110 protein-coding genes and 1 pseudogene (1 of these 111 running past the window's edge) are annotated in these 112,202 nt (G+C 72.6%); 64 read left to right on the top strand and 47 right to left on the bottom strand.

Features of this window, described 5'->3' with window-relative positions; translation table 11 throughout:
- On the bottom strand, window positions 1-951 hold the 5' portion of the coding sequence (locus tag VIG76_RS09545) for a carbohydrate ABC transporter permease (RefSeq protein WP_331953518.1). Its footprint begins 27 nt before the window's first position; 951 of the gene's 978 nt are visible here — the first part of the coding sequence; the start codon lies at window positions 949-951; its stop codon lies off the left edge, out of view.
- Between the two features lie 47 nt (window positions 952-998).
- Entirely contained in the window at window positions 999-2,318 is a 1,320-nt protein-coding gene (locus VIG76_RS09540; RefSeq protein WP_331953516.1) for an ABC transporter substrate-binding protein, read from the bottom strand.
- Window positions 2,319-2,617: 299 nt separating this feature from the next.
- Between VIG76_RS09540 and VIG76_RS09535 the strand changes: the two genes are divergently transcribed.
- The gene (locus tag VIG76_RS09535; RefSeq protein ID WP_331953514.1) at window positions 2,618-2,911 is read left to right on the top strand and encodes a hypothetical protein; all 294 of its coding nucleotides are present in this window, start codon (window positions 2,618-2,620) and stop codon (window positions 2,909-2,911) included.
- A 16-nt stretch (window positions 2,912-2,927) separates the two neighbouring features.
- On the opposite strand, the gene VIG76_RS09530 is transcribed toward VIG76_RS09535, so the two are convergent.
- A complete protein-coding gene (locus VIG76_RS09530) occupies window positions 2,928-3,116 on the bottom strand; it encodes a PspC domain-containing protein (protein ID WP_331953512.1) in 189 nt (62 codons plus the stop codon).
- Between the two features lie 97 nt (window positions 3,117-3,213).
- Between VIG76_RS09530 and VIG76_RS09525 the strand changes: the two genes are divergently transcribed.
- Window positions 3,214-5,502 carry a transglycosylase domain-containing protein gene (locus VIG76_RS09525; protein WP_331953510.1) on the top strand — a complete coding sequence of 763 codons (2,289 nt, stop codon included), beginning with the start codon at window positions 3,214-3,216 and terminating at the stop codon, window positions 5,500-5,502.
- Here VIG76_RS09525 and VIG76_RS09520 read toward each other — a convergent pair.
- On the bottom strand, window positions 5,499-5,912 hold the full coding sequence (locus VIG76_RS09520; protein WP_331953508.1) for a hypothetical protein: 414 nt from the start codon (window positions 5,910-5,912) through the stop codon (window positions 5,499-5,501). The two genes, VIG76_RS09525 and VIG76_RS09520, sit on opposite strands and share 4 nt — an antisense overlap.
- 144 nt (window positions 5,913-6,056) lie before the next feature.
- On the opposite strand from VIG76_RS09520, the gene VIG76_RS09515 reads away from it, so the two are divergent.
- Window positions 6,057-6,914: a bifunctional 5,10-methylenetetrahydrofolate dehydrogenase/5,10-methenyltetrahydrofolate cyclohydrolase gene (locus VIG76_RS09515; RefSeq protein ID WP_331953506.1), complete on the top strand. Its 858-nt coding sequence runs from the start codon at window positions 6,057-6,059 to the stop codon at window positions 6,912-6,914.
- Here the strand turns inward: VIG76_RS09515 and VIG76_RS09510 are convergent.
- From VIG76_RS09510 to VIG76_RS09500, 3 genes are all read right to left on the bottom strand, one after another.
- Window positions 6,911-9,445, bottom strand: coding sequence for an ATP-dependent Clp protease ATP-binding subunit (locus VIG76_RS09510; RefSeq protein WP_331953504.1), 2,535 nt, complete (start codon window positions 9,443-9,445; stop codon window positions 6,911-6,913). The two genes, VIG76_RS09515 and VIG76_RS09510, sit on opposite strands and share 4 nt — an antisense overlap.
- A gap of 111 nt (window positions 9,446-9,556) precedes the next feature.
- Window positions 9,557-10,441, bottom strand: coding sequence for a DUF1028 domain-containing protein (locus VIG76_RS09505; RefSeq protein WP_331953502.1), 885 nt, complete (start codon window positions 10,439-10,441; stop codon window positions 9,557-9,559).
- A 4-nt stretch (window positions 10,442-10,445) separates the two neighbouring features.
- Window positions 10,446-10,754, bottom strand: a complete 309-nt coding sequence (locus VIG76_RS09500; protein ID WP_331953500.1) for a hypothetical protein — start codon at window positions 10,752-10,754, stop codon at window positions 10,446-10,448.
- A 62-nt stretch (window positions 10,755-10,816) separates the two neighbouring features.
- On the opposite strand from VIG76_RS09500, the gene VIG76_RS09495 reads away from it, so the two are divergent.
- Window positions 10,817-11,134 (top strand): thiamine-binding protein, encoded by a 318-nt coding sequence (locus VIG76_RS09495; RefSeq protein ID WP_331953498.1) that lies wholly within the window; start codon window positions 10,817-10,819, stop codon window positions 11,132-11,134.
- Window positions 11,135-11,170: 36 nt separating this feature from the next.
- Complete coding sequence (locus VIG76_RS09490; protein WP_331953496.1) at window positions 11,171-11,764, top strand: DUF5946 family protein; 594 nt, start codon at window positions 11,171-11,173, stop codon at window positions 11,762-11,764.
- A 3-nt stretch (window positions 11,765-11,767) separates the two neighbouring features.
- Here VIG76_RS09490 and VIG76_RS09485 read toward each other — a convergent pair whose 3' ends face one another.
- Window positions 11,768-12,223 carry a universal stress protein gene (locus tag VIG76_RS09485; RefSeq protein WP_331953494.1) on the bottom strand — a complete coding sequence of 152 codons (456 nt, stop codon included), beginning with the start codon at window positions 12,221-12,223 and terminating at the stop codon, window positions 11,768-11,770.
- On the bottom strand, window positions 12,220-13,674 hold the full coding sequence (locus VIG76_RS09480; protein WP_331953492.1) for an MFS transporter: 1,455 nt from the start codon (window positions 13,672-13,674) through the stop codon (window positions 12,220-12,222). Before VIG76_RS09480 ends, VIG76_RS09485 begins: the two co-directional genes overlap by 4 nt.
- 129 nt (window positions 13,675-13,803) lie before the next feature.
- Between VIG76_RS09480 and VIG76_RS09475 the strand changes: the two genes are divergently transcribed.
- On the top strand, window positions 13,804-14,175 hold the full coding sequence (locus VIG76_RS09475; protein ID WP_331953490.1) for a YdeI/OmpD-associated family protein: 372 nt from the start codon (window positions 13,804-13,806) through the stop codon (window positions 14,173-14,175).
- On the opposite strand, the gene VIG76_RS09470 is transcribed toward VIG76_RS09475, so the two are convergent.
- The 4 genes from VIG76_RS09470 to VIG76_RS09455 are packed head-to-tail and all read right to left on the bottom strand — an operon-like array spanning window position 14,172 to window position 17,722.
- Window positions 14,172-14,900, bottom strand: coding sequence for an endonuclease/exonuclease/phosphatase family protein (locus VIG76_RS09470; RefSeq protein ID WP_331953488.1), 729 nt, complete (start codon window positions 14,898-14,900; stop codon window positions 14,172-14,174). The two genes, VIG76_RS09475 and VIG76_RS09470, sit on opposite strands and share 4 nt — an antisense overlap.
- A gap of 3 nt (window positions 14,901-14,903) precedes the next feature.
- Window positions 14,904-15,722, bottom strand: coding sequence for an ABC transporter permease subunit (locus VIG76_RS09465; protein ID WP_331953486.1), 819 nt, complete (start codon window positions 15,720-15,722; stop codon window positions 14,904-14,906).
- Complete coding sequence (locus VIG76_RS09460) at window positions 15,709-16,656, bottom strand: ABC transporter ATP-binding protein (RefSeq protein ID WP_331953484.1); 948 nt, start codon at window positions 16,654-16,656, stop codon at window positions 15,709-15,711. Before VIG76_RS09460 ends, VIG76_RS09465 begins: the two co-directional genes overlap by 14 nt.
- Before the next feature lie 7 nt (window positions 16,657-16,663).
- Complete coding sequence (locus tag VIG76_RS09455; RefSeq protein WP_331953482.1) at window positions 16,664-17,722, bottom strand: LolA family protein; 1,059 nt, start codon at window positions 17,720-17,722, stop codon at window positions 16,664-16,666.
- 123 nt (window positions 17,723-17,845) lie between these two features.
- Between VIG76_RS09455 and cysK the strand changes: the two genes are divergently transcribed.
- Genes cysK through VIG76_RS09440 form a run of 3 tightly spaced genes read left to right on the top strand, consistent with a single transcriptional unit; the run spans window position 17,846 to window position 19,895 of the window.
- Complete coding sequence (gene cysK / locus VIG76_RS09450; RefSeq protein ID WP_331953480.1) at window positions 17,846-18,781, top strand: cysteine synthase A; 936 nt, start codon at window positions 17,846-17,848, stop codon at window positions 18,779-18,781.
- On the top strand, window positions 18,778-19,338 hold the full coding sequence (gene epsC / locus VIG76_RS09445) for a serine O-acetyltransferase EpsC (RefSeq protein WP_331953478.1): 561 nt from the start codon (window positions 18,778-18,780) through the stop codon (window positions 19,336-19,338). Before cysK ends, epsC begins: the two co-directional genes overlap by 4 nt.
- Window positions 19,338-19,895, top strand: a complete 558-nt coding sequence (locus VIG76_RS09440; RefSeq protein ID WP_331953476.1) for a YbaK/EbsC family protein — start codon at window positions 19,338-19,340, stop codon at window positions 19,893-19,895. The genes epsC and VIG76_RS09440 overlap by 1 nt, the downstream gene beginning before the upstream one ends.
- Here VIG76_RS09440 and VIG76_RS09435 read toward each other — a convergent pair.
- Genes VIG76_RS09435 through VIG76_RS09420 form a run of 4 tightly spaced genes read right to left on the bottom strand, consistent with a single transcriptional unit; the run spans window position 19,885 to window position 25,190 of the window.
- Window positions 19,885-20,790: a carbohydrate ABC transporter permease gene (locus VIG76_RS09435; protein WP_414640630.1), complete on the bottom strand. Its 906-nt coding sequence runs from the start codon at window positions 20,788-20,790 to the stop codon at window positions 19,885-19,887. The two genes, VIG76_RS09440 and VIG76_RS09435, sit on opposite strands and share 11 nt — an antisense overlap.
- Entirely contained in the window at window positions 20,787-21,962 is a 1,176-nt protein-coding gene (locus VIG76_RS09430; protein ID WP_331953474.1) for a carbohydrate ABC transporter permease, read from the bottom strand. Before VIG76_RS09430 ends, VIG76_RS09435 begins: the two co-directional genes overlap by 4 nt.
- Window positions 21,963-21,995: 33 nt before the next feature.
- Window positions 21,996-23,270: a sugar ABC transporter substrate-binding protein gene (locus VIG76_RS09425; RefSeq protein WP_331953472.1), complete on the bottom strand. Its 1,275-nt coding sequence runs from the start codon at window positions 23,268-23,270 to the stop codon at window positions 21,996-21,998.
- Between the two features lie 15 nt (window positions 23,271-23,285).
- Entirely contained in the window at window positions 23,286-25,190 is a 1,905-nt protein-coding gene (locus tag VIG76_RS09420) for a glycogen debranching N-terminal domain-containing protein (protein WP_331953536.1), read from the bottom strand.
- A gap of 105 nt (window positions 25,191-25,295) precedes the next feature.
- Here VIG76_RS09420 and VIG76_RS09415 point away from each other — a divergent pair, with 105 nt between their 5' ends.
- A complete protein-coding gene (locus VIG76_RS09415) occupies window positions 25,296-26,312 on the top strand; it encodes a LacI family DNA-binding transcriptional regulator (protein ID WP_331953470.1) in 1,017 nt (338 codons plus the stop codon).
- Between the two features lie 3 nt (window positions 26,313-26,315).
- On the opposite strand, the gene VIG76_RS09410 is transcribed toward VIG76_RS09415, so the two are convergent.
- Window positions 26,316-27,632: an MFS transporter gene (locus VIG76_RS09410; protein WP_331953468.1), complete on the bottom strand. Its 1,317-nt coding sequence runs from the start codon at window positions 27,630-27,632 to the stop codon at window positions 26,316-26,318.
- Between the two features lie 86 nt (window positions 27,633-27,718).
- Between VIG76_RS09410 and VIG76_RS09405 the strand changes: the two genes are divergently transcribed.
- Window positions 27,719-28,585, top strand: a complete 867-nt coding sequence (locus VIG76_RS09405) for a LysR family transcriptional regulator (RefSeq protein ID WP_331953466.1) — start codon at window positions 27,719-27,721, stop codon at window positions 28,583-28,585.
- Window positions 28,586-28,688: 103 nt separating this feature from the next.
- On the opposite strand, the gene VIG76_RS09400 is transcribed toward VIG76_RS09405, so the two are convergent.
- Window positions 28,689-29,504, bottom strand: a complete 816-nt coding sequence (locus tag VIG76_RS09400) for a formate/nitrite transporter family protein (RefSeq protein WP_331953464.1) — start codon at window positions 29,502-29,504, stop codon at window positions 28,689-28,691.
- Complete coding sequence (locus tag VIG76_RS09395) at window positions 29,501-30,676, bottom strand: bifunctional 2-methylcitrate synthase/citrate synthase (protein ID WP_414640629.1); 1,176 nt, start codon at window positions 30,674-30,676, stop codon at window positions 29,501-29,503. Before VIG76_RS09395 ends, VIG76_RS09400 begins: the two co-directional genes overlap by 4 nt.
- A 76-nt stretch (window positions 30,677-30,752) precedes the next feature.
- Here VIG76_RS09395 and VIG76_RS09390 point away from each other — a divergent pair, with 76 nt between their 5' ends.
- Complete coding sequence (locus tag VIG76_RS09390; protein ID WP_331953462.1) at window positions 30,753-31,220, top strand: hypothetical protein; 468 nt, start codon at window positions 30,753-30,755, stop codon at window positions 31,218-31,220.
- Here the strand turns inward: VIG76_RS09390 and VIG76_RS09385 are convergent.
- From VIG76_RS09385 to VIG76_RS09375, 3 genes are all read right to left on the bottom strand, one after another.
- Window positions 31,210-31,932, bottom strand: a complete 723-nt coding sequence (locus tag VIG76_RS09385) for an SDR family oxidoreductase (RefSeq protein WP_331953460.1) — start codon at window positions 31,930-31,932, stop codon at window positions 31,210-31,212. The two genes, VIG76_RS09390 and VIG76_RS09385, sit on opposite strands and share 11 nt — an antisense overlap.
- Window positions 31,933-31,956: 24 nt before the next feature.
- Complete coding sequence (locus VIG76_RS09380) at window positions 31,957-32,355, bottom strand: ChaB family protein (protein WP_331953458.1); 399 nt, start codon at window positions 32,353-32,355, stop codon at window positions 31,957-31,959.
- An 82-nt stretch (window positions 32,356-32,437) separates the two neighbouring features.
- Window positions 32,438-33,289, bottom strand: a complete 852-nt coding sequence (locus tag VIG76_RS09375; protein WP_331953456.1) for an NAD-dependent epimerase/dehydratase family protein — start codon at window positions 33,287-33,289, stop codon at window positions 32,438-32,440.
- A gap of 56 nt (window positions 33,290-33,345) precedes the next feature.
- Between VIG76_RS09375 and VIG76_RS09370 the strand changes: the two genes are divergently transcribed.
- Genes VIG76_RS09370 through VIG76_RS09360 form a run of 3 tightly spaced genes read left to right on the top strand, consistent with a single transcriptional unit; the run spans window position 33,346 to window position 35,601 of the window.
- Window positions 33,346-34,044, top strand: coding sequence for an NAD(P)H-hydrate epimerase (locus tag VIG76_RS09370; RefSeq protein WP_331953454.1), 699 nt, complete (start codon window positions 33,346-33,348; stop codon window positions 34,042-34,044).
- 40 nt (window positions 34,045-34,084) lie between these two features.
- Entirely contained in the window at window positions 34,085-35,422 is a 1,338-nt protein-coding gene (locus VIG76_RS09365) for an NAD(P)/FAD-dependent oxidoreductase (RefSeq protein WP_331953452.1), read from the top strand.
- Window positions 35,419-35,601, top strand: a complete 183-nt coding sequence (locus tag VIG76_RS09360) for a hypothetical protein (protein ID WP_331953450.1) — start codon at window positions 35,419-35,421, stop codon at window positions 35,599-35,601. Before VIG76_RS09365 ends, VIG76_RS09360 begins: the two co-directional genes overlap by 4 nt.
- A gap of 4 nt (window positions 35,602-35,605) precedes the next feature.
- Here VIG76_RS09360 and VIG76_RS09355 read toward each other — a convergent pair whose 3' ends face one another.
- From VIG76_RS09355 to VIG76_RS09320, 8 genes are all read right to left on the bottom strand, one after another.
- Window positions 35,606-35,968, bottom strand: a complete 363-nt coding sequence (locus VIG76_RS09355; protein WP_331953448.1) for an RNA-binding S4 domain-containing protein — start codon at window positions 35,966-35,968, stop codon at window positions 35,606-35,608.
- A gap of 124 nt (window positions 35,969-36,092) precedes the next feature.
- Window positions 36,093-37,946 carry a S9 family peptidase gene (locus tag VIG76_RS09350; RefSeq protein ID WP_331953446.1) on the bottom strand — a complete coding sequence of 618 codons (1,854 nt, stop codon included), beginning with the start codon at window positions 37,944-37,946 and terminating at the stop codon, window positions 36,093-36,095.
- A 19-nt stretch (window positions 37,947-37,965) separates the two neighbouring features.
- Window positions 37,966-39,750 carry an N-acetylglutaminylglutamine amidotransferase gene (locus tag VIG76_RS09345; protein ID WP_331953444.1) on the bottom strand — a complete coding sequence of 595 codons (1,785 nt, stop codon included), beginning with the start codon at window positions 39,748-39,750 and terminating at the stop codon, window positions 37,966-37,968.
- A gap of 6 nt (window positions 39,751-39,756) precedes the next feature.
- Window positions 39,757-42,291, bottom strand: coding sequence for a carboxylate--amine ligase/circularly permuted type 2 ATP-grasp protein (locus VIG76_RS09340; RefSeq protein WP_331953442.1), 2,535 nt, complete (start codon window positions 42,289-42,291; stop codon window positions 39,757-39,759).
- Between the two features lie 62 nt (window positions 42,292-42,353).
- A complete protein-coding gene (locus VIG76_RS09335) occupies window positions 42,354-42,731 on the bottom strand; it encodes a fluoride efflux transporter FluC (RefSeq protein WP_331953440.1) in 378 nt (125 codons plus the stop codon).
- Entirely contained in the window at window positions 42,728-43,129 is a 402-nt protein-coding gene (locus VIG76_RS09330; RefSeq protein ID WP_331953438.1) for a CrcB family protein, read from the bottom strand. Before VIG76_RS09330 ends, VIG76_RS09335 begins: the two co-directional genes overlap by 4 nt.
- A 21-nt stretch (window positions 43,130-43,150) precedes the next feature.
- Window positions 43,151-43,732 carry a VIT1/CCC1 transporter family protein gene (locus tag VIG76_RS09325; protein ID WP_331953436.1) on the bottom strand — a complete coding sequence of 194 codons (582 nt, stop codon included), beginning with the start codon at window positions 43,730-43,732 and terminating at the stop codon, window positions 43,151-43,153.
- Window positions 43,733-43,797: 65 nt separating this feature from the next.
- The gene (locus tag VIG76_RS09320; RefSeq protein WP_331953434.1) at window positions 43,798-44,097 is read right to left on the bottom strand and encodes a metal-sensitive transcriptional regulator; all 300 of its coding nucleotides are present in this window, start codon (window positions 44,095-44,097) and stop codon (window positions 43,798-43,800) included.
- Window positions 44,098-44,147: 50 nt separating this feature from the next.
- On the opposite strand from VIG76_RS09320, the gene VIG76_RS09315 reads away from it, so the two are divergent.
- Window positions 44,148-45,353: a permease gene (locus VIG76_RS09315; protein WP_331953432.1), complete on the top strand. Its 1,206-nt coding sequence runs from the start codon at window positions 44,148-44,150 to the stop codon at window positions 45,351-45,353.
- Here VIG76_RS09315 and VIG76_RS09310 read toward each other — a convergent pair.
- Complete coding sequence (locus VIG76_RS09310) at window positions 45,350-45,676, bottom strand: hypothetical protein (protein ID WP_331953430.1); 327 nt, start codon at window positions 45,674-45,676, stop codon at window positions 45,350-45,352. The two genes, VIG76_RS09315 and VIG76_RS09310, sit on opposite strands and share 4 nt — an antisense overlap.
- Before the next feature lie 74 nt (window positions 45,677-45,750).
- Here VIG76_RS09310 and VIG76_RS09305 point away from each other — a divergent pair, with 74 nt between their 5' ends.
- From VIG76_RS09305 to VIG76_RS09295, 3 genes are read left to right on the top strand one after another with little or no spacing between them, the layout of a single operon-like run.
- Window positions 45,751-46,371: a histidine phosphatase family protein gene (locus VIG76_RS09305; protein ID WP_331953428.1), complete on the top strand. Its 621-nt coding sequence runs from the start codon at window positions 45,751-45,753 to the stop codon at window positions 46,369-46,371.
- A 19-nt stretch (window positions 46,372-46,390) separates the two neighbouring features.
- Complete coding sequence (locus tag VIG76_RS09300; protein WP_331953426.1) at window positions 46,391-46,915, top strand: putative immunity protein; 525 nt, start codon at window positions 46,391-46,393, stop codon at window positions 46,913-46,915.
- Window positions 46,908-47,651, top strand: a complete 744-nt coding sequence (locus VIG76_RS09295) for a class I SAM-dependent methyltransferase (RefSeq protein ID WP_331953424.1) — start codon at window positions 46,908-46,910, stop codon at window positions 47,649-47,651. Before VIG76_RS09300 ends, VIG76_RS09295 begins: the two co-directional genes overlap by 8 nt.
- 6 nt (window positions 47,652-47,657) lie before the next feature.
- On the opposite strand, the gene VIG76_RS09290 is transcribed toward VIG76_RS09295, so the two are convergent.
- Window positions 47,658-48,419, bottom strand: coding sequence for a MerR family transcriptional regulator (locus tag VIG76_RS09290; RefSeq protein WP_331953422.1), 762 nt, complete (start codon window positions 48,417-48,419; stop codon window positions 47,658-47,660).
- Between the two features lie 67 nt (window positions 48,420-48,486).
- On the bottom strand, window positions 48,487-49,497 hold the full coding sequence (locus VIG76_RS09285) for an NADPH:quinone reductase (RefSeq protein ID WP_331953420.1): 1,011 nt from the start codon (window positions 49,495-49,497) through the stop codon (window positions 48,487-48,489).
- Window positions 49,498-49,588: 91 nt separating this feature from the next.
- Here VIG76_RS09285 and VIG76_RS09280 point away from each other — a divergent pair, with 91 nt between their 5' ends.
- Together VIG76_RS09280 and VIG76_RS09275 are read left to right on the top strand one after the other, a co-directional pair.
- On the top strand, window positions 49,589-50,500 hold the full coding sequence (locus VIG76_RS09280; protein ID WP_331953418.1) for a diacylglycerol/lipid kinase family protein: 912 nt from the start codon (window positions 49,589-49,591) through the stop codon (window positions 50,498-50,500).
- Window positions 50,501-50,520: 20 nt separating this feature from the next.
- Window positions 50,521-51,078, top strand: coding sequence for a GNAT family N-acetyltransferase (locus VIG76_RS09275; protein ID WP_331953416.1), 558 nt, complete (start codon window positions 50,521-50,523; stop codon window positions 51,076-51,078).
- On the opposite strand, the gene VIG76_RS09270 is transcribed toward VIG76_RS09275, so the two are convergent.
- The 6 genes from VIG76_RS09270 to VIG76_RS09245 form a co-directional block, all read right to left on the bottom strand.
- Entirely contained in the window at window positions 51,050-52,501 is a 1,452-nt protein-coding gene (locus VIG76_RS09270; RefSeq protein ID WP_331953414.1) for an aromatic amino acid ammonia-lyase, read from the bottom strand. The two genes, VIG76_RS09275 and VIG76_RS09270, sit on opposite strands and share 29 nt — an antisense overlap.
- Window positions 52,501-53,802, bottom strand: coding sequence for an NtaA/DmoA family FMN-dependent monooxygenase (locus tag VIG76_RS09265; protein ID WP_331953412.1), 1,302 nt, complete (start codon window positions 53,800-53,802; stop codon window positions 52,501-52,503). Before VIG76_RS09265 ends, VIG76_RS09270 begins: the two co-directional genes overlap by 1 nt.
- Window positions 53,799-54,818, bottom strand: a complete 1,020-nt coding sequence (locus VIG76_RS09260) for a PLP-dependent cysteine synthase family protein (protein WP_331953410.1) — start codon at window positions 54,816-54,818, stop codon at window positions 53,799-53,801. The genes VIG76_RS09265 and VIG76_RS09260 overlap by 4 nt, the downstream gene beginning before the upstream one ends.
- Window positions 54,819-54,874: 56 nt before the next feature.
- Entirely contained in the window at window positions 54,875-55,600 is a 726-nt protein-coding gene (locus VIG76_RS09255; RefSeq protein WP_331953408.1) for a hypothetical protein, read from the bottom strand.
- Between the two features lie 118 nt (window positions 55,601-55,718).
- A complete protein-coding gene (locus VIG76_RS09250) occupies window positions 55,719-56,720 on the bottom strand; it encodes a proline racemase family protein (protein ID WP_331953406.1) in 1,002 nt (333 codons plus the stop codon).
- Window positions 56,720-57,640: a dihydrodipicolinate synthase family protein gene (locus tag VIG76_RS09245; RefSeq protein ID WP_331953404.1), complete on the bottom strand. Its 921-nt coding sequence runs from the start codon at window positions 57,638-57,640 to the stop codon at window positions 56,720-56,722. Before VIG76_RS09245 ends, VIG76_RS09250 begins: the two co-directional genes overlap by 1 nt.
- A gap of 208 nt (window positions 57,641-57,848) precedes the next feature.
- Here VIG76_RS09245 and VIG76_RS09240 point away from each other — a divergent pair, with 208 nt between their 5' ends.
- The 4 genes from VIG76_RS09240 to VIG76_RS09225 all read left to right on the top strand — a co-directional run bounded on the left by VIG76_RS09240 (window position 57,849) and on the right by VIG76_RS09225 (window position 62,021).
- Window positions 57,849-59,567, top strand: a complete 1,719-nt coding sequence (locus VIG76_RS09240) for a sodium:solute symporter family protein (RefSeq protein WP_331953402.1) — start codon at window positions 57,849-57,851, stop codon at window positions 59,565-59,567.
- Between the two features lie 25 nt (window positions 59,568-59,592).
- Window positions 59,593-59,967, top strand: coding sequence for a hypothetical protein (locus VIG76_RS09235; RefSeq protein WP_331953400.1), 375 nt, complete (start codon window positions 59,593-59,595; stop codon window positions 59,965-59,967).
- A gap of 29 nt (window positions 59,968-59,996) precedes the next feature.
- Window positions 59,997-60,983 carry an NAD-dependent epimerase/dehydratase family protein gene (locus VIG76_RS09230; RefSeq protein WP_331953398.1) on the top strand — a complete coding sequence of 329 codons (987 nt, stop codon included), beginning with the start codon at window positions 59,997-59,999 and terminating at the stop codon, window positions 60,981-60,983.
- Between the two features lie 150 nt (window positions 60,984-61,133).
- On the top strand, window positions 61,134-62,021 hold the full coding sequence (locus VIG76_RS09225; protein ID WP_331953396.1) for an NUDIX hydrolase: 888 nt from the start codon (window positions 61,134-61,136) through the stop codon (window positions 62,019-62,021).
- 4 nt (window positions 62,022-62,025) lie between these two features.
- Here VIG76_RS09225 and VIG76_RS09220 read toward each other — a convergent pair whose 3' ends face one another.
- Window positions 62,026-62,466, bottom strand: coding sequence for a hypothetical protein (locus VIG76_RS09220; RefSeq protein WP_331953394.1), 441 nt, complete (start codon window positions 62,464-62,466; stop codon window positions 62,026-62,028).
- 58 nt (window positions 62,467-62,524) lie between these two features.
- On the opposite strand from VIG76_RS09220, the gene VIG76_RS09215 reads away from it, so the two are divergent.
- From VIG76_RS09215 to VIG76_RS09200, 4 genes are all read left to right on the top strand, one after another.
- Window positions 62,525-63,160, top strand: a complete 636-nt coding sequence (locus tag VIG76_RS09215; protein WP_331953391.1) for a CDP-alcohol phosphatidyltransferase family protein — start codon at window positions 62,525-62,527, stop codon at window positions 63,158-63,160.
- On the top strand, window positions 63,150-63,629 hold the full coding sequence (locus VIG76_RS09210; RefSeq protein ID WP_414640628.1) for an FHA domain-containing protein: 480 nt from the start codon (window positions 63,150-63,152) through the stop codon (window positions 63,627-63,629). The genes VIG76_RS09215 and VIG76_RS09210 overlap by 11 nt, the downstream gene beginning before the upstream one ends.
- Entirely contained in the window at window positions 63,626-64,327 is a 702-nt protein-coding gene (gene ftsR, locus VIG76_RS09205; protein ID WP_331953389.1) for a transcriptional regulator FtsR, read from the top strand. Before VIG76_RS09210 ends, ftsR begins: the two co-directional genes overlap by 4 nt.
- Window positions 64,328-64,470: 143 nt before the next feature.
- Window positions 64,471-65,016, top strand: a complete 546-nt coding sequence (locus VIG76_RS09200; protein ID WP_331953387.1) for a MerR family transcriptional regulator — start codon at window positions 64,471-64,473, stop codon at window positions 65,014-65,016.
- 330 nt (window positions 65,017-65,346) lie between these two features.
- On the opposite strand, the gene VIG76_RS09195 is transcribed toward VIG76_RS09200, so the two are convergent.
- Window positions 65,347-66,177: a ParA family protein gene (locus VIG76_RS09195; protein ID WP_331953385.1), complete on the bottom strand. Its 831-nt coding sequence runs from the start codon at window positions 66,175-66,177 to the stop codon at window positions 65,347-65,349.
- 75 nt (window positions 66,178-66,252) lie between these two features.
- Between VIG76_RS09195 and VIG76_RS09190 the strand changes: the two genes are divergently transcribed.
- The 3 genes from VIG76_RS09190 to VIG76_RS09180 all read left to right on the top strand — a co-directional run bounded on the left by VIG76_RS09190 (window position 66,253) and on the right by VIG76_RS09180 (window position 71,933).
- Entirely contained in the window at window positions 66,253-69,651 is a 3,399-nt protein-coding gene (locus VIG76_RS09190) for a pyruvate carboxylase (protein ID WP_331953383.1), read from the top strand.
- A gap of 187 nt (window positions 69,652-69,838) precedes the next feature.
- Window positions 69,839-71,428, top strand: a complete 1,590-nt coding sequence (locus VIG76_RS09185) for a MinD/ParA family ATP-binding protein (protein ID WP_331953381.1) — start codon at window positions 69,839-69,841, stop codon at window positions 71,426-71,428.
- A 4-nt stretch (window positions 71,429-71,432) separates the two neighbouring features.
- A complete protein-coding gene (locus tag VIG76_RS09180; protein WP_331953379.1) occupies window positions 71,433-71,933 on the top strand; it encodes a peptide deformylase in 501 nt (166 codons plus the stop codon).
- Window positions 71,934-72,050: 117 nt separating this feature from the next.
- Here VIG76_RS09180 and VIG76_RS09175 read toward each other — a convergent pair whose 3' ends face one another.
- Window positions 72,051-73,874 (bottom strand): AMP-dependent synthetase/ligase, encoded by a 1,824-nt coding sequence (locus VIG76_RS09175; protein ID WP_331953377.1) that lies wholly within the window; start codon window positions 73,872-73,874, stop codon window positions 72,051-72,053.
- 67 nt (window positions 73,875-73,941) lie between these two features.
- On the opposite strand from VIG76_RS09175, the gene VIG76_RS09170 reads away from it, so the two are divergent.
- The 3 genes from VIG76_RS09170 (at window position 73,942) to VIG76_RS09160 (ending at window position 77,031) form a co-directional block, all read left to right on the top strand.
- Window positions 73,942-74,886: an ROK family glucokinase gene (locus tag VIG76_RS09170; protein WP_331953375.1), complete on the top strand. Its 945-nt coding sequence runs from the start codon at window positions 73,942-73,944 to the stop codon at window positions 74,884-74,886.
- Between the two features lie 72 nt (window positions 74,887-74,958).
- Complete coding sequence (locus VIG76_RS09165) at window positions 74,959-75,645, top strand: lysophospholipid acyltransferase family protein (protein ID WP_331953373.1); 687 nt, start codon at window positions 74,959-74,961, stop codon at window positions 75,643-75,645.
- A gap of 15 nt (window positions 75,646-75,660) precedes the next feature.
- The gene (locus VIG76_RS09160) at window positions 75,661-77,031 is read left to right on the top strand and encodes a class II 3-deoxy-7-phosphoheptulonate synthase (protein WP_414640627.1); all 1,371 of its coding nucleotides are present in this window, start codon (window positions 75,661-75,663) and stop codon (window positions 77,029-77,031) included.
- Between the two features lie 193 nt (window positions 77,032-77,224).
- Here the strand turns inward: VIG76_RS09160 and VIG76_RS09155 are convergent.
- A pseudogene (locus VIG76_RS09155) lies at window positions 77,225-78,538 on the bottom strand (protein kinase domain-containing protein); the annotation flags it as partial.
- Between the two features lie 67 nt (window positions 78,539-78,605).
- Complete coding sequence (locus VIG76_RS09150) at window positions 78,606-79,586, bottom strand: LysM peptidoglycan-binding domain-containing protein (protein WP_331953371.1); 981 nt, start codon at window positions 79,584-79,586, stop codon at window positions 78,606-78,608.
- 148 nt (window positions 79,587-79,734) lie between these two features.
- Here VIG76_RS09150 and VIG76_RS09145 point away from each other — a divergent pair, with 148 nt between their 5' ends.
- Complete coding sequence (locus VIG76_RS09145; RefSeq protein ID WP_331953369.1) at window positions 79,735-80,076, top strand: Rv2175c family DNA-binding protein; 342 nt, start codon at window positions 79,735-79,737, stop codon at window positions 80,074-80,076.
- A 301-nt stretch (window positions 80,077-80,377) separates the two neighbouring features.
- On the opposite strand, the gene VIG76_RS09140 is transcribed toward VIG76_RS09145, so the two are convergent.
- Window positions 80,378-81,496 (bottom strand): polyprenyl synthetase family protein, encoded by a 1,119-nt coding sequence (locus VIG76_RS09140; protein WP_331953367.1) that lies wholly within the window; start codon window positions 81,494-81,496, stop codon window positions 80,378-80,380.
- Between the two features lie 90 nt (window positions 81,497-81,586).
- Between VIG76_RS09140 and VIG76_RS09135 the strand changes: the two genes are divergently transcribed.
- From VIG76_RS09135 to VIG76_RS09020, 24 genes are all read left to right on the top strand, one after another.
- Window positions 81,587-81,934 (top strand): DUF3040 domain-containing protein, encoded by a 348-nt coding sequence (locus tag VIG76_RS09135; RefSeq protein ID WP_331953365.1) that lies wholly within the window; start codon window positions 81,587-81,589, stop codon window positions 81,932-81,934.
- 271 nt (window positions 81,935-82,205) lie between these two features.
- Window positions 82,206-82,637 carry a division/cell wall cluster transcriptional repressor MraZ gene (mraZ, locus tag VIG76_RS09130; protein WP_331953528.1) on the top strand — a complete coding sequence of 144 codons (432 nt, stop codon included), beginning with the start codon at window positions 82,206-82,208 and terminating at the stop codon, window positions 82,635-82,637.
- Between the two features lie 164 nt (window positions 82,638-82,801).
- On the top strand, window positions 82,802-83,752 hold the full coding sequence (rsmH, locus tag VIG76_RS09125; protein WP_331953363.1) for a 16S rRNA (cytosine(1402)-N(4))-methyltransferase RsmH: 951 nt from the start codon (window positions 82,802-82,804) through the stop codon (window positions 83,750-83,752).
- 60 nt (window positions 83,753-83,812) lie between these two features.
- On the top strand, window positions 83,813-84,265 hold the full coding sequence (gene ftsL / locus VIG76_RS09120) for a cell division protein FtsL (RefSeq protein WP_331953361.1): 453 nt from the start codon (window positions 83,813-83,815) through the stop codon (window positions 84,263-84,265).
- Window positions 84,266-84,354: 89 nt separating this feature from the next.
- Window positions 84,355-86,097: a peptidoglycan D,D-transpeptidase FtsI family protein gene (locus VIG76_RS09115; RefSeq protein WP_331953359.1), complete on the top strand. Its 1,743-nt coding sequence runs from the start codon at window positions 84,355-84,357 to the stop codon at window positions 86,095-86,097.
- A 24-nt stretch (window positions 86,098-86,121) separates the two neighbouring features.
- Complete coding sequence (locus VIG76_RS09110) at window positions 86,122-87,684, top strand: Mur ligase family protein (protein ID WP_331953356.1); 1,563 nt, start codon at window positions 86,122-86,124, stop codon at window positions 87,682-87,684.
- Window positions 87,685-87,696: 12 nt separating this feature from the next.
- Window positions 87,697-89,124, top strand: coding sequence for a UDP-N-acetylmuramoyl-tripeptide--D-alanyl-D-alanine ligase (locus tag VIG76_RS09105; protein ID WP_331953354.1), 1,428 nt, complete (start codon window positions 87,697-87,699; stop codon window positions 89,122-89,124).
- The gene (gene mraY / locus VIG76_RS09100; protein ID WP_331953352.1) at window positions 89,124-90,257 is read left to right on the top strand and encodes a phospho-N-acetylmuramoyl-pentapeptide-transferase; all 1,134 of its coding nucleotides are present in this window, start codon (window positions 89,124-89,126) and stop codon (window positions 90,255-90,257) included. The genes VIG76_RS09105 and mraY overlap by 1 nt, the downstream gene beginning before the upstream one ends.
- Window positions 90,233-91,711: a UDP-N-acetylmuramoyl-L-alanine--D-glutamate ligase gene (gene murD / locus VIG76_RS09095; RefSeq protein WP_414640626.1), complete on the top strand. Its 1,479-nt coding sequence runs from the start codon at window positions 90,233-90,235 to the stop codon at window positions 91,709-91,711. Before mraY ends, murD begins: the two co-directional genes overlap by 25 nt.
- A 14-nt stretch (window positions 91,712-91,725) precedes the next feature.
- On the top strand, window positions 91,726-92,988 hold the full coding sequence (locus VIG76_RS09090; RefSeq protein WP_331953348.1) for an FtsW/RodA/SpoVE family cell cycle protein: 1,263 nt from the start codon (window positions 91,726-91,728) through the stop codon (window positions 92,986-92,988).
- The gene (locus tag VIG76_RS09085; RefSeq protein ID WP_331953346.1) at window positions 92,985-94,076 is read left to right on the top strand and encodes a UDP-N-acetylglucosamine--N-acetylmuramyl-(pentapeptide) pyrophosphoryl-undecaprenol N-acetylglucosamine transferase; all 1,092 of its coding nucleotides are present in this window, start codon (window positions 92,985-92,987) and stop codon (window positions 94,074-94,076) included. The genes VIG76_RS09090 and VIG76_RS09085 overlap by 4 nt, the downstream gene beginning before the upstream one ends.
- Window positions 94,073-95,491, top strand: coding sequence for a UDP-N-acetylmuramate--L-alanine ligase (murC, locus tag VIG76_RS09080; protein ID WP_331953344.1), 1,419 nt, complete (start codon window positions 94,073-94,075; stop codon window positions 95,489-95,491). The genes VIG76_RS09085 and murC overlap by 4 nt, the downstream gene beginning before the upstream one ends.
- Window positions 95,488-96,318, top strand: a complete 831-nt coding sequence (locus tag VIG76_RS09075; RefSeq protein ID WP_331953342.1) for a cell division protein FtsQ/DivIB — start codon at window positions 95,488-95,490, stop codon at window positions 96,316-96,318. Before murC ends, VIG76_RS09075 begins: the two co-directional genes overlap by 4 nt.
- Before the next feature lie 142 nt (window positions 96,319-96,460).
- A complete protein-coding gene (gene ftsZ, locus VIG76_RS09070; protein WP_331953526.1) occupies window positions 96,461-97,630 on the top strand; it encodes a cell division protein FtsZ in 1,170 nt (389 codons plus the stop codon).
- A 211-nt stretch (window positions 97,631-97,841) separates the two neighbouring features.
- Window positions 97,842-98,510, top strand: coding sequence for a YggS family pyridoxal phosphate enzyme (locus VIG76_RS09065; RefSeq protein ID WP_331953340.1), 669 nt, complete (start codon window positions 97,842-97,844; stop codon window positions 98,508-98,510).
- A gap of 55 nt (window positions 98,511-98,565) precedes the next feature.
- Entirely contained in the window at window positions 98,566-99,012 is a 447-nt protein-coding gene (locus VIG76_RS09060; RefSeq protein ID WP_331953338.1) for a cell division protein SepF, read from the top strand.
- A 72-nt stretch (window positions 99,013-99,084) separates the two neighbouring features.
- Complete coding sequence (locus tag VIG76_RS09055; protein WP_331953336.1) at window positions 99,085-99,387, top strand: YggT family protein; 303 nt, start codon at window positions 99,085-99,087, stop codon at window positions 99,385-99,387.
- A gap of 155 nt (window positions 99,388-99,542) precedes the next feature.
- Entirely contained in the window at window positions 99,543-100,190 is a 648-nt protein-coding gene (locus VIG76_RS09050) for a DivIVA domain-containing protein (protein WP_331953334.1), read from the top strand.
- 46 nt (window positions 100,191-100,236) lie between these two features.
- Window positions 100,237-100,770, top strand: a complete 534-nt coding sequence (lspA, locus tag VIG76_RS09045) for a signal peptidase II (RefSeq protein WP_331953332.1) — start codon at window positions 100,237-100,239, stop codon at window positions 100,768-100,770.
- 4 nt (window positions 100,771-100,774) lie between these two features.
- Entirely contained in the window at window positions 100,775-101,695 is a 921-nt protein-coding gene (locus VIG76_RS09040) for an RluA family pseudouridine synthase (RefSeq protein WP_331953330.1), read from the top strand.
- A gap of 180 nt (window positions 101,696-101,875) precedes the next feature.
- Window positions 101,876-105,385, top strand: a complete 3,510-nt coding sequence (dnaE, locus tag VIG76_RS09035) for a DNA polymerase III subunit alpha (RefSeq protein WP_331953328.1) — start codon at window positions 101,876-101,878, stop codon at window positions 105,383-105,385.
- 46 nt (window positions 105,386-105,431) lie between these two features.
- Entirely contained in the window at window positions 105,432-106,736 is a 1,305-nt protein-coding gene (gene hisD / locus VIG76_RS09030) for a histidinol dehydrogenase (protein ID WP_331953326.1), read from the top strand.
- A gap of 81 nt (window positions 106,737-106,817) precedes the next feature.
- Window positions 106,818-107,285: a transcriptional regulator NrdR gene (nrdR, locus tag VIG76_RS09025; RefSeq protein WP_331953324.1), complete on the top strand. Its 468-nt coding sequence runs from the start codon at window positions 106,818-106,820 to the stop codon at window positions 107,283-107,285.
- A gap of 5 nt (window positions 107,286-107,290) precedes the next feature.
- Entirely contained in the window at window positions 107,291-108,322 is a 1,032-nt protein-coding gene (locus VIG76_RS09020; protein WP_331953322.1) for a quinone-dependent dihydroorotate dehydrogenase, read from the top strand.
- Here VIG76_RS09020 and VIG76_RS09015 read toward each other — a convergent pair.
- Window positions 108,319-108,903 carry a DUF3043 domain-containing protein gene (locus tag VIG76_RS09015; RefSeq protein WP_331953320.1) on the bottom strand — a complete coding sequence of 195 codons (585 nt, stop codon included), beginning with the start codon at window positions 108,901-108,903 and terminating at the stop codon, window positions 108,319-108,321. The two genes, VIG76_RS09020 and VIG76_RS09015, sit on opposite strands and share 4 nt — an antisense overlap.
- A 37-nt stretch (window positions 108,904-108,940) precedes the next feature.
- Here VIG76_RS09015 and VIG76_RS09010 point away from each other — a divergent pair, with 37 nt between their 5' ends.
- The 4 genes from VIG76_RS09010 to VIG76_RS08995 all read left to right on the top strand — a co-directional run.
- Window positions 108,941-110,335, top strand: a complete 1,395-nt coding sequence (locus tag VIG76_RS09010) for a dipeptidase (RefSeq protein ID WP_331953318.1) — start codon at window positions 108,941-108,943, stop codon at window positions 110,333-110,335.
- Window positions 110,332-110,700, top strand: coding sequence for an iron-sulfur cluster insertion protein ErpA (erpA, locus tag VIG76_RS09005; protein WP_331953316.1), 369 nt, complete (start codon window positions 110,332-110,334; stop codon window positions 110,698-110,700). Before VIG76_RS09010 ends, erpA begins: the two co-directional genes overlap by 4 nt.
- A gap of 157 nt (window positions 110,701-110,857) precedes the next feature.
- Window positions 110,858-111,778, top strand: coding sequence for an aa3-type cytochrome oxidase subunit II (gene ctaC, locus VIG76_RS09000; protein WP_414640625.1), 921 nt, complete (start codon window positions 110,858-110,860; stop codon window positions 111,776-111,778).
- Between the two features lie 13 nt (window positions 111,779-111,791).
- The coding region (locus tag VIG76_RS08995; RefSeq protein WP_331953314.1) for a cbb3-type cytochrome c oxidase subunit I at window positions 111,792-112,202 on the top strand (411 nt) is incomplete at its 3' end.

Here is a 112,202-nt window from a genome sequence, read left to right as displayed (position 1 = left end):
CTGGTAGAGCAGGGTCGAGATGATCACGAGGACCGCCGTCATCATGAACGCGACCGCGGTCGCAGGCCCGGTCTGCAGGTTCTGGAACGCGTACTGGTACGACAGGATGATGAGCGACGTGGTCGCGCCGCTCGGACCGCCCTGCGTGAGCAGGAAGATCGTCGGGAAGTCGTTGACGCAGAAGATCGTCATGAGGACCCAGCTGATGTAGGTGGTCCTCGAGATGATCGGCAACGTCACGCCGGTGAACGCCTGCCAGGAGCTGGCACCGTCCATCCGCGCGGCCTCGTAGACGTTGTTGTCCACGCTGGCGAGCGCGGACGCCATCATCATCATCATGAACGGGAAGCTGATCCACACCTTGAAGATGCAGACCAGGATCTTCGCCAGGACCGGGTCACCCAGGAAGTTCACGTCCCCGAGCCCGAAGTTGGCGAGGATCATGGGGATCGGGCTCTGCGGCGTCGCCACGAGCCAGTTCCAGGAGGTCGCCGAGACGACGACGGGCACGATCCAGGGCAGCAGCAGCAGCACCTTGAAGAGGCCGCCGGCCGGGATCCGGGTGCGCAGCAGCAGAGCGAGCGCGAGTCCGACGATCCAGGAACCGAACACACCGACGATCGTGAAGATGACCGTGAAGAGCGTGGACTGGAGGAACTGGTCGGACGTCAGGACGCTCACGTAGTTCTGCAGTCCGACGAAGTTCGCCTCGGTCGGCAGCGTCGACGGCGTTCCGTCCTGGAAGGACTGGATGAACGAGTAGATGACGGGGAAGAGATTCAGCAGGAGAAGCAGGACGAGCGACGGCAGTGCGAACAGCACCAGCGTCAGTCCTGCGCGCCCCAGCGGCGACCGACTGCGATGCGCACCGGGGGTGCCCGGCCCACGGCCGGACACCCCCACGCCACGCTTCGCCTTGTCAAGCCGGCCGACGACCGTGTCGACTGCCATTCAGGACTCCTTCTCAGGTGCCGCATCCAGAGGATGAGGCGACCGGATCATGCGGACTCGAGCGACTTCTGCAGCTTCTCGAGCGCGGCCTTCGCCGTCGTCTTGCCGGCCAGGACCGCCTGCGTGAAGTCGATCCCCGGCTGCGTGCCGTCGACCTTCGTCACTCCCAGGAACACCGTGTTGCTGCCAGGGGCGCCCCACGTCTTCGAGATGGGCTGCCACTCGTTGATGATCTTCGTCGAGATCGGGTCGTTGGCATAGGCCGCGGTCGCGATCGACTTCAGGGGAGGAAGGCCGATGCCGGTCTTCTTCGTCCAGAGCGTCTTCATGTTCTGGTAGTAGTACGTCATGAACGCCTCGGACGCCGCCTGGCTCGGCGTGTTCTTGTACATCATGATGTTGTTCGGGAAGTAGAGCGCACCCTTCTTGCCGCTCGGCCCGGTCAGCGGGCTGGCGACCTGGAGCTGCGGCGCCGCAGTCGCGCTGACGCTCGCGGGAGCACCGGCACCGTCCCACGCCATGCCGAACTTGTTCGCGCTGATCTGGTCGTAGAAGTTCTGCGACGTGTACGTGGCGCTTCGCGGGTCGACGTAGCCGTTCTTGACGAGGCCGAGCACCCAGTCGATCGCCTCGATGTTCTCGGGGGTGACGCAGTTCGGCTTCTGGTCGGGCCCGTACAGACCGCCACCGTTGTTGATCATGTGCGACACGAGCACGTGGAATCCCGTGAAGGCGCCGGCACCGGAGCGGGTGCCGTAGCCGTAGACGCCGATCTTCTTCAGCTTGGCGCAGGCCGCCTCGAAGGACGTCCAGTCGGTGGGGACCGTCGCCCCGGCCTTGTCCATGAGGTCCTTGCGGTACCAGAGGAGACGCATGTCGAGGTTGTAGGGGACCGCGGCGTACCCGTTGCTGGTCTTCAGCGTGTCGACGAGGCCCGGGAGGAAGTCGTCGTAGATGCCGTTGCTCTTCCAGCTGTTGAGCAGGTTGTCCGCGTACGCGATCTTGCCCTGGGACTCGAACTCGAACGCCGTCGTGCCGCCGCCGGAGCTGACGGCCGGGCCGTTGTTCGCCGCGACCGCGGTGGAGAACGTCTGCGTGAAGTTCGCCCACTGGATCTGCTGGTAGGTGACGTTCCCGAAGCCGCTCTTCGGCTTGTACGCCGCCACGATCCGCTTGTCCTCGGTGAGGAAGGCCGCCGGGCCCCACGGCATGTTCCAGAACTTCAGCGGCTTCGATGCGTTTCCGCTGCTGCCGCTCTTGCTTCCTCCGGTGCTGCACGCGGCGAGCAGTGTCGCCGCAGCGACTCCGCCTGCACCCGCGAGCAGGGTGCGCCGGGTGAAACCGGCGCCGTTGGGCTGTGAAGCCATTACAGGATCCTCTCCGATGGCCGCGCCTCTGCCGATCCATCGCATTCGTCGTCGAATAGAAAGTTTCGAAGGGTCGGGGCGCGAACGTCCACGGTCGTCCTCCTGCGTGGACAGTCTCTGTCCCCGACCGCCCGGTGTCAACGAACCACGCGCCCACGAAGGTTGCGATTCGAGCACTGCGGACGGCCTTCCTGGGCCTCTTCCCCGCCGTTCCGGGGAGGAAGGGCCTCGAAAGTTTCGAAAACAAAGTGCGTCGTTCTATCGGAATCGCCGCTTCGGGAGCGCGTCAGCGTCGAGGGATGGTCGATCGGGTGCAGCAGCCGACGGTGCACGAGGACGGGTCCATCACGGTGACGGCCGCGATCCGCGTCCGGGTGGCGGATCCGCTCGGACTGAGGGCGCGCGTCGCGCTTCCGCACGTGAACGAGGACGGCGAGGTCTACGTCGGCGACGACGGCGACCATGCCGCGCTCGCCCGCGCCGTCTCGATCGTGCTCGACGCGGCACCGTTCGCGGCGCTCGGGATCGAGCTCGTCCACAACGCGGTCTCGGCGCCCGGTGCCACCGCGTTCCATCCGCACCTGCGCGACTGAGCGGGCGGCGCGGCGGTCAGGCCCGTTCGGCGGGGACGAGGATCCAGAGCACGAGGTAGATCACGGCCTGCGGCCCCGGCAGCAGCAGGGACGCGAGGAACAGCACGCGGACGAGCCAGGGCGACAGCCCGAAACGGCGCGCGAGGCCGGCGCAGACGCCCGCGATGACGCGGCCGGAACGGGGGCGGACGAGGTCGGATGCCATGCCGCGAGTCAACCCCGTCGGTCGCGGGTCGAGCGCAGATTCAGGGAAGAATCTGCAGGAACTCGGCGTGGCGGCTTGCGTTCTGTACCATTCCCGGGTGCCCAATACCCCCTCGGGGCGCCGGATCGGGACGATGCTGTCCTCCCTCCTCGCGTTCTTCGCCGTCGCCGGCATCGCCGGCGTGCTCGTCGCCGTCCTCCTGACGCCCGCTGTCGCGCTCTCCGGCGCAGGCGCGAAGCAGGGCATCGGCCTCTTCGAGTCGCTGCCCGGCGACCTGAAGATCGGCGCGCTCCAGCAGCGGACCTCCATCTACGCCACCTCGCACGGCAAGCCGGTGCTGCTCGCCTCCTTCTACGCGCAGAACCGCGTCGTCATCCCCTGGGATGCGGTGCCGCTCAGCGTCCAGGACGCCGCGATCGCCGGCGAGGACGTGCGGTTCTACCACCACGGCGGGGTCGACGCGAACGCCATCGCGCGGGCCGCGGTGGCCGACGTGCTCGGCAAGTCGCTGCAGGGCGCCTCGACGATCACGCAGCAGTACGTGAAGAACGTGTGCGTGCAGCAGGCCGAGGCGATCACCGACGTGAAGAAGGCGCAGACGGCGTACGCGGAGTGCATCGATCCGTCCGCCGGGCGCAAGGTGCGGGAGATGCGGCTCGCCATCGGGCTCGAGAAGAAGTACACGAAGAACGAGATCCTGCTCGGCTACCTCAACATCGCCGGCTTCGGCGGCCGCGTGTACGGCATCGAGGCCGCCGCCCAGTACTACTTCGGCGTCCAGGCGAAGCAGCTCACCGTGCCGCAGGCGGCGGCGCTGATCGCGATCGTGAACAACCCGGAGCACTTCCGGCTCGACGTGAAGGCCAACCTGCCGGCCGCGACCGATCGCCGCGACCACATCCTCGCTGTCGAGCGGGAGCAGGGGATGATCTCGGCCGCCGCCTACCGCGAGGCGGTGGCCGCGCCGATCACGACGCACATCACGGCGCCGCCGACCGGCTGCGACGCGGCCGGTGTCGCCGGGTTCTTCTGCGACTACGTCAAGAACGTGCTCGAGACGGATCCGACGTTCGGCGCGACACGGCAGGTCCGCGAGGCGAACCTGCAGACGATGGGCTGGAAGGTCACCACGACCCTGAACCTCGACCTGCAGCGCACCGCGCAGAAGGTCATGAACACCTACGTGCCGAAGTCGACGAAGCTGTTCGACGTCGGCGGCGCGGCGGTCTCGGTGCAGCCCGGGTCGGGTCGCGTCGTGTCGATGGTCCAGAACAAGGACTACGACGCGAGCGGCTCCCGTGGCGGCACGAGCTCGCGCTACTCCGCGGTGAACTACAACGTCGACATGGCGCTCGGCGCCGGCGGCGGCCCGCAGCCGGGATCGACGTTCAAGCTCTTCCCCCTGATCGACTGGCTGAAGACCGGGCACACGCTCTACCAGACGGTCAACGGGAACCCGCGGACCATCCCCGCATCGACGTTCGCGAAGTGCGGCTCCCCGGACTACGACGACAAGGCGTGGTCCGTCGGCAACGACGTGCCGACCGAGAAGGGCAACTACACGGTCATGGCCGGCACCGCCGGGTCCGTGAACGGCGTCTTCGCATCGCTCGGCGAGGAGAGCGACCTCTGCCGCATCCGCGACTTGGCGCAGTCGATGGACGCGACGAACGCCAGGGGAGGCAGGCTCTCCACCGTGCCGGCGATGGTGATCGGCGGCGCGAGCTCCATCGCTCCGATCGACATGGCCACCGCGTACGCGACGATCGCGAACCACGGGGTGACCTGCGACCCGATCGCGATCGACTCCATCGTCGATCCGGACGGCCACCCGATGCCTGTGCCGAAGGCGAACTGCCGCAGGACCGTTCCGGCAGCCGTGGCCACCGCCGTCGCCTACGCGCTCCACGGCGTGATCGCCGGCGGCACCATGTCCGGCGACCAGACGGCCGACGGGCTCTACGAGTTCGGCAAGACCGGGACGACGGACAACGCCAAGGACACCTGGGCGATCGGCAGCACCTCGAAGGTCACCACCGCCGTCTGGGTGGGGAACGCCAACGGCTTCGCGAACCTGCGCCAGGTGTACGGCTTCCCCTACTGCGGGCTGTCGCAGGGCAGCACCCAGTCCGCGATCGAGCGGCACTGCGTGTGGAACGGCATCCAGACCGCGGCGAACCGGATCTACGGCGGCGCGACCGGCTGGGCCGCTCCCGACTCCCAGTACCTCTACGGGGGCGCGGCGATCCTGCACGCCGACGCGCGCCCGCACGTGGCGCCCGCGCCGAAGCCGAAGCCGAAGCCGGTGACGACGCCCGCACCCGCGCCCGCGCCGAATCCCGGCCCGTCGCCGAAGCCGGTGCACACCCCGCCGCCGAAGCACTAGCGCAGCAGCAGCACCCACCCCACGGCGGCGGCGAGGACGACGAGGAGGCCGTTGAGGCACGCGAACGCCATCCGGCGCCGCCAGACGTCCGTGCCGCCGCCGATCAGCTGACCGACGGTCGCCACCCCGGCGAGCAGCAGCAGCTGCGCGAGCCCGACCCCACCGAAGAAGAGCGGTGCGGTGCCGTCGACCGAGGGCGACAGCACCTCGAGCGCGACGAGCGCCAGCCCGAGCAGGTGCACCGGCAGGGTCGCGAGCATCAGCACGACCGCTGCGACGAACCCCAAGCGGCGCCGGGCGAGCGACCGCGCCTCGACCGGCCGACGCCCTGCGGGAGCGACGGCGCGCGGGACGGCGCGGGGCGTCCGAGGCGGAGCCTGGCGCGGGATCGGCAGGGTGCTGTCGCTCACCGCAGGCACTATCGGCACCCGGCCGCTCGGCGTCAGTCGCCCGTCGGCTAGCGTGGACCGCAGACGACTGGCGTGGGTAGGGGACTACCGGGGAGTGGAGTCGGAGCATCGCCCGCCTGGGTGCTCCTCGCAGGAGGAGACGGCATGCCTGCTGACCTGATCGACGGTCGCGCCCTCGCGGCGCGCACGCTGGAGGGCGTCGCCGAGCGCGTCGCCCGGTTGCGGGCGGACGGGCACCGGGCGCCCTGCATCGCGACCGTGCTCGTCGGCGACGACCCCGCATCGCACTCCTACGTCCGGATGAAGGTGAACCGGGCGGTCTCGGTCGGGATGGAGCCCCGGCGGCTCGACCTTCCCGCGTCGATCGACACCGCAGCGCTCGTCGCCGAGATCGACGCGCTCTCCGCGGACGACGGGGTCGACGGGATCCTGCTGCAGCATCCGGTGCCGCCGCACATCGACGAGCGCGCGGCGTTCGAGGCGATCGACGTCGCGAAGGACGTGGACGGGGTGACCCACCGGTCGTTCGCCACGATGGCGTTCGGTGAGCCCGGGTTCGCGTCCGCGACGCCGGGCGGGATCCTGCGGCTGCTCGACGCCTACGACGTGCCCCTGCAGGGCACGGAGGCGGTCGTGGTCGGCCAGGGGCCGATCCTCGGGCGGCCGCTCAGCGTGCTGCTGCTCGCCCGCGACGCCACGGTGACGATGTGCCACGTGCACACCCGGGAGCTCGGCGAGCACGTCGCTCGAGCCGATCTGGTGGTCGCGGCGGTGGGCCTGCCGGGCCTCATCCGCGGGGAGTGGATCAAGGAGGGCGCCGTCGTCATCGACGCCGGCTACAGCCCGGGTGGGGTCGGCGACGTCGAGTTCGACGTCGCCCGGGAGCGCGCCCGCCTGATCACGCCGGTGCCCGGCGGCGTGGGCCCGATGACCGTGGCGGTGCTGCTCGAGCAGACCGTGCTCGCCGCTGAGCGGCGAGCACGGTCCCTGGGGAGCGCCTAGGCCGCGAGCGCGGCCCCGTGGTGCTCGAGGGTGGCGACGATCTCGCCGTCGACCGCGTCGACGGCCACCGTGTCACCGTCCTCGAGGTCCCGCATGACCATCAGGTCCGCGATCGCGTCCTCGACGTCGCGCTGGATCACCCGGCGCAGGGGCCGCGCCCCGTACTCCGGCTGGTAGCCGCGCTCGGCGATGAGGTCCACCGCCCCCTCCGACACCGTCAGGTCGGTGTGCCGGCTCGCGAGCCGGGCCGCGGTGTCGGTGAGGAGCAGGCGCACGATCCGGCGCAGCTGCTCCGTGTCGAGCTTGCGGAACAGGACGATCTCGTCGATCCGGTTCAGGAACTCGGGACGCATCGCCTCGCGGAGCCGCCCGAGCACGCGGTCGCGCACGGCCTTCTCGGAACCGAAGCCCGATCCGTCGTCACCCGGCGCCACGAAGCCGAGGGCTCCGCTGCGGCTGGCGAGGACCTCGCCGCCGATGTTCGACGTCATGATCACGACCGTGTTGCGGAAGTCCACCGTGCGGCCCTGGCCGTCGGTGAGGCGGCCGTCGTCGAGCACCTGCAGCAGCAGGTTGAACACGTCCGGGTGCGCCTTCTCGATCTCGTCGAGCAGCACGACCGAGTACGGGTTGCGCCGCACGCGCTCGGTGAGCTGGCCCGCCTCGTCGTAGCCGACGTACCCGGGAGGGGCACCGACCAGTCGGCTGACGGTGTGCCGCTCGCCGAACTCGCTCATGTCGAACCGCAGCATCGCGCTCTCGTCGCCGAACAGGCTCGAGGCGAGCGCCTTGGCCAGCTCGGTCTTGCCGACGCCGGTCGGGCCGAGGAACAGGAAGCTGCCGACCGGACGACGGGGGTCGCCCATACCGGTGCGGTTGCGGCGCACGGCCTTCGCGATCGCCGCGACGGCGTCGTCCTGCCCGATGACCCGCGTGTGCAGCTCCGACTCGAGCTTCGCCAGACGGGTGCGGTCACCCTCGGTGAGACGGGAGGCGGGGATGCCGGTCGCGCGCTCGATCATCTCGGCGATCTCGGCACGGCCGATCTCGCCCTCCGCGGGGTCGACCGGGGCGCCCTGCGCGATCCGCTGCTGGAGCGACTCGATCTCGTCGCGGAGCCGCGACGCGTCCTCGTACCGCTCCTCGGCGACCGCGGTCGCCTTGTCGGCCTCGAGGGACTCGAGACGGGCCGTGAGCGACGTGACGTCGACGCGGCCACCGAGGGCGAGGCGCGTGCGCGCGCCCGCCTGGTCGATGAGGTCGATCGCCTTGTCCGGCAGGAACCGGTCGGTGATGTACCGGGCGGAGAGCTCCACCGACGCGGCGACCGCCTCGTCGGTGTAGCGCACACCGTGGTGCTGCTCGTACCGGTCCTTGAGGCCCGCGATGATGCGCACCGCGTCCTCGATCGAGGGCTCGCCGACCGTCACGGGCTGGAAGCGGCGCTCGAGTGCGGCGTCCTTCTCGATCCGGCGGTACTCCTTCAGCGTGGTCGCGCCGACGAGGTGCAGCTCGCCCCGCGCGAGCCGGGGCTTCAGGATGTTGCCCGCGTCCATGCCGCCCTCGCCGCCGCCGCTGCCGGCGCCGACGACGGTGTGCAGCTCGTCGAGGAAGACGATCAGCTCGTCCTGGTGCGCGACGATCTCATCCACCAGCTTCGTGAGGCGCTCCTCGAAGTCGCCGCGGTAGCGGGTGCCCGCCACCATGCCGGCGAGGTCGAGCGCCACGACGCGCTTGTCGCGCAGCGACTCGGGGACGGAGCCGTCCGCGATCGCCTGGGCGAGACCCTCGACGATCGCGGTCTTGCCGACGCCGGGCTCACCGATCAGTACGGGGTTGTTCTTCGTGCGGCGCAGCAGGATCTCGACGACCTGCTCGACCTCGAGGGTGCGGCCGATGACGGGGTCGAGACCGTGCTCGCGCGCGCGGGCCGTGAGGTCCATGCCGAACTGCTCGAGCATCGGGGTGTCGCTCCGGGGGGTGTCGCCCTGCGCCCCGCCCGTGGCGGTGCCGCCCTGGGCGATGCGCTGCAAGGATTCGGGGGTCACGCCGAAGGCGGCGAGCAGCTGGCCGGCGGCCGCGTGCTCGTTCGCCACGAAGGCGAAGAACAGGTGCTCGGGGTCGACGTAGGTCGAGCCGAATGCGCGGGCGACCTGCACGGCCTCGAGGAGGGCGCGCTGGGCGTACGGGGTCATCGCGGGGGTGCCGCCGACCTGCTCGCCGCCGGCGGGCATCCGCTCCTCGATGGCGGACAGCAGCGCGTCCACGTCGATGCCGGCGCGGGACAGCGCCGTGCGGCCCTGCTCGCCGGCCACGAGGGCGTGCAGCAGGTGGAGCGCGTCGACGTCCGCGTGCCCGTGCTCCACGGCGAAGCGGACGGCGGCGCCGACCACCTCGTGCGTGCGCCGGCTCAGCAACCGGGTGATGTCGATGGGGCGGCCCGTCGAAGCGGACCGCTGGCTCTGGAGCAACCGGGCGAGGAACTCGTCGAACGAGCCGTCACCGGCAGCGGAGCCGAAGTACTCAGGCAAGAGACCTCCAGGGAACTTGAGTGCCTACGACTCAATCCAACGCAGGAGGCGAGCAGGCATTCCCGGTCGAGGGAGGAATCTGAGCCGACTCGGCTCAGGTCTTGCTGGCGGTCAGGAGCCGAGCAGGCGCAGCGCCTCCGGAGCGGAGGGCACGATCTCGGGGGAGAGGCGGCGGAGCATCTCGTGCCAGCTCGCGTCCGCGTCGATGGTCTCCTTCAGCAGCACCAGGCCGCGCTCGGGCAGCCCCGCGGTGAGCAGGCCGAGGCCGGCCCAGAACTTCAGCTCGACGGTGTCGGGTGCCGACTCGTAGGCGGCGACGTACCGGTCGGCGGCCGCCGCGAAGTCCCCGTTCGCGAGCAGCTGGTCGCCCTGGTCGGCGAGCAGGTACGCGCCGTTCAGCGCCACGAGCCGGTGCAGCTCCTGGAGCGGCTCGGGGGAGTCCTCGACCCGCACGTCGAGGAGGCGGTCGGCATCCGTCCCCTCGGCGGGCACGACGAGGATGGCCGCGGCCTGCCGGCCGCGGAGGTCGCCGCCGGCCAGCTCGGCGGCGTCGAGCGCGGCGAGCAGCGCGGCGGTGAGGCCCTGCCCGATCGTCGCCTCGTACGCCTCCGCCATGGCCGGCCAGACGTCGGCCGAGCGCATCATGTTCGCCTGGCAGGCGTAGCCGTCACCGGTCGCCTGCCCGGCCGCCGCGACGCACGACGCCCCCGTGTGGGCGACGGCGAGGCCGGACGCGTCGACGACGGCGAACTGTCGGTGGGCCGAGGCGGCGTCGCCCTCGACCAGGGCGGCCACGATGTCCGCCGCCGAGCGGCCCTCGCGGAGCATCGCGAGCGCACGGGGCTTGTGCTGCACCTGCGGCATCGCCTGGGTGGCGATCGCGCCGAGCCCCGCGGATGCGGCGCACACGACCGAGCCGACACCGAACCAGTGAGACTGCACGGCGACGCCCATGGCGCCGGTCGCGGGGTCCCGCGCGACGATCGAGTAGGTCACGGGGTCAGCCGGCCACGGCGGCGACGACCGCGGCACCCGCGGCGACGGCGAACACGGACTCCCAGGCCCCGAGCCGCTTCGCGAGCGGATGGGAGCCGCCGAACGCACCGAGGTACGCGACGGTGACGGCCCCCGCGCGGATCGGGCCCACCGCACGGTTCACGACGACGAAGGTGCCGGCGCCGAAGGCGGCGAGCACGACGCCGCCGAGCGCGCGGACGCCGGTCGCCCTGGCGGTGCCGTAGCCCGCGAGGAGGCCGGCGGTGGTGAGGGCGGGGGCGAGGACGCGGGAGAGGGTGTGGGCTGAGATCACGGCATCGATCCTGTCAAACTCCGAGGGGGACGGCTGGAAGCGGCATCCGGTACCGTCCGTCCATGCTGGTGGCGTTCTCGGTGAGTCCGACAGGTGGCGACGGGGCGGACGGCTCCGTCCACGACGCGGTGGCGGCCGCGGTGCGGGTCGTCCGGGACTCGGGGCTCCCGAACCGCACGGACGCGATGTTCACGACCCTCGAGGGGGAGTGGGACGAGGTCTTCGCCGTCGTGAAGCAGGCGACGCTGGCGGTCCAGGCGTTCGGGCCGCGCGTGTCCCTCGTGCTGAAGGCGGACCTCCGGCCGGGGCGCAGCGGCGAGCTGACGGGGAAGGTCGAGCGCCTGGAGGCGGCGCTCGGGACGTCGCGGAGCCACGGGTGAACCGCGGTCCCAGCCGCCGGGTGGCAGGCTGAGGGCGTGCGGCGCACGACGGAATGCACGGGCTGCGGGCTCGTGCTGCCCGTCGAGGCGGGGGCGCCTGCGATCCCGATGAACGCCTCACCGGAGTGCGCGGCGGTCTACGCCGAGGTCTCGGGCTTCGAGTTCCAGCACCCGGTGATGCTCCGCTACCACCAGCTCTCGGTCGACGCGTACGGCGCCCAGCACGCAGGGCGGCCGACCACGCCGATCCGCCTCGGCTACGCGCTCGCGGGCCTCTGGCTCGCGCTGGAGCACGGCTTCTCGGGTGACGAGGTGCGGGTCATCCACCACTCGATGGGGCACGCGGAGGCGTGGTGGCCCGACTTCGAGCCGCCCGCGGGCCGCGCACGGATCACCGTGCACGACGTCGCCGAGCAGGGCGTGCGGATCGGTTCGAGCACCGGCCACGCGACCGCCACGCGAGCGTGGGCCGCGGACGTGTGGGGCGTGTGGACCGCGGAGCGGCCGCAGGTCGGCGTCGAGGTCGAGGCGCTGCTGCGCCGCATCTTCGTGTGCGACGGGCGGCAGCCGCTCCGCGGCACGGTCGGCCCGGCCGGCGCGGTCTACCGGCTGGTCGGTCTGCTCGACTGAGGCTCAGCCGAGGATCGCGGGCGGCATGAGCACCACCGGGCACTCCGCGTTGTAGATCAGCCGGCGCGCGAGCGTCGGGCCCTCGGGCAGCTCGAGCCGCGACGGGGCGTCGAGCACGAGCAGCTCGGCGGTCTCGGACGCCTGCAGGAGCACCCGGAAGGTGCTGCCGTGGACCAGCTCCGTCACGACGTCCGTCTCGTCGCCGAGCGCGTTCCGCACCTGGTCGGCGAGCCGGCGGCGGGCCTCGTCGGCGGCCTGCCGGGCGTCGAACGTGATCGCCGGGGGCCGGCCGCCCGGCGCGATCGGCGCCCGAGGGGGACGCCACGCGCTCAGGGCGACCAGCGGCGCACCGAGTCGCCCGGCCTCGGCCGCGCCCCAGCGCAGGGCGGCGGGGGAGCCACTCGTCGGGCTGACCCCGACCACCACCCTGCCGGCGTGGTTCTGCTGCTCGTCGCTCATCGCGCGTCCGACATGAAGTTCACGTCGCTCACCTCCTCGAGGCTCTTGCGTTCAGCGCTGACGCCGAAGATGAGCGCGACGATGCCGCCCACGATCATCATCCCGGCGCCGAAGTAGTACCCGACCGCCAGCGGGTTCCGGTCCTTGCCCGAGCCGACCAGGATGCCGAAGATCGTCGGCGCGAAGGCTCCGACGAGCTGGCCGATGGAGAAGAAGTAGGAGATCGCCTGCCCCCGGACCTGCAGCGGGAAGGTCTCGCTCACCGTCAGGTACGCCGATGACGCACCGGCCGAGGCGAAGAAGAACGACACGCACCAGAAGATCGTCTGGGTGACCGCGTTCAGCACCCCGGCCTGGAACAGCGCACCGGAGATCGCGAGCACGACACCGGCGATGCCGTACGTGGCGAAGATCATCTGCCTGCGGCCGATCGAGTCGAACAAGGGCCCGAGCACGATCGGCCCGAGCAGGTTCCCGATGGCGAAGGGGAAGAAGTAGAGCCCCACCGTGCCGCCGGGGATGCCGTAGAAGTTCGACAGGACGAGCGCGTAGCTGAAGAAGATCGCGTTGTAGAGGAACGACTGCGTCACCATCATCGTGAACGCGACGATCGTGCGCTTCGGGTAGAGCTTCAGGAAGACGTAGGCGACCTTCTTGAACGGGACGCTCTCGCTCTGCGTGACCTCGATCGCCTTGTCCTCCGGCAGCTCGCCGAGCTGCGTCCCGGACTCGGCCTCGACCTCCTGCTCGATGCGGCGGACGTTGCGCTCGGCCTCGTCCTCCTGCCCGTGCGTGATCTGCCACCGGGGGCTCTCCGGGATGTTGCGCCGCAGGAAGATGATGAACAGGCCGAGCACCGGGCCGAGCCAGAAGCCGATGCGCCAGCCCCATCCGCTCGACTCGAGGAACGATCCCGGGGCGAGGAGGAACAGGTTCGCGGCGGCACCGAGCGCCGCGCCACCCCAGTAGGTGCCGTTGATGGCGAGGTCGACACGGCCCCGGAACTTCGACGGGATGATCTCGTCGATCGCGGAGTTGATGGCGGTGTACTCGCCGCCGATGCCCATGCCGGCGATGAAGCGGAAGACCCAGAGGAACCACGGGGCGAAGGCGAACCCCGCGATGCCCGAGCCGATCAGGTAGATGAAGAGGGTGAGGATGAAGAACCGCTTCCGGCCGAGCCGGTCGGACAGCCGGCCGAAGACGAGCGCACCCACCACCTCGCCGAGCAGGTAGATGGAGCCGGTCAGCCCGACCTCCGCGGAGTTCATCCCGAGGTGCTTGGCGTAGCCGTTCTCGGAGACCATCTGGATCTCGAGCCCGTCGAGGATCCAGGCCGTCCCGAGGCCGAGGACCACGGTCCAGTGGAACCTCGTCCACGGCAAGCGGTCCATGCGGGCGGGGATGAGGCTCTTCATCGATCCGGTCGATCGCTCGCTCGTCGCTGTCACCACTGCTCCATCTCCGCCCGGCTCCGCTGCCGGACGACAGGACGCTAGGGAGCGATCCTGAAAGTCTTCGGCGGGTTCGCAGAGCGCTTCCAGGTTGCGAGCCGGACGTGCGCCGTGGTCGGATGCGGCATGGAAGCGGACCTCCTCGTCGTCGCCGACGCGGCCGCCTGGGAGGCGTGGCTCGAGGCCGAGCACGCCGCAGCCGACCGCGTGCTGCTCGCGATCCCGAAGAAGGGCAGCGGCGCGCCGGGGCCGTCGCTCGTCGAGGCGATCGAGGTGGCGATGTGCTTCGGCTGGGTCGACTCGCGCCTCAGCCGCGTCGACGAGCGGTTCAGCGCCGCGGTCTTCACGCCGCGGCGGCCGCGGAGCTCGTGGTCGCCGCGCAACCGCGGCGTCGCGCTCCGCCTCATCGCCGAGGGACGGATGCGGCCCGCCGGCCTGCTCCAGGTGGAGCGGGCCCAGGCGGACGGCCGGTGGCCGGCCGAGGAGTCGACCGGCTAGGCCGCGATCCGCGCGGTGAGGCTGATCGGCAGGTGGTCCGAGGCGCCCTGCGGGAGCACATCGATGTCGTCGATCTCGAAGCCGGTCGAGGTGACGAAGTCGAAGTAGCCGCTGAAGTAGCGGTAGCGCACGTAGGTCGGCGCGTTCGTGCGGGTCAGCTGGTAGCCGGTGGTCGACAGGCGCCGCTCGAGGCCGCGGACGAACCACGGGTAGTTGAAGTCGCCGACCATCACGGCCGGGATGCCCGCCTTCATGGTCCGCATGCCCTCATGGGCGGCCGCGATCTGCTTGCGGCGCAGCGAGTTCGAAGCGGTCAGCGGCGCGGCGTGGAAGTCGCCGACGAGCACCTCGCAGCCGGTCACGCGGTCGGTGAGGTGCGCGGCGAGGAGGCGCTCGTGGGCCGGCGCCATCACCCGGTCGTGCAGCGACTTGCGCAGGGCGAACACCTTGGTGCGGTGCACCTCGAAGCGGTCCTTGCGGAGGTACATCGCGAGGCCGAGCCGGTTGCCCTTCGTCTGGTCGACGAGCGTCATCGATCCGAGGTGCTCCGGCATGTCGGTGGAGTCGCACTCCTGGAGGCAGAGGACATCCGCGTCGTACTCGTCTGCGATCCCTGCGAGCTCGCCGCTCGCGGTGTGCTCGCGCAGGTTGTAGCTGATGATCTTCGTCGGTCTGCCCTCCGGCCGCGGCTGCGGATCGACCCTACTTCGGAACGGTGCGGGCAACCGTCAGGACAGGACGTCGCGCGTGGTGAAGCGGCCGTAGGCGAGGGCGCCGAAGACGAGCACGTAGGCGCCCTGCAGGAGCGCGTTCGTGCCGAAGGTCGACCAGAGCGGCGGCTGGCGCAGCAGGTCGATCAGGCCGAGCCACGAGTCGGTGAAGAGCCACGGATGCAGCCAGGCGATCTGCGGCAGCTGGTCGAGGACCTCGGAGGCGACGGCCACCACGACCGTCGCGGCCATCGCGCCGACGGGCACGTCGGTGACCGTCGAGACGAACAGGCCGATCGCGGTCATCCCGAGCATCGCGACCGCCACGTAGAGGCCGATCAGCAGCAGCCGCAGGAGGCCTTCGGCCACCGGGACCTGGTCCCCGGACAGCAGGGTGACGGGGCCGATGGGGAAGAGGGCCCAGCCGATCAGCGTGCCGGCGAGCACGATCGCGAGCGGTGCCGCGATCGCGAAGGCGGCGGCGCCGAGGAACTTCACGACGAGCAGCCGCGTGCGACCGGCGGGCACCACGAGCAGGTAGCGGAGCGTGCCCTGACTCGCCTCGCCGGCGATCGTGTCACCCGCGACCACCCCGATCGTGAGCGGCAGGAACAGCGGGATCGCGAGCACGAGGGACGCGACCCCCACGAACAGCCCGTTCCCCGCGATCGCGCCGATCAGGGCGGGGCCGCGGCCGTCGTTGCCGCGCCCCTCGGAGATGCGCACCGCGACCGCCACGAGCACCGGCACGGCGGCGAGCGCGATGAGCATCGCCCAGGTGCGTCGGCGCCGGAACAGCACGGACAGCTCGCTGCCGAGCAGGTCAGCCCTCCACATCGAAGCCCTCCCCGGTGAGCGCGACGAAGCGGTCCTCGAGGCTCGGCTCGTCGACGGTGAAGCCGCGCACCCGCACCCCGGCGCCGACGAGCGCGGCGACGAGCGCGTCGGGGGAGAGGCCGTCGGGGAGCACGCCCCGCACGTCGCCGGTGGGGCCGTCGGGCAGCGCCGGCGCCATGCCGCGGTCGGCGAGCACGCGCGCGGCGGCGCCGGGGTCGGGCGTCGTCACCCGCACCGTCGCCGTCCCGTGGCCGCGCAGCTCGTCGAGCGTGCCCTGCCCCACGATCCGGCCGGCCCGCATCACGCCGACGTGGCTGCAGAGCTGCTCGATCTCCGCGAGCAGGTGGCTCGAGACGAAGACCGTCGTGCCGTCGCCCGCGAGCGTGCGCACGAGGGAGCGCACCTCCCGCGTGCCCTGCGGGTCGAGGCCGTTCGTCGGCTCGTCGAGCACGAGCAGCTCCCGCGGCCGCAGCAGGGCGTTCGCGAGGCCGAGCCGCTGCTTCATGCCGAGGGAGTAGGCCTTCACCTTCTTGCCCGCCGCCGCGCTCAGGCCGACCCGGTCGAGCGCGTCCGCGATCCGGCTCGAGCGGGTGCGGCCGTCTGCGCGGCGGTCGGCGGCGTCGAGGCGGCGGAGGTTCGCGGCGCCGGACAGGTACGGCGCGAAGCCGGGGCCCTCGACCAGCGCGCCGACCCGCGGCAGCACGGATGCCCAGCGGTCGGGCATCGGCTCGCCGAGCACCTCGACGGATCCGCTCGTCGCCCCGATCAGGCCGAGGAGCAGCCGGATGGTCGTGGTCTTGCCGGACCCGTTCGGGCCGAGGAACCCGAACACGCTGCCGGTTGGCACGGCGAGGTCGATGCCGTCGACGGCGTTCCTCGACCCGAACCGCTTCGTGAGGCCGTGCGTCAGGACGGCGTGCGCGGCCTCTCCCACCGGCGGCTCAGCCCTGGGCGGCGAGCGCCTGCAGGCGGCTGAGCGGCACCGCGCCGGCGAGCACCCGGCCGTCGGAGGTGCGCAGCACGTTCACCAGCGAGGTGGAGAGGGCGCGGGCCCCGTTGCCGGCGTCCGTCGTCAGCCGCGTGAAGGTGGCGTTGCCGGCCAGCGAGGCGGGGACGTCCGCGGCGGGCACGGTGACCACCGCATCCCAGCCGGATCCGGTCACGGTCGGCTTCGCCGCGGGCTGCGCGCCGGTCGAGGGTCGCTGCGCGCCGGGCGTCACGGTGTGCTGCTCGACCTTCGCGCCGGACGGCGCGGTGAAGTCGAAGCGGGAGGCCGCGGGCACGGTGTAGTCGAGCTGCGAGAAGGCCACCTCGAAGGCGGGCGACCCGGCGCCCTGCGCGAAGAGCTGCACGCGCAGCGGCAGGCCGGTCGTGCCGTCCACCGCGATGCGGACCGACCCGACGGTCGTGTCCGACGCCTTCGGGGTGAGCACGAGCGTGTAGGCGGCGTGGCCGGCGACGCTCGTCGTGGTGTCGACCGTCACATCGGTCGACGGCGTGATCCGGGCGATCGCCTCGTCCGCAGCCGACTGCGGCGTCATGGTGGCCGTGTCGCCGGGGGCGGTGCCGGTGCCGCTGCCGGAGACGGTGACCTGCTTGGCGGCGTTCTTGGCCGAGTCCCACAGCCAGACGGTGTCCCCGTTCCGCACGGCGTCCCGCTCGCCCATCGAGTCCTGCACCGCGATCCGGCTCCGGCTGGTGCCGTCGACCTCGATCGAGGCGCGGTGCGATCCGGTGAGCAGGTTCAGCGTGGAGGCGGTCTGCGATCCGGAGCCGGCGCCGGTGCTCGGCAGCTGCGGCAGGCCGAGGTCGGAGCTCTGACTGATCTGGCCGGTGTACCCGGGCAGCGAGCGGGCGTGGGCGACGAGCGCGAGCACCTGCGCGGCGGACTTCTCCGGGAGATCGGTGGATGCGGTGGCGGCCAGCGGCAGCGCGACGGCGCCCGCGACGACGACGGGGGCGATCACGGCGGGCAGCCAGCGGAGGGCGCGGTGCGTCATGGCAGGACCTTCTTCCTCAAGCCGCCAGGGTACGCGCGCTACCGGCTCCGGATGCGTGGGAGCTGAGCGTCATACGGGTCTCGCAGCATCGGGGGCCACGGCGGGCCGCTCTAGGCTGGGCGCATGGCTCGTATCCACTCGTCCATCACCGAGGCCTTCGGCTCGACGCCGCTCGTGCAGCTCAACCGCGTGACCGACGGCGCCCCCGCGACCGTGCTCGCCAAGCTCGAGTTCTACAACCCGTCCTCGAGCGTGAAGGACCGGCTCGGCATCGCGATCGTCGACGCCGCGGAGGCGTCCGGCCAGCTGAAGCCCGGCGGCACGATCGTCGAGGGCACGAGCGGCAACACCGGCATCGCGCTCGCGATGGTGGGCGCCGCCCGCGGCTACAAGGTCGTGCTCGCCATGCCCGAGTCGATGTCGACCGAGCGCCGCAAGCTGCTGCGTGCCTACGGTGCGGAGCTCGTGCTCACCCCGCCGTCGGAGGGCATGAAGGGCGCGGTCTCCCGAGCCGAGCAGATCGCCGCCGAGCGGCCGGGCGCCGTGCTCGCCCGCCAGTTCGAGAACGAGGCGAACCCCGCCATCCACCGCGCCACGACCGGCCCCGAGATCTGGGCGGACACCGACGGGGCCGTGGACGTCTTCGTGGCCGGCATCGGCACCGGCGGCACGATCACCGGCGCGGGCGGCTACCTGAAGGAGCAGAAGCCCGGCCTGCAGGTCGTGGCCGTCGAGCCGAAGGAGTCGGCCATCCTCAACGGCGGCGCCCCGGGGCCGCACAAGATCCAGGGCCTGGGCGCCAACTTCGTGCCCGACGTCCTCGACCGGTCCGTCTACGACGAGGTGATCGACGTCGACATCGCGGAGTCCGTCGCCATGGCGCGGCGGCTCGGTCAGGAGGAGGGCATCCTCGGCGGCATCTCGTCCGGGGCGACGGCGCACGCCGCCGTGCAGCTCGCGAAGCGGCCGGAGAACGCCGGCAAGACGATCGTGGTCATCCTCGCCAGCTACGGCGAGCGGTACCTCTCGACGGTCCTGTACGAGGACCTGGACGTGTGAGCGGTCGCTCCTTCATCGGCGTCCGCGAGGACCTCGAGGCCGCGAAGCACCGAGATCCGGCGGCCCGATCGCGGATCGAGGCGGCCCTCACCTACCCGGGGCTGCACGCGGTCTGGTCCTACCGGATCGCGCACCGGATCCACACCTCGGGGCACCGGTTCATCGCCCGCCTGCTGTCGCAGCTCACCCGGTTCCTGACCGGGGTGGAGATCCATCCCGGCGCGACGATCGGCCGCCGGCTCTTCATCGACCACGGCTCCGGCGTCGTGATCGGCGAGACCGCCGAGATCGGCGACGACGTGACGCTGTACCACGGCGTCACCCTCGGCGGTACGACGTGGCGGCACGTGAAGCGCCACCCGACCGTCGGCGACCGGGTGCTGATCGGTGCCGGCGCCACCCTGCTCGGGCCCATCACCGTCGGCGCCGACAGCGTCGTCGGAGCCGGAGCGGTCGTCGTCCACGATGCGCCCGCCCACTCCCTCGTGCTCGGCATGCCGGCGACCTCACGCCCGCGCTCGCCCTCCGACGTCTCCGAGCACCACTGGGTCATCTGATGCCGGTGTTCCGGCTCGGCCCCGTCGAGGCGGTGCCCGCGGGGGAGCGGCCCGACCTGCTCGGCGGCCCGGTGGCGGCGTTCGTCGCCGCGCACGGGCTCGCCGACGCCATCGGCGTGTTCGCCATCGACCCCGCGATCTCGGAGACGGCCGCGACCCAGGAGGTCTTCGGGCTCGACCCGTCGACCCTCGTGAACTGCGTCGTCGTCGCCGGCCGGCGCGAGGGCGATGAGCGCGTCGCGGCCTGCCTCGTCCCCTCGACGAAGCGCGCCGACGTCAACGGCGTCGTGCGGAAGCGCCTCGACGTGCGGAAGGCCTCGTTCCTTCCGCAGGACGACGCCGTCGCCCGCAGCGGCATGGAGTACGGCGGGATCACCCCGATCGGGCTGCCGGCCGAGTGGCCGATCCTCCTCGACGCCGACGTGGTCCCGCAGCCGCTCGTGCTGATCGGATCCGGGATCCGCGGCTCGAAGCTGCTCCTCCCCGGCGCCGTGCTGGCCGGGCTGCCCGGCGCCATGGTGGTCGAAGGACTGGGCCGGGCGGTCGCTACTCCTTGACGGCGCCGGTCGCGGTGTTGGTGATCCGCTTCTGGAAGACGATGAACAGGACCGCGACCGGGATCGTCATGATCGCCGCCGCCCCGAGCTGCACGGGGTAGCGCTTCGCCGACCCCACCGCGCCGGACGAGAGCGTCGCGACGCCCTTCGTGAGGGTGAAGAGGTTCGGGCTCGAGGTGGAGACGATGAAGTGGGCGAGCTCGTTCCAGGAGCCCTGGAACGACAGGATCACGATCGTGACGAGCGCGGGTCGCGCCATCGGCAGGATCACCGACCAGAACAGGCGGACCGTGCCGGCCCCGTCGATCCGCGCCGCCTCCTCGACGGCGACCGGGATCGACTCGAAGAAGTTCTTCATGATGAAGACCCCGGCGGCGTCCGCGATCAGCGGCACGATCATGCCGGAGTAGGAGTCGTACATGCCGAGCTGGTTGATGACGAGGAACTTCGGGATCAGCAGCACCACGCCGGGCACGGCCATCACGGCGATCAGGCCGGCGTAGAGCGCGTTCCGGCCGCCGAACCGCAGCCGGGCGAGGGCGTAGCCCGCGGCGGAGTCGAACAGCGTGCGGCCGATCGTCACGGCGACCGTCACGATCGCGGAGTTCGCGAACCAGATCGGGAAGTCGGAGTTCGCGAACAGGTACCTGTAGGCGGCGGTCGTCCAGGTCGGGGGGATGAGGGCGAGCGGGTCGTTCGCCGCGTCCGCCTCCGTCTTGAACGAGGTGGAGAGCTCGATGAGGAACGGGAAGATGTAGATGATCGCGATGACGATCAGCGCCAGGTAGAGCAGGGCCCCGCCGAGGCGGAAGCGCCGTCGGCGCGGCCGTCCTGCGGCGGAGACGGTCTCGGCCGGCGCGACGGCACGCGCCGGTGCCGTGGTGGTGGCGGTCACAGGGTGCCTCCCCCTCCGGGTCGGGCGGCGATCGCCGCGGCGTCGAGCAGGCGTTCGCCGGCAGGTCGGTACGTGCCGTCGCCTGCACGGCCGAAGCCCTCGCGCCGCATCCGGCGGTTCGAGACGCCCCGCTCACGGAGCACCCAGCGCTGCAGCAGCGTGAAGGCGACGATGATCGCGAAGAGGATGAAGGCGATGGCGGCCGCCTCGCCCCACTGGTTGTTCCCGAAGCCGGCGACGTAGGAGAGGTACGCCGGGGTCAGGGTGGTCTTGCCCGGGTCGCCCTGGCTGCCGACGAACACCTGGTCGAAGACCTGCCAGGTGCCGATCAGGCCGAGCGTCAGCACGGTGAAGAGGGTGGTCCGCAGCTGCGGGAGCGTGACGAGCCGGAACCGCTGCCAGGCGCTCGCCCCGTCGACCATGGCGGCCTCCTCGACCTCCTGGGAGAGGTTCTGCAGCGCCGCGATGAACAGCAGCATGAACGTGCCGCTGGTCGTGAAGACGACCATCGTGATGATGATCATCATCCCGACGGAGGGACCGGACAGCCAGTCCCACCAGCTCACGCCGAGGAAGCCCCCGTTCACCAGGAACGCCGGGCCGTTCTGCACGCCGACGAGCGCGAGCAGGTTGTGCAGCACGCCGTTCGCATCCGCCGGCCAGTTCGGTCCGTGCAGGCCGATCGCGCCGAGGAGCTGGTTCACGGCCCCGGTCGGGTTGAAGAGGAAGAACCAGAGCACCGTGATGGCCACGGAGCTCGTCACCGACGGGAAGTAGAAGGCGGTGCGGAAGAAGCCGCGCCCCTTCAGGATGCGGTTGTTCACGAGCACCGCGAGCGCCAGCGCGATCACGGTCTGGGTCGGGACCACGACGATCACGAACCAGAGGTTGTTGCGGAGCGAGGTGCCGAAGTCCTGCTCGGCGAGCCCCCCGCCGGAGGTGATGCCGGCGTAGTTCTTCAGGCCGATGAAGTGCACGTCGGGCGAGAAGGGCGAGCCGTGGCCGCCCCAGTCGCTGAAGCTGACCCAGAGGGCCATGAAGATCGGGATCACGAGGAAGACGGCGAGGACGATCACCGCCGGTGCCGTGAAGAGGTAGCCGGCGGCCGTCTGCCCGCGGCGGATGCCCGCCCTGTGCCGGCGGACCGGCGTGGGCGCGGTTGCGGTCGTCATCGCTCGCCTCCTCGTGATCCCGATGTCCTCAGGTCAGCCGGTCACGACCGCCGAGAGGTTCTTCTGCTCGGTCGCGAGCAGCGACTTGATGTCGAGCGTCTTCAGCGCGGCGAGCTTCGAGTTCAGGTCGGTGACCACGTCGGCGCTGCCGACCGAGGTCGGCACGCCCTTCGCGTAGTCGGCCGCGTCGAGGAACGGCGCGAACTGCGGGAACTGGCTCTTCCAGTCGGCCGCGGCGGACTTGATGGACGGCATGACGCCGAACGCCTTCGCGAACGCCAGCTGGTCCTTCGCCGTGGTGAGCTGCTCGACGAGCTTCAGCGCCGCTGCCTGGTTCGGGCTGTCCGCGGCGATGCCCCAGCAGTTGGTGAACTGCAGCGTGCCCTTGCCGGCGGGGCCGGCGGGCAGCGGCACGACCTTGTAGTGCACCTTCGGGTAGTCGACGGTCATCGCGCCGGCGATCCAGTTGCCCTCGATCGTCATCGCGGCGAGGCCCTTGCCGAACGCCTCGCCGCCCCATCCGGCGCCGACGTCCTTCGTGAGCTTCCACCATCCGGCCTTCAGGCCGTTCTGCGCGAACGTGAGCGCCTGCAGGTTGGCGGCCGAGTCGACGGTCGCCTTCGTGTTGTCGTCGTTCGTGAGGTTGCCCCCCGCCTGCACCATGAAGGCGCCGAGCCGCTGGTACTCGTTGCTCGTCACGAGGCCGGCCACCTTGCCCTTGGTGAGCTTCTTGGCCACCGTCGCGAGCTGGTCCCACGTGGTCGGGATGTCGCTGTCGGTGAGGCCTGCGGCCTTCCACATGTCGGTGTTGATCTCGAGCTGCAGCGTCGAGAAGTCCTTCGGTGCGCAGTAGAACTTGCCCTGATAGGTGAAGTTCGTGACGAGGGACGGGTAGTAGTCGCTCTTGTTCTTCAGCTGGTCGCCGTAGGCGAGCAGGTCGCCCTGCTTCGCGTACGAGGCGAAGGTGTCGGAGCCGAGGTAGAACACGTCGGCCGGCTTCTTCGCCGCGAAGCCCTGCGAGAGCTGCTGCGGCAGGTTGCTGGCGGCCTGCACGGTCGCCTTCGTGCCGGAGGAGCTCGACCAGTCGGCGACGGCCGACTTCACGGCCGCGGTCTCGGCGTCGCCGGACGAGCCGATCAGGACCGTGAGCGCCGACTTGCTCGAGGTGAGCCCGCCGGCGGCGCCGCTGCTGCTGCCACCGGAGGAGCCGGACGATCCGCCGCTGAAGCCGGAGCCGCAGGCGGTGAGGGCGAGCACGCTCGCTGCGGCGGCGATGCCCGCCGTGATCCGCTTCGTGCGTCGTTGCATGAGTGCCTCTTCCTTCTATTCGGTGGCGGACGCCGGGACGGCGCCCGCCGGTGCTGTGGAGCCGGACGAGTCGGGGGTGAGGGCCGCGGCGGCGACGACCGCCGCCGCCGCGGACCAGGCCTGGGGCCGGCACGCGGCCGGGTAGGGGACCGGAGCGCCGGCCGACGCGGGGTCGCCGCTGTACAGCTCGGGCATCCGGTAGTCGAAGGCGGTGGCGGCGGCGACGAGCCCCCGCGCGAGCTGGGCGGCCTCGTCGCGGTACCCGGCGCGCAGCAGGCCGAGCACGGCGATCGCGGTGTCGTGCGCCCAGACGCTGCCGCAGTGGTAGCTGAGCGGCCAGTAGCCGCCGTCGTCGGTCGCCATGGTGCGCAGGCCGTAGCCGGAGTCGAGGCGCGGGTCGACCAGCAGGGCCGCGACGCGCGCCTCGTCGGCGGCGTCGAGCAGGCCGGTCCCGAGCAGGTGCCCGATGTTGCTCGTCAGCGAGTCGACCGCCGCCCCGTTGGCGTCGAGCGCGACGGCCGGATGCCCGCCGTCCGCGTCGTCGATCCAGAACGCGGCACGGAAGCGCGCCTTCAGCGCCGCGGCCCACTCGGCCCAGCGGCCGGCCTCGTCGGCGGCGCCGAACGCGGTGAGCAGCACGACGGCGGCCTGCGCGGCCTCGTGGGCGTACGCCTGCACCTCGCACAGCGCGATCGGGCCCTCCGCAAGCCGCCCGTCGTGCCAGCGGATGCTGTCGCCGGAGTCCTTCCAGCCCTGGTTCGCGAGTCCGTGGCCGCTCTCGTCCTGGTAGGCGAGGAAGCCGCCGGCGGGCACCGCGTGCTCGAGCCAGGCGAGCGCCCGGCGGAGGGCCGGCAGCAGCTCCCGCACCGTCGCGTCGTCGAGGCCCGCGCGCCAGGCGTCGTGCAGCAGCAGGATCCAGAGCGGGGTCGCGTCGATCGTGCCGTAGTAGCGGGGAGGCAGCACCATGCCGTGGTGCAGCGGGTTCTCGCCGCGCCGCAGCTCGTGGATGATGGCGCCAGGCCGCTCGGCGGTCTGCGGATCCGTCCGCTCGCCCTGCAGCCGCGCCAGCACCTTCAGCGTGCCCGCCGCCAGGTCCACGCCGGTGGGCAGCAGCATGCGGGCCGCCCAGATCGAGTCGCGGCCGAAGAGCGTGAAGAACCACGGCGCGCCGGCGGCCAGGAACACCGTGTCGGGCGCGTCGGGGAGCGCGAGCTGCAGGCTCTCGAGGTCGGCGCGCGCCGTGTCGAGCCAGCGGTCGAGGTCGGGCAGGCCGGACGGCGGCACGGGCAGGGGGATGCGGTCCTCCGGGGCACGCACGACCGCAGCGTCGTCCTGCGCCCGCACGGTCCAGGACGCGGTGGCCGAGCCGTGCGGCGGGACCACGGCGCGCCACGCGAGCGTGAGCACGCCGCCCGCGGCGCGGAGCTCGAAGCCGTCGGCGACGAGGGTGGCGTGCACGCCGCCCGCTGACCAGTGGGCCGCGCCCCCGTCGACGACGATGCCGGCCGGGGCGCCGCGGCCGCCGGACTTCACCTCGGGCATCGGGAGGAGGTCCGAGTCGAGGGTGATGGTCAGCACGGCCTCGACGGGCACGTCGCGGCCGGAGACGACCCGTAGGCGCTCGGTCATGCCGTCTGCGGTGAGGCGGCGATCCTTCTCGAGCCGGACCCGCGGGTCCGCCCCGTCGCCGTCCAGGCCTCGCAGCAGCGCGGTGAGCCGCATCCGGTCGGCCCGAGGACGATCGGTGCGCACGTGCTCGACGACGGAGTCCGCGACGGCGGTGTCGAGCCCGGAGAGGATGCGGACGTCGGAGACGTAGAGCCCGTCGATGCCGGTCTCGAGCCGCCCGTCGTGCCGGGACCAGAGCTGCGCCGGAGCCCGGAGCACGACCTCCGCGTCGTGCAGGAACGGTTGCCTCATCGCCACGTCGGAACCGTAACCGCACTTCTTTGATCGATCAAATAGGCACAGCGGCGATTCACAGCGTGTTCTACGATTCGAGGACCGACCGCTGAAGGAGGCCGCATGCGCCGGCAGCCCACGGTGACGGACGTCGCCTCGGCGGCCGGCGTCTCGCGCCAGACGGTCTCCAACGTGCTGAACACGCCGCACATCGTGCGTGCCGAGACGCGGGAGCGCGTCGAGGAGGCGATCGCCCGGCTGCACTACCGGCCGCACGCGTCAGCCCGCCGGCTGCGCACCCGCCTCAGCGAGACGATCGGGGTGCGCCTCGACCCCGTCACGGACGGGATCTCCGGCTCCCTGCTCGACCGGTTCCTGCACGCGCTCGCGGAGCGTACGGCGAAGGCCGGCTTCCGGGTGCTGCTCTACACGGCGGACGACGAGGCGGCGGAGATCGAGCAGTTCGGCCGGCTGATCGACGGCGCCGACGTCGACGCCTTCGTGCTCACCTCGACGCACCACGGCGACACGCGGATCGACTGGCTGATCGAGCACGAGGTGCCGTTCGTCACCTTCGGCCGCCCGTGGGGCGTCGCGGACATGACGGATCCGGAGCACCTCTGGGTCGATGTCGACGGGCGCCACGGCCTGACGCTCGCGACCGAGCACGTGCTCGCCGGCGGTGCCCACCGCGTGGCGTTCCTCGGCTGGCCCGCCGGCTCGGGTACCGGCGACGACCGCCGTGCGGGCTGGCGCGCCACGATGACGGCGCGCACCGACCTCACCGAGGCGGAGCTCGCCGCCCTCGACCTCACCGTCGACGAGGATCCGACCGACAGCTCGGTCGCCACGCGGCTCGTCGCTGCCCTCGATCCGACCCCCGACGCCGTCGTCTGCGCGAGCGACTCGCTCGCCCTCGCGGCACGGCTGGCGCTCGGCGACCGCGTGCCGATCGTCGGGTACGACGACACCCCCGTGGCGCGGGCGCTCGGCCTCTGCAGCGTCGCGCAGCAGCTCGACGAGGTGGCCGAGGGCGTGCTCGACCTGCTCATCGGCGCGCACCGCGGCAAGGCGGGTGGCACCGACGGCGTCGACGACCCGCAGCACCGGCTGGTGAAGCCGCGCCTCGTCGTGCGCTGACGCTCAGCGCTGCTGGATCGCGACCGGGTGCAGCGGCGTCCGCCACTGCATCTTCAGCGTGAGGGCGCCCTGGCGGGCGATCAGCACCGCGATCGCGACGGCCGCGAGCGCCGGCACCGCGCCGGAGAGGAACATCGCGTCGCGCGGGCCGATCGCATCCACGATCCAGCCCATGACGGGGCCGCCGATGCCCTGCCCGCCGAGCAGCACGAGGATCCACACGGCCATCACGCGGCCGCGCACGCGGGTGCTGCTCGTGGTCTGGATGAGCGGGTTGGCCGCCATGAAGAAGTACTGGTTGGCGATGCCGATGCCGACGAGCGCGACGCCGAAGGCGACCTCCGAGGGCATCAGCGCCGCGATGGCCTGGACGACGGCCCAGACGCCGCCGCAGACGATCACGGTGCGGAGGCGGATGACCGTGCGCCGGGTGGTGAGGAGCGCGCCGACGAGCGCGCCGCCGGCGACCAGCGAGTTGAACAGGCCGTAGCCGGCCGCGCCCTGGTCGAACACGTTCTTCGCGTAGGAGGCGAGCAGCACCGGCATGGTGATCGTGAAGACCGCGAGGAAGCCGACGAGCACGATCGGCCAGCGGATCGCGGGCCGGGCGGCGGCGTACTGCACGCCCTCCTTCAGCTGGCCTCTGCTCCGCGGCGCCGGGGTGATCGGGGTGAGCGCGCTGACGTCGAGGCGGGTGAGCATGAAGACCGTCACGGCGCAGGCGAGCGCGTTGACCGCGAAGGCGAAGCCGCCGCCGATCGCCGCGATCAGCGCGCCGCTCACCGCGGGGCCGATCAGCCCGCCGAGCTGGAAGACGCCGGAGTTGATCGTGATGGCGTTGCGCAGGTGCGTGGGGCCGACGAGCTCGTTCACGAAGACCTGCCGGGCCGGGTTGTCCACGACGGTGGCGAGCCCGACTCCGAGCGCGGTCGCCCAGACCGCCCAGACGGTCGCGGTGCCCGTGAGGGCGAGGATCGCGATCACCGCGGAGAGGAGGCCGACGGTGCTCTGCGAGATCATGAGCAGCTTGCGCTTCGAGTAGCGGTCGACGATCACGCCGCCGTAGAGGCCGAAGACGAGCATCGGGCCGAACTGCATCGCCACCGTCACGCCGACGTCCGCGACGCTGCCCGTCAGCTGCAGCACGAGCCAGTCCTGCGCGACCCGCTGCATCCAGGTCGCGGTCATCGCGAGGATGTTCGCGCCCGCGAAGAGGCGGAAGTTGCGGACCGACAGCGACGAGAAGCTGTCCCGCCAGGTGCGTGCTGGTGGTGCCGAGGAGGCGGATGTGGAGACGGTGGGGTGGATCGTTGCGCTCATGCCTCGATCAATGGTACGCAGAGCGCGCCATTACCGAACACAATGCAGACAATAAATGACATCCGTGTTTCGAATGAGAGGGACCCGTGTACGACCCGGTGCTGCTCCGTACCTTCCTCGGCGTCGTCGACGCGGGCAGCTTCACCGGCGCGGGCCAGCGACTCGGGCTCAGCCAGCCGACGGTCAGCCAGCAGATCAAGAAGCTCGAGACGGCGGTCGGCCGCGCCCTCGTGCTGCGGGACACGCGGGAGGTGCGGCTCACCGACGCCGGCGACGCGCTGGCCGGGTTCGCCCGCTCGATCCTCGCCGCGCACGCCGCCGCCGAGGCGTACTTCGCCGGGCCGGCCGCGCGCGGGCGGCTGCGGTTCGGCGCCGCTGACGACCTCGCCATCACGCAGCTGCCCCGCATCCTCCGGCACTTCCGGCAGCAGAACCCGCAGATCACCCTCGAGCTGACGGTCGGGCAGTCCGGGCCGCTCGTGCGGCGCCTCGCCGCCGGGCAGCTCGACCTCGTCTTCGTGAAGGAGCCCGCCGAGGCGCTGGGGGAGGGCTCGCTCGTGCTCCGCGACCGTTTCGTCTGGGTGGGCCAGGAGACGACCGCGGTGGAGGAGGACCAGCCGGTGCCGCTCGTCATGTACCGGGCGCCGAGCCTCAGCCGGGCGATGGCGATCGAGGCGCTGGAGCGGCAGGGCCGCAAGTGGCGGATCGTCTGCACCGTCCGCGACGTCGGCGCGCTGCTCGCCGCGGTCCGGGCCGGGCTCGGTGTGTCCGTCTTCCCGCACTCGCTGATCCCGGGCGACCTGAGCAAGGTGACGAACCGGTTCTCCCTGCCCGACCTCGCGGAGGTCGACTTCCGGCTGCTCGCGAACCCGGCGGCGCCGCGCGAGCCCATCGCCGCGCTGTCCGCCGCGATCCAGGCGCAGACCTTCGGCCCGGCGGAGCCGTCGCGCTAGCCTCCCCCCGAATCCGGGCCGCTTCCGACGATCCGGGCGTGAGAAGACGCCCGGATCGACGGAGGGCGCCCGGATCTCGTGGTGGTGCGGCGGGGCGCCGCGGTCAGTCGCTCGCGGCCTCGCGGCGGCGGTTCTGGACGAGCTCCTTCGTGCGGACGAGGCGGAGCGCGGTGACGAGCAGCACGCCGCCGAGCACGTTGAAGAGCAGCGTCGGGCCGAACCAGGCGAGCCACTGCGCGTACGTGACGCCGGCGCCCTCGTCGATCGCGCCGAAGATCAGCAGCGAGTCCAGGATCGAGTGGAACAGCGAGAAGCCGGCGAGGAGGAAGCCGCCGGCGACCGAGGCCACGATCTTGGCGACGTCGGACTCGGTACCCGCCTGCATCCGGGTCATCAGCGTGATCGTGCTGCCGGCGAGCACCGCCAGCACGACCGTCTGCGCCGAGAACCCGGCGTCGGTGAAGTGGCGACCCGCCTCGAGGACCGTGTCACGCCACTGCGGGAAGGCGATCACGACCAGCCACATGACCACCCAGCCGCCGACGAGGTTGGCGATCAGGGTGCCGACCCAGAGCCGCAGCAGCTGGGCGATCGTGCCCTCGTGCGCGGCGACAGCGGCGACCGGCATGAGGAAGTTCTCGGTGAAGAGCTCGCTGTGGGCGAGCATCAGCGCGATGAACCCGATGCTGAACCCGATGCCGGCGAGCAGGTGGCTGCCGGTCTCGTGCAGGACGCCGAGGTAGGCCATCACCCCGGTGCCCACCTCGAGGCCGCCGAAGAGCCCCGTGATGATCACGTCCCGCAGGCGGCGGTTCACCCGCTGCGCGCCGGCGCTGACGGTGGCGTCGAAGCCTTCGGCGACCTCGTCCTCGATCGGCGCGTCGGAGCTGCCGAGCTCGCGCCGGCGGTCGTCGCTCACGAGGCCGCGCTGAGGCCGATCGGCGCCGCGTCGACGTGGCGCTCGTCCGGTCCGACGTACTCGGAGAGCGGGCGGATGAGGGCGTTCGACTCGAGCTGCTCCATCACGTGCGCCGTCCAGCCGACGACCCGCGCCGCGACGAAGAGCGGCGTGAAGGTCCAGGTGTCGAAGCCGAGCAGGGCGTAGGCGGGGCCGCTCGGGTAGTCGAGGTTCGGGCGGATGTTCTTCCGCTCGAGCATCGCCGCCTCGAGGCGCTCGTAGAGCTCGGCGACGCCGTGGGCCTCGTGCTTGGCGACGAGCCAGTCGAGGGCCGCCTTCATCGTCGGGACGCGGGAGTCGCCGTGCTTGTAGACGCGGTGGCCGAAGCCCATGATCTTGCGCTTCTGCGCAAGGGCGTCGTCGAGCCACTCGTCGACGGCGTCGGGGCTCCCGATCTCGTCGAAGATGCGCATGACGGCCTCGTTCGCGCCGCCGTGCAGCGGCCCCTTCAGCGCGCCGACCGCGGCCGTGACCGCCGAGTAGAGGTCGGCGAGCGTCGACGTGACGACCCGGGCGGTGAAGGTGGACGCGTTGAACGAGTGCTCCGCGTACAGCACCATCGAGATCCGGAACACGTCGGCGTCGACGTCGTCCGGCTCCTCGCCGAAGGTCATCCAGAGGAAGTTCCGTGCGTAGTCGAGGTCGTCCCGCGGCGGGACGAGATCCTCGCCGTGCCGGCGCCGCTGGTCGTAGGCGACGACCGCGGGCAACATCGCGAACAGCCGCACCGACTTGGCGAGGTTCGACTCGCGGCTCGAGTCCTCCGCATCCGGGTCCAGGGCGCCGATCACGCTGACCGCGGTGCGGACCACGTCCATCGGATGCGCGCTCGTCGGCAGCCCGTCGATCACCGTCTTCAGCTCCGCCGGCAGCGCCCGCTGGGTGCGCTCGTCCGCCTCGAAGGCGGTCAGCTCGTCGTCGGTCGGCAGCTCGCCGTGCCAGAGCAGCCAGGCGACCTGCTCCACGGAGCACGAGGCGGCGAGCTCCTGGACGGGGTAGCCGCGGTAGAGCAGCGAGTTCGTCTCGGGGTTGACCTTCGAGATCGCGGTCGTGTCGACGACGACGCCCGCGAGCCCCTTCTTGATGTCGGCCATGCCGCTCCCGTTCATCCGTGGGTCGATCGGCCGGATCATGCCCGTGCCGCCTCCACGGATCGTAGGGCCGGGCGCCTGCCTGCACCCTCGGATGCGCCCGGTACGGTCTGGCACCGTGACCATGTTCGAGGGCGCGGGAGCGCGCCGCCTGCGCGCCCGCCGGCTGCGGCGCCTCGTGATCGTCCTCGGCGTGCTCGCGGTCGCGCTCGTGATCGTCGCGCTGCTGCCGCAGGATCGGCGCAGCGGATCGCTCGCCGTGCCGACCTCCGCGCGGAGCGGCGACGGCAAGGCGACCGGCGTGGTGCAGGGGGTGCTGCACGGTGCGCGCAGCGGGAACCGTGCCTGCTTCACGGTCGAGGCCCTGCAGGGGCACGTGATCCTGGTGCTCCCGCCCGGCTGGAGCGCCGACGCCGACCTCCGGCTCCTCGACGCCTACGGGCAGACCCGCGTGAAGGCGGGCGTCTCCACCTCGTTCCTCGGCACGCCGGGCGCCTTCGGCGCCGTGCCCGGCTGCGCGGCGCCCGGTCGGCTCTGGTACACGACCGACGTGCGCCGCCCGTTGAGCAGCAGCGCTAGCTCCTGACGCCCCATCCGCCGTCGGAGTCGATCGTCTGGCCGGTGATCCACCGGGCCGCGTCGGACACGAGGAAGGCGACGAGGTCGGCCGCGTCGGCGGGCGTGCCCCAGCGCGATCGCAGCGGCATGGCGGCGGCGACCTCGGCGCGGGTCGCGTCGTCGGGCCAGCCGGTGTCGTTCGGGCCCGGGTTCACGCAGTTCACCGTCGCGCCGGAGGAGGCGAGCGCGGCGGCGAGCGTGGCCGTGACGCCTTGGATCGCGGCCTTCGAGACCACGTAGGGGAGCTCGTCCGGCATCGGCCGCTGGTGCACGCCGGTCGTGAAGAGGACCACGCTGCGGACGCCTGCCGCAGTGGCGGCCTGCACGAGCAGCACGGTGGCGCGGGCGTTCACGGCGAACGAGGCGTCGAGCTCCGCCGCGGTGACGGTTGCGAGGTCCTGGTCGCTCGACCGCGCGTGCACGGCGACGAGCGCGTCGATGCCGCCGGCGCGAGCCACGTGCGCCGATACGAGCCGGGCGGGGGCCTCGGGGTCGGCCAGGTCGGCCGCGAGCCACGGCATCGCCGGAGCGGCTGCGGAGTCCTCGCCCCACGGCTGCTCGCGGTCGTGGCCGGGCCAGCCGGAGGCGGTGACGTCCCAGCCGTCCGCGGCGAGGCGGTGCGCCACCGTCCACGCGATGCCCGCCCGCCTGCTGACCCCGGTGACGAGAGCGCTCGGCATGGGCTCGAGTATGGCGGGAGAGCGCTACTCGCGGGCCTTGCGGGTCTCCTTCGCATTCGCCTTCTGGATGGCGTCCACCAGCTCGTCCTTGTTCATCGTCGACCGGCCCGAGATGTCGAGCTGCTCGGCGACGTCCTCGAGGTGCGCCTTCGACGCGTTCGCGTCGACGCCGCCCTTCGTCTCGTGGCGGCCGGGGCCGCCCTGCTCCGCGCCCTCGTCCGACGGACCCGTGTGCTCCTTCGGCTCCCAGTGGTCGCCGACCTTCTCGTAGCCGTGCTTCAACGACGCGTAGGCCGTGCGGTGCGCGCGCTCGCCGTCACCGTAGGTCTCCTCCGCCGACTCGAGCGTCTCGCTGTAGATGTCCTGCGCGTGCTGGTCCGACCGCTCGATGGTCGACGGCAGATCCTTCTCGTCCTTGGGCATGGTGCTCCCTCCGTCGAAGCGGACGGTAGCGGCAGCCGGATCACGGGATCTGGAAGCCGCTCGAGAGGATGCTGGGACCGGCTCAGCCCTGCACCTCGGTGCGCCAGGAGTGCGTGGGCTCCCAGCCGAGCAGCCGGCGGGCGGTGTCGATCGAGAGCAGCGTCTCGGTGCCCTGGACGTCCTTCTTCAGCGGCACGTTCGGGAACACCTCGGCGGCGAGCTCGGCGCTCGGCCGCTCCATCACCGTGTCGGCGTTCGCGATGATCATCCGCTCGAACCCGGGGCCGCGGACCTCGAGGGCCTTCAGCACCGCATCCGCGGCGTCGCGGGCGTCGATGTAGCCCCAGAGGTTCCACTTGCGCAGCATCGGGTCGTCCTGGAACGAGGGGAAGGCCGCGTAGTCGGCGGGCTCCATCACGTTCGAGAAGCGCATCGCGGTGATCGACAGCTCCGGGTCCCAGCGGCAGAGCTGGATCTCCAGCTGCTCCTCGAGGTGCTTGCCGAGCGAGTAGGTGCTCTCGGGGCGGGCGTCGTAGGCCTCGTCGACGGGGATGTAGGGGGGATCGATGTCGAACGGCAGGCCGAGCACCGTCTCGCTCGAAGCGGCGACGATCTTCTTGATGCCCGCCCGGCGCGCGGCCTGCAGCACGTGGTAGGTCGACGGCACGTTGTTGTCGAAGGTCGCGACGTCGGGCACGATGCCGGGCGCCGGGATCGCGGCGAGGTGCACGATCGCGTCCACGCCGTCGTGGTTCTCCTCGATGCCGAGCACCGCGTCGAGCACCTGCCCGTAGTCGGTGAGGTCGACGGGGAAGTAGCCGGGCTCGCGGGCGGCCACCTTGTCGAACACGAACACGTCGTGGCCGTGCTCCTTCAGGTGGGCGACGACCGCGCGGCCGAGCTTCCCGTTGCCTCCGGTGACGATGATGCGCATCGCGACTCCTCCTCGTTCGCCCGGCGTGTGGAACGGGCGTCGAGGACGATGGTCGCATGACCCCACGTCACCTCTCCTCCGGGTACTCCGCGGCCCAGATCCGCGAGGCCGAGCGGCCGCTGCTCGAGGCCGGGGTGCCGCTGATGGCCCGCGCGGCCGCCGGGCTCGCGGACGTCGTCCGCGAGGTGCTGGCCGAGCGGCCGGAGGCGCAGGGCCGCCTGCTCGTGCTCGCCGGGAGCGGAAGCAACGGCGGCGACGCCCTCTTCGCTGCCGCGGAGCTGCTCGCCGACGGATGCAGCGCCGTCGTCGTGCGGCTCGGCAGCCGGATCCACGAGGCGGGTCTCGCCGCGGCGGTCGAGGCGGGCGCGACGGTGCTCGAGCACGCCGACCCGGCGGCGGTCGCCCGCATCGCTGCCGCCGTCGACGTCGTGCTCGACGGGGTGCTCGGGACCGGCGCGGCGGCGGATCCGGCGCTGCGGTCGCCCGCGAAGGAGGTCGTCGCGGCGCTGCTGCCGGTGGTCCGGGCAGACCGTCCCGCGGTCGTCGCGGTGGACCTCCCGAGCGGCGTCGGGGCGGACGACGGCGCGGCGCCCGGCCCCGTGCTGTCCGCGGATGTCACGGTCACGTTCGGGGCGGTGAAGGCCGGCCTGCTCCTGTCGCCGGGCCGCGAGCTCGCCGGGACCGTGCGGCTCGTGGACATCGGCCTCGGCCCGGCGCTCGCCCGCATCCGTCCGCTGGTGACCGCACCCCGCTGACCGCCAGCAACCGTCCAGGTGGCGGTGGGACGGTGCACGCATGCCACGTGCGCGATCCAAGATCCTGGTCCTCGGCGGCGGCTACGTCGGCCTCTACGTCACGTGGACCCTCGAGAAGCACACCGAGGTGGACCTCGACATCACCGTCGTCGAGCCCCGCGCCTACATGACGTACCAGCCGCTGCTGCCCGAGGTCGCCGGCGGCCACGTCGAACCGCGCAACGTGACCGTCGACCTGCGGCAGGCGTTCTCGCACGCGAAGGTCGTGCGCGGTTCCGTCACGGGCCTGGACTCACGCCGTCGCGTCGCCACCGTGCAGACGATCGACGGGCAGGAGCAGCGCCTCGAGTACGACCACGTCGTCATCGGGATGGGTGCGGTGAGCCGCGTCTTCCCGACGCCGGGCCTCGCCGAGCGCGGCATCGGCTTCAAGACCATCGAGGAGGCGGTCGGCACCCGCAACACGGTGCTCGAGAACGTCGCGCGCGCGGCCGCCGCCACCGACCCCGCAGAGCGGCAGAAGTACCTCACCTTCGTCTTCGTCGGCGGCGGCTACACGGGCGTCGAGGCGCTCTCGGAGCTGTCCGACCTCTCGAAGAAGGCCATCGCCGCGCAGCCGGCGCTCCGCGGCGAGGAGCCGCGCTGGGTGCTGATCGAGGCGCTCGACCGCGTCGCGCCCGAGGTCGGGCCCGAGCTGTCCACGTGGACGCTCGGCGAGCTGCGGAACCGCGGGATCGACGTGCGCCTCAAGACCACGCTGAAGTCGTGCGAGGACGACGTCGCGGTCCTCTCCGACGGCGAGTCGTTCCCGTTCGGGATGATCGTGTGGACCGCGGGTGTGAAGCCCAACCCGGCGCTCGACGCCATGGACCTGCCGCGCGGCCCGAAGGGCCACGTCGTCGCGAACTCGCGGCTGCAGGTCGTTCGCGAGGACGGCTCCTGGGTGCGTGGCGCCTGGGCGGCCGGCGACATCGCGCAGATCCCGGACACGACCAAGAAGCAGCAGCCGGCGTTCTACCCGCCGAACGCGCAGAACGCGCTCCGGCAGGCGGTGCTGCTCGGCGAGAGCATCCCGAAGGCCATCCGCCGCCGCCGGCCCCGCCCGTATGTGCACTACACGCTCGGCACCGTCGCGTCCTACGGGATCCTGAAGGGCGCCGCGAACATCCACGGCATCCAGCTGAAGGACACGTGGGCGTGGCTCGCGCACCGGGGCTACCACCTGCTCGCCATGCCGACGACGGACCGCAAGATCCGCATCCTCGCCGGCTGGGTGGCGGATGCGCTCGGGCGCATCGACCTCACGCCGACGGACGACCTCGAGGACCCGCGCCACGACTTCCGCGTCGAGGCGGAGAAGGCAGGAGCGCCACGATGAGCGACCTCAACGACGTGAACGACCTCGGCCACCCCTCGCAGGCCGAGGGCGAGGACCCGGCGGACGACCAGGAGCAGCAGATCGTGCTCGCGCCCGAGGGCCGGCCGTCCCAGGCGGAGGGCGGCGACCCCGAGCACCGCGACGAGCACGAGGTGCAGGACCCGGCCGAGCCCGACTGAGCGGTCAGTAGCCGCGCAGGCGGGTGATCGCGCGGCGGTCGCGCTTCGTGGGGCGACCGGCGGCCAGGTCGCGCAGCACCTGCGCGGGCGTCTCGACACGGGGCGGAGGCGGTGGCGTGCGGTCCTCGAACGCGGTCGCGGCGACCTCGGCACTGCCGCGCTTCTCGAGCAGGCCGGTGACGCCGAGGATCTTCTCGTGGGAGACCTGCGCCCGCACCTCATCGCCGATCCGCACGACGTGCGACGGCTTCACCTTCTCGCCGTTCACGGACACGTGACCGGCCTTGCAGGCGGATGTCGCCATGGAGCGGGTCCTGTAGACGCGGACGGCCCACAGCCACACGTCGACCCGCACCCGATCCGCCATCGCGAGGCAGTGTAGACGGCCTCCCGACAGGTGGCAGGGGCGGAGTTGCCACTGAAGGTGACTTCTTTGCGGGAGAAGTCGCCACGAGTGGCAACCCCCAGGGGGAGAGAGGGCGGGAGCGCCGTCAGACGAGGCCGAGGTGCGTGCTGAGGAAGCGGACCGTCGCGGTCAGCAGGCGCTTGCGGGAGTCGGCCCGGCGGTACTCGTGGCCCTCGCCCGTGAGCTCGAGGTAGTCGACCTCGCGGCCGGCGGCCCGCAGCGCGGCGACCACCTGGGTCGCCTCGTTCAGCGGCACGTTCGTGTCGAGCGCGCCGTGGGCGACCAGCACGGGCACGGCGATCTCGGCGGCGCGCGCCAGCGGCGAGATCGCCTCGAGCAGCGCCCGGTCGCGCACCGGATGGCCGTACTTCGTCACCGCGGCGGCGCCGATCCACGGCTCGGTGTCGCGGTAGAAGGTCGTGAGGTCGCTCATCCCGCAGACGTCGACGCCCGCGGCGAACCGGCCGGGGGAGAAGACGAGCGAGGCGAGGGTGAGGTAGCCGCCGTACGACCGGCCGCCCACCGCGATCCGGTCGGCCGCAGCGATGCCCGCCCGCACGAGATGGTCGGCGGCGGCGCGCACGTCGGCGATGGCGTCCCAGCGCCGCTCGAGGTCGTCGGCGTGCACGAACTCCCGCCCGAAGCCCGAGGAGCCGCGCACGTTCGGCGCGAGCACCGAGATCCCCGCCATGGCGAGCGCCTGGTGCTGCGCGTTGAAGGTCGGCCGCTCCTGCGCCTCGGGACCGCCGTGCAGCACGACGAACGCCGGCGCGTCGACGCCGGCATCCGCCGCCCGGTAGAGCCACCCGGTGAGCGGCAGGCCGTCCTCGCCCTCGAACCGCTCGAGCGTCGGCGTCACGAGGCCGAGCACCTCGCCGGGAGCGGCGGTCACCCGCCGCCAGCGGGCGGAGCGGATGTCGAGCTGCCACAGCTCCCTGGGGCGGGTGGGCCCCTCGACGCCGAGCACGACGCTCTGCCCGTCGCGGGACAGCACCGGCGTCGTGGCGACGAGCCCGGGCAGGCCGCCCACGGTCGTGCGCTCGTGGGTCGTCGTGTCGAACAGCTCGAGCTCGCTCGAGCCGGCGACGTTCCAGACGAGCAGCAGCAGCCGGCCGGCGTCGTCGGCGTCGACCGCCTCGAGCTCGGCGTCGTCGCGCTGGGCCAGCGTGCGCGGCTCGCCCCGGTGGCCGTTCGGCCCGAACGGCAGCCCGATGAGCTCCTTGCGGGGCAGGCCCACGTCGGAGGCGAGGTAGACGTAGAGCGGCCCGGTGTCGCCCTCGGGCGCCGGCCGGATGAGGGCGGTCTCCGTGGAGCCGGTGCCGGCGGGCAGCAGGGGCACCTGGTGGTCCTCGAGCCGGTCGACCACGACGCAGAACCGGCGGCCGCGCTCGCCGTCGGCCATGACGATGAACCGCTCCTCGAGCGACAGATCGAGCACGTGGATGAGGTCGCCGGCCGCGATCTCGTCGAGCCGGCCCGTCCGCGGATCCGCGAGGTACGACCGCGACGGCTGCCCCTCGCCGGGTGACGGGAGGGTGACGACGACGCGGTGCCCGCTGCGCGCCCACGGCCCGAGCTCGGCGTGCACCGCCCGGTCGCCCGCGATCCGCCGCGCCTCCGTGCCGTCGGGCCGCACGACCCACACCTGCGTGCGCACGCCGCCGTCGGTCGCCAGGACGCAGGCCAGCCAGCGGCCGTCGGCCGACCAGGACACCTGGAGCACCGGATCCGCCGACAGCGGGATCCGGCTCGCGGCGGGCGGCTCGCCCTCCCGCGCCACGTCCTGCACCCAGACCTCGGGCACGCCGGAGCGGTCGCTGATGAACGCGATCCGCATGCCGTCGCGCGTCATGCTCGGGCCCCAGCTGCCCCAGGCGTCGACGAGCGCGAGCCCGGTCGTGAGGGCGGCGTCGACGCGGGCGGCGGTGTCGGGGATCATCGCCCCCATCCTCGCGGCCTCATCCGACCGAGTGCCGCTGCAGCCACAGCTCCAGCAGCCCGAGCTGCCAGAGCGCGTTGCTGCCGAGCGGGGTGCGCTCGGCGTTCGGGTCCGCGAGCATCCGCTCGATCCGGTCGGGCCGGAACAGGCCGCGCCGCACCGCTGCCGGGTCGGTGAGCGCGTCGCGCACCCGCGCGAGCAGCGGCCCGTCGAGCTGCCGGATCGCCGGGACGGGGAAGTGACCCTTCCGCCGGTCCAGCACCGCGTCGGGCACGAGACCCCGCGACGCCCGCTTCAGCACGCCCTTGCCGCCGTCGGCGAGCTTCAGCTCCGGCGGCACGGCCGCGGCGAGCTCGACGAAGTCGTGGTCGAGGAACGGCACGCGGGCCTCGAGGCCCCACGCCATGGTCATCTGGTCGACGCGCTTCACCGGGTCCTCGACGAGCATCACGGTCGTGTCGATGCGGAGCGCTGCGTCGACCGCGGTCTCGGCGCCGTCCGCGGCGAACCGGTCGTCGAGGAAGCGGCCTGGCGGATCGTCCGCGTGCAGCCACGCAGGGTTCAGCAGCGCCGCCATCCCGGCCGGGGTGCGGTCGGCGAAGACCGCCGCGTAAGCGTCCTGCGCGTCGTCGCGGTCCACGGCGGCCAGCGGCGGGTACCACTCGTAGCCGCCGAGCACCTCGTCGGCGCCCTGCCCCGACTGCACGACCTTCACCGACCGCGCCACCTGCTCGGCGAGGAGGAAGAAGGCGACGCAGTCGTGGCTCACCATCGGCTCGCCCATGGCGCCGATCGCCGCGTCGACCGCGGCCGGCAGGCGGTCAGCGGCGACGGGGATCCGGTGGTGGTCGGTGCCGAAGGCGCCCGCGACGAGGTCGGAGTAGGCGAACTCGTCGCCGGACTCGCCGCCCGCGTCCTCGAAGCCGATGCTGAACGTGGCGAGGCCGCGCTGGCCCGCCTCGGCGAGCAGCGCGACGACGAGCGAGGAGTCGAAGCCGCCGGAGAGCAGCACGCCGACCGGCACGTCGGCGACCATGCGGCGGCGCACCGCACCGCGGAGCGCCTCGAGCAGAGCCTCCTGCCAGTCGGCGTCGGACCAGTCGGCGCGGCCGGGATCCCGGGTGAAGGACGGCGCCCAGTAGACGTGCTCCCGGCTCCTGCCGTCCGCCTCGATCACGCGGACGGTCGCGGGCGGCAGCTTCCGGATGCCCGTGAGCACGGTCCGCGGGGCCGGCACGACCGCGTGGAAGCTGAGGTAGTGCGCGAGCCCGACCCGGTCGAGGCTCGTGTCGACGCCGCCGCCGGCGATCAGCGCCTGCGGGGTCGAGGCGAAGCGGAGCAGGTCCTGACGCTCGTCGAGGTAGAGCGGCTTGATGCCGAGGCGGTCGCGGGCGAGCACGACGCGGCCGCTGTCGTGCTCGACGATCGCGAGCGCGAACATGCCCCGGAAGTGCTGCACGAAGTCCTCGCCCCACTCCCGCCAGGCCTTCAGCACCACCTCGGTGTCGGATGTCGAGACGAAGCGGTGACCGGCGGCGCGCAGCTCGTCGCGCAGGGCCTCGTAGTTGTAGATGCAGCCGTTGAAGACGACGGTCGCGTGGCTCTCCTCGTCGACCATGGGCTGCGCGCCGCCGGGGGAGAGGTCGATGATGGCGAGCCGCCGGTGGCCGAGCGCCGTGCTGCCGTGCTGCCAGAGGCCCTCGCCGTCGGGCCCACGATGGACGAGGCAGGCGGTCATCCGCTGCACCGCGTCGACGTCGGGATGGCGGCCGTCGAACCGCACCTCGCCGGCGATGCCGCACATGAACGGCTACCGGTCCAGGTGGGGTTCGTGCAGGAGCCAGGTGTCCTTCGCGCCGCCGCCGCGCGAGGAGTTGACGACGAGGCTGCCGTCCGGCGCGACGCGGGTGAACGCGACCGGGGTGAGCACGACGTCGCGGCGCCGCCGCCCGGTCGCGTAGACGAAGGCGCGGAGGTCGACGTGCCGTGGCTGCAGCAGCCCGTGCCCGATCGACGGCACGCTCGACAGCGGCACGACCTCCTGGGCCACCCACCTCGCCGGTTCGGCCGCGATCTCCGCCCGGCGGGCCGCGACCTCGACCGCGCTCGCATCGGGACCGATCAGCACACCCCGACCGCCGGATCCGTCCACCGGCTTCGTGACGAGCTCGCCGACCCGCTCGAGCACCGCCTGCCGCTCCAGGTCGTCCCCGGTGCGGTAGGTCGGCACGCCCTCGAGGATCGGCCGCTCGTCCAGGTAGTAGCCGATCAGCTCGGGCACCGACCGGTACATCCCCTTGTCATCCGCGACGCCGTTACCGGGCGGGTTCACGAGCCCGACGCCGCCGCGGAAGGCGACCTCGAGGATCTCGGCGCCGATCGGGCGGCCCGTGCCGTCGACGAGGTCGGCGAGCTCGGGGTCGAGCCGCAGGTAGAGGGCGCCGATCGGGGCGCGGTCGCGGCGCTGGACCACCACGCCGCCCACCACGTCGAGGTCGTCCGCCTGCACGAGCAGCAGGCCGGCGCCCTCGGCGAGCCGCCGGTGCTCGAACCAGGCCGCGCTGTCGGGGCCGCTCGACAGCAGCGCGCCCCGCGTGCCCGGCCGCGCCTGGGCGAGCACGGTGCGGCGCAGCTGCTCGAAGACGACGGCGGGATCCATCAGCCGTGCGGGCCGTGGGAGGTCGGGCAGCACCTCGTCGAGCAGCTGGCGCACCGCGACGGCGTACGCGATGCCCGACGGGTTGCGCAGGTTGTCCTCGAGCACCCGCCAGCCGCCGTACTCGTTGCGCACGACGTCGAAGCCCGCGATCGGCACGCGGAGGACGCCGGACGGCAGGCGCGCCGCCTCTGGCCGCCAGCCGGGGGCGTGCCGGACCTGCTCCTCCGTCAGCACCCCGTCCTGCACGATCCGGGACTCCCCGTACACGTCGTCGAGGAAGGCCTCGAGCGCCCTGGCGCGCTGCACGAGTCCCGCCTCGAGCTCCGCCCACTCGTGCCGGTGCAGCAGTCGCGGCACGAGGTCGACCGCGAAGGGCTGCTTCGTGCCGCCGACGCCGAACTCGAGCCCGTGCTCCGCGGCCCACGCGTCGCGGCGCGCCTCGCGCTCGGCGACGCCGTCCGGGCCGAGCCGGGTGAAGAAGTCGACGATCCCCTCGTAGGCGGCGCGCGGCACCGCGTTCGGCCCGACGCCCTCGTCGCCCGCCCGGGAGCGGTAGCGGTGCACGGCGGGGATGGTCGGCAGGCCGCCGTCCGCCGGGCCCTCGGTCTCGGCGACCACGAGCCGCATGACGTCCGACAGGTCGCCGCGGGCGGAGAAGGCCGCCCGCTGACGGTCGGCGGAGTTGCCCCGCGCGAGCACCGACTCGGCGAGCTCGACGACCTCGTCGTAGTCGCCCGCCTCGTCGAGCGCGTCGCGCACCCGCTCGATGAGCGCCCTCACCGCGGTCGCGGCCGGGACCGGCGCCGGATGGTCGGTGTCGTCGAGCAGCCGGCCGGCGAGACCGCCGCGAGCCGCCTGCCAGAGCGCGGCCCGGTGCAGCGGGAGCGCGCGCAGCCGGCGCGTCGCTCCGGAGGAGACCTCCACCTCGGCCGTGCGGACCATGGCGCGGAACAGGCCGGCGAGCAGCACCGCGTCGTCGACGAGCGGGCACGCGTCGGTGACGCGCAGCTCGAGGGTGGGGGCGTGGGCGGAGGGCCGCACGTCGAAGTACGCCATCTTCGCGTCGGCGATCACGCCCGATCGGATGAGGTCCGCCAGCAGCCGGTCGTACTCGGCGATGTTCTCGATCGGGCCGGTGGCGCCGGCGCTCGGCCAGCGCTGCCAGATGATCGTCCGGATCGAGGCGTAGCCGGTGTCCTGCCCGTTCCAGTAGGGCGAGCTCGCGGACAGCGCGCAGAGCACGGGGAGGTGGCGGGCGATCCGCTGGGCGACGTCGATCGCGAGCTCCCGGTCCGCGACGCCCACGTGGATCTGGGTCCCGCAGATCAGCTGCTCGTCGACGAGGACCCGGTACTGCTCCTGCATCCGCCCGTAGCGGCCGGTCGCGGTGAGCTCGAAGTCGCGGAACTCGCTGCGCGCGGCGGTCCCGACCGCGGCGATGCCGAGCCCCTCACGCGCGGCGACCTCGATCACGCCGGCGCGCAGCCGCGTGATCTCGCGGCGGAGGCCGTCGAGGGTCGTGACGACGTCGGTGTTCGTCTCGACCGTCGTCCGCTGGATCTCTGCGGAGTAGTTGGCGGCCGGAAGCCTCGCGAGCAGCTGCGGGGCTCGGGCGGCCAGCTGCCAGCGCTCCGTATCGATGAGGTGGAGCTCCTCCTCGGCACCGAGCGTCGCGGGGGCCGCCATGGGCACACCATAGCGAGGGCCGCGGAGCGCCTGCGAGGTTCATGGCCGCCCGTCAGGTCCGTTCACCCGATCGCGGCGATGCCCAGCCCGACGGCGGCGAGCAGCACCGTGACCACCGGCACGACGAGGCCGTTGAGGACCGCGAGGGCGCCGCGGCGGCCCGCGAGCAGGGCGACCGTCTCCACGCTCGCCGCGCTGAACGTGGTGTAGCCGCCGAGGAACCCGGTGCCGGCGACGAGGTGCACGGCCTCGGGCAGCACCGCTCTGGCGGCGAGGCCCGCGATGACCCCGAGCAGCAGGGAGCCGCTGCAGTTGATCAGCACGGTGCCGAGCGGGAAGGCGGCGCCCGTGCGGGCGCGGATCGCCCGGTCGAGCAGGAAGCGCACCGTCGCGCCGGCGCCGCCCGCGAGCGCGACGAGCACGAACACCGGGACGGTCACCGTGCGCCGCCGATCCGTGAGCCCGCCGCGGCCGCGGCGAGTCCGGCGAGGACCGTGCCGGCGCAGTAGAGCACCGCCTCGAGCGACTGCCCCCGGCCGGCCAGCACCGCGGTGTCGACGGCGAGCGCGCTGAAGGTCGTGAATCCGCCGAGCACGCCGGTGCCGAGCAGCAGCCGGATGGTGCGCCGGCCGCCGGTGTCGGATCCCCGCCGGCCGAGCGTCGCGAGCAGGAGGCCGAGCGCGAAGGCCCCGACCACGTTGATGGCGATGGTCGCGACGGGCACGGCGTGCAGCGAGGGGACGACCAGGCCGATGCCCGCGCGGAGCGACGTGCCGGCCGTGCCGCCGGCGAACACGGCCGCGGCGAGCGGCAGGGTGCGGGAATGGGAGTCGGGCACGAGCCCGATCCTGCCGTAGCGCTACGCGATGCCGGTGGCGCCGAGCAGGTGGCCGATGAGGAAGGTGAGCAGCAGCGCGAGGCCGCCGCCGATGACGGTGCGCAGCGTGGGCCGCAGGGGACGGGCGCCGCCGAGGCGGGCGCCGATCGCGCCGGTGAGGCCGAGGGCGATCAGCACCACGACGACCGTGGCCGGGATCCGGATGGACGCGCCGAGCAGCGTGATCGCGAGCAGCGGCAGCACCCCGCCGCAGAGGAACGCGACCGCCGAGGCGGATGCGGCGCTCCACGGGTTCGCCTCCTCGTGCGGGCGGCGGCCGCGGGCGGCCCGCTGGCTGTCGCGCTGGCTGCTCACGGAGACGTACTCGCCGAGCGCCATCGAGACGGCGCCACCGATCAGGGCGGCGAGGCCCGCCACGAGGATGGGGCCGCCGCGGCTCGTCGCACCCGCGACGCCGACCACGATCGCGGCGACCGAGACGATGCCGTCGTTGGCGCCGAGCACGCCGGCGCGCAGCCAGTTGGCGCGGCGAGTGGCCGCCCCACCGTCGTCCGCCTCGGAGGTCGGGTCGATCGCGGCGGCGTCGTCCGTCAGCTGCGTCATGTCCCCATCGTGCGCGTCGCGCCATCCGCCCGCCAGCAAGGCAAGGCGATCCTTCCCCGTGCCGATCAGGCCCGCACCAGCCGCGCGACGGCGGCGGACGCCTCGGCGAGCCTCGCGGCGGCGTCGTCCCCACCGGCGATGGCGTCGTGCACGCAGTGGGCGAGGTGGTCGTCGAGGAGCGTGAGCGCGACGGAGCGGAGCGCGCTCGTCATCGCGCTGACCTGGGTGAGGATCTCGATGCAGTACTGCTCGTCCTCGACCATGCGCTGCAGTCCGCGGGCCTGGCCCTCGATGCGCTTCAACCGGGCGAGGACCTTGTCCTTCTCCCCGATGTAGCCGGGATGTGCCTGGACGCTGTCGGTCATGGCGGCCTCCGTTCAGGTCCATGGTACCCCCGGGGGGTATGCTCCCGGGCGTGGACGTCGTGACCTTCCTGCTGACCGCGATCGGGGACGCGCTCGCGAAGGCGGCATCGATGGGCTGGCAGATCCTCTGGCCGCTGATCCTCGGCTTCACCCTGTCCGCGGTGATCCAGGCCGTCGTGCGCCGCGAGCGCGTGGCCGGGATGCTGTCCAGCGCGTCGCCGCGCGCACTGGCGGTGGCGACGGGGCTCGGCGCCGCCGCCTCGTCGTGCTCCTACGCGGCGGTCGCGCTCGCCCGGGCCCTGTTCCGCAAGGGCGCCTCGTTCTCGTCCGCGATGACCTTCGAGATCGCCTCGACCAACCTCGTGCTCGAGCTCGGGATCATCCTCGCCATCAGCCTCGGCTGGCGGTTCACGCTCGCGGAGTTCATCGCGGGCCCGCTGATGATCGTCTTCGTCGCGCTCGGCTTCCGCCTCTGGATGCGCCGCCGCATCGTCGATGCTGCCAGGGAGCAGGCCGAGCGCGGCGTACCGGGCAGCATGGAGGGGCACGCCGGCATGGACATGTCGGTGCAGCGCGAGGGCGGATTCCTCGCCCGGCTCCTCTCCCGCGACGGGATCGTCTCGACGAGCCAGTACTTCGTCATGGACTGGGCCGCCGTGCTCCGGGACATCGTGATCGGGCTGCTCATCGCGGGCGCCTTCGACGCCTGGGTGCCGCGCGAGTGGCTCCGCACCGTCTTCCTGACGAACGACCCGGCTGCGGCCTTCGTGCTCGGGCCGCTGATCGGCCCCCTGATCGCGGTGGTGAGCTTCGTCTGCTCGGTGGGCAACGTGCCGCTCGCCGCGGTGCTCTGGAACGGCGGGATCAGCTTCGGCGGCGTGATGTCGTTCCTCTTCGCGGACCTGATCATCCTGCCGATCCTGCTGATCTACCGCCGCTACTACGGCACCCGCGCGATGCTCGTGATCACCGGCACCTTCTACCTCGCGATGGCGCTCGCCGGCTACGTGATCGAGCTGCTGTTCGGCGCGCTGCACCTCGCGCCGACCGAGCGGAACGCGCAGGTGCTCGACGGCGGGATCACCTGGAACTACACGACCTGGCTCAACATCGTGTTCCTCGTGCTCGCCGCGGTGCTCCTGGTCGTGTTCGTGCGCTCCGGGAGCTGGCCGATGCTGCGGATGATGGGCGGATCACCGGACGCGGGCCACGAGCAGGAGCCGCACGAGCACGCCGGGCACGAGCACCACCACTAGGAGCGGCGGAGCCCCACCACGAGCAGGGTGCCGGCGACGGCGATCTGCACGAGCGCCGCGCGGCGCCAGCGGCGGGACAGCAGCGCGACCGGCACCATCGAGGCGAGGTGCAGGCCGTCGACGACCGCGCCGAGGGCGTTCCAGCCGGTCGCGGCGGTGACCCACGCCTGCCCGGCCTGGCGGGCGCCGAGCACCCGGTAGACGACGACGTCCGTCGTGCGCGGAGGGGATCCGAGCTCGGTCGCGGCCACGACGCGGGGCGCGGTGAGGTCGAGCACACCTGCGGTGAGACGGACGAGGTCGGCGGGGTGCCAGGTGGTCATGCAGCCACTGCACCAGACGATCCTGGGCCGCCCCCAGGAGGCGGCCGATAACGTGCGGCGGGCGAGGAGGTCCCATGGCACCGCACCATCCGTACCCGGCGGCCAAGCCGCCCCAGGTCGTGCTGCTCCGGCACGGCGAGACCGAGTGGAGCCTGAACGGCCGGCACACCGGTATCACCGATCTGCCGCTCACCGAGGAGGGGGAGCGGCGGGCGCGGGCGGTCGGCCCGGTGATCGCGGAGCGCGACTTCGGCCTGGTGCTGTCGAGCCCCCGCCGCCGCGCGATGCGGACTGCCGAGCTCGCCGGTTTCGGCGACCGCATCGAGACGACCGAGGACCTCGCGGAGTTCGACTACGGCGCCTACGAGGGGCTGACGACGCCGCAGATCCAGGATCAGCGGCCGGGGTGGGACCTGTGGCGCGACGGCACGCCGCCCGGCGAGACGCCCGGGGAGACCGCCGGTCAGGTGCGCGTGCGGGTCGAGCGGGTGCTCGCCCGCGCCCAGCCGGTGCTCGACGAGGGCCGCGACGTGCTGCTCGTCGCGCACGGCCACCTGCTCCGTGCTGTCGGGGCGGCCTGGATCGGCCTGCCACCCGACGGGGGCGCCCGGCTCGTGCTCTCGACCGCGGCCCTGGCTGAGCTCGGCTTCGAGCACGGGCAGCGCGTGATCGACCTCTGGAACGCGGTGCCCTGAGCTCGGCCACACTGGTGGGATGCCGATCCTGCCGAAGGAGCGCGATCCGCGGCTGATCACCCTCCGCCGCGGCGGCTCGCTCACCGACGAGCACCACCGCCTGCTCGCCGGGTGGGCGCTCGACTGCGCCGAGCACGTGCTCCCGCTCTTCACGGCGGTGGCGCCCGACGACGCGCGGCCCAGGGACGCGCTCGAGGCCGGGAGGGCCTGGATCCGCGGCGAGCTGCGGATGAGCGACGCGCGGCGGGCGGCGTTCGGGGCCAACGCGGCCGCGCGCGGGAAGCCCGACCCGGCCCGTCTCGCGGCGCTCGCGATCGGGCAGGCCGCCGCGGTGCCGCACGTCGCGGCCCACGAGCTGGGCGCTGCGGCGTACGCCATCCGCGCCGCTCGAGCCGCCGCCCTGGCGGCGGGGGAGGACGGCGAGGCGGCGCGGCTCGCGGAGCGGGACCGGCAGCGGGCGCGGCTGCCGGAACCCGTGCGGGACCTCGTGCTCGACGATCAGCGGGAGCGCAGCAGCATCTGCTGGGGTGCGTTCGATGACTGATGCGGAGCGCGCGGCGCGGGCGACCTCCTTCGGCGGCGCCGCGGCCGCGTACTCGACCGGCCGGCCGACGTACCCGGCGGATGCGGTGGCCTGGCTCGTCGAGGGCGCGACCCGCGTCGTCGACGTGGGAGCGGGCACGGGCAAGCTCACCGCGGGGCTCGCCGCCGCCGGCGTCGAGGTCGTCGCAGCGGTGGACCCGGACGCCGCGATGCTCGCGACGCTGCAGCGCGACGTGCCGGGCGTCCCGGTGCTGGTCGGCACGGCCGAGTCGGTGCCGCTGCCGGACGGCGCCGTCGACGCGGCGGTGCTCGGTCAGGCCTGGCACTGGGTCGATCCCGACGCCGCGTCGGCCGAGCTCGGCCGGGTCGTGCGACCCGCCGGCTTGCTCGGGCTGATCTGGAACATCCGCGACGAGTCCGAGCCCTGGGTCGCCGAGCTCGGCGCGCGGATGCACGGCAGCGACGCCGAGCAGATGATCGGCGACGCGGCGGTGCGGGTCGCCGCGCCGTTCGGGCCGCTCGAGGAGCGCCGGTTCCCCTGGACGGCGACACGCACGCCGGACGAGATCCTCGCGATGGCGTCATCGCGCAGCTACGTCATCGCGCTGCCCGAGGACGAGCGCGCCGGCGTGCTCGCCTCCATCCGGGACCTGCTGTCGACGCATCCGGCGACGGCGGGCCGCGACCGGGTCGAGCTGCCGTACATCACCTACGCCTACCGCGCCCGCCGCGGCTGACCCCGCCTACGCGAGCCGCTGCGTCGCGTAGACCGCCATCGCGTCCCGGAAGTACGCGGCGACGCCCGGCGCGACCCGGTCGTAGGTGGCCCGGAATCGCTCGTCGTCCACGTACATCCGGCCGAGGTTCGTGAACGCTGCCGCGTTCGGCGTCCACATCCGGCTGACCGAGGCATACAGCCCGCCGATCTCCTCCTGCACGGCCGGCGCGTCGACCGGCGTGCCCGCCGCCTGCAGCTCCGCCATGCGGACGATCTGGGCGGTCGTCTCCCGCTGCATCCGCTCGACGTCCGCCGGCGACAGCGTGTCGGTGAACCGCTTCGAGGAGGCGTGCTCCTCCGGCCAGCGCTCCCGCGCCTCCTCGTCGTACCTGCTGGTGTCGAACCCCTCGAAGAGGTTCTCCGGTCGTTCGATCGTCATCCGACCGCTCCCTTCCTGCTCGGACAGCTCCCGGATGGTGCGTGCGACGGTGTCCGCGATGCGACCGAGGCGCTCCTGCTCGGCCAGCAGGCGCCCGTGGTGCTCGCGCAGCGCCTCGAGCTCGTCCCGCTGCTCGTCGAGCAGCGCTCCGATCTCGGGCAGCCCGAGCCCCAGCGCCTTCAGCACGAGGATGCGCTGCAAGCGCAGCAGCTCCTCGTCGCCGTAGTGCCGATACCCGTTGGCGCCCACCGAGGACGGGAGCAGCAGCCCGATCGCCTCGTAGTGCCGCAGCGTGCGGGCCGTGACGCCCGCCATGCGGGCGACGTCCCCGATCGCGACCTCGGCCACCGTCGACGCTCCTTCCGTGCCGGACCCTCCGGCGGGACCGACGGTAGGGACTGCCGTAACGGCAGGGTCAAGCGGGCGTCACGTCGATCAGCACCTTGCCCGTGACGCCCTCCTCGACGGCGCGGTGCGCATCCGCGGTCCGCTCGAGCGGGAAGCGGTGCACGGGCAGGCCCGCGTCCTCGCCGATCCGCAGAGCGCCTGCCGTGACGGCGGCGGCGACGCCCGCGACCGCGGCGTCCTTGGCGTCGTCGGGCGCGGTGTACGTGAGGAGGAACCGCCAGGTCAGGTTCTTGCCCATCGACGGGCGCACGTCGATGCCCATCGGCTCCTGACGGTCGGTCGCGTAGACGGCCACGGTGCCGTTCGGCGCGAGCACCGCGGCGTCCAGGTCGGCGTTCACGTGCGGGTTCACCTCGACCACGAGGTCGACGCCGTTGGGCGCCAGCTCCCGGATCCGCGCCGAGACGTCCTCCTGCGTGTAGTCGATCACCTCGTGGGCGCCGGCGGCTCGCGCGAGCGCCGCCTTCGCGTCCGACGAGATCGTCGTGATCACGCGGGCGCCCGACCAGACGGCGAGCTCGATCGCCGCGTGGCCCACCGCGCCTGCGCCGCCGGCGACGAGCACCGTGCGGCCCTCGAGCGTGCCGGGGCCGAGCGGCTCCGCCGGCCCGTCGGCGCGCAGCGCGAGGTGGGCGGTGAGCGCCGGGATGCCGAGCGCGGCGCCGAGGTCGAAGGAGGCGGGGGCGGGCAGCGGCACGACCTGCCGGGCGGGGAGCACCGTGAGCTCCTGCGCCGTGCCGTTCGGCCGCTGGTAGGCGGCGTCCCACACCCAGACGCGGTCGCCCACCGAGAACGGCGCGCCCGTCCCGACCGCGTCGACGACGCCGGCGCCGTCCTGGTTCGGCACCTGCTCGCCGTCCGGAGCCGTGCCCGAGCGGCTCTTCCAGTCGGTCGGGTTGACGCCGGAGACGACGATGCGCACCCGCACCTCGCCGTCGCCCGGCTCCGGCACCGGCCGGTCCGACTCGAGCCCCAGCACCTCGGGGCCGCCCGCGGCCCGGTAGACGATCGCACGCATGGAACGGATTCTCCTTCCTCCTTGCTGGGTCGGCGCCGATCGAACGCCTGGCCTGCGCACGGCGGGTGTCCAGCCCTGCCACACTCGGCACGTGGCGAAGCGGCTCCTGATCGCGGTGAACCCCGCCGCGGGCTCGGGCCGGGCCCCGGCGCTCGCCGAGGCGGCGGAGCGCCGCTTCACGGACGCCGGGCACGCCGTGCAGCGGGTCCAGGAGCGCGACGCGGCGGCGCTCGAGCGCACCCTCCGTGCCCGCGTCACCCGCGATCGGCCCGACGCCGTCGTGGTCGTCGGCGGCGACGGGATGGTCTCCATCGCCGTCAACGCGATCGCCCGTTCGGGCGTGCCGCTCGGCATCGTCCCCGCGGGCACCGGCAACGACGTGGCACGCTGCCTCGGGCTCCCCGTGGACGAGGCGGAGGCCGCGGTGACCCGGCTGCTCGATGCGCTCGCCGCCGAACCGGTCCGCGTCCGCAGCGTCGACGCCGTCCGCACGAGCACCGGCCGCTGGTTCGCCGGCATGCTGTCGGCCGGCTTCGACGCGGCGGTGAACGAGCGCGCCAACCGGATGCGCCGCCCGCGGGGCCGCTCCCGCTACGTCATCGCCGTGCTGCTCGAGCTCGCGCGGCTCACCCCCCACCGCTACCGCGTCACCATCGACCGCGACGCCCGCCAGGTCGACGCCGTGCTCGTCACGGTGGGCAACACCGCGAGCATCGGCGGCGGCATGCGCCTCACGCCCGACGCCCGGCCCGACGACGGCCTGCTCGACGTGCTCGTCGCCACGCCGCTGCCGCGCCGGCACCTCGTCCGGCTGCTGCCGAAGGTGTTCTCGGGCGCGCACGTCAGCGACGAGCACGTCTCGATCGTGCGCGGCAAGGTGATCACGATCGACGTCGCCGACCGCCGCGCACCGGCGCCGGTCGTCTACGCCGACGGCGAGCGGATGGGGGAGCTGCCCGTCACCCTCGAGGTCGTCCCCGGGATCCTGCGCATCCTCGGCTGAGTGCTGCGTAGCGTTGTCGCGTGACTGACGGGCTCGAGGTGCGCTGGGTCGCCGCCGACGATCCGCTGCTGGAGCCGCTCGTCGCCGACCTCGCCCGCGACTACGACGAGCGCTACGAGCCGACGAACGGCGTGCCCTCGAGCGCGGAGCTCACCCGGTACCCCGCGAGCGCCTTCACCGCGGCGGAGGGCGGCGCGTTCGTCGCGCTGGTGGAGGTGGCCGGCGACGGTTCGCTCCGGCTCCTCGCCGGCGGCGCGCTGAAGCGGGGGAGGCCTGGACCCGAGGGGCGGCCGCTCGGCGAGCTGAAGCGGATGTGGACGTCACCCGAGCACCGGCGCCGGGGCCTCGCCGGGCGCGTGCTCGCCGAGCTCGAGCACCGCGCGGCCGACCTCGGCTACACGGGACTCGAGCTGACGACCGGCGCACGCCAGCCGGAGGCCGTCGCGCTCTACCTGCGGCACGGGTGGACGCCCGACTTCGACCTCGACGACGACTGGGAGGCGGTCTCCTACCTGCGGTTCACGAAAGGAGCACCGACGAAACGGGCACCTACGAGACCAGCACCAGCGCGGCGCTGAGCACGAGCTCGTCCGCGGAGAGGTCGGCGCCGATCAGCTCGACGAGGCGCGCGACGACGGGCCCGGTGCCGGCGCCGAGCACCTCGGTGCGTCCGCGGAGCAGGGACGCGGCGTGCAGCACCTCGATCGCGAGGATCTCCAGCAGCAGGTCCGACGCCTTCTGGCCCGCCTCGGCGGCGGACCAGGCGAACGTCGCGTAGTCCTCGACGCCGGACAGCGGCGCGGCGCCGAGCGTCACCGGTGCGGCGGCCGCCCGCAGCGCGGCGAGGTCCGCCGCCGCCGTGTAGGCGAGCAGGCCGGGGATGCCGGCGGTGTCCGCGGCCCGCAGCGGCGCGGACAGGCCGGAGAGCACCGCGATCCGCCGCTCCGCGATGCCGCCGAGGTGGGCGAGCGCGACGCGGGCCCGCTCGAGGTCGAGCGCGAGCCCGACCGGAGCGAAGCTCCCGTTCGGCGTGATCGTGCCCGACTCCGGGTCGACGAGCGGGTTCTCCGGCCGCACCGCGAGCTCGCCGTCGACCGCGTCGAGCAGGTCGGCTGCGGTGTCGGCGAGCGCCCCGTGCACCTGCGGGGCGCACCGGAAGCTCAGCTCGTCCTGCACCGCGCGCTCCCGCGCCGGATCGGCCAGGAAGGAGCCGTCGAGCAGCTCGCGCACCCGCTCGGCCGACGTCGCGCGCCCCTCCTCGCCCGCGTCGGCGTGCACGACGGCGGAGAAGGGACCGAGGTCGCCGGAGGCGCGGTGCGCGCCCGCCGCCTCCAGCGAGCAGGCGACCGCGAGGTCGGCCGCGTCCGTGAGGGCGTCGAGCCGGGCCCCGAGCACGGCGGTGGAGGCGAGCGCGAAGGCGTTCGTGTTGATCAGCGACAGCGCCTCGTGCGCCTCGGGCTCGAGCGGGGTGAGCCCCGCCGCGGCGAGCGCCTCGGCGCCGGGCACCACGGTGCCGTCCTCCCGCAGCACGGCGCCCTCGCCGACGAGCACGGCCGCCACGGCGGCGTTCTGCACGAGGTCGGCCGCGCCGACGGATCCGCGGTCACGGACGAGCGGCACGAGGTCGTGGTTCAGGAGCGCGGCGAGCGCGTCGGCGACCTCGGGACGGGCGCCGGAGCCCCCGGCGGCCAGGTGCGCGAGCCGGGCGGCCATCGCGGCCCGCACGACCGGTGCCGGCACCGGTTCGCCCGTGTCGGCCCGGTGGTTGCGCAGCACCTGGCGCTGGAAGGCGGCCTGGTCCTCGACGGGGTCGCCGACGCCGGCGCCGAGCCGCCGGGTGAGGCCGTAGACCGCCTCGCCGGACTCGAGGGCGGACGTCAGGACGCTGCGGGCGACGGTCATCCGCGTGCGGGCCGCGGGGGAGAGGGCGACGCCCTCCCCGTCCGCGATCGCGAGCAGCTCCTCGGCGGTGATCGGACCGGCGCCGAGCACGACGGTCATCAGAAGTCCGCGAGGTTCGCGCGGAGGCCGCCGTCACCGAGCTCGCGGCGCAGCAGCCCGGCGTCCCGGAGCGCCGGCACGAGCGGATCGAGGGTGCGGTGCACGTGCGCCGGATGCACCTGGCCGGTGAAGAGGAAGCCGTCCGCCCCGCTCGCCTCGCCGAGGGTGCCGAGGGCGTCCGCGATCTCGGCCGGCGTGCCGATGACCGCGAGGCCGTCGGCCTTCGCCCGGGCGGCGAGGATCTCGCGCAGCGTCGAGCCGGCCGGCGCGCTGCGCACGAAGTTGTCGAGCGTGCCCTGGTTGCTGTTCGTGGCGACCTCGGGCAGGGGGGCGTCGAGGTCGAACCGGGCGAAGTCGAGGTTCGTCAGGTAGGAGATCGACTGCAGCTGCTCGTCGATCGCGGCCTGGGTGAGCTCCGAGCGCCGCGCCCGCACCGCGGCGGTGTCCTCCGCGTTCGCGGTCGGGATCGGGTTCACCACGAAGAGCACCGTGAGGGCGTCGGGGTCGCGGCCCTGCTCGGCGGCGACGGCGCGGATGTCGTCCCGGTGCGCCTTCATGCGCTCCGGCGTGGAGGCGAGTGCGAGGATCACGTCGGCGTGCCGGCCGGCGAAGGTGCGGCCGCGGCCGGAGGCGCCGGCCTGCACCATCACCGGCTCCTCCGCCGGAGGCAGCGCGTTCAGCGGGCCGCGGACTCGGAAGAAGCGGCCCTCGTGGTCGATGCGGTGCACCTTCGTGAAGTCGGCGTAGACGCCGCGCTCGGTGTCCTCGAGCACGGCGCCCGGCTCCCAGCTGCGCCAGAGCGCCTTCACGACCTCGACCCACTCGTCGGCGCGGTCGTAGCGGAGGTCGTGCTCGGTCTGCTTCTCGAGCCCGTAGTTCTGGGCGGCGAGGTCGCTGCCGGAGGTGACGACGTTGTAGCCGAGGCGGCCGTGCGCGAAGTGCTGCAGCGTCGCGAGCAGCCGGGCGGCCGTGTAGGGCTCCGTGAAGCTCGCCGACAGCGTCGGCACGATGCCGATCCGCTCGGTGGCGCCGAGCAGGTACGGCACGAGCGGGATGGGGTCGTGCTTCGGCACGAAGCGGGCGGCCGCGAGGTTCACCTCGGCGGTGCCGCGGTAGGTGTCGGGCACGGCGACGCCGTCCTCGATGATGAGCGCGTCGAGGCCGCTGCGCTCGAAGAGGCGCGCGGCGTCCTGGTAGATCGTCGGCTGCTTCCAGTCGTAGCCGATGCCGTAGGTGGGGTCGCCCCAGCCCTGCACGCCGAACCCGGCGCCGAGGAACCAGCCGAAGTGCCGCAGCGTCATGCGCGGGTCGTCCCTTCCGCCGGCGCGAGGGCCGACAGGTAGTTGCCGCCACCGTCCGGCGCCATCGCGACGACCACCGCGTCGGGCCCGAGGTCCTTCGCGACGTCGAGGGCGACCGCGACGGCCAGCCCGGACGACGGGCCGAGCAGCAGGCCCTCCTCGGCGGCGAGGCGGCGGGTGGTCGCGAAGGCGACGTCGTCGGTGACGGAGCGGATCTCGTCGGGCACGGACGCGTCGAAGTTGCGGGGCCAGTGGCTCACCGGCCAGCGGGTGCCCACCCCTTCGATCCCGATCGGCCCCTCCTGCTCGCCTCCGTAGGTGGAGCCGGCCGGGTTCGCGCCGATGACGCGCACCGCGCCGCCCGACACGTCCTTCAGGTACCGCCCGGTGCCGGTGATCGTGCCGCCCGTGCCGATCGACGCCACGAGGTGCGTGATCCGTCCGCCGGTCTGCTGCCAGAGCTCCGGCCCCGTGTGCAGCAGGTGCGCCGCCGGGTTCGCGGCGTTGTCGTACTGGCCGCTCCGCCAGGCGTGCGGCCGCTCCCTGGCGATCCGGTCCGCCACGGCCCTCGGGTTGCCCGGATCGTCCGGGCCGGCGTCCCAGTCCGCCTCGACCAACTCCGCGCCGTACAGGCGCAGCAGCGCGAGCTTCTCGGGTGACATGCCCGGGCCGTGGACGATCACGACGGGGTGCCCGGTGAGCCGGCCGACGAGCGCGAGGCCGATGCCCGTGTTGCCGGACGTCGACTCCACGATGGTCGCGCCGGGCAGCAGCTCGCCCGCCGCCTCGGCCGTGCGGATCATCTGCAGGGCCGGCCGGTCCTTCGCGCTGCCGCCCGGGTTCCGGCCCTCGAGCTTCACCACGACCTGGGCCGCGAGGTCCCGCCCGATCCGCCCGAGCCGCACCATCGGCGTCCCCCCGATCAGGTCGAGCACCGAGTCGGCGACACCGGGGAGCTCGGGGCGGATGGAGCGGGTGGGGGCGGCGAGGGGGTCGCGGAGCTCGGAACGGGTCATCCGTTCCAGGGTAGGAGCCGCAGCCGTGCCGGAGGTGCGGATGACGGCGGGTGACGTCAGGACGCGGTGAGCCGCTCCACCAGCCTGGCCTTCGACAGGTTGGACGTGCCGGTCAGGCCGCGTCGGCGAGCCTCCTCGCGGAGCCGCAGGAGCGTCCACTCCTCGCTCGGCACGTCCGCCGCGGGCTCGTCGGGCAGCGGCGGCGTGAGCGTCTCGGGGTCGGGCAGCGCCTCGGTGAACACGGCCGCGGCCTCCTCGGCCTCGCCCGTGTGGTCCGGCTCGGCGGGCACCGGGTCGGCCTCGGCCGCCACGGCGTCGAGCGTCTCGGCGACCACCTCGGCCACGACGGCGGCCTCCTCGTCGCCGACGATCAGCTCGGCCTCGGCGACGGCCTCCGCGACGGTCTCGGCGACCGCGGCGTCGACGATCGCTTCGGCCGCGGCCTCCTCCGCGGCGAGGGTGAGCGCGCGGCGCTCGTCGTCGAGCTGCTGCTGCACCTGGCGGAGGCGGTGCTCCGCGTCGACGAGCTTCGCCTCGGTGTCGCGGAGCGCGAGCTTCAGCACCTCGACCTGATCGGGCTTCTCCGGCGCCTTCGCGGCGGCGGACCGCTGGTCGGCCTTCGCCTGCTTCGCGGCGGCCTTCGCCGCCTTCCTCGCCTGCTTGTCAGCGGCGAGCGCGGCCTTCGCGTCCTGCTTCTTCGAGGACTTCTTCGCGTCGCTCTTCTTCGAGGACTTCTTGGAGTCGGACTGCTTCGAGCCGGACTGCTTGGACTTCTTCGCCATGGTGCGATCCTTCCGGCCGCGGGTACGGCTGATGAGGCGCCAATCTAGCGGTGCGAGGAGGACGAGGTCACGGACCGGTTCGGGTGATCGTGCGCGCATATCCGCGCATCGCCTGATGTCAGAAGGTGAAGCCGGTCGGGAAGGGGTCGCTGGGGTCGAGCACGTAGTCCGCGCGGCCGGTGACCCACGCGCGGCCGGTGATCGTCGGCACGACCGCGGGGATGCCGGCCACCCGGGTCTCCGCGACGAGGCGGCCGGTGAACCGGCTCCCGATGAAGGACTCGTTCACGAAGTCGGTGTCGAGCGCGAGCTCTCCGCGGCCCCAGAGCTCCGCCATCCGGGCGGAGGTGCCGGTGCCGCAGGGGGAGCGGTCGAACCAGCCCGGGTGGATCGCCATCGCGTGCCGCGAGTACGCCGCGGTCGAGCCCGGGGCGAGGAACTCGACGTGGTGGCAGTGGTCCACGCCCTCGATCTCCGGATGCCGCGGCGCCGCCGTCGCGTTGATCTCGCGCATGATGGCGAGGCCCGCCTCGACGATCGGGCGCTGCGCCGCGCGGTCGAAGGGCAGGCCGACGGCGTCGAGCTCGACCATCGCGTAGAAGTTGCCGCCGAAGGCGAGGCTGTAGGGCACCGCGCCGAAGCCGGGCACCTCGACGACGGCGTCGAGCCGCTCCGGGTAGCTCGGCACGTTCTCGATCGTGACCGCATCCGCGTGCCCGTCCGAGACCGCGACCCGGGCGACCACGAGGCCCGCGGGGGTGTCGAGGCGGATGGTCGTCACCGGCTCGACGACCGGGACCATCCCGGTCTCCACGAGCACCGTCGCGACCCCGATCGTGCCGTGACCGCACATCGGCAGGCAGCCGGACACCTCGATGTAGACGACGCCGAAGTCGCAATCGGGCCGCGTCGGCGGCTGCAGGATCGCGCCGCTCATCGCCGCGTGCCCGCGCGGCTCGTCCATCAGGAGGTGGCGGAGGTGGTCGAGGTGCGCCATGAAATGCAGGCGCTTGAGGTTCATCGTGTCGCCCGGGATGACGCCGATCCCGCCGGTGACGACGCGCGTCGGCATCCCCTCGGTGTGGGAGTCGACCGCGCTGATGAGGCGCGAGATCCGCATCAGGCGCGCGAGCGGCTGTACGCGAGGGCGCGCTCGGTGTCCCGCCGCACGATCGAGCGCTGCGCCTCGCTGAGCGGGCCGCGCGGCGGCCGGGTGGGGCCGCCGGTGCTCTCGCCCGCGACGTCGATCGAGTACTTGATCGCCTGCACGAACTCGGTCTTCGAGTCCCAGGCGAAGACCGGCGCCATCTGCTCGAACAGGGTGCGCCCCTGATCGATCCGCCCCGTGGTCAGCAGGTCGTAGAGCTCCACCGCCTCGCGGGGGAAGGCGTTCGGGTAGCCGGCGAACCAGCCCGTGGCGCCCGCGACGAGCGCCTCGAAGAGCAGGTCGTCGGCACCGGCGATGACGTCGATGTCGCAGAGGTCGCGGATCTCGCGCACGCGGCGGGCGTCGAGGGAGAACTCCTTGATCGCCACCACGTTCGGCAGCTGCGCGAGCTCCGCGACGAGGTCGGGCACGAGGTCGACCTTCGTGTCGATCGGGTTGTTGTACATCATGATCGGCAGGCCGACCTCGTCCACCTTCGCGTAGTGGGTCAGCACCTCCTGCCGGTTCGCCCGGTAGAGCGTCGGCGGCAGCAGCAGGACGCCGTCCGCCCCGTCCTCGGCTGCGAGCTCCGCCCAGTGGCGCGCCTGGTGCCAGCCGACGCCGTGCACGCCGGCGATCACGAGCCCGCGACCGCCGACGGCCTCGACCGCGGTCTGCACGACGCGGCGGCGCTCCTCGTCCGTGAGGGACGAGTACTCGCCGAGCGAGCCGTTCGGGCCGACGCCGCGGCAGCCGTTGTCGATCAGCCAGGAGCAGTGCGCGGCGTAGCGGTCGTAGTCGACCGCGAGGCCGCCGGGGGCGGCGTCATCCGGCGTGAAGGGCAGCGTGGTGGCGACGACCACGCCGCCGAGGTCGAGTGCGGGCGCGGTCATGCGGCCCCCTTCCGTCGCTGCGAGCGTATCGAGGGATCCGGGCGTGCCGATCCGCGTGCCACGCCGCACCGTCGCCACCCACCCAGGCCACGCTAAGAAACCACCCAGGATTCGTCCGAGCATCCAGGAGAGGGTGATCGATCGTCGAGCGTTCGCGGAGGAACGCCTGCACGAGCAGGCACCGCGACGCGACGGAAGCGAGAGCACCGTGTCAGTGGGCCTTCTGCCGAGAGGCGCCGTCGTCCAGGCGGCGAGCAACGGCATCCGCCTCGACCTCACCTGGGTCGACTACCTGATGATCATCGTGTACTTCGGCGTGGTCATCGGGATCGGCTTCATCGCCAGATCCCGGGTGAAGAGCAGCATGGACTTCTTCCTGTCCGGCCGCTCGCTGCCGGCGTGGATCACGGGCCTCGCGTTCATCTCCGCCAACCTCGGCGCGACCGAGATCCTCGGCATGGCGGCCAACGGGGCGCAGATCGGCATGTCGACCCTGCACTACTACCTGATCGGCGCCGTGCCGGCGATGGTCTTCCTCGGGCTCGTGATGATGCCCTTCTACTACGCGTCGAAGGTGCGCAGCGTTCCGGAGTTCATGCTCCGGCGCTTCGGCAAGGCGCCGCACATCGTCAACGCGCTCGCCTTCGCCGTCTCGAACGTGCTCATCGCCGGGATCAACCTGTTCGCGATGGCGATCGTGATCGAGGCGATGCTCGGCTGGCCGCAATGGCTCGCCATCGTCGTCTCCGCCGCGTTCGTGCTCGCCTACATCACCCTGGGCGGCCTGTCGTCCGCGATCTACAACGAGGTCATGCAGTTCTTCGTGATCGTCGCCGGTCTCGTGCCGCTGACGATCGTCGGCCTCAACCGGGTGCACGGCTGGAACGGCCTCACCGCGGCGTTGGAGCGGAGCGAGAGCGGCAAGCTGCTGCACGCCTGGGCGGGCACCTCGATCGGCGACGTGACGAACCCGATCGGCGCCGACTGGCTCGCCATCGTGCTCGGCCTCGGCTTCGTGCTGTCGTTCGGCTACTGGACCACGAACTTCACCGAGGTCCAGCGTGCGTTCTCCGCGAAGAACATGTCGGCCGCGCGCCGCACCCCGCTGATCGGTGCGCTGCCGAAGCTCTTCATCCCGATCATCACCGTGATCCCCGGCCTGATCGCCGCCGCGGTGCTCGGCAAGGCGCTCTCCGGGGCCGGCGGATCCGGGCTGACCTACAACGACGTCATCCCGAAGCTCATGCAGATGTACCTGCCGAGCGGCGTGCTCGGCGTCGCCGTCACGGGCCTGCTCGCCTCGTTCATGGCGGGTATGGCGGCGAACGTGTCGAGCTTCAACACCGTCTTCACCTACGACATCTGGCAGCGCTACATCAAGCGGGACCGCTCCGACGCGCACTACCTCCGTGTGGGCCGGTGGGTCACCGTCATCGGCGTGCTCATCGGCATCGCGACCGCGTTCCTCGCCGCGGGCGCGCAGAACCTGATGACGTACCTGCAGACGCTGTTCTCGTTCTTCAACGCCCCGCTGTTCGGCGTCTTCATCATCGGCCTGCTGTGGAAGCGGATGACGACCGCCGGCGCACTCTGGTCCTACATCGCGGGCATCCTCGCGCCCACCGCGGTCTTCGTGGCCTACCAGATCAGCGTCGCGAACAAGGCGCCGATCTTCGCCACCGCCACCGCCGAGACGCTCTACGGCGCGATGATCTCCGTCGGCACCGTGGCGATCGTCGCGGTGATCGTCAGTCTCGTGACGAAGGCGAAGCACGAACGCGAGCTGCAGGGCCTCGTGTACGGGGTCGGGAAGATCGACCTGAAGAGCGACGCCGTCGTCGGCGACGCCGCCTGGTACCGCTCGCCCGCCCTGCTCGGCACCGTCGCGCTCGTGCTGTGTGTCGTGCTGTACCTCCCCTTCCTCTGATCCGGTTCCGACAGGAGATCCGCGCATGACCGAGCAGTCCACCGGGAACCGCACCGTCGGCGACGAGGAGAAGCGCCGCCTCATCGCCTCCACGAGGCGCTTCGACCTCCGCCGCATCCTCGGCGCCCTCTTCCTGCTGTACGGGGTGCTGACGACGATCGTCGGCATCGTGCAGCCGGATCAGGACGTCGCGAAGACGGGCGGGATCGCGATCAACCTCTGGACGGGGATCGCGATGCTCGTGGTCGGGGCGCTCTTCCTGATCTGGGACCGGCTGTCGCCGGTGCCGGAGCAGGACATCGTGAAGACGCTCGAGGAGCCCGACGCGAACGAGGCGGCCGCCGAGGCGGAGGAGCATCCGATGGACGCGCCGCGGACGAAGCCCGGATCCCGGGACTGAGTCCAGGCGGGGTGCGCGAGGATCGACACGTGACCTCCCGCATCCTGTTCATCGGTGGCTCCGGCATCATCAGCGCCGCCAGCGTCCGCCTCGCCGTCGAGCTCGGCCACACCGTGACCGTGCTGAACCGAGGGCGGACGAGCATCCGCCCGCTGCCGTCGGGGGTCGAGGTGCTGGTCGCCGACGTCCGCGACCAGCAGTCCGTCGACGAGGCGCTCGGCGACCGCGAGTTCGACGCCGTCGCCCAGTTCCTCGCCTTCACGACCGACCACGTGCAGCCCGACATCCAGCGGTTCGCCGGCCGCACCGGCCAGTACGTCTTCATCTCGAGCGCATCCGCGTACCAGAAGCCGCCCGCCTCGGTGCCGGTGACCGAGTCGACGCCGCTGAAGAACCCGTTCTGGCAGTACTCCCGCGACAAGATCGCCTGCGAGGACCTGCTCGTCGCCGCCTACCGCGACGCCGACTTCCCGGCCGTGATCGTGCGGCCGTCGCACACCTACGACGACACCACGCTCCCGACCCTCGGCGGGTGGACCGACATCGCGCGGATGCGGGCCGGCAAGCCCGTCGTCGTGCACGGCGACGGCACGACGCAGTGGACGCTGACGCACTCCGACGACTTCGCCGTCGGCTTCGTGGGGCTCCTCGACCGCCCCGAGACGATCGGGAACGCCTACACGATCACGGGGGAGTCCGCCCCGACCTGGGACCAGGTCTACACCTGGCTCGGGAAGGCGGCGGGGGCGTCCGCGGACCTCGTGCATGTCGCGTCCGAGACCATCGCCGCCGCGCTGCCCGACCGTGGCGACGGGCTGATCGGCGACAAGGCGCACTCGATGCTCTTCGACACCACGAAGCTCCGCCGGATCGTGCCGGAGTTCACGACGACGATCCCGTACGCCGTCGGTGCCCGGCGGGTGCTCGCCTGGTACGACGCGCATCCGGACGCCCAGCAGGTCGACGCCGAGCTCGACGCCGCCTTCGACCGCCTGGTGACCGCCGCCCGTCCCTGATCGCGTCGTTCCGGAGAAACTGAGCGACACGCCGCCCGTTCGCGCGCCCGCGCGGCGTGTCGCGCGAGAACTCCGGAACGGCGCGATGGTGCTCGGGCGGGGCCGCCGTCCACGTCGCCTCCTCAGCCCGCTGCGCCTACGGTGAGCAGCATGTCGAGCGTGCCGCCGCACCGCCCTCGCGGCAGCGGCGACGGCTGGGTCGAGCTGCCCGACGGTCGGCGCTTCTGGGGGCTCGCCGGCGCCTCCGGGCTGCTCGCGGTCACGCCGGAGGACGCGATCCTGCTGCAGCACCGCGTGCCCTGGAGCCACTTCGGTGGCACCTGGGGGCTGCCGGGCGGCGCCAGGAACGTGGGGGAGTCCGCCGTCGACGGCGCGCTCCGCGAGGCGCGCGAGGAGACCGGGATCGACACGGCGCTGCTGCGGCCCCGCTTCGCGGTCCGGCTCGACATGGACGTCTGGACCTACACCACCATCGCGGCGGACGCCCCGTCCGCGCTGCCGATCGCGGTGTCGGACCCCGAGAGCACCGCGCTCGAATGGGTGCCGCTCGACGCCGTCGACGAGCTGCCGCTGCACCCCGGGTTCGCAGACGCGTGGCCGCACCTGAAGGCGCTCCTCGCGATCCGCCGCGCCCTCGTCGTCGACGTCGCGAACGTCGTGGGCTCCCGGCCGGACGGCTGGTGGAAGGACCGGGCGGGTGCCGCCGCGCGCCTGCTGGAGGCCGTCGCGCGCCGTGCCGAGCGCGGCTTCCCGGTCGAGGGCGAGGGCGCCCTGCCGGTCGTCGCGCACTGGCCCGAGGTCGTCGCCGTGCTCGAGGGCGAGGCGCGCCCCGCTGCCGCCGCCGCACCGCAGGCGGTGACCGCCGTCGCCGCATCCGGCTCCGGCGACGACGAGATCGTCGCGCAGACCGCAGCGCTCACCGCACGGGGCAGGCAGGTCCGCGTCGTGACCGCCGATCGGGCGCTGGCCGAGCGCGTGCGCGCCGTCGGCGCGGTGGAGGTGCTCGGGCCCTCACGGCTGCTGGAGCAGCTCGACTAGCCGCTCAGACCGCGGCGTGCTCCCGCCGCCAGCCGGCGAGCCGCCGCACCTGGTCGTCCGGGTCGTCGAGCAGTGCGGGCACCGCTGCTGCGGGCAGCCCGGGGTTCAGCACGGCCCAGCAGCGCACGCGCGCGTCGCAGTCCTGCGCGAGCGCCTCGACGAGGGCGACGGGGGCGGCCTCGTTGCGGGCGACCTCGCCGCGCACGGCCGCATCCGGATCCGCGGCGAGCTCGGCGAGCAGATCCGCCGGCGCGTGCCGGTTCGACGCGACGCTCTGCCGGATGCCGCCGCTCTCGTGCCGGGCGAGCAGCCGGAGGCGCGCGATCTTGCTCTCCGTCACCGGCGGCGCGAGGTGCAGCACCGCCACGTCCTCCGCGGCGAGCGCCGGGCCCGCGTCGCGCATCTGCGTCCGCTGCGCTGGGGTGTTGAACCGGATGCAGGACATGGCGGCCACGGTACCGGCCGTCTCCGACGTCCGGATCGGTTCCGTAGACTCGACCGCCATGCCGAGCGACGAGCCGGTGAGCGACGAGCTGCTCACCATCCCGAACCTGCTCTCGCTGCTGCGCCTCGCGCTGATCCCGGTGTTCCTCGGCTTCCTGATCACGGGCCAGGACGTGCTCGCGCTCGTGACGCTGGTGGCCGGTGCGGTCACCGACTTCCTCGACGGCTTCCTCGCCCGCCGGCTGCATCAGGTGACGAAGCTCGGCACCCTGCTCGACCCCATCGCCGACCGGCTCACGATCCTGTCCGCGACGATCGGGCTCACCTACCGGCACTTCCTGCCGCTCTGGCTGCTGCTCGTCGTGCTCGGCCGCGACGTCTGCATGCTCGTGCTCGGCCTCGTGCTCGCCCGCAACAGGATCGGGCCGCCCGCGGTCACCTGGCGGGGCAAGATCGCCACCTTCCTGCTGCTCGCCTCCCTCCCGCTGCTCGTCGTGGCCGGCGCGTTCCCCGCGACCGCGTGGCTCCTCGAGCCGATCGGACTCGTCGTCGCCGTGGTCGGCGCGGTGCTCTACTGGGTCGCCGGCATCGGCTACGCGGTGGCCAGCCGCAGGACCTTCGTCCAACGGCGGAACGACACGCCGGAGGCGTCCGCTAACCTGATCCGCCAGAGGAGGTCGCCCGATGGTCGATGAGCGCGACGGCCGCCCCAAGGGGCGCCGCGAGGACCCGTACTCGGGGCCGGAGACGACCGCGTCGTTCGGCTACGAGTTCGGCTCGCAGCTGGCCCAGATGGCAGGCCGCTCCACGGAGGAGCAGGCCGCCGTCGGCGCGCTCCCGTCCGGGTCCGCCCTGCTGGTCGTGCGCCGCGGGCCGAACGTGGGGGCCCGGTTCCTGCTCGACTCGGACGTGACCGTCGCCGGTCGCCACCCGTCGGCGGACATCTTCCTCGACGACGTCACGGTCTCCCGCCGGCACGCGCAGTTCCTGCGTCACGGCACCGCGTTCGAGGTCAAGGACCTCGGCAGCCTGAACGGCACGTTCTTCGACGGCGTCCGGATCGAGACGGCCCTGCTGTCCGACGGCGCCGAGGTGCAGATCGGCAAGTTCCGCCTCACGTTCTACGCATCCCGGCTCGACCTCGCCCGGCTCGCGTCGCGGTGAGCGCCGCCCTGCCGCAGCGCCGTGAACCGGCGACGCTGCCGAACACCCTCTCGATCGGGCAGGTGCTCGGCAGGCTGGCGGACGACTTCCCCGAGCTCAGCCCGTCGAAGCTGCGGTTCCTCGAGGACCGCGGGCTCATCCACCCGGCGCGCACCGCATCCGGGTACCGCAGCTTCTCGCCGGCGGACATCGAGCGGATCAAGCTCGTGCTGCTCATGCAGCGCGACCACTACCTGCCGCTGAAGGTCATCCGCAAGTACCTCGCGGACCTCGACGCGGGCCGCGACCCGGCCTGGCCCGGCACCTCGGCGGCCTCGCCGTCGATCCTGGGCACCGAGCGGCGCTACACCCGTGAGGAGCTGCTGGCCGAGACCGAGGCGAGCGCGGACCTGCTGAACGACGCGGTCGCCGCAGGGCTGCTTCCGGCGACGGACAGCTACGACGACACCGGCCTCAGCACCCTGAAGGCCCTCGTCGACCTGCGCAGCGCCGGCATCGAGCCGCGGCACCTCCGCGCCATGCGGATCGCCGTCGAGCGGGAGCTCGAGCTGATCGCGAACGCGCTGCTGCCGATGCGCCGCAGGCCCGACGCGGCGAGCCGCGCGAAGGCCGACGAGCGGGCCGTCGAGCTCGCGAATCGCCTGGACACGGTGCGTTCCGCCCTGGTGAAGTCCGCCCTCGCGAAGCACGCCTCGTAGCCGGATCCGCATGCTGCCGCCCGACACGCCGCCACCCGGAATCCGGATGTCGTTGCCGGGGGCGCATCCCATGGGTAGCGTGAACCCCCGAACGCGGTCCCGTCGTTGACGGGAGCGTGTGGGGGGTGGAAGGCAGTTCCTTCATGACTGAGGTGAATCGGAGCGAAGACCGGTACGACCTCGGCCTGCTGTTCACAGACGGCATGCCGGAGTTGGACGACTCCGCAGGGTACCGAGGCGTCATCGCCGCGCGTGCCGCGGGGATCACGTACCGGCAGCTCGACTATTGGGCGAGGACCGGACTGGTCGAGCCGACGATCCGTGGGGCGGCGGGGAGTGGTTCGCAGCGGTTGTACGGGTTCCGCGACATCCTGGTGCTGAAGCTGGTCAAACGGCTTCTGGACACCGGGATCTCGCTGCAGCAGATCCGGACAGCGGTGGATCAGCTGCGGGACTCGGGCATCACGGATCTCGCGCAGACGACGCTCATGAGCGACGGCGCGAGCGTGTACCTGTGCACCTCGTCGGAGGAGGTCATCGACCTCGTCAGCCGCGGCCAGGGCGTCTTCGGCATCGCGGTGGGCAAGGTGCTCCGCGAGGTCGAGTCGAACCTCGTCGAGCTCGACGCGCAGCAGGCCGATCCCATGGACGAGCTCGCGCAGCGCAGAGCGGCCCGCGCCGTCAGCTGACGCCGGTCGTCGGCGGATCCGCACGGCGTCCTCTTCACGCCACGCGGATCGAACACACGTGCTTCTGCTGTCCGTGCGGACAGCTGTCGGCGTTTCAGCGGCAGCAGTCGTCCGTGCGGACAGCACTCGTGCTCGTGGCGCGCGCCTGAAGCATCGCGAGCGCCCTGCGGACTGCTGAGCAGGCTGCGGCGCGCTCCGCCGGTCGCTGCGGTGTTCGCCGGCTTCAGCGCCGGCGCGACCTGGTGTCTGCTGTCCGTGCGGACAACTGTCGGCGTTTCGGCGGCAGCAGTTGTCCGTGCGGACAGCACTCGTGCGGCCGGCGTGCGGCGGCTACGCGCCGCGGGCCACCTGCTGGGGCACGGCGCCGGTGCCGTACTCGCCGACGCGGCCCGTGCGCAGCACGCGCTCGAGCAGCTGGTCGAACATGCCGGCGAGCTCCTGCGCGCTCTCGCCCGGCCAGACGTGCAGCGGCTTCGCCGCGCCCTGCGCCTGCTGCAGCGACGTGCGCTCGGGCAGCTGCGGCGACAGCACGAGCGGGCCGAACATGTCGCGCAGCTCCTTGATCCGGAACTGGTGCTCGAGGCTCTGCATCCGCGCCCGGTTCACGATGATGCCGAGGGGCTGCAGCCGCGGCGACAGGCCCCGGCGGATCTCCTCGATCGCCCGGAGCGCGCGGTCGGCGGCGGCCACCGAGAACAGGCCCGGCTCCGTGACGACCGACACCCGGTCGCTCGCGGCCCACGCCGTGCGGGTGAGCGCGTTCAGGCTCGGTGCGCAGTCGACGAGCACGAGGTCGTACTCGGCCTCGACGTGCGCGAGCGCCTCCTCGAGCTTCCAGATGTCGCGCACCGACGGATGCGGTCCGTCGAAGTTGATCGCGGACGGCGAACCGACCATCACGTCGACCACACCGCCGCGCCCGCGGGTCCAGCCGCTCGGGCTGATCGCGGCGCGCACCGTCTTCTCCTTCGGGCTCGCCAGCACGTCCGCGACGTTCACCGGCGACACCGGCACGTCCATCCCGGTCGACACGTCCGACTGCGGATCGAGGTCGACGACGAGAGTGGGGACGCCCTTCGCGAAGGCGGCCGAAGCGAGCCCGAGGGTCACGGTGGTCTTCCCGACCCCGCCCTTGAGCGAGCTGACGCTCAGCACATGCACGGCCACTAGGTTAGCCGTGGACCCGGGGAGCCCCGGGGACGACACCCCCCGCCGTCGACAGCGAGGAGTCCGCTCGTGTTCCAGAAGATCCTCGTGGCCAACCGTGGCGAGATCGCCATCCGCGCGTTCCGGGCGGCGTACGAGCTCGGTGCCCGCACCGTCGCCGTCTTCCCGTACGAGGACCGCGACTCGCTGCACCGCCAGAAGGCGGACGAGGCCTACCAGATCGGCGAACCCGGGCATCCGGTCCGTGCCTACCTCGACGTCGCGGAGATCATCCGCGTCGCGAAGGAGGCGGGCGCCGACGCGATCTACCCGGGCTACGGCTTCCTCTCCGAGAACCCCGACCTCGCCGAGGCCTGCGAGGCGAACGGCATCACCTTCATCGGCCCGCCCGCGCGGGTGCTCCGGTCCGCCGGCAACAAGGTGACCGCGAAGGAGCAGGCGATCGCCGCGGGCGTGCCCGTGCTGAAGTCGTCCCGGCCGAGCCGCGACGTCGCCGAGCTGCTCGCCGCGGCGGACGAGATCGGCTTCCCGATCTTCGCGAAGGCCGTCGCCGGCGGCGGCGGCCGGGGGATGCGGCGCGTCGAGCGACGCGAGGACCTCGAGGCGGCGCTTTCCGCGGCGATGCGCGAGGCCGACAGCGCCTTCGGCGACCCGACGATGTTCCTCGAGCAGGCGGTGCTCCGGCCGCGGCACATCGAGGTGCAGATCCTCGCGGATGCGGCGGGGACGACCCTGCACCTGTTCGAGCGGGACTGCTCGGTGCAGCGGCGCCACCAGAAGGTCGTCGAGATCGCCCCGGCGCCGAACCTCCCCGAGGAGACCCGCCAGGCGCTCTACCGCGACGCCGTCGCGTTCGCGGAGTCGATCGGCTACGTGAACGCGGGCACGGTCGAGTTCCTGCTCGACACCGCGGGGGACCGCGCCGGCGAGCACGTCTTCATCGAGATGAACCCGCGGATCCAGGTGGAGCACACCGTCACCGAGGAGATCACCGACGTCGACCTCGTGCAGTCGCAGATGCGCATCGCGGCGGGGGAGACGATGTCGGACCTCGGCCTCCGCCAGCAGGACCTCGTCATCCGCGGCGCCGCCCTGCAGTGCCGCATCACCACCGAGGACCCGAACCAGGGCTTCCGGCCCGACACCGGCCGCATCACCACCTACCGCTCGCCGGGCGGCGCGGGCGTGCGCCTCGACGGCGGCACGATCAACCCGGGCGCGAACATCAGCCCGCACTTCGACTCGATGCTCGCGAAGCTCACCTGCCGCGGCCGCGACTTCGCCACCGCCGTCGCGCGCGAGCGGCGCGCGCTGGCCGAGTTCCGGATCCGCGGGGTCGCCACGAACATCCCGTTCCTGCAGGCGGTGCTCGACGACCCGGCGTTCGTCGCCGGCGACCTCTCGACCTCGTTCATCGAGGAGCGGCCGCAGCTCTTCCGCCAGAACCCCTCGCGGGACCGGGGCACGAAGATCCTGAACTGGCTCGCGGACGTCACGGTGAACCAGCCGAACGGCCCGAAGCCCGCGGGGCCGAAGCCCGTCGACAAGCTGCCGCCGGTCGACCTCGCCGCCGCGCCGGCCGCCGGCTCCCGGCAGCGCCTGCTCGAGCTCGGCCCGGCCGGCTGGGCCAAGGCGCTCCGCGAGCAGACCGCGCTCGCGGTCACCGAGACGACCTTCCGCGATGCGCATCAGTCGCTGCTCGCGACGCGGGTGCGCACGAAGGACCTCGCCGCCGTGCTGCCGCACGTCGCGCGGCTCACCCCGCAGCTGCTCACCGTCGAGGCCTGGGGCGGCGCGACCTACGACGTCGCGCTCCGGTTCCTCGGTGAGGACCCGTGGGAGCGCCTCGCGACCTTCCGCGAGGCGCTGCCGAACGTCGCGATCCAGATGCTGCTCCGCGGTCGCAACACGGTCGGCTACACCCCGTACCCGACCGAGGTGACCGACGCGTTCGTCGCCGAGGCCGCCGCCACCGGCGTCGACGTGTTCCGCATCTTCGACGCGCTGAACGACGTCGAGCAGATGCGCCCGGCGATCGACGCCGTGCTGGCCACGGGCACCGCCGTCGCCGAGGCCGGCGTCTGCTACACCGCCGACCTGCTGGACCCGGCCGAGGACCTCTACACCCTCGACTACTACGTGCGGCTGGCCGAGCGGATGGTCGCTGCGGGCGCCCACGTGCTCGCGATCAAGGACATGGCCGGCCTGCTGCGCCCGGCCGCGGCGGCGAAGCTCGTCGAGGCGTTCCGCCGCGAGTTCGAGCTGCCCGTGCACGTGCACACCCACGACACCGCCGGCGGCCAGCTCGCGACGCTGCTCGCCGCGAGCGACGCGGGCGCCGATGCGGTGGACGTCGCCGCAGCTCCGATGGCCGGCACCACGAGCCAGCCGTCGTTCTCGGCGCTGGTCGCCGCGCTCGCCCACACCGAGCGCGACACCGGGATCCCGCTGTCCGCCGTGTCGGACCTCGAGCCCTACTGGGAGGCGGTCCGCCGGCTCTACCGGCCGTTCGAGTCCGGGCTGCCCGGCCCCACCGGCCGCGTGTACCACCACGAGATCCCCGGTGGCCAGCTGTCGAACCTCCGTCAGCAGGCCATCGCGCTCGGCCTCGCCGACCGCTTCGAGCTCATCGAGGACCTCTACGCCGCCTCGAACCGCATCCTCGGCCGCATCCCCAAGGTCACGCCGTCGTCGAAGGTCGTCGGCGACCTCGCCCTGCAGCTCGCGGCGACCGAGGCCGACCCGCACGACTTCGAGCAGCACCCCGAGCGCTACGACATCCCCGACTCCGTCGTCGGGTTCATGGCCGGCGAGCTCGGCGACCTGCCGGGCGGATGGCCGGAGCCGTTCCGCACCAAGGTGCTCGCGGGCCGCACCGTGAAGACGGGCATCACGCCGATCGGCGACGCGGACCGCGCCGCCCTGGCCGGCGACGCCCCGACCCGGCGGGCCGCCCTGAACCGCCTGCTCTTCCCCGGCCCGACGAAGCAGTTCGGCGAGCTGAACGAGCTCTTCGGCGACCTGTCCATCCTCGACACGGCCGACTACCTCTACGGGCTGCAGCCCGGCAGCGAGCACAGCGTGCAGATCGCCCGTGGCGTGCAGCTCTTCGTCGCGCTCGAGGCGATCGGCGAGGCCGACGACAAGGGCATGCGCACCGTCATGACGACGCTGAACGGCCAGCTGCGGCCCGTGTTCGTGCGCGATCGCAGCATCACGGTGAGCACCAGGTCCGCCGAGAAGGCGGATCCGAACCGGGCCGGCGAGATCGGCGCGCCGTTCGCGGGGGTCGTCACCGTGAAGGTCGAGCAGGGTGCCGCGGTGCAGCCGGGGCAGACGATCGCGACCATCGAGGCCATGAAGATGGAGGCCTCGATCACCACGCCCGTGGGCGGCAAGGTGGCCCGGCTGGTCGTCTCCGGTACGGCGCAGGTCGAGGCGCAGGACCTGCTGGTCGTCGTCGAGTAACGGGGCGGATGCGGCGCGTCGCAGGCCGCAGGCGCACAATGGGGGCGGCGCGACACCCCGCGCGCCTCATCCGGACCCACCGGATCCGATTCCGATCGGCCCTGCTGGCACGCCGTGCGCCTGCCGGGGTCTTCAGAAGTCTCAAGTTAGAGTCGAACCCAATGACCCCGTCGAGGGAGCGAAACCCGTGGTGAACAAGCGCAACAAGCCGGACTCCTCCGGCGGCCTGCTCGACGGCACCCGCATGGACGACGCGCCGGAGTTCACGGACGAGCCGCTGCAGGTGGCGCTCGTCACGCGGGCGGCCGGCGACGAGCTCGGACGTCGCTCCGCCCTCGGCCGCGTGAACCATTCCGGGAACCTCGGGCCGCTGCTCGGGCATCCGTCGATCGAGATCGACCTGCCTCCGCTGCCGAAGCGAGCGGTGCCGGAGGACGAGGCCGCCGTCCGCATCGACGACAGCACCGTCGACCCAGGATCGTTCGCCGCCGCCGGCACCTCGAGCGTCGAGATCATCCCCGAGTCCCTCGCCGACACGGACACCGGACCGGCGCCGTGGGCGCCGAGCGGTGGCCGGTCGAGCACCACGACCGGATCCGTGTCCCGCAGCACCGGCGCCATCAGCCGCACCACCGGTCCCGTGCCGCGCACGACCGGCGGCGCCCCCGTCTCCCGCCGCACCGGCAGCGCGTACGACGCCCTGCTCGGCGGCCCCTCGCCCGTCGGCCCGCTCGGCGGTCACCGTCCGGGTGCGACCGGCGAGGTCCCACGCCTCGACGGCGCCGGCACCGCGAGCCGCCGCGAGCGCCGCGCAGGCGCTCCGTCCGGCGAGCCCGAGTCGGCGGCCATGCTCACGCCCGACCGCCTCATCGAGGGCGGTGGCCGTGTCCGCCAGGCGCCGACGGGGAGGTGGAACCGCTTCGTCTACGCGGCGACGCTCCGGAAGCTCAACCTCGGCGACTCGCCGCAGGAGCGCCTCCGCAAGGAGCAGGCCGCGCGCATCGCCAAGGCGTTCGAGGGCGGCACGCGGTTCGTCCCCGTGCTCACCCGCAAGGGCGGCGTCGGCAAGACCACGGTCACCACGCTGCTCGGGATGACCCTCGCCACCATCCGCGAGGACCGCATCATCGCGATCGACGCGAACCCGGACCGCGGCACGCTCTCGGAGCGCGTCACGAAGCAGACCCGCGCCACCGTGCGCGACGTGGTCACCCGCGCGAACACGATCGGCGGCTTCACCGACTTCTCCAGCCTCGTCTCCCGTGACGAGACGCGCCTCGACATCCTCGCATCGGACACGGATCCGCTGCTCTCCGAGGCCTTCGACGAGAACGACTACAACGTCGTCGCCGACCTCGCGGCCCGGTTCTACTCGATCGCCCTCACCGACTGCGGCACCGGCATCGTGCACTCGGTGATGCGAGCGACGCTGCAGCGCGCCGACTCCGTCGTGATCGTCTCCGGTGGCAGCGTCGACGAGGCGCGGCTCGCCTCCGAGACCCTCACCTGGCTCGAGGCGAACGGCTACGGCGACCTGGTGCACAACGCGATCGTCGCGATCAACACGGCGACGCACGGCACCTCGCTCGTGAAGCTCGACGAGATCGAGTCGCACTTCGCCTCGCGCGTGCGCGACATCGTGCGGATCCCGTACGACCCGATGCTCGCCGCCGGATCGGTGGTGTCCTACAAGGACCTGAAGCAGGTCACGAAGGACGCCGCCCGCACCCTCGCGGCCCTCGTCGTCGACGGTCTGCCCGCGCGCCGCGACGCGTAAGGGCGTGGCAGTCCGCGACATCCGGCTCTTCGGCGACCCCGTGCTCCGCACCGTCGCCGAGCCGGTCGGACCGGTGGATGCCGGCGTCGAGGCGCTGGTCGGCGACCTGCTCGACACCGTGGCCGTGCCCGGCCGCGCCGGGGTCGCCGCGAACCAGATCGGCGTCGCGGTCCGGGCGTTCAGCTACAACGTCGATGACACGATCGGCTACCTGCTCGACCCCGAGCTCGTCGAGGTGCGCGGCGAGCCCGTGACCTTCGACGAGGGCTGCCTGTCGGTGCCCGGTCTCAGCTTCCCGACCGCGCGGTACCCGTGGGCCCGGTCCGTCGGTCGGCTGCTCGACGGCTCGACCGTGGAGGTGGTCGGCGAGGGCGTGCTCGCCGAAGCGCTCCAGCACGAGCAGGACCACCTCGACGGCACGGTCTACCTGCAGCGGCTCGAGCCGGACGTGCGCCGCGAGGCGATGGCCGCGGTGCGCCGCTCCTCCTGGTTCCTCGCGCGCTGACGCGCCTGCCGGACCCACCTTCACGCGGTGGGTTGCCACTTCTGGCCCTTGAAGCGCCCGTTCGAGGGCGAGAAGTGGCAAACCAGGCAGGGACGGGGCTCCCGGGACTGCCGGCGGTCAGTGGGCGGAGGCGCCCTGGCGCTTCGCCTTCGCGTCGGCGTAGAGCCGCTCGATCCGCTCGGCGCACTGCTCGAGCACGACGTGCCGCTTCACGCTGAGCTTCGGCGTGAGCTGGCCTGCCGCCTCGGTGAAGTCGTCGGGCAGGATCTCGAAGGCGCGGATGCCCTCGGCCCGCGACACCCGCGTGTTCGCGTGGTCGATGGCCGACTGGATCTCGTCCCGCACGAGGGGCAGCTCCGCGGCCTTCGCGGGGGAGAGGGTCCTGTCCTGGCCGTGGTTCTCGAGCCACGCCGGCAGCATGTCGGCGTCGAGGGTCACGAGCGCCGCGATGAACGGCCGCCCGTCGCCGACGACGACCACCTGGCTGACGATCGGGTTCGCGCGGATGGGGTCCTCGAGCTCCGCAGGGGCGACGTTCTTGCCGCCGGCGGTGACGATGATCTCCTTCTTCCGCCCGGTGATCGTCAGGTAGCCGTCCTCGTCGAAGGTGCCGATGTCGCCGGTGCGGAACCAGCCGTCGTCGAACGCGTCGGCGGTGGCCTGCTCGTTGTGCCAGTACTCGCGGAACACGTCGATGCCCCGGATCTCGATCTCGCCGTCGTCCGCGATCCGCACGGAGATGCCCGGGAGCACGGGCCCGACGGTCCCGATCTTGAACTTCGAGGGCCGGTTCACCGTCGCCGGCGCGGTCGTCTCGGTGAGGCCGTAGCCCTCGAGGATCGTGACGCCCATCGCCCGGTAGAAGTGGCCGAGCCGCTTGCCGAGCGGCGCGGATCCGGAGACCGCCCACTCGACGCGACCGCCGAGGGCCTTGCGGAGGGTGCGGAACACCAGCGCGTTCGCGACGGCGAACCGGGCCGAGAGGGCGACCGGCACATGGCCGGCGTCCCGCGCCTCGGAGTACGCGATGCCGGTGTCCGCGGCCCAGCGGAAGATCTTCCCCTTGCCGCCCGCCTCCGCCTTCTGCTCGGCGGAGTTGTAGACCTTCTCGAACACCCGCGGCACGGCGAGCAGGAAGGTCGGGCGGAACGAACCGAGTGCGGGCAGCAGCTTCGAGGTGTCGGCCTGGTGGCCGACCTTCACGCCGCCGTGCACGGCGAGCACGGCGATGAACCGGGCGAACACGTGCGCGAGCGTGATGAAGAGGAGCGTCGACGCGTTGCCGTTGACGACTTCGGGGATGGCGAGGGTGGTGTTGCGGGCGAGCTCGACGAAGTTGCCGTGGGTGAGCACGCACCCCTTCGGCCGCCCGGTCGTGCCCGCGGTGTAGATGATCGTCGCGATGTCGCTCTCGGTGGCGAGCTGCCGGCGGCGCTCGATCTCCTCGTCCGAGACGTCGCGGCCGCCCTCCGCGAGCTTGTCGAGGTCACCGAGCCCGAGCTGCCACACCTCGCGCACGTCGTCGAGGTCGGCGCGCACCTCGTCCACCCGGGTGAAGTGCTCGGCGGTCTCCACGATCACGGCGCAGCAGCCGGAGTCGCCGAGGATCCAGCGCACCTGCTCCGGCGCGCTCGTCTCGTAGATCGGCACGACGAACGCGCCGGCGTACCAGGCGGCGAAGTCGACGAGCGTCCACTCGTAGCGGGTCGAGGCGAGCAGCCCGATCCGCTCCCCGGGGCCGATGCCGGCCGCGACGAAGCCCTTCGCGAGCGCCACCACCTCGGCGAGGAAGGCCGCGCCGGACACGTCGCGCCAGCCGTCGCCGTCGGGTCGGGCGAACAGCGGGGCCTCCGGCGCCCGCTGCACCCGCTGGGCGAGCAGGTCGGCCACGTTCAAGGCCGGCTCCGCGGGGATGAGCGCCCGCGCTTCGAACTCCTGCACTCGTCGAGCTCCTTCGGTCCGGGCAGGGTCCGATCCTACCGGGGGCCTACCTCTAGGCTTTCGAGCCGTGCAGGCGATCGGGATCGACATCGGCGGCACCAAGATCGCCGGCGGCGTCGTCGACGAGTTCGGTGCCGTCACGGGATACACGCGGGTGCCGACGGATGCGACGGATCCGGCGGCGCTCGAGACCGCGGTCGTCGACATGGTGACGCGGCTGGCCGAGGGCCGGACCCTCCCCGTCGGTGTCGCGGCCGCCGGCTTCGTGGACGCGAGCCGGTCCGTCGTCTACTACGCGCCGAACATCCGCTGGCGCAACGAGCCGTTCCGGCAGCACCTCGAGGACCGCCTCCACCTGCCCGTGATCGTCGAGAACGACGCGAACGCGGCCGGCTGGGCCGAGTTCCGCTACGGCGCGGGGCGCCTCGTCTCCGACATGGTGATGCTGACGAGCGGCACGGGCGTCGGCGGCGCGATCGTCACCGACGACCGGCTGCTGCGCGGCGGCTTCGGGGTCGCCGGGGAGATCGGCCACCTCCGGGTCGTGCCGGGCGGATTGCCGTGCGGCTGCGGCGCGCACGGCTGCATCGAGCAGTACGGCTCGGGCCGGGCGCTGCAGCGGATGGCGAACGAGATCGCGGATGCTGGCGGGATCGGCATCCCCCTCGCGATCGCGCGGGAGGCGGCGGGCGGCACGCTCGACGGCGCCACGATCGCGCGGCTCGTCGACGAGGACGACCCGGGCGCGCTCGGCGCCCTCCGCCAGCTCGGCAGCTGGCTCGGCCAGGCGATGGCGAGCCTCTCGGCGGTCCTCGACCCGCAGCTCTTCGTGATCGGTGGCGGCGTCGCATCCACCGGCGAGAAGCTGCTCCAGCCCATCCGCGCCGCGTACCTCGACCACCTCCCGGCCCGCGGCTACCACCCGGAGCCGGCGTTCGCGGTGGCGGAGCTCGGCAACGACGCGGGCGTGGTGGGCGCCGCGGACCTCGCGAGGACGCACTTCCCGGCGTAGGAGCGATGGCGCGGCAGGGCCTCCGTCCGCCATCCGATACCCTTCGAGGCGCGGAAAGGAGGCCCGGAGCCCATGTTCTACTGGTTCATGAAAGAGGTCTTCGCGGGCCCGTACGTGCGCCGCACCTTCCGCCCGTGGACCACAGGGCTGGAGAACGTGCCGGCGACGGGCGCGGCGATCCTCGCGTCGAACCACATGTCGGTGATCGACTCGATCTTCCTGCCGCTCGTGCTGAAGCGCCCCGTGTTCTTCCTCGCGAAGAGCGACTACTTCACCGGCCGCGGGTTCCGCGGGTTCGTCATCCGCAACCTGATGCGCTCGCTCGGGCAGCTGTCGATCGACCGGTCGGGCGGCAAGGCGTCGGAGGCGTCGCTCGAGACAGGCCTCGAGGTGCTCGGCCGGGGCGAGCTGCTCGGCATCTACCCCGAGGGCACCCGCAGCCCGAACGGCAAGCTCTACCGCGGCCGCACCGGCGTCGCTCGGATGATCCTGCAGGGGCACGTGCCGGTGATCCCGGTCGCGATGATCGACACGGCGAAGGCGATGCCGATCGGCAAGCGGATCCCGAACGTCAAGCGGGTCGGCGTCGTCATCGGGGAGCCGCTCGACTTCTCACGCTTCGCCGGGTTCGAGTCCGACCGCTTCATCCTCCGCTCGATCACCGACGAGATCATGGTCGAGATCGCCCGGCTGTCCGGCCAGGAGTACGTGGACGTGTACGCGAGCACCGTGCGGCAGACCGTCGCGCCGGCCGCGTGACCTGAGGGGAACCGAGTGATCGACTCCACCGAACCCGTGGTCGCCGCGCGCCCCGGCGTGCTCGCGGGCCTCGACCACTGGCGCACGCTGCCCATCGACCAGCAGCCCGCGTGGCCGGATTCGGAGGGCGCGCGTGCCGCCGCGGCGGAGATCGCCACGATGCCGCCGCTCGTGTTCGCCGGTGAGATCGACCAGCTCCGCACCCGCCTCGCGGCGGCGGCCGAGGGCCGGGCGTTCGTGCTCCAGGGCGGCGACTGCGCCGAGACGTTCGCCGGCGCGACCGCGGACCAGATCCGCGCCCGGGTGAAGACGATCCTGCAGATGGCCGTCGTGCTCACCTACGGCGCCTCGGTGCCGGTCGTGAAGATGGGCCGGATGGCGGGTCAGTTCGCCAAGCCCCGCTCGAGCGAGACCGAGACCCGCGACGGCACGACCCTGCCGGCCTACCGCGGTGACATCGTCAACGGCTACGACTTCACCGCCGAGTCGCGCCGCCCCGATCCCGGCCGCCTCGTCCGCGGCTACCACACGGCCGCAGCGACCCTGAACCTGGTGCGGGCGTTCACGCAGGGCGGCTTCGCCGACCTCCGCCAGGTGCACAGCTGGAACCGCGGCTTCGCGGCGAACCCGGCGAACCAGCGGTACGAGGTCTTCGCCTCCGAGATCGACCGCGCGGTGCGCTTCATGGAGGCGGCGGGCGCCGACTTCGACGAGCTGAAGCGCGTGGAGTTCTACACCGCCCACGAGGCGCTGCTGATGGAGTACGAGCGGGCGATGACCCGCATCGACTCGCGCAACGGCACGCCCGTCGACACCTCGGCGCACTTCGTCTGGGTGGGGGAGCGCACCCGCGCGCTCGGCCACGCGCACCTCGACTTCGTCTCCCGCATCCGGAACCCGATCGGCGTGAAGCTCGGCCCGTCGGTGACGCCCGACGAGCTCGAGCGCATCGTCGACCTGCTCGACCCCGACCGCGAGCCGGGCCGGCTGACCCTCATCACGCGGATGGGGGCCGGCCGCATCCGGGACGCGCTGCCGCCGCTGCTCGAGGCCTCGAAGCGGTTCGCGTCGACGCCGCTCTGGATCACCGACCCGATGCACGGCAACGGCATCACGACCCCGACCGGGTACAAGACGCGGCGCTTCGACGACGTCGTCGACGAGGTGCAGGGCTTCTTCGCCGCCCACCGCGCCGCGGGCACCTGGCCGGGCGGGATCCACATCGAGCTCACCGGTGACGACGTCACCGAGTGCCTCGGCGGCTCGGAGCACATCGACGAGGCCGACCTCGCGAGCCGCTACGAGTCGCTCTGCGACCCGCGGCTGAACCACATGCAGTCGCTCGAGCTCGCGTTCCTCGTCGCCGAGGAGCTCACCCGCCGGTAGCGCGGCGTCGGCGGATCCGACGTTTTCAGGATCCGCCGCCGGAATTCAGGACGTCCGGCCGTCGAGCGCGGCGTGGCGTGCCGGAAGTCCTGAAAACGGCGGATGTGGGGAGGCTGCGTCAGTCCGCGGGGCCGGCCGAGACGACCAGCCGCACGCGGGTGTGCCGCGGGAGCGCGGCGAGCCGGGGGAGTGCGGTGCCGTCGGTGGCGTCGACCCGGACGACGCGGCCGGCGGGGCGGCGGGATGCCACATGCTCGGCGCTCGCGAGCCGGAACCCGGCGGACTCGAGCAGCCGTGTCGCGGCGGACGCCGTCTCGCCGGCGACGGCCGGCACCGGCACGGTGGGCACGGTCGCTCCGGCGAGCGCCACGTCGGGCTGCGCGGTGTCAGCCGCCGCATGGCCCGCGGCGGGATTGCCGGGACCCCCGAGATACCATCCGGCCCCACCGGCGAGCAGGCCCGCGACGAGCACGGCGACGAACGCCCAGGTGCCGCGCTTCTTCGCGCGCGCCGCGGCGAGGGCGAGGCGGGTGGGGGCGCCGACGGGAACGGCGGCGGTGCGCTCCCGTGGCCGGGGCGCCTTCGGCTCCACCGGGGCGATCCGCGTCGTGGCGGCCGGCAGCACGGTCGTGCGCTGCTGCGGGCCGGTGCCGCCGCGGCCCTCGCGGATGAGGTGCTGCGTCTCGAACAGCTGGTCGAGCATGGCGCGGGCGTCGCGCGGCCGCTGCTCGGGGTCGCGCGCGGTGGCCCACAGCGTCAGGTCGTCGAGCGCGGCCGGCACCTCGGGGTTCTTCAGGCTCGGCGCGGGCACGGAGTCGTTCGCGTGCTGGTAGGCGATCTGCACCGGCTGCTCGCCGCGGAACGGCTGCTCGCCGACGAGCATCTCGTACATCATGATCCCGACCGCGTAGATGTCGCTGCGGGTGTCCGCGATGCCCCGGGTGACGAGCTCGGGGGAGAGGTACGCGATCGTGCCGAGCAGCGCCTGGCCGCTGGCGGTGTGGCTCGTGGCGGCGCGGGCGAGGCCGAAGTCGCCGATCTTGATCCGTCCGTCGTCCGCGAGGAGCACGTTCTCGGGCTTCAGGTCGCGGTGGATGATCCCGGCCTTGTGCGCGGCGACGAGCCCGGCGAGCACCGCCTCGAGGATGTCCATCGTCTGGTCGGCGGTGAGCCGGCCGTACTCGCCGAGCAGGTCGCGGAGCGTGATGCCCTGCAGGTACTCCATCACCAGGTAGGCGAGGCCGTCGTCCTGGCCCTGGTCGAAGACGTTGACCACGTTGGTGTGGGCGAGGCGCGCGGCGCTGCGGGCCTCCTGGATGAAGCGGTCGCGGAAGTTCGCGTCGTCCGCGAGGTGCGGATGCATGATCTTCACCGCGACGCGGCGGTCGAGGCGCAGGTCGGTGGCGAGGTAGACCGTCGCCATCCCGCCGCGGGCGATCCGGGCGCGCACCTGGTACCGACCGTCGAGGAGGCGGCCGACCATGGGATCGGGAGGCGCCGCGGTCACGCCAGCAGTGTATGGAGCATCACCGGTCGGACAGGGCGCCCTGCCCCGGCGTGGCCCCGGATCGGGATCAGGCTCGGATGAGCCGGGCGGCCCACTCGCGGGCGCAGCGCTCCCACTTCGCGTACGCGGCGGCCGTCGAGAGCTGCTGCACGGTGCAGGCGGCCTCGCCGACGCCCATGAGCTCCCAGCCCGGCGTGCCGAGCAGGCCGACGGCCCCGTGCTCGTCGCCGAGGAAGAAGGCGAGCGCGGCGCGGCGCGGGTCGAGCAGGCCGGCGGCGTCGCCCCATCCGCGGCTCGGCCGCTGCTGGAAGAGGCCGACGCCGTCGTCCTCGCCGAAGTCGAGGTTGCGCAGCGACGAGTCCTGCATCGCGGCGGCGAGGGCGATCACGAGGGCGTCGTGCGGCGCGTCGAGCACGCGGGCGACCGCGGCGATCGCCTCGGCGTTCGCGAGCATGTCGCCGGTGAGCGCCAGTGCGTCGCCGGTGGGGCGCCGCGCGGCATCCGGCAGCACGAGCACGGTCCCGGGCAGGGGCTCCGCGCCCCGGGACAGCCCGTTGGCGAGCAGCAGGGCGGCGACGCCGACGCCGTGGCGGGCGGCGATGGCGGCGGCCGTCTCGCCGGCACGCACCTCGTGGGTGCGCACGGACGGCAGCGGCTGCGCGGCGGGCTTCGGGGCTGCCTTGACGAGCAGCAGGTCGCCCTCGGCGACGTCGGATCGCCAGCTGAGCCCGTTCAGCGCGATCAGGGACGCGGTGCTCACGCCGTGGCGCGCGGCGACGTCGCTGACGGTCTCGCCCGCGAGCACGGCGACCTCGAGCGTGTCGGCCTTCGCGGCCGGCGTGACCGCGGGTGCGGACGGTCGATCCGGTGCCGGCCCGGTCCGACGCTCATCCGAGCGTCTCGAGACCGGGGCCGGGACCGGCACCTGGATCGATCTGGCGATCGAGCCGAGAGCACGCAACCGGCGTTTCGGCCGCACCGCCGCGTGACGCCCCCGCGTCATCGGCTGCGCGACCACCGGTCCGCCCTCGGACAGTGTCGAGCTCATCGCCTTCCTTCTCCCGCCCCTTCCCCCGAGGGGGCGTTGGGTGCACTGTTGCAGCAGAAGCGAAACGAGTCAACGCACGTGGCCGGTGTGAAATGAGTTTACATGTCGGAAACAATTGCGAACCGAACCGGTTTGGCATCCTGGGGGGATGAGCGGTGCGGATGAGCGGGTCTGGTTGACGGTTCCGGATGTCGCCGAGCGGCTCGGAACCACACCGGCCCGGGTGCGGCGCCTGCTCGAGGACAAGTACCTGCTGGCCGCCCGCCGGGACGGCGTGCTCCGCATCCCGGAGGTGTTCCTCCGCGACGGCGAGCCGATGCCCGAGCTGCGCGGCACCGCGATCCTGCTCGGGGACAGCGGCTTCGACGACGACGGCGCGGTCGCGTGGCTGCTCGACGCCGAGGACAGCCTCGGCGCCGCGCCGATCGACGCGCTCCGCGCCGGCCGCAAGGCCGAGGTGCGGCGCGTGGCGCAGGCGCTCGCGCTCTAGCATCGCGTCCCGGCCGTAGGGCATCGCGCCGGGCGTAGGGGCGACACGCGTGATTCGGTGTACATGCTGGACGGATGCCTACGGCCGGGACCGGGGCGGGCGGCTGAGGCGCGTGCACGGCGGATGCCGGTGCGGGCCTTCGTGGCAGGGGCGTGGGCAGGGAGGGATGTGGGGGCCGCCTGGGCGCGTCGGTCCCACGTGTAGGGGGATGTGCCGGGCGTAGGGACGACACGCGTGATTCGGCCTACATGCTGGACGGATGCCTACGGCCGGGACGGGGCTTCAGGCCGAAAGGCAGCGGCTACGCCGTGCGGACGCTCACCGAGTCGGCGAGCGAGGAGAGCGCGTCGCGGGCGTCGGCGGTGAGCGGGGCGTCCTCCAGTGCGTCGAGCGCCCGCTCCACGTTCATGGTGATCATCCGCTCGACCGCGTCGATCGCACCGGACGCGCGGATGGTCTCCTGCAGCGCCTGCACCTGGTCGCCGTCGAGCTCGGGGTCGCCGAGGAGCTCGTCCACCGTGCGCTTGGCCGACGGTGGCAGCGTCTGCCGGGCGAGGGCGATCAGCACGGTGCGCTTGCCCTCGATCAGGTCGTCGCCGGCGGGCTTGCCGGTGACCTCGCTGTCGCCGAAGACGCCGAGCAGGTCGTCGCGCAGCTGGAAGGCGACGCCGAGGGGGAGACCGAAGTCGCGGAGGGCCGACAGCTGGGCCATGCTCGCGCCGCCGAGGCTCGCGCCGATCGCGAGCGGCGCCTCGATGGAGTACTTCGCGGACTTGTAGACGATCACCCGCTCCGCGACCTCGAGCGCCTGCTCGTCCGGCACGTCGGGCCAGGCGGCCTCGGCCACGATGTCGAGGTACTGGCCGGCCGTGACGTCGGTGCGCATCCGGTTGAACTCGACGCGCGCGGCGCGGGCGTCGTCCCGGTCGCCGAGCCGGTCGATCGACTCGGCGAACAGCTCGTCGCTCCACACGAGCAGCAGGTCGCCGAGCAGCAGTCCGGACGACATCCCGAACCGGGTGGCGTCGCCGACCCAGTTGCGCTCGCGGTGCTCGCGCTCGAACAGGCGGTGCGCGGCGGGCATGCCGCGGCGGGTGTCGGAGGCGTCGATGAGGTCGTCGTGGACGAGCGCCGCGGCGTGGAACAGCTCCAGCGCGGCGGCCGCACCGATGACGGCGGGGAGGTCGCGGCGGCCGGCGTCACCGAACGGGTCGTCGACCCCGTCGAAGCCCTGCACGGCCTGCCAGCCCCAGTAGCAGAACCGCGCCCGGTAGCGCTTCCCGAATCTTAGGAAGTCCCGCGAAAAGCGCTCGAACGGCGCCGTGTCGTCGGCGATCGCGGCGAGAATCGGACTGCGCTGGTCGAGGAACTCGTCGATCCGCGCTTGCACGAGATCCACGAGCCTTGCACCGGCGCTCATACCGCCTAGCCTAGCCGTGGGGCCCGCAGGTACACTCGCCCCAGTCGACGGTCGAGTGCCGAAGCATCATTCGGGAGAAGAGGGATCCGGATGCCACTTTCCGAGCAGGAGCAGCGACTTCTCGACGAGATGGAGCGCAGTCTCTATCACGGCGACGCCGACTTCGTGGCGGCCGTCGGCCGCGTGCGCACCGGCGTGAACTACACGGCCCTGATCGGGGGCGTGCTGCTCGCGATCGCGGGTGTCGGGGTCCTCCTCGGTGGTGTCCTCCTCCACGCCTGGCCCGTCGGGGTCCTCGGCTTCATCGCCATGTTCGCGGGCGTGCTGCTCGCGGTCGGCACGCCGCGCCGTCGAGCCGGCTTCTCGGGCGCGCCGCGACGTCGCGGCTCGTTCATGGAGCGGCTCGCCGCCCGCTGGGAGCGCCGCCGCCAGTCCTGACCTCCTCACCCCTTCTTCCCGAAGCCCCGCCGACCGCCAGGTCGAGCGGGGCTTCGTCGTTCCCGCTCCACATCGCTCCCCGCCGGGCGGTGACGAGCGCATCCGCGGCTCCGCCGCGTCCGCGCGCGCCCGCATGCGAGCGGCGCGCCGTCCTCCTGTCCCCAGTTGAGGGGAGGAAGCGCCTCGGATGCGCCCTTCGCGGTAGGCGGAGTGGAGGGCTGTGGAGTAATGTGGGGGATCAGACCAGCACCGCGTGAGGGGGTGGGGTGCCGTGTTCCTCGGTACCTACGCGCCCAGACTCGACGAGAAGGGGCGGATCATCCTGCCGGCCAAGTTCGCGGACGACCTCGCCGATGGCGTCGTCATGACCCGCGGGCAGGAGCGCTGCATCTACGTGTTCAGCGCGGCGGAGTTCGCCTCGATGCACGACCGCATCCGTCAGGCCCCGGTCACGAGCCGCGGCGCCCGCGACTACCTGCGCGTCTTCCTCTCGGGCGCCCATGACGAGACGCCCGACAAGCAGCGTCGTGTGACCATCCCGCCTGCGCTCCGCAGCTACGCGGGGCTCGAGCGCGAGCTCGCGGTCCTCGGCGTCGGCGACCGGGTCGAGATCTGGGACGCCGCCGCGTGGGAGCGCTACCTCGCCGAGCACGAGGACGCCTTCGCCGACACCGCGGGGGAGGTGGTCCCCGGGATCCTCTAGGCCCGTGCCGCTCGACTCCCAGCCGTGACCGAAGGCCCTGACACCACTTCCCCGGTGGCAGGTCCAGGTTCCACAGCCCGCCCTGACACACTTCCCCGGTGGCAGGTCGGGAACACGGATGGGGATCCGGCAGCACGGGCCCGAGCGGAGCGGGGCGCGCGCCCATGACCACATCGCTCCACGTCCCGGTGCTCCTCGAGCCCACCCTCGACCTCCTCGCCCCGGCCCTCGCGCACGACGGCGCCGTCGTCGTCGACGCGACGCTCGGCCTCGGCGGCCACGCCGAGGCGATGCTCGCCCGCTTCCCGGGCGTCACCGTCGTCGGCATCGACCGCGACCCGAACGCGCTCGCGCTCACCGCCCTGCGCCTCGCGCCCTACGGCGACCGGGCCCGGCTCGTGCACGCCGTGTACGACCGGATCTCCGAGGTGCTCGACGACCTCGGCCTCGACGCCGTCGACGGGGTGCTGTTCGACCTCGGCGTCTCCTCGATGCAGCTCGACACCGACGACCGCGGCTTCAGCTACGCCCGTGACACCCCGCTCGACATGCGGATGGACCCGGACGAGCCGCGCACCGCCGCCGACGTGCTCGCCACCTTCTCCGAGGGCGAGCTCGCCCGCATCTTCCGGGTCTACGGCGAGGAGCGGCTCGCCGGCCGCTACGCGCGGGCGATCGTCCAGGCCCGCGCGGACACGCCGCTGACCCGGTCGGGCGACCTCGTCGCCGTGCTCGACGCGGCCACGCCCGCGGCGCTGAAAGGCGCCGGCCATCCGGGCAAACGCGTCTTCCAGGCCCTGCGGATCGAGGTGAACCGCGAGCTCGAGGTGCTCGAGCGCGCGGTGCCCGCCGCGCTGGACGCGCTGGCAATCCGGGGACGGATCGTCGTGCTGTCCTACCATTCGCTCGAGGACCGCATCGTCAAGCGGGCGATCACCGCCCGCACGGTCTCGACCGCCCCTCGGGGACTGCCGGTCGAGCCGGAGGAGTCGGCCCCGACCTTCCGCATGCTGACCCGGGGAGCCCCCGGGGCGGATCCTGTGGAGGTCGAGAGGAATCCGAGAGCCGCATCCGTGCGGCTCCGGTCGGCGGAACGCGTTCGGGGGAACGCGTGATCGCCGGAACACCGCCCGTCACGGGCGGCTTTGGAGTACCGAACAGTTGGGGGACTGTTGATGAGCTCTGCACTCGCGTTCGACCCTGTCCACAGGCCGATCGTCCCGACGGCGTCGTTCGCGCCGGAACGGGCGCCATCCGCTGAACCGCTCGCGGTCCCGCGGCCGTCCGTCCGGCCGAAGGTCCTCGGCGCCTCGGTGATCGTCGTCGGCGTCGGCTGCGTCCTCGCGGCGCAGCTCCTGCTCTCGATCGGCACCGCCGACGGCGCCTTCCGCCTGCAGTCGCTGCAGGAGCGCTCCGTCGAGCTGTCCCGCGAGCAGGTGGTGCGCACGGAGCAGCTCCAGACGCTCGCCGCTCCGCAGCACCTCGCGGCGCGTGCTGCGGCGCTCGGGATGGTCCCGCAGGACGTGCCCGCGTACCTCACCCGCTCCGGGAAGGTGCTCGGCGCGCGGTCGGTCGCGGCCACGGGCACCTCGACGGGGGCCGTGCCGGACGCCCTGCTCACCCGCTGACGGCACGCCGGGGCGGGCTGACGGCACCCGCCGCCCGCTCGCGTAGCGTGCCGGGAGGCCGGGTCCCGGCCGTGCACGGAGGGGGAGCGATGCGACGCACGCGCCGCGCCGCGCGCCTCCGGCCCGCCATCGTGCTGCTGCTGGTGGTCGTCTCGGCGGCCGTGTTCCTCGTCCACCTCGTCGACGTGCAGGTGGTGCACGCGAGCGCGCTGCGGGCCGAGTCGAAGGACCGGCGCAGCCAGAGGGTCGACGTCCCCGGGGTGCGCGGCGACATCCTCGACGCCTCCGGCGTGCAGCTCGCCACGACCGTGCCGCGTTACACGATCACCGCGTCGCCGCGGCTCGCGGCGGCAGGGGGCGGCGTGCCGGCCGCCGGGAAGCGGATCGCCGCCGCGCTCGGCGTCGGGTCCGCCGCGATCGTCGGCCGGCTCACCGCGGACCCGACCTCCGACTACGCCGTCGTGGCGAGGTCCGTGACGCTCGCGGCGCTGACGAAGGTGAAGGCCCTCGACGTCCCGTGGCTCTACTACCAGCAGACCGGCAAGCGGGTCTATCCGAGCGGCGCCGTCGCCGGCAACATCGTCGGCTTCGTCGGCGCGCAGGGCCAGCCGCAGGCCGGCCTCGAGTACTCCGACAACGCCTGCCTCGCGGGCTCCGACGGCGTGACCCAGTACGAGAGCGCGCTCGACGGCACGGCGATCCCGGGCAGCGCCGTCGTCGAGAAGGCCGCGAAGCCCGGCGGCACCGTGCGGCTCACGATCGACCGCGACCTGCAGTGGTACGCCCAGCAGGTGCTCGCCGCCCGGGCGAAGCAGACCGGCGCGAAGTGGGGCTCCGTCGTCGTCGAGGAGGTCGCGACCGGCAAGCTGCTCGCCGTCGCGGACTGGCCGACGGTCGACCCGAACGACGTGAACGCGACCGCCTCCCGCGACACCGCCGCCCTCGGCTCCCGCGCCTTCACCGCGCCGTTCGAGCCGGGCTCCACGATGAAGTCGATCACCTCCGCCGCCCTGCTCGACGCCGGGCTCGCGACCCCGCGCTCGGAGGTGACGGCGCCGTACAGGCTCGTCGCCGGCGGCGCGAACGTCAACGACAGCGAGTACCACGGCGCCGAGCGGCTCACCCTCACCGGCGTGCTGGTCCAGTCGAGCAACACCGGGATGTCGCTGCTCGGCTCCCGGATGGCCGACGCCATGCGGTACCGCTACCTCCAGCGGTTCGGCTTCGGCACCCCGACGGACGTGCGTTTCGGCGCGGAGGCGTCGGGCGACCTCGGCGTCGGGGCGCCGAGGTGGGATCCGCAGTCCCGGCTCGCGACGATGTTCGGGCAGGGCCTCACGACCACCGCCGTGCAGATGGCGAGCGCCTACGCGACGATCGCGAACGGCGGCGTGAAGGAGCCGGTGCGGCTCGTCGACAGCTGCACGGCCGCCGACGGCACCGTCACGAAGCCCGCCGTGAGCAGCCCGTCCCGGGTCGTCAGCGCATCCGCGGCCCGGTCGACCGTGTCGATGCTCGAGAACGTGGCGACGAAGGGCTGGCTCGCCGCCGACGTGAGGATCCCGGGGTACCGGGTCGGCATCAAGACCGGCACGGCGCAGGAGTCCGACGGCCGGGGCTCCTACGCGAAGGGCTTCCTCGTCTCCATGGCCGGCGTCGCGCCGGCCGATCATCCGAAGTACGTCGTCTACGTCGATCTGGACGCGCCTTCTAAGATGAACACGTCGCAGGCGACGGCGCCGGTCCTCCGTCAGGTGATGGCACGGGTGCTGCAGCAGCACGACGTGGTCCCGTCGGGCACGAGGTCGCCGGACCTGCCGACGAGCTGGTGACGGGACCGAAGTGAAGGGGATGGCGTGAGCGAGGCTTCGCTCCGGCCCGAGCATCCGGTTCCCCGGTCGCTCGCACGGCTGGCCGACGAGTTCGGATTCGAGACGGCAGCGGGGGACCCCGGCGAGGTCGAGGTGACCGGTGTCGCGATCTCCTCCAAGGCGGTCGAGGACGGCGACCTGTACGTCGCGCTGCCCGGCCGCAACGTCCACGGCGCGTCGTTCGCCGCCGAGGCGGTCGCAGGCGGCGCTGTCGCGGTGCTCACCGACCCGGCCGGCCTCGCCGCGGCCCGGGAGGCGGACGTCCCGGTGCTCGTCACGGCGGAGCCGCGCGCGGCGCTCGGGGCGGTGTCCTCGTTCGTCTACCGCACCGACGACGGCCTGCCGACCCTCTACGCGGTCACCGGCACGAACGGCAAGACCTCCGTCGTGCACCTGCTCGACGGGCTGCTCGGGCAGCTCGGGGTGCTCGCCGCGCTCACCTCGACGGCGGAGCGGCGCATCGGCGACGTGCGCCTCGACTCGCACCTCACGACGCCCGAGGCCAGCGACCTGCACGCGATGCTCGCGCGGATGAAGGAGGCGGGCGTCCGCGCCGCCGCCATCGAGGTCTCCGCGCAGGCGCTCACCCGGCACCGCGTCGACGGCGTGCTGTTCGACGTCGCGGGCTTCACGAACCTCTCGCACGACCACCTCGACGACTACGCCGACATGGAGACCTACTACGCGGCGAAGCTGCAGCTGTTCGACCCCGACCGGGCGTCCCGCGGCGTGGTGCTCGTCGACGGCGAGTGGGGCAGGCGGATCGCGGACGAGTCCCGCATCCCGATCGCGACGATCGCGCTCGGTGACGCGGCCGCCGACTGGCACGTCGTCGTCGTCGAGGAGCGGGCCGACCGCACCACCTTCACGCTCACCGCGCCCGACGGCCGGTCGCTGACCACCTCCGTGCCGTTCTTCGGCGCCTACATGGCCGCCAACGCGGCGCTCGCGATCGTGATGCTCGTCGAGGGCGGCATCGATCTCGGCGAGATCGAGCACGCGACCGCCCGCGACGGCGGCATCGACGCCTTCATCCCCGGCCGGATCGAGCGGCTCTCCGGCGACCGCGGCCCCGCGTTCTACCTCGACTACGGGCACACGCCCGACGCCTTCCTCACCACGCTGAAGGCGCTGAAGGCCGTCACGCCCGGCCGCGTCGTGATGGTCTTCGGCGCCGACGGCGACCGCGACACGACGAAGCGCTTCGACATGGGCGCCATCGCGGCCAGGGAGTCGGATGCGGTCGTCATCACCGACTTCCACCCGCGCAGCGAGGACCCGGCCGCCATCCGCGCCGCCCTGCTGGAGGGCGCCCGCACCGCCCGTCCGGACGGCGAGCTGCACGAGGTGCCCGACCCCCGGGAGGCCGTGCGGGTGGCCGTCTCGCTCGCCGGGGACGGAGACTCGATCCTCTACGCTGGGCCCGGCCACGAGAACTACCGGGAGGTCGCGGGGGTGAAGCTGCCGTACTCGGCGAGGTCCGACGCGCGCATCGCGCTGCAGGAGGCGGGCTGGGAGCCCGCCTTCGCCGGGATCGACGAACGGTAGCGGGGACCCCACGTGATCGCACTTCCGCTCGCCGAGATCGCCCGCGCCGTCGACGGCGCGCTCGAGCTCGGCACCTCCGGCGCCATGCCCGAGACGATCGTCGACGGCCCGGTGGAGACCGACAACCGCGACCTCGTGCCCGGCGGCGTCTTCGTCGCCCGCCGCGGCGAGACGACCGACGGCCACCGCTTCGGCGAGGCGGCCGCCATGGCCGGCGCCGCGCTGCTCATCGTCGAGCGCGTGCTGCCGCTCGCGGTGCCGCAGATCGTCGTCCCCGACGCCACCGAGGCCCTCGCGGCCCTTGCCGGCTTCGTCGTCCGCCGTGTCAAGGAGCAGGGCCGGCTGAAGATCGTCGGCGTCACCGGCTCGAACGGCAAGACGACGACGAAGAACCTGCTGAAGGAGATCTGCGGCCGCGCCGGCCGCACCGTCGCGTCCCGCGCCTCGTTCAACAACGAGGTCGGCGGCCCGCTCACCATGCTCGAGCTCACGCTCGACACCGACTTCCTCGTCGCCGAGATGGGCGCGAGCCACGTCGGCGACATCGCCAGGCTCGTCGGGCTCGCGCATCCGGATGTCGGCGTCGTGCTGAAGGTCGGCCTCGCGCACGCGGGCGAGTTCGGCGGCATCGAGAAGACTGTGGTGGCGAAGTCGGAGATGGTCCGCGACCTCACCGAGGCCGACGTCGCCGTGCTGAACCGCGACGACCCGCGCGTGATGGGCATGGCCGAGGTCACCGCGGCCCGCGTCGTCACCTTCGGCGTCGCGCCGGGCGCCGACGTCACCGCGCTCGACATCGACGCGAGCGCCGCCGGCACCCGCTTCGACCTCGTGCTGCCCGACGGCGAGCGCCGGCCGGTCGCCTTCGCCGTGCTCGGCGAGCACCACGTCGCGAACGCGCTCGCCGCGGCCGCCGCCGCCAACGCGCTCGGCATCGACGCCGACACCATCGTCGCCGGCCTCCAGGCCGTGACGCGTGCTGAGCGCTGGCGGATGGAGGTGCTCGCCACCGACCCCGTCACCGTCATCAACGACGCCTACAACGCGTCGCCCGACTCGATGGCCGCCGCGCTGAAGACACTCGTGCAGATCGCGCCGGGCCGCTCCATCGCGGTCCTCGGCGAGATGAGCGAGCTCGGCGACCTCGCGGGGGAGGAGCACGACCGCATCGGCCTGCTCGCCGTCCGCCTCGACGTGGACCAGCTCCTCGTCGTCGGCGAGGGCGCCCGCCGCATCCACCTCTCCGCGATCGCGCAGGGGTCGTGGGACGGCGAGAGCCTCTACGCCGCCACGATGGAGGAGGCCGAGGCGCTGCTCGCCGCGATGATCGAGCCGGGCGACACCGTGCTCGTCAAGTCGTCGAACTCCGCAGGGCTCCGGCACCTGGGCGACCGCATCGGTGAGCGCTGGGCGACCGCCTCCGCAGGGAGCACCGCCTAGTGCAGGCGCTGCTCACCGGCGCCGCCGTCTCGCTGCTCTTCACCCTCTTCCTCACGCCGCTGTTCATCCGGATGTTCCGGCGGCTGCAGTGGGGGCAGTTCATCCGCGACGACGGGCCCGTCTCCCACCACGCGAAGCGCGGCACGCCGACCATGGGCGGGGTCGTGATCATCCTCGCGTCCGTCCTCGGCTACTTCATCGGCCACTTCACCGGTGACACGAGCGTCACCCAGTCGGGGCTGCTCGTGCTGTTCCTGATGGTCGGGCTCGGGCTCGTCGGCTTCACCGACGACTTCATGAAGACCCGCCACCAGCGCAGCCTCGGCCTCGGCGGCTGGGCGAAGATCGCGGGCCAGATCCTCGTCGCCACGGCGTTCGCGCTGCTGGCGCTGCAGTTCCCGAAGCAGCTCACCGCGACCGAGCGGGTCACGCCGGCCTCGACCGCGGTCTCCCTGCTCCGTGACGTGCTGCCGAACGGCAGCACCCTGAACTTCGTGCTCCTGCTCGGCGTCACCGGCGGCACGATCGTCTTCGTCCTGTGGATCTGGGCGATCGTCACGGCCACCTCGAACGGCGTGAACGTCGCCGACGGCCTCGACGGCCTCGCCACCGGCGCATCGATCTTCGCGATCGGGTCGTACGTGATCATGGGCTTCTGGCAGTTCAACCAGTCCTGCGGCAACCCGGACCTCATCCAGGACAACGCGTTCAAGTGCTACGACGTGCGTGACCCGCTCGACCTCGCCGTGGTCGCGGCGTGCATCACCGGCGCGCTCATCGGGTTCCTCTGGTGGAACACGTCGCCCGCGCAGCTCTTCATGGGCGACACCGGCTCCCTCGCCCTCGGCGGCGCACTGGCGGCCCTCGCGGTGTTCAGCCGCACCGAGCTGCTCCTGCTGTTCACGGGCGGCCTGTTCGTCATCGTCACCGGCTCGGTCATCCTGCAGCGGGCGTACTTCAAGGTCACCGGCGGCAGACGCATCTTCCTGATGAGCCCGCTCCACCACCACTTCGAGCTGAAGGGGTGGGCGGAGGTCACCGTCGTCGTCCGGTTCTGGATCATCGCCGGGCTGCTGGCCGGCGTCGGCGTCGGCATCTTCTACCTCGAGTGGCTCACCCGGACGGGACCGTGAGCGCCGGGCGGATCGCCGGGCTGACCGGCTGGCACGCCGACTGGCGGGGCCTGAAGGTGGTCGTGCTCGGCGCGGGTGTCACCGGGTTCGCCGCGGCGGACACGCTGGTCGAGCTCGGCTGCGACGTGCTGGTCGCGGCGAGCGCCGCGACGGACGAGCGCCGCGAGCTGCTCGACGTGATCGGCGCCCGGCTCGTCACCGCCGACCCGGCCGGCCAGGCCGCGGCGCTCGCCGCGCACGAGCCCGACCTCGTCGTCGTGAGCCCCGGCTACCACCCGGACGACCCTGCGCTGCAGGCGGCGGGCGACGTCCCCGTCATCGGCGACGTCGAGCTCGCCTGGCGGCTCCGCGACAAGACCGGCGACCCCGCCGAGTGGATCACGATCACGGGCACGAACGGCAAGACGACGACCACCCGACTCGCCGCGGCGATGCTCGCCGCCGACGGCCGCCGCGTCGCGGCCTGCGGCAACATCGGCGTCCCGGTGCTCGACGCCGTCCGCGATCCGCAGGGCTTCGACGTGCTCGTCGTCGAGCTCTCGAGCTACCAGCTGCACTGGATGGAGCAGGTCGCGCCCGTAGCGAGCGCCTGCCTCAACGTCGCTGACGACCACCTCGACTGGCACGGCTCGTTCGAGGCGTACGCCGCTGCGAAGGGCCGCGTGTACGAGCGCACCCGCATCGCCTGCGTCTACAACCTGGCGGATGCGACGACCGAGCGGCTCGTCCGCGAGGCCGACGTCGTCGAGGGCTGCCGCGCCATCGGCTTCACCCTCGGGGTGCCGGCCGTCTCGGACCTGGGCGTCGTCGACGGCGTGCTCGTCGACCGGGCCTTCCTCGACCAGCGGGCCTCGTCGGCCCTGGAGCTCACCACCGTCGACGCGCTGCGGGAGCAGGGCCTCGATGCCCCGCACGTCGTCGAGGACGTGCTCGCGGCCGCCGCGCTCGCCCGGGCGGTCGGCGTGGCACCCCGCGTCATCCGCGAGGCGCTGCGCAGCTTCCGCCTCGATCCGCACCGCATCGAGCGGATCGGCGAGATCGACGGCGTCGTGTTCGTCGACGACTCGAAGGCGACGAACCCGCACGCCGCGGCGGCTTCGCTCGGGGCCTTCGAGCGGGTCGTCTGGGTGGCCGGGGGCCTCACGAAGGGCGTCGACGTCGCCCCGCTGGTCGGTGCCGCGGCCGAGCGGCTGGCGGGCGTCGTGCTCATCGGGACCGACCGGTCCGCCTTCCTCGCCGCGCTCGAGCGACACGCGCCGGGCGTCCCGGTCGCCGAGGTGACCGCGGGGGAGACTGACGACGTGATGGCCGAGGCCGTCCGCGCGGCGCTGGAGCTGGCGTCGCCCGGCGACGTCGTCCTGCTCGCACCGGCCGCCGCGTCCATGGACCAGTTCACCGACTACGGCGACCGGGGCAGACGCTTCGCGGAGGCGGTGCGCGCGGCCGCGTCGTAGGACGAGGAGACCGGATGGAGACCGACACCGCGATCGAGGGCCCCACGGCGCCGGTCGTGCCCCTGTTCGGGAAGCGGCGGCCGCCGACCTTCCGGATCGCCCTGCCGCCGCTGCCGAAGGTGGGCACCGGCAACTACTACGCCCTCGGTGCGGTCACCCTCTTCCTCGGCGTGTTCGGGCTCGTGATGGTGCTGTCCGCGTCGTCCGTCGAGCAGGGCCAGGACCTCGGCAACCCCTACTTCGACTTCGGCAAGCAGGCCATGGCGGAGGGCGTCGGCGTCGCGGCCATGCTGCTCGTGTCCCGCGCGCGGCCGCGGCTCCTGCTCGTCTCGGCGCCCTACGTGTTCGCCGGCGCGCTCGTGCTCCAGCTGCTCACGGTGCTCACCCCGCTCGGCACGTCCGTGAACGGCAACCGGAACTGGATCCGCATCGCCGGCACGAGCGTGCAGCCGTCCGAGTTCGTGAAGCTCGGCCTCGTGCTGGTGCTCGCGGCGTTCTTCGCGCGGAAGAAGGCGGAGCGCCTCGGCGTGCTCGACCTGGCGCCGGTGCTGCTGCCATCCGGCCTGGCGATCGGCTCGGTGCTGCTCGGCAAGGACCTCGGCACCTCGCTGATCATCGGCGGCATCGTCTTCGCCGGGATGTTCTTCGCCGGGGTCCGCTGGCCGGTGCTCGGCGCCTACGGCCTGCTCGTGTCGTCGGTGATGGTGGTGGGGGCCGTCACGCGCGGCTCCCGCGTCGACCGCATCCTCGCCTGGCAGTCCGGCTGCGGCAACGACGTGCTCGGGACCTGCTGGCAGTCGACGCAGGCGACCTGGGCGCTCGCGAACGGCGGCCTGTTCGGCGTCGGGATCGGCAACTCGGTGTCGAAGTGGTTCTGGCTGCCCGAGGCCGACAACGACTTCATCCTCGCGATCATCGGCGAGGAGACCGGCCTCGTCGGCCTGCTCGTGCTGCTCGCCCTGTTCGTCGCGCTGACCGTCGTCGCGCTGCGCATCTACACGAGCACCCCTGACCGCTTCACCCGTGCGGCGTCGGGGATGGTGCTCGCGTGGCTCGTGGGGCAGGCGTTCGCGAACATCGCCGTCGTGCTCGGCATCGCGCCCGTCTTCGGAGTGCCGCTGCCCTTCATCTCGTCCGGAGGATCCTCGATGATCGCCAACCTGCTCGCGGTCGGCTGCCTGATGGCGCTCGCCAACCAGGTCCCCGAACCGCAGGCCGGGGGAGCCGCGGCCGATCATCCGTCGAGGGGCGGCGCCCGCACCGGGAGCCGCGGATGAGCCGCTGGGTGCTCGCCGGCGGCGGCACCGCCGGCCACGTCAACCCGCTGCTCGCCGTCGCCGACGCGCTGACGGCGACCGGCGACGAGGTGCTCGTGCTCGGCACCGCAGAGGGGCTCGAGGCACGGCTCGTGCCGCAGCGGGGGTACGAGCTGCTCGTCATCCCGCGCCTGCCGTTCCCGCGCCGGCCGAACCGCGCGGCGCTGCGCTTCCCGCGGGCCGTCGTCGGCTCGATCGGCCTCACCCGCCGGTACCTGCGCGCCCGGGGGATCGACGGCGTGATCGGCTTCGGCGGCTACGCCGCGGCGCCCGCCTACCTCGCCGCCCGGCGCTCGCGCGTGCCCTTCGCGATCCACGAGCAGAACGCGAAGCCGGGCCTCGCGAACCGGCTCGGCGCCCGTCTCACCCGGGCCGTCGGGGTCACCTTCGCCGGCACGCCGCTGCCGCACGCGGAGGTCACCGGGATGCCGCTGCGACGGGAGATCGCCGACCTCGACCGCACCGCCCGGCGCGCCGAGGCCCGCGCCGAGCTCGGCCTCGACGCCGACGCGCCCGTGCTGCTCGTCACCGGCGGCTCCCTCGGGGCGGAACGCCTGAACCGCACCGCCGTCGCGAGCGCCGAGGCGGTGCTCGCCGCGGGCTGGCAGGTGCTGCACCTCGCGGGGGAGCGCACCGAGGTGCAGGACCCGGGGCTGCCCGGCTACCGGATGCTCCCGTACGCGGATCGGATGGACCTCGTGCTCTCCGCTGCCGACCTCGCCGTCTCGCGGGCCGGGGCATCGACCGTGAGCGAGCTCGCCGCGCTCGGCCTGCCCGCGGTCTACGTGCCCTATGCCGTCGGCAACGGCGAGCAGCGCTTCAACGCCGCCGGCGTGGTGGAGGCAGGGGGCGCGATCCTCGTGCCCGACGCCGAGTTCACGCCCGAGACCTTCGCCCGCGTCGTGCTGCCGCTGCTCGCCGACCGGGATCGCATCGCCCGCATGGCTGCGGCGGCCGGCGGCAACGGCGTGCGGGACGGCGCCGAGCGGATGGCGCGCCTCGCCCGCAGCGTGCTTCCGGCAGGGTCCCGCGTAGGGTTCCGCGCATGACGATCAAGCCGGATCTCACCGTGCCGATCCCGGATCGGCTGGAGCGCGTGCACTTCGTCGGCGTCGGCGGCGCCGGGATGAGCGGCATCGCCCGCCTCTTCCTCGCCCGCGGCGCGACGGTGTCCGGATCGGACCGCGGCCGCAACGCGAACACGGACATGCTCCGCGACCTCGGCGCCACGATCTCGATCGGCCACGCCGCCGAGCACGTCAGCGAGGTCGACGCGGTCGTCGTGACGAGCGCCCTCTGGCCGGACAACCCCGAGCTCGCCGAGGCGCGCCGCCGCGGCATCCCGGTGCTGCACCGCTCGCACGCGCTGAAGGCGCTGATCGGCGGCGACCGGCTCGTCTCCGTCGCCGGCGCGCACGGCAAGACCACGACGACAGGGATGCTCGCGGTCGCGCTCGACGCCCTGGGTGCCGACCCGAGCTTCGTGGACGGCGGCGTGATCAAGGACTTCGGCGCCTCCTCCCGGATCGGTGGCGGCGACGTGTTCGTGGTCGAGGCCGACGAGTCGGACGGGTCCTTCCTGCTCTACGACACGGCCGTCGCGCTCGTGCTGAACGTCGACGCCGACCACCTGGACCACTACGGCACGGCCGAGGCGTTCGACGACGCCTTCGTGACGTTCGGCGCGCAGGCGTCCGAGCTGCTGGTCATCAACGCCGACGACCCCGGCGCCCGGCGCGTGCGGGACCGGGTGCGCGGGCAGCGCGTCCGCACCTACGGCGAGGACGCCGGCGCCGACGTGCGCGTCTCCGACATCCGCACGGATGGGCAGGCCGAGGGCGTGCTGACCGCGGACGGGGCGTCGGCGCGCCTCCGGCTGCGGATCGCGGGGCGGCACAACGTGCTGAACGCCGCGGGCGCCGTCGCGGTGCTGCTCGGCCTCGGGTTCGGCCTGCAGGAGTCCGCGGACGCGGTCGCGCGGTTCGGTGGCACCGGCCGTCGGTTCGACATGCAGGGCAGGGTGAACGGGATCAGCGTCTACGACGACTACGCCCACCTGCCCGCCGAGGTGGACGCCGCCCTCACCGCGGCGCGCACCGTCGTCGGCGACGGGCGGATCCTTGCCGTGCACCAGCCGCACCTCTACTCGCGGACGCAGGCCATGGCACCGCGCTTCGCCGAGGTGCTCGAACGCACCGCGGACCACACGATCGTGCTCGACGTCGACGGCGCCCGCGAGGACCCCGTGCCCGGCGTGACCGGCGAGCTCGTCTCCAGCCGCTTCCGCGAGGCCTCCGCGGTCGACTACGTCCCGGACTGGCAGGCGGCCGCCGAGCGCGTCGCCGAGCTCGCCCGGCCGGGCGACTTCGTGATCACCCTCGGCTGCGGATCCGTGTACCGGATCGTCCCGCAGATCCTCTCGGCCCTCGGGTCGCGGGAGGCCGCGGCCCCGCTGCACCGGTGAGGCGACCGACCGACGTGGTGGCGCCGCCCGCGCCACCGCCGACGCTCCCGACCCCGATCGGGCGCTCCGTGCTCCGCGCCGACCGGAAGCGCATCCGCCGGGCCGTCGCCGAGCGGCGTCGGGCCGAGTCGTCCGAGGTGCGCCGCTTCACCCGTGCCATGCGGCGGCGCCGCATCCTCATCGGCGCGGCGGCCGGCTTCCTCGTGGTCTCCGTCGCGACGCCCGTGCTGCTCGCCGTGTCACCGGCCTTCGCCGTCCGCACCGTCACCGTGACCGGCGCCGATGCGGCGCTGTCCGGGCAGGTGCGGCAGGCCCTCGCCGGGGAGGTCGGGGTGCCGATCGCGCTCGTCGACGAGGCGGCCCTCACCCGGCGGATCGGGTCGGTCGCCGGGGTGGCGAGCTTCACCGTCGCCCGCCTCCCACCCGGCACGCTCGCCGTGCGGGTGGTGGCGCGCACCGCCGTCGCGCAGGTGCGGACCGCCGGCGGGTACGCGCTCGTCGACGCCGCGGGCGTGGCGCTTCGCGCATCCGCGACCCGGCTGCCGGTCGTCCCGCTCGTCACCGCGCAGCCCGGCAGCACCGGGTTCGGGGCCGCGGCCGCCGTGCTGGCGACGCTGCCCGCGGCCCTGCGCAGCCAGGTGACGACCGTCGGGGCGCGGACGGCCGACGACGTGACGCTCACCCTGCAGCACGGCCGCACCGTGGTGTGGGGGAGCGCCGACGACGGGCCCGCGAAGGCTGCGGCTCTCGCCGCGGCCCTCGTGAGGGTCGCGAAGGGTCAGCACCGGATCGACGTCTCGGTGCCCGGCTCCGTCTCCGTCGGCTGACGCCGACGATCCGCGCCGACCCCGGCGCGTCGGTTCCCGATCGCGGCCCTGCGCCACCTACCTTCGGTGCGTGCGGAATCGCGCACTGAACAGGAGTTTCACCTTCAAGTAGAGGTTGAAGCCCCGGATGGAAGGCCCCTTCGTGACGACGAACCAGAACTATCTCGCCGTGATCAAGGTCGTCGGTGTCGGCGGCGGCGGCGTGAACGCCGTCAACCGGATGATCGAGCTCGGCCTCCGCGGCGTGGAGTTCGTCGCCATCAACACCGACGCGCAGGCGCTGCTGCTCTCCGACGCCGACGTCAAGCTCGACGTCGGCCGCGAGCTCACCCGCGGCCTCGGCGCCGGCGCGGACCCCGAGGTCGGCCGCCGCGCCGCCGAGGACCACGCCGAGGAGATCGAGGAGGCCCTCGCTGGCGCCGACATGGTCTTCGTCACCGCCGGCGAGGGCGGCGGCACCGGCACCGGCGGCGCGCCCGTCGTGGCGCGGATCGCGAAGTCGATCGGCGCGCTCACCATCGGTGTCGTCACGAAGCCGTTCTCCTTCGAGGGCAAGCGGCGCCTCCAGCAGGCCGAGCGGGGCGTCCAGTCCCTCGCCAACGAGGTCGACACCCTCATCGTCGTGCCGAACGATCGGCTGCTCGAGATCAGCGACCGCGGCATCTCCATCGTCGAGGCGTTCCAGACCGCCGACCAGGTGCTGCTCGCCGGTGTGCAGGGCATCACCGACCTCATCACCACGCCGGGCCTCATCAACCTCGACTTCGCCGACGTGAAGAGCGTCATGCAGGGCGCGGGCAGCGCGCTCATGGGCATCGGGTCGGCACGCGGTGCGGACCGGGCCATCAAGGCGGCCGAGCTCGCCGTGGCCTCGCCGCTGCTCGAGGCCTCCATCGACGGCGCGCACGGGGTGCTCCTGTCGATCCAGGGCGGCTCGAACCTCGGGATCCTCGAGATCAACGACGCCGCGAAGCTGGTCCAGGAGGCCGTGCACCCCGAGGCGAACATCATCTTCGGCGCGGTCATCGACGACACCCTCGGCGACGAGGTGCGGGTCACCGTCATCGCCGCGGGTTTCGACGGCGAGAACATCCGCGACCGCCGCGCCGACGTGCGCCGCAGCAACTTCGTCGAGACGCCCCGCACCGGCTCCACCCCGGCCGCGGTGCCCGCGGCCGCCGAGCAGCACACCACGGGCTCCCACGAGTGGCAGCTCGTGGCCGAGTCGACCACCCTCACGCAGACGAGCGACCTCGACGCCGACTACGACGACGAGGACGACGACCTCGACATCCCCGAGTTCCTCCGCTAGCACCTCGAGGCTCGACCGCTCGCGGCCGGCGGGTCGCATCCGCGGCGCAGCTCCGGACGCTCGGAGCGCTGCTGAACGACCCGAACTGCGACATGGACATCGTCGCTGCGGTTCGTGGCGCAGTTTCGGATGCTTCGAACGCTCCTGAGCGGCCCGAACTGCGCCATGAGTCCGGCGTGTGTCGCCCGCGCCGCCCGGTAGCGTCGGCGGGGTGACGGACGACGGGCTCGAGCAGCGGCTCGGCGCGGTGCGGGAGCGCGTCGCGGATGCCGCGAGGCGGGCCGGCCGCGATCCGGCGGGGATCACCACGATCGTCGTGACGAAGTTCCAGCCGGTCGAGCTCGTGCAGCGGCTCGCCACGCTCGGCGTGCAGGACTTCGGCGAGAGCCGGCATCCGGAGGCGCGCGACAAGGCCGCCGCGCTGCCCGAGGCGACGTGGCACTTCATCGGGCAGCTGCAGACGAACAAGGCCCGGCAGGTCGCCCGATACGTGCAGGCGATCCACTCGGTCGACCGCGATCCGCTCGTCGACGCCCTCGCCGCCTGGACGGGGACCGTCTTCCTCGAGATCGACCTCACGGGTGGCGCCGAGGGCCGCGGTGGCGCCGCTCCCGGGCGGGCGGCCGCCCTCGCCGAGCGGGTGCTGGCGACGGGGACCCTCCGTCTCGCGGGCGTGATGGCCGTCGCGCCGCAGGACGAGGAGCCCGCCCGCGCGTTCGAACGGCTCGCCGGCGTCGCCGCCGACGTGCGCCGCGTCGCGCCCGACGCGACGGCGATGTCGGCCGGCATGTCCGGCGACTACGAGACCGCGATCGGGTTCGGCGCGACACACCTTCGGATCGGCTCGGCGATCACGGGTCCGAGGCCCGCGAGGGGCTAGAGTCCGGATCGGGCGGCACCGCGGGGGGCGCGTGCGTCAGCCCGTGGAGGATTCCATGTCGAACCCCATCCGCAAGTCGATGGTCTGGCTCGGTCTCGCCGACGACCAGTACGAGTACGACGAACCGGTGGAACCGATCTCGCTCGTGTCGCCGGCGGCGTATCCGCGCGCGACCGTCACGCCGCTGCCGAAGCGGCAGGTCGTGAGGAACCAGGTGCCGGAGATGAACGAGATCCTGACGGTGCATCCGCGCCAGTACCGGGACGCGCAGGGCATCGCCGAGCACTTCCGCGAGGGCACGCCGATCATCATCAACCTGACCCAGATGACGGAGTCCGAGGCACGTCGCCTCGTCGACTTCGCCTCCGGGCTCTCGACCGGCCTGCGCGGCCGGATCGAGCGCGTGACGAGCAAGGTGTTCCTGCTGTCGCCCGAGCACATCGCCGTCTCCGGCGAGGAGCCGGGCGCGGACAGCGAGCTCGAAGCCACGTTCACCGACTAGCCGGGGGCCGGCCCGCTCGTACGGGCCGCCACCGGCCGTGTCGGATACTGGACCCGTGAGCGGGATCCAGCGATGAGCCCGATCGCCCTGGTCGGTACGGTGCTGTACTTCGTGCTGCTCGTGTACTTCTTCGCGCTCTGGGCCCGGTTCGTGCTCGATCTCGTGCAGGCCGTCAGCGAGCAGTGGCGCCCCAAGGGCGCCGTGCTCGTGCTCGCCGAGGCGAGCTTCACGGTCACGGATCCGCCGATCAAGGCGGTTCGCCGCCTCGTGCCGCCGCTGCGCGTCGGTGCGTTCTCGCTCGACTTCGGCTTCACGATCGTGATGTTCGCGGTGATCATCCTGATGTACGCGACCGTCGCGATGCAGAACCGCTGACGGCTCCGTGAGGGGCGCCCGAGGGGTGCCTGGACGCCTCTGCACCCCACTTCGGGCGACACGCCAGCGGGTCCGGGACCGTCGGCCTCGCGGGGTCGGTAGGCGCTAGCCTGTCGCTCACGCATCCGTCTCCCGCAGACCATGAAGGTGGACACATGGCCCTAACGCCTGAAGACGTCGTCAACAAGCGCTTCCAGCCGACGAAGTTCCGTGAGGGCTACGACCAGGACGAGGTGGACGACTTCCTCGATGAGGTCGTCGTCGAGCTCCGCCGTCTCGGCCAGGAGAACGAGGACCTGCGCCAGCGGCTCATCGCCAGCGAGTCCCGCATCGCGGAGCTCCAGCGCTCGAACGCACCGACGACCGGTGAGCAGGCGCAGGCGCCCGCTCCGCAGCAGCAGCTCAGCTACCCCACCGCGCAGGTCGACGTCGGCGCGGTCGACCCGTCGAACACGAACAACCTGCTCCAGCTCGCCCGCCGGCTCCACGAGGAGCACGTGCGCGAGGGCGTCGAGAAGCGTGATGCGCTCATCGCCGAGGGCCACGCCACCGCCGCGCGCGTCGTCGCCGACGCCGAGGCGAAGCAGCGCCAGCAGCTCAACTCGCTCGACCAGGAGCGCGCGCTGCTCGAGCACCGCATCGACGAGCTCCGCACCTTCGAGCGGGAGTACCGCCAGAAGCTGAAGAGCTACATCGAGGGCCAGCTCCGCGAGCTCGACGCCTCGAACATCGTCAACACCGGCTCGTACGGCAACCTCGGGCTCTCCGCGCCGCCGAGCTTCCAGGGCTTTGGCGGGAACTGACCCCGCTGACGACAGGGCGCTGCCGGCGACGGCGGCGCCCTCGTCTGTGCAGGGGGAGCCGGCCGCGCGGAAGCGCTCGCCGCTCGCGGTGTTCGGCACCCTCATCGGTGTCGCGGCGGCCGTGCTCGCGGTCGATCAGCTCGCGAAGGCCTGGGTCACCGCGAACCTGCCGTTCAACAGCCCTCGGGAGATCCTCGGCCCGCTGCTGATCTTCCGCCGGGTGCTGAACTCCGGGGCCGCGTTCTCGTTCGCATCCGGATCGACGTGGGTGTTCTCGATCATCGCCGCGGCGGTGGTCGTCTTCCTCATCTGGTTCGCGAGGCGCATCCGCTCGCTGTCCTGGGCGGTGCTGTTCGGGCTGCTGCTCGGCGGCACGCTCGGCAACCTCACCGATCGCCTGCTGCGGCCGCCGGGGTTCGGCGTCGGGCGGGTGGTCGACTTCATCCAGATCCCGGTGCTGCAGGCGATCTTCAACATCGCGGACTCCGCGATCGTGACGAGCATGGCGCTGTTCGTGCTGCTGACCCTGCGCGGCACGGGGCTCGACGGGGTGCGGCGGACCGGCCGCCCGCAGGACTGACACCGTGCCGGAGCGGATGCTGCCCGTGCCCGACGGCCTGGTGGGGGAGCGGGTGGATGCGGGCGTCGCGAAGCTGCTCGGACTGTCCCGCACCCGGGTCGCGGCGATCGCCGACGCCGGCGGGATCGAGCTCGACTTCCGGCCCGCCGGCCGTTCCGACCGGCTGCCCGCCGGCGCGATGCTCTCGGTCCGCTGGGAGGAGGAGCGCCTCGACGGGCCGCCGGAGGCGATCGAGGTGCCCGGCATGCGGGTCGCGTACGAGGACGACGACATCGTGGTGGTCGACAAGCCGGCGGGGGTGGCGGCGCATCCGTCGCCCGGCTGGACCGGCACGACGGTCGTCGGCGGCCTCGCGGCCGCCGGGGTCCGGGTGAGCACGTCGGGCGCGGCGGAGCGGGCGGGCGTGGTCCACCGCCTCGACGCCGGGACGAGCGGGCTCATGGTCGTCGCGAAGAGCGAGCACGCGTACACCGTGCTGAAGCGCGCATTCAAGGAGCGCACCGTCGAGAAGCGGTACCTCGCGCTCGCGCAGGGGCATCCGGATCCGACCTCCGGCACCATCGACGCGCCCATCGGGCGGCACCCGAGGGTCGAGTACCGGTTCGCGGTGGTCGCCGACGGCCGGCCGTCGGTCACGCACTACGAGACGATCGAGGCCTTCCGCGCGGCGACGCTCCTCGACGTGCACCTCGAGACGGGGCGCACGCACCAGATCCGGGTGCACTTCTCGCACCTGCGGCATCCGCTCGTCGGCGACACGATGTACGGCGCGGATCCGGTGCTCGCCGCCCGGCTCGGCCTCACCCGGCAGTGGCTGCACGCGGCGCGGCTCGGGTTCGCGCACCCGGCGACGGGGGAGTGGGTCGAGTTCGAGAGCCCCGTGCCCGACGACCTCGCGATCGCGCTCGAGCGCCTCGCCGGATGACGACCATCGCGCCGTTCCGGAGAAACGGCGCGACACGCCGGCTCGAGGGCGCGAACGGCGGCGTGTCGTGCGGAAACTCCGGATCCGCGCGATCGGCCGAAGCCCCCTCGGCGGTCCGAACCGCGACGTGACCAGGGGACTCTGCCACTGTCGGTGGTTCCCATTAGCGTCAGGGATCCGATGAGCACATCCGACAGCTTCGTCCACCTCCACGTGCACTCCGAGTACTCGATGCTCGACGGTGCGGCACGCCTCGGCGACATGCTCGGCGAGGCCGCGAAGCAGGGCATGCCGGCGATCGCGATCACCGATCACGGCAACACCTTCGGCGCGTTCGACTTCTGGAAGCAGTCGCAGGCCCACGGGGTCAAGGCGATCATCGGCACCGAGGCGTACCTCACGCCCGGCACGCACCGGTCCGACAAGACCCGGGTGCGGTGGGGCGAGGGCGGCGGCGACGACGTCTCCGGATCCGGCGCCTACACGCACATGACCCTGCTCGCCGAGAGCACGAGCGGGTTGCACAACCTGTTCAAGCTCTCCTCGCGGGCGTCGATCGAGGGCTACTACTTCAAGCCGCGGATGGATCGCGAGCTGCTGCACGAGCACCACGAGGGGCTCATCGCGACCACCGGCTGCCCGGGTGGCGAGGTGCAGACCCGCCTCCGGCTCGGCCAGTGGGACGAGGCGGTGGCGGCCGCGGCCGAGTTCCGCGACATCTTCGGGCCGGACAACTTCTTCGTCGAGCTGATGGACCACGGCATCGGCGTCGAGCGGCGCGTGCAGAAGGACCTCCTGCGCCTCGCGAAGGAGCTCGGCCTGCCGCTCGTCGCGACGAACGACCTGCACTACACGCACGCGGAGGACGCGACGAGCCACGCGGCGCTGCTCTGCGTGCAGTCCGGCTCGACGCTCGACGACCCGAACCGCTTCAAGTTCGACGGCGAGGAGTACTACCTGAAGTCCGCCGCCGAGATGCGGCAGATCTTCCGGGACCTGCCGGCGGCCTGCGACAACACGCTCCTCATCGCCGAGCGGTGCGAGATCGAGTTCGACACGTCGGCGAACTACATGCCCCGGTTCCCGGTGCCCGAAGGCGAGACCGAGGACTCCTGGTTCGTCAAGGAGGTCGACCGGGGGCTCGAGGTCCGGTACCCGGACGGCGTGCCGGAAGCGGTGCGCAAGCAGGCCGAGTACGAGAAGTCGGTCATCCTGCAGATGGGCTTCCCCGGCTACTTCCTCGTCGTCGCCGACTTCATCAACTGGTCGAAGAACCACGGCATCCGCGTCGGACCGGGCCGCGGCTCCGGCGCCGGTTCCATGGCCGCCTACGCCATGCGCATCACGGACCTCGACCCGCTGCAGCACGGGCTGATCTTCGAGCGGTTCCTCAACCCCGACCGCGTCTCGATGCCCGACTTCGACGTGGACTTCGACGAGCGCCGGCGCGACGAGGTGCTGCGCTACGTCACGGAGAAGTACGGTGACGACCGGGTCAGCCAGATCGTCACCTACGGCACCATCAAGGCCAAGCAGGCGCTGAAGGACTCCGGGCGCGTGCTCGGCTTCCCGTTCGGGATGGGCGAGAAGCTCACCAAGGCCATGCCGCCCGCGATCATGGGCAAGGACATCTCCCTGTCCGGCATCTTCGATCCCTCCGACAAGCGCTACAAGGAGGCCGCCGACATCCGATCGGTGATCGAGGCCGATCCCGAGGCGAAGACCGTCTTCGACACCGCGCTCGGGCTCGAGGGGCTGAAGCGCCAGTGGGGCGTGCACGCCTGCGGCGTGATCATGTCGAGCGTGCCGCTGACGGATGTGATCCCGATCCAGCGCCGCGAGCAGGACGGCCAGATCGTCACCCAGTTCGACTATCCGGCCTGCGAGGCGCTCGGGCTGATCAAGATGGACTTCCTCGGCCTCCGGAACCTCACGATCATCGAGGACGCCCTCGACAACATCGAGGCGAACCGCGGCCACCGGCCGGTGCTCGAGGACCTGCCGCTCACCGACGAGGACACCTACAAGCTGCTCGCCGCCGGTGACACGCTCGGCGTCTTCCAGTTCGACGGCGGCCCGATGCGGTCGCTGCTGCGCCTGATGAAGCCGGACAACTTCGAGGACATCTCCGCGGTCGGCGCGCTCTACCGGCCGGGCCCGATGGGCGCCAACTCCCACACCAACTACGCCCTGCGCAAGAACGGGCTCCAGGAGATCGTCCCGATCCATCCGGAGCTCGCCGAACCGCTCCAGGACGTCCTCGGCACGACCTACGGCCTGATCGTCTACCAGGAGCAGGTCATGGCGATCGCGCAGAAGCTCGCGGGCTTCAGCCTCGGCCAGGCCGACATCCTCCGGCGCGCGATGGGCAAGAAGAAGAAGGCCGAGCTCGACAAGCAGTTCGCCGGCTTCAAGGCCGGGATGAACGAGCGCGGTTACTCGGACGAGGCGGTGAACACCCTCTGGGACATCCTGCTGCCGTTCTCGGACTACGCCTTCAACAAGGCGCACTCGGCGGCGTACGGCGTGCTGTCCTACTGGACCGCCTACCTGAAGGCCCACTACCCGGCCGAGTACATGGCCGCTCTGCTCACCTCCGTCGGCGATGCGCGCGACAAGCTCGCGGTGTACCTCAACGAGTGCCGGCGGATGAAGATCAAGGTGCTGCCGCCCGACCTGAACGAGTCGATCGGCTACTTCGCCGCAGTCGGCGAGGACATCCGCTTCGGGCTCGGCGCGGTGCGGAACGTCGGCGCGAACGTCGTCGAGCAGATCATCGCCGCCCGCAAGGAGAAGGGGGCGTTCACCTCCTTCCACGACTTCCTCCGGAAGGTCCCGCTCGGCGTCGCGAACAAGCGCACGATCGAGTCGCTGATCAAGGCGGGCGCGTTCGACTCGCTCGGTGCGACCCGCCGATCGCTCCTCGAGATCCACGAAGACGCGGTCGAGGCCGCGGTGTCGATCAAGCGCAACGAGGCGAACGGCCAGGTCGATCTCTTCGGCGGCCTCCTCGAGTTCGAGGAGCAGCCCGATCACGTGCCGGATCGGCCGGAGTGGGGCAAGAAGGAGAAGCTCGCGTTCGAGCGCGAGATGCTCGGGCTCTACGTCTCGGACCACCCGCTGGCCGGCCTCGAGGCCCACCTCGCCAAGCACGCATCGGTGTCGATCGCGGAGCTGCTCTCGCTCGAGACGCCGCCCGACGGCGAGCAGGTCACCCTAGCAGGCCTCGTCACCGAGGTGCAGCACCGGGTCGCCCGCAACTCCGGCAACCAGTACGGGATCGTGCAGATCGAGGACTTCGGCGGCACGGTGAGCGTGATGTTCCTCGGCAAGGCGTACCAGGAGTTCGCTCCCGCGCTCGTCGCCGACAGCGTCGTGGTGGTCCGCGGCCGGGTCTCCGCCCGCGACGACGGCATCAACATCCATGCCAACAGCCTCTTCGCGCCCGACATCGGCACGAGCGGCGGCGGGGGACCGCTCACGATCACGCTGCCGGACCACCGGGCGACGACCGAGGTCGTCAAGGCGCTGAACGACGTGCTCATCCGGCACTCCGGCGACACGGAGGTCCGGCTGCGGCTCACGCGCGGCGGCACCGCCCGGGTCTTCGAGGTGCCGTTCCCCGTCGACGTCACGGCCGACCTGTACGGCGAGCTGAAGAGCCTGCTCGGCGCCGCATGCCTCGCCTGATCCGCTCCGAGGGTCCTGGCCGCGACGCTCGGTAGGCTCGGGCGTCGTGCTCAGGACGCTTGATCTGCGCGGACGGACCCTCGACGCGGCCACGCTGCCCGGGCTGCTGCCCCGCGGCGGAACCGACCCCGGCACCGCCCAGGACGCGGTCGCCCCGCTGATCGAGGCCGTGCGCACCCACGGGGCGGATGCGCTCCTCGAGCAGGCGGAGCGGTTCGACGGCGGCCGGCCGCCGGCGCTCCGGGTCCCCGCCGAGGAGATCCGCCGCGCCGCGGATGCGCTGCCCGCCGGCATCCGTGCGGCCCTCGAGATGGCGATCGAGCGGGTCGGCGCGGCGAGCCGAGCGCAGCGCTCCCAGCCCGCGGAGACGCGCCTCGGCGCCGGCGCCGTGATCCAGCAGCGGTGGCTGCCGGTGCGCCGGGTCGGCCTCTACGTGCCCGGCGGCAAGGCCGTCTACCCCTCGAGCGTCGTCATGAACGTCGTGCCCGCCCAGGTCGCCGGCGTGACCGGCATCGCGCTCGCCTCGCCCGGCCAGCGCGCCTTCGGCGGCGCGGTGCACCCGGTGATCCTCGGGGCCGCCGGCCTGCTCGGCGTCGACGAGGTCTACGCGATGGGCGGCGCCGGCGCGATCGCCGCCTTCGCCTACGGGGTCCCCGGCATCGGCCTCGAGCCCGTCGACGTCGTCACCGGGCCCGGCAACGTCTTCGTCGCCGCGGCGAAGCGCGCCCTCGCCGGCCGGATCGGCATCGACTCCGAGGCCGGCCCCACGGAGATCCTCGTGCTCGCCGATGCGACCGCGGACCCCGAGCTCGTCGCCGCCGACCTGATCAGCCAGGCCGAGCACGACGAGCTCGCCGCCGCAGTCCTCGTCACCGACTCCGTCGAGCTCGCCGCGGCAGTCGAGGCGGCCGTCACCCGCCGCGCCGCGATCACCGCGAACGCCGACCGCGTCCGCGTCGCCCTGCAGGGCGAGCAGTCCGCGATCGTGCTCGTCGACTCGATCGACGACGCGGTCGTCGTCAGCAACGCCTACGCGCCCGAGCACCTCGAGGTGCAGACCGCGGATGCGGAGCGGCTCGTCGCCCGGCTCACCGAGGCCGGCGCGGTCTTCGTCGGCGCCGCGACGCCCGTGAGCCTCGGCGACTACCTCGCGGGCTCGAACCACGTGCTGCCGACCGGCGGCACCGCCCGGTTCTCGGCCGGCCTGTCGGTCCGGCCGTTCCTGCGCCAGCAGCAGGTCGTCCGCTACGACCTCGACGCGCTCCGCGAGGCGCAGCCCCACGTGCGAGTGCTGGCCGACGCCGAGGCGCTGCCGGCGCACGGCGACGCCGTCGACGCGCGCTTCCCCTGATCCGCTCCCGCTTCGGGGTGAATTACACCGATGCAATTCGGCGCTGACACGGCGCCCGCACCCAGGTAGGCTGCAGGGGAGATGTTCTGTCCCTTCTGCCGCAACCCGGACACCAGGGTCGTCGACTCCCGCGTGAGCGACGACGGCCTCTCGATCCGTCGCCGCCGCCAGTGCCCGAACTGCCACCGCCGCTTCTCCACCACGGAGACGGCGAGCCTCAGCGTGATCAAGCGCAACGGCGTGCTCGAGCCGTTCAGCCGCGACAAGGTCGTCGCCGGCGTGAAGAAGGCGTGCCAGGGCCGCCCGGTCACCGAGGGCGACCTCGCCCAGCTCGCGCAGCGGGTCGAGGAGACCATCCGGGCCACCGGGGCCAGCCAGATCGAGGCGAACGACATCGGTCTCGCCGTGCTGCCGCCGCTCCGTGAGCTCGACGAGGTCGCGTATCTCCGCTTCGCGAGCGTCTACCAGGGCTTCTCGTCGCTCGACGACTTCGAGGCGGCGATCACGCTGCTGCGGATGGAGAACTCGTCGCCGGCGCCCGGCGCCTGACGCAGGTGGACCTCGCCGAGCGGCTCTACCGGCCGTTCTTCTCCACGGTGCTCGTGCGCCTCGATCCGGAGACCGCGCACCACCTCGCGATGCTCGTCATCCGCGCGCTCGGCGCCTCGCCCGCCATCGCCCGGATCGTGCGGCGTCGGACGGTCGCCGGCGCCACCCGGGTCGACGCGATGGGCATCCGCTTCCCGACGCCGTTCGGGCTGGCGGCCGGTTTCGACAAGAACGCGATCGGCGTCCGGGGCCTCGGCGCGCTGGGCTTCGGGCACGTGGAGATCGGCACCGTGACCGCGGTGCCCCAGCCCGGCAACCCGCGGCCCCGGCTGTTCCGTCTGCCGGCCGACGGCGCCCTCATCAACCGCATGGGCTTCAACAACGAAGGTGCGGCCGTGGTCGCCGCGCGACTCGCGGCCTTCCGCCGGCAGGGGGCGCTCCCGGTCGTCGGGGTGAACATCGGCAAGAGCCGCGTCGTGGCCGTCGAGGACGCGATCGACGACTACCGGACGAGCGCCCGCCTCCTCGCACCGCACGCCGACTACCTCGTGGTCAACGTCAGCTCGCCGAACACGCCCGGACTCCGCGGCCTGCAGGAGCTCGACCGGCTCGAGCCGCTGCTCGCCGCCGTGCACGAGGAGGCCCGCGCGACGCCGCTGCTCGTGAAGATCGCGCCCGACCTCGAGGATGACGCGATCCGCCGCATCGCGGACCTCGTGGTACGCCTCGGGCTCGCCGGGGTCGTGGCCACCAACACGACGATCAGCCGCGACGGCCTCGCGACCCCTGCCGGCGACGTCGCGGCGATGGGCGACGGTGGCCTGTCCGGGGCGCCGCTGAAGGCGCGGTCGCTCGAGGTGCTGCGGGTGCTCCGGGCAGCGCTGCCTGCGGACCGCTGCCTCATCAGCGTGGGCGGTGTGGCGTCCGCAGACGACGTCCGCGAGCGACTCGCGCTCGGCGCCGACCTCGTGCAGGGCTACACGGGCTTCCTCTACCGGGGCCCGGGCTGGGCCCGCGACCTCGCGCTCGTCGGTTAGCGGCCGACCGCGCGGTACTCGGCCGTGCCGCCCCGCTTGACCTGCGGTTTCGGCGTGCGCAGGCTGCGGAACTGCGCCGCGCGCATCACCGTGTACAGGTTGAGGCCGCGCTCGACCATCTCCGGACCGCCGAGGATCCGTGCCAGGCGGCGGCGGATCAGCGTCGCGGCGATCAGGGCGTCGACGACGGTGAGCACCAGCAGGCCGTAGAGCACGAACTCGAGGTAGACCTGGATGCCGATCGGCGTGACGAAGGTGCCGACGAAGAAGACGATGAAGATCGGGATCAGGAACTCGCCGATCGTCCAGCGCGAGTCGATGGAGTCGCGCACGAAGCGACGCTGCGGACCCTTGTCCCGCGCCGGGAGGTAGCGCTCCTCGCCGCGCGCCATGCCCTGGCGGATGCGCTCGCGCTCCTCCGCCTGTGCGCTGCGCGAGGTGCGCTGCGCCTGCTTGCGGTCCGTCGGCACGAGCGGGCGCCTACGCGCCTGCTCCGCTTCGCGGCGCGACGGGGTCGCGCGGCCCTTGCCCGGCCCGGCCGGCGTCGGCGCCACCGGCTCGGCGGGTGCCTTCTTCGCCACAGGGCCTCCTCGAACTCGTGTCCAATAGCGTACCCGCATGCCTTTCGACGAGCAGGCGGTGCGCGACGCCGTCCAGGACGGATTCCCCGCCGCGGTCGCGGCCCTCGGCTCGCTGGTGCGGATCCCGTCGATCGCGTTCCCGGGCTTCCCGGTCGAGGAGGTGGAGCGCAGCGCCGAGGCGGTGGCCGGGCTCTTCCGCGCCATCGGCGTCTTCACCGAGGTGGCGGTGCACCGCGCCGCCTACGGGGACGGCCTGCTCGGCAGCCCGGCCGTGCTCGCGGTGCGGCCGGCTGCGCCCGGGCGCCCGACCGTGCTGCTCTACGCCCACCACGACGTCCAGCCGGCAGGCCGCGAGGAGCTCTGGGACGCACCGCCGTTCGAGCCGACGCTCGTCGGCGAGCGGCTCTACGGCCGTGGCGCGTCCGACGACAAGGCCGGCGTCGTGACCCACCTCGCCGCCCTCACCGCCGCATCCGCGGTGCTCGGCGACGACCTCGGCGTCGGCGTGTCGCTGTTCATCGAGGGGGAGGAGGAGGCCGGCTCCCGGTCCTTCGACGCCTTCCTCGCCGAGCACCGGGACGTGCTCGAGGCCGACGTGATCATCGTGGCCGACTCCGACAACGTCGACACCGTCACACCCGCACTCACCTCGAGCATCCGGGGCAACGTCACGTTCGCGCTGACGGTGGCCACGCTGGACCACGCGTCCCACTCGGGCATGCTCGGGGGAGCGGTGCCCGACGCGATGCTCGCCACCGTCCGGCTGCTGTCGACGCTGTGGGACGGGACCGGCGCCGTCGCGGTGGCGGGCCTGCACGCCGAGCCGGACGCCGAGGCCCCGATCGGCTGGACCGAGGAGCAGCTCGCCCACGACGCGGGCCTGCTGCCGGGCGTGACGTCGATCGGGTCCGGGAGCGTCGCCGACCGCCTGTGGCGGGGGCCGGCCATCACGGTCACCGGGATCGACGCTCCTGACGTCCGCAACGCCTCGAACACCCTGCAGCCGTCGATCCGGGTGCGCGTCAGCGTGCGCGTCGCTCCGGGTCAGCGGGCGGACGACGCCTTCGCCGCCGTCCGCTCCCACCTGGAGCAGGCGGCCCCGTTCGGCGCCCACCTCGACTTCACCGACGTCGACCTCGGCGAGCCGTTCCGGATCGATCAGACCGGCTGGGGCACCCAGGCCGTCCGGCAGGCGCTCGAGGACGGGTGGGGCGCGCCCCCGGTGCCGACCGGGATCGGCGGCTCCATCCCGTTCGTCGCGACGCTCGCCGAGACCTTCCCATCGGCGCAGATCGTGCTGACGGGCGTCGAGGACCCCTCGACCCGCGCCCACTCGCCCAACGAGTCGCAGCACCTCGGGGTGCTCCGCAGGTCGATCACGGCCGAGGCGCTGCTGCTCGCCCGGCTGTCCGCGAGTACGATGCCCGCATGACCGACATCGCGATCACCGGCCGCCCGACGACGGACACCGGCCACGGCGTCCTGCTCACCGGCGCCGCGGCGAACAAGGTGAAGAGCCTCCTCGAGCAGGAGGGACGTGACGACCTGCGCCTGCGCCTCGCCGTGCAGCCCGGCGGCTGCTCGGGCCTCATCTACCAGCTCTACTTCGACGAGCGCCTGCTCGAGGGCGACGCGACCGTCGACTTCGACGGCGTCGAGGTCGTCGTCGACCGGATGAGCGTCCCGTACCTCGACGGCGCGACCGTCGACTTCGAGGACACCATCCAGAAGCAGGGCTTCACCATCGACAACCCCAACGCGCAGGGCAGCTGCGCCTGCGGCGACTCGTTCCACTGACGCCGCGCCCGCTCGCGGAGGAACCATCCGGATCGCGCCCCCACCCGGGGGCGCGATTCGCATGTGATCCGCAGAGCACGGGGGCCGCCGCCCGAGGTCACGGGGCTCCGCGAAGGATAGGCTGTACCTCGGAAACGTCCGATCGGAGAGGGAACTGGTGCGCTCCAACCGCAGACGCCTGATTCTGGTGCCGCCCCTGGTGATCGGGCTCGTGCTCGCACTCACCGGGTGCGACGACCTGCAGCTGCACGGGTACCTCCCCGGCTTCATCACCGGCCAGCCGGCCGTCACGAACAACACCCAGATGGTGTCCGACCTCTGGGTCGGCTCCTGGATCGTGCTGCTCGTGGTCGGCGTCATCACGTGGGGCCTCATCATCTGGGCCGCGATCGTGTTCCGCCGGCGCCGCGGTCAGACCGGCCTGCCGGTGCAGATCCGCTACAACATGCCGATCGAGATCTTCTACACGGTCGTGCCGCTGATCCTCGTGCTCGGCTTCTTCGCCTTCACGGCCAAGGACCAGAACATCATCGAGGCCCGCACCCAGCACCCCGACGTCACGATCGGCGTCTACGGGCAGCAGTGGACGTGGGACTTCAACTACGTCAACGAGAACGTCTACAGCGCCGGCGTGCAGGCGCAGCCGGCCGACGCGCTCCACGCGAACACCGGGTTCGTCGAGTCGCAGATCCCGCAGCTCGTGCTGCCGCTCGGCAAGACGGTCCAGCTGGACCTCCGCACCCGCGACGTGAACCACTCCTTCTGGGTGATCGACTTCCTCTACAAGAAGGACCTGATCGCGGGTCAGACGAACTACGAGAGCTTCACGCCCACGCGCCTCGGTACCTACCAGGGCAAGTGCGCGGAGCTCTGCGGCGAGTACCACTCCCGGATGCTCTTCACGGTGAAGGTGGTGACGCCGGAGGAGTACAGCACCTACATCCAGCACCTCCGCGACATCGGCAACACCGGGCAGCTCGGACAGAAGTACAACAAGGACGACAGCTCTGGAGCCAAGGGCACGCAGTACAGCGGCAACGGCTCGACCAGCGAGACGAAGCAGCTCGGCAACCAGTGAGGGGAATCACGCGATGACGACGACGTTGGGACGCCCGAGCGGGCCCTCGGCACTGCCGGCGGGCCAGAGCTCGGTGCTGAACGACCGCAGCCAGGTCGCCCGGAAGGGCAACATCGTCGTCGAGTACCTGACGACGACGGACCACAAGAAGATCGGCTACCTGTACCTGATCACCTCGTTCGTCTACTTCCTGATCGGCGGCGTGCTGGCGCTGGTGATCCGGGCGCAGCTGGCCGAGCCGGGCCTGCACCTCGTGCCGACGCCGGAGATCTACAACCAGCTGTTCACGATGCACGGCACGATCATGCTGCTGATGTTCGCGACGCCGCTGTTCGCGGGGTTCACGAACGTGCTGATGCCGCTGCAGATCGGTGCTCCGGATGTCGCGTTCCCGCGGCTGAACGCCTTCGCGTACTGGCTCTAC

It is taken from the genome of Amnibacterium sp. (assembly GCF_036559085.1).
Classification (GTDB): Bacteria; Actinomycetota; Actinomycetes; order Actinomycetales; family Microbacteriaceae; genus Amnibacterium.
The sequence above is the reverse complement of the archived record's forward strand: the minus strand, read 5'-3'. Positions and strand labels throughout refer to the sequence as shown.

What these genes read in the sequence shown, in the direction of transcription:
- VIG76_RS09540 (WP_331953516.1), bottom strand. Translation starts at nt 2,318, where the DNA reads ATGGCTTCACAGCCCAACGGCGCCGGTTTCACCCGGCGCACCCTGCTC.
- VIG76_RS09380 (WP_331953458.1), bottom strand. Translation starts at nt 32,355, where the DNA reads ATGCCCAAGGACGAGAAGGATCTGCCGTCGACCATCGAGCGGTCGGAC.
- VIG76_RS09515 (WP_331953506.1), top strand. Translation starts at nt 6,057, where the DNA reads ATGCCTGCTGACCTGATCGACGGTCGCGCCCTCGCGGCGCGCACGCTG.
- VIG76_RS09345 (WP_331953444.1), bottom strand. Translation starts at nt 39,750, where the DNA reads ATGTGCGGCATCGCCGGCGAGGTGCGGTTCGACGGCCGCCATCCCGAC.
- VIG76_RS09060 (WP_331953338.1), top strand. Translation starts at nt 98,566, where the DNA reads ATGTCGAACCCCATCCGCAAGTCGATGGTCTGGCTCGGTCTCGCCGAC.
- VIG76_RS09320 (WP_331953434.1), bottom strand. Translation starts at nt 44,097, where the DNA reads ATGACCGACAGCGTCCAGGCACATCCCGGCTACATCGGGGAGAAGGAC.
- VIG76_RS09055 (WP_331953336.1), top strand. Translation starts at nt 99,085, where the DNA reads ATGAGCCCGATCGCCCTGGTCGGTACGGTGCTGTACTTCGTGCTGCTC.
- VIG76_RS09270 (WP_331953414.1), bottom strand. Translation starts at nt 52,501, where the DNA reads ATGACCGTCGTGCTCGGCGCCGGTCCGATCACCGCCGAGGAGCTGCTC.
- VIG76_RS09235 (WP_331953400.1), top strand. Translation starts at nt 59,593, where the DNA reads ATGACCGAGCAGTCCACCGGGAACCGCACCGTCGGCGACGAGGAGAAG.
- VIG76_RS09350 (WP_331953446.1), bottom strand. Translation starts at nt 37,946, where the DNA reads ATGATCCCCGACACCGCCGCCCGCGTCGACGCCGCCCTCACGACCGGG.
- VIG76_RS09200 (WP_331953387.1), top strand. Translation starts at nt 64,471, where the DNA reads ATGACTGAGGTGAATCGGAGCGAAGACCGGTACGACCTCGGCCTGCTG.
- VIG76_RS09485 (WP_331953494.1), bottom strand. Translation starts at nt 12,223, where the DNA reads ATGAGCGACGAGCAGCAGAACCACGCCGGCAGGGTGGTGGTCGGGGTC.
- ftsL (WP_331953361.1), top strand. Translation starts at nt 83,813, where the DNA reads ATGAGCTCTGCACTCGCGTTCGACCCTGTCCACAGGCCGATCGTCCCG.
- VIG76_RS09415 (WP_331953470.1), top strand. Translation starts at nt 25,296, where the DNA reads ATGCGCCGGCAGCCCACGGTGACGGACGTCGCCTCGGCGGCCGGCGTC.
- dnaE (WP_331953328.1), top strand. Translation starts at nt 101,876, where the DNA reads ATGAGCACATCCGACAGCTTCGTCCACCTCCACGTGCACTCCGAGTAC.
- VIG76_RS09090 (WP_331953348.1), top strand. Translation starts at nt 91,726, where the DNA reads ATGGAGACCGACACCGCGATCGAGGGCCCCACGGCGCCGGTCGTGCCC.
- murC (WP_331953344.1), top strand. Translation starts at nt 94,073, where the DNA reads ATGACGATCAAGCCGGATCTCACCGTGCCGATCCCGGATCGGCTGGAG.
- VIG76_RS09355 (WP_331953448.1), bottom strand. Translation starts at nt 35,968, where the DNA reads ATGGCGGATCGGGTGCGGGTCGACGTGTGGCTGTGGGCCGTCCGCGTC.
- erpA (WP_331953316.1), top strand. Translation starts at nt 110,332, where the DNA reads ATGACCGACATCGCGATCACCGGCCGCCCGACGACGGACACCGGCCAC.
- VIG76_RS09220 (WP_331953394.1), bottom strand. Translation starts at nt 62,466, where the DNA reads ATGTCCTGCATCCGGTTCAACACCCCAGCGCAGCGGACGCAGATGCGC.
- VIG76_RS09285 (WP_331953420.1), bottom strand. Translation starts at nt 49,497, where the DNA reads ATGCGTGCGATCGTCTACCGGGCCGCGGGCGGCCCCGAGGTGCTGGGG.
- cysK (WP_331953480.1), top strand. Translation starts at nt 17,846, where the DNA reads ATGGCTCGTATCCACTCGTCCATCACCGAGGCCTTCGGCTCGACGCCG.
- VIG76_RS09215 (WP_331953391.1), top strand. Translation starts at nt 62,525, where the DNA reads ATGCCGAGCGACGAGCCGGTGAGCGACGAGCTGCTCACCATCCCGAAC.
- VIG76_RS09310 (WP_331953430.1), bottom strand. Translation starts at nt 45,676, where the DNA reads ATGACCACCTGGCACCCCGCCGACCTCGTCCGTCTCACCGCAGGTGTG.
- VIG76_RS09495 (WP_331953498.1), top strand. Translation starts at nt 10,817, where the DNA reads ATGCTGGTGGCGTTCTCGGTGAGTCCGACAGGTGGCGACGGGGCGGAC.
- VIG76_RS09385 (WP_331953460.1), bottom strand. Translation starts at nt 31,932, where the DNA reads ATGCCGAGCGCTCTCGTCACCGGGGTCAGCAGGCGGGCGGGCATCGCG.
- VIG76_RS09210 (WP_414640628.1), top strand. Translation starts at nt 63,150, where the DNA reads ATGGTCGATGAGCGCGACGGCCGCCCCAAGGGGCGCCGCGAGGACCCG.
- VIG76_RS09225 (WP_331953396.1), top strand. Translation starts at nt 61,134, where the DNA reads ATGTCGAGCGTGCCGCCGCACCGCCCTCGCGGCAGCGGCGACGGCTGG.
- VIG76_RS09305 (WP_331953428.1), top strand. Translation starts at nt 45,751, where the DNA reads ATGGCACCGCACCATCCGTACCCGGCGGCCAAGCCGCCCCAGGTCGTG.
- VIG76_RS09300 (WP_331953426.1), top strand. Translation starts at nt 46,391, where the DNA reads ATGCCGATCCTGCCGAAGGAGCGCGATCCGCGGCTGATCACCCTCCGC.
- VIG76_RS09255 (WP_331953408.1), bottom strand. Translation starts at nt 55,600, where the DNA reads ATGGCGAAGAAGTCCAAGCAGTCCGGCTCGAAGCAGTCCGACTCCAAG.
- VIG76_RS09295 (WP_331953424.1), top strand. Translation starts at nt 46,908, where the DNA reads ATGACTGATGCGGAGCGCGCGGCGCGGGCGACCTCCTTCGGCGGCGCC.
- VIG76_RS09430 (WP_331953474.1), bottom strand. Translation starts at nt 21,962, where the DNA reads ATGACGACCGCAACCGCGCCCACGCCGGTCCGCCGGCACAGGGCGGGC.
- VIG76_RS09425 (WP_331953472.1), bottom strand. Translation starts at nt 23,270, where the DNA reads ATGCAACGACGCACGAAGCGGATCACGGCGGGCATCGCCGCCGCAGCG.
- VIG76_RS09340 (WP_331953442.1), bottom strand. Translation starts at nt 42,291, where the DNA reads ATGGCGGCCCCCGCGACGCTCGGTGCCGAGGAGGAGCTCCACCTCATC.
- VIG76_RS09050 (WP_331953334.1), top strand. Translation starts at nt 99,543, where the DNA reads ATGGCCCTAACGCCTGAAGACGTCGTCAACAAGCGCTTCCAGCCGACG.
- VIG76_RS09465 (WP_331953486.1), bottom strand. Translation starts at nt 15,722, where the DNA reads ATGTGGAGGGCTGACCTGCTCGGCAGCGAGCTGTCCGTGCTGTTCCGG.
- VIG76_RS09010 (WP_331953318.1), top strand. Translation starts at nt 108,941, where the DNA reads ATGCCTTTCGACGAGCAGGCGGTGCGCGACGCCGTCCAGGACGGATTC.
- VIG76_RS09140 (WP_331953367.1), bottom strand. Translation starts at nt 81,496, where the DNA reads ATGAGCGCCGGTGCAAGGCTCGTGGATCTCGTGCAAGCGCGGATCGAC.
- VIG76_RS09245 (WP_331953404.1), bottom strand. Translation starts at nt 57,640, where the DNA reads ATGACCGCGCCCGCACTCGACCTCGGCGGCGTGGTCGTCGCCACCACG.
- VIG76_RS09440 (WP_331953476.1), top strand. Translation starts at nt 19,338, where the DNA reads ATGCCGGTGTTCCGGCTCGGCCCCGTCGAGGCGGTGCCCGCGGGGGAG.
- VIG76_RS09150 (WP_331953371.1), bottom strand. Translation starts at nt 79,586, where the DNA reads ATGAGCTCGACACTGTCCGAGGGCGGACCGGTGGTCGCGCAGCCGATG.
- VIG76_RS09410 (WP_331953468.1), bottom strand. Translation starts at nt 27,632, where the DNA reads ATGAGCGCAACGATCCACCCCACCGTCTCCACATCCGCCTCCTCGGCA.
- VIG76_RS09455 (WP_331953482.1), bottom strand. Translation starts at nt 17,722, where the DNA reads ATGACGCACCGCGCCCTCCGCTGGCTGCCCGCCGTGATCGCCCCCGTC.
- VIG76_RS09250 (WP_331953406.1), bottom strand. Translation starts at nt 56,720, where the DNA reads ATGCGGATCTCGCGCCTCATCAGCGCGGTCGACTCCCACACCGAGGGG.
- VIG76_RS09375 (WP_331953456.1), bottom strand. Translation starts at nt 33,289, where the DNA reads ATGCGCATCATCGTCACCGGAGGCAACGGGAAGCTCGGCCGCGCGGTC.
- VIG76_RS09395 (WP_414640629.1), bottom strand. Translation starts at nt 30,676, where the DNA reads ATGATCCGGCCGATCGACCCACGGATGAACGGGAGCGGCATGGCCGAC.
- VIG76_RS09530 (WP_331953512.1), bottom strand. Translation starts at nt 3,116, where the DNA reads ATGGCATCCGACCTCGTCCGCCCCCGTTCCGGCCGCGTCATCGCGGGC.
- VIG76_RS09420 (WP_331953536.1), bottom strand. Translation starts at nt 25,190, where the DNA reads ATGAGGCAACCGTTCCTGCACGACGCGGAGGTCGTGCTCCGGGCTCCG.
- rsmH (WP_331953363.1), top strand. Translation starts at nt 82,802, where the DNA reads ATGACCACATCGCTCCACGTCCCGGTGCTCCTCGAGCCCACCCTCGAC.
- VIG76_RS09135 (WP_331953365.1), top strand. Translation starts at nt 81,587, where the DNA reads ATGCCACTTTCCGAGCAGGAGCAGCGACTTCTCGACGAGATGGAGCGC.
- VIG76_RS09165 (WP_331953373.1), top strand. Translation starts at nt 74,959, where the DNA reads ATGTTCTACTGGTTCATGAAAGAGGTCTTCGCGGGCCCGTACGTGCGC.
- VIG76_RS09360 (WP_331953450.1), top strand. Translation starts at nt 35,419, where the DNA reads ATGAGCGACCTCAACGACGTGAACGACCTCGGCCACCCCTCGCAGGCC.
- VIG76_RS09475 (WP_331953490.1), top strand. Translation starts at nt 13,804, where the DNA reads ATGGAAGCGGACCTCCTCGTCGTCGCCGACGCGGCCGCCTGGGAGGCG.
- VIG76_RS09115 (WP_331953359.1), top strand. Translation starts at nt 84,355, where the DNA reads ATGCGACGCACGCGCCGCGCCGCGCGCCTCCGGCCCGCCATCGTGCTG.
- VIG76_RS09265 (WP_331953412.1), bottom strand. Translation starts at nt 53,802, where the DNA reads ATGACGCTGCGGCACTTCGGCTGGTTCCTCGGCGCCGGGTTCGGCGTG.
- VIG76_RS09365 (WP_331953452.1), top strand. Translation starts at nt 34,085, where the DNA reads ATGCCACGTGCGCGATCCAAGATCCTGGTCCTCGGCGGCGGCTACGTC.
- VIG76_RS09535 (WP_331953514.1), top strand. Translation starts at nt 2,618, where the DNA reads ATGGTCGATCGGGTGCAGCAGCCGACGGTGCACGAGGACGGGTCCATC.
- VIG76_RS09145 (WP_331953369.1), top strand. Translation starts at nt 79,735, where the DNA reads ATGAGCGGTGCGGATGAGCGGGTCTGGTTGACGGTTCCGGATGTCGCC.
- VIG76_RS09325 (WP_331953436.1), bottom strand. Translation starts at nt 43,732, where the DNA reads ATGACGCAGCTGACGGACGACGCCGCCGCGATCGACCCGACCTCCGAG.
- VIG76_RS09260 (WP_331953410.1), bottom strand. Translation starts at nt 54,818, where the DNA reads ATGACCCGTTCCGAGCTCCGCGACCCCCTCGCCGCCCCCACCCGCTCC.
- nrdR (WP_331953324.1), top strand. Translation starts at nt 106,818, where the DNA reads ATGTTCTGTCCCTTCTGCCGCAACCCGGACACCAGGGTCGTCGACTCC.
- VIG76_RS09370 (WP_331953454.1), top strand. Translation starts at nt 33,346, where the DNA reads ATGACCCCACGTCACCTCTCCTCCGGGTACTCCGCGGCCCAGATCCGC.
- VIG76_RS09085 (WP_331953346.1), top strand. Translation starts at nt 92,985, where the DNA reads ATGAGCCGCTGGGTGCTCGCCGGCGGCGGCACCGCCGGCCACGTCAAC.